This window comes from Streptomyces sp. 796.1 (assembly GCF_047525675.1).
Lineage (GTDB): Bacteria > Actinomycetota > Actinomycetes > Streptomycetales > Streptomycetaceae > Streptomyces.
Genome location: NZ_JBLIWA010000046.1, coordinates 1 through 98,507 on the forward strand (window position 1 = coordinate 1; position 98,507 = coordinate 98,507).

At 73.6% G+C, this 98,507-nt stretch carries 80 protein-coding genes, 4 pseudogenes and 1 riboswitch; of the genes and pseudogenes, 42 read left to right on the plus strand and 42 right to left on the minus strand.

The window, feature by feature from the left end:
• The 3 genes from ACMA1D_RS26790 to mshD all read right to left on the minus strand — a co-directional run.
• On the minus strand, positions 1-511 hold a 511-nt coding region (locus ACMA1D_RS26790), incomplete at its 3' end, for a CHAD domain-containing protein (protein WP_414726574.1).
• A gap of 73 nt (positions 512-584) precedes the next feature.
• Complete coding sequence (locus tag ACMA1D_RS26795) at positions 585-3,119, minus strand: RNA degradosome polyphosphate kinase (RefSeq protein WP_414726575.1); 2,535 nt, start codon at positions 3,117-3,119, stop codon at positions 585-587.
• A 1,008-nt stretch (positions 3,120-4,127) separates the two neighbouring features.
• Positions 4,128-5,063, minus strand: coding sequence for a mycothiol synthase (gene mshD / locus ACMA1D_RS26800; RefSeq protein WP_414726576.1), 936 nt, complete (start codon positions 5,061-5,063; stop codon positions 4,128-4,130).
• 556 nt (positions 5,064-5,619) lie between these two features.
• Here mshD and ACMA1D_RS26805 point away from each other — a divergent pair.
• Complete coding sequence (locus ACMA1D_RS26805; protein WP_414726577.1) at positions 5,620-7,443, plus strand: bifunctional metallophosphatase/5'-nucleotidase; 1,824 nt, start codon at positions 5,620-5,622, stop codon at positions 7,441-7,443.
• A gap of 325 nt (positions 7,444-7,768) precedes the next feature.
• On the opposite strand, the gene ACMA1D_RS26810 is transcribed toward ACMA1D_RS26805, so the two are convergent.
• Both ACMA1D_RS26810 and thrS read right to left on the minus strand, forming a co-directional pair.
• A complete protein-coding gene (locus tag ACMA1D_RS26810) occupies positions 7,769-8,500 on the minus strand; it encodes a hypothetical protein (protein ID WP_414726578.1) in 732 nt (243 codons plus the stop codon).
• Between the two features lie 363 nt (positions 8,501-8,863).
• Positions 8,864-10,087 (minus strand): threonine--tRNA ligase, encoded by a 1,224-nt coding sequence (gene thrS, locus ACMA1D_RS26815; RefSeq protein WP_414726579.1) that lies wholly within the window; start codon positions 10,085-10,087, stop codon positions 8,864-8,866.
• Between the two features lie 291 nt (positions 10,088-10,378).
• On the opposite strand from thrS, the gene ACMA1D_RS26820 reads away from it, so the two are divergent.
• A complete protein-coding gene (locus ACMA1D_RS26820) occupies positions 10,379-11,290 on the plus strand; it encodes a GNAT family N-acetyltransferase (RefSeq protein WP_414726580.1) in 912 nt (303 codons plus the stop codon).
• Between the two features lie 589 nt (positions 11,291-11,879).
• Here ACMA1D_RS26820 and ACMA1D_RS26825 read toward each other — a convergent pair.
• The 7 genes from ACMA1D_RS26825 to ACMA1D_RS26855 form a co-directional block, all read right to left on the minus strand.
• The gene (locus tag ACMA1D_RS26825; RefSeq protein WP_414726581.1) at positions 11,880-12,815 is read right to left on the minus strand and encodes a squalene/phytoene synthase family protein; all 936 of its coding nucleotides are present in this window, start codon (positions 12,813-12,815) and stop codon (positions 11,880-11,882) included.
• Positions 12,812-13,516, minus strand: a complete 705-nt coding sequence (locus ACMA1D_RS26830; protein ID WP_414726582.1) for a tRNA-dependent cyclodipeptide synthase — start codon at positions 13,514-13,516, stop codon at positions 12,812-12,814. The genes ACMA1D_RS26825 and ACMA1D_RS26830 overlap by 4 nt, the downstream gene beginning before the upstream one ends.
• The gene (locus ACMA1D_RS26835) at positions 13,513-14,235 is read right to left on the minus strand and encodes a hypothetical protein (RefSeq protein ID WP_414726583.1); all 723 of its coding nucleotides are present in this window, start codon (positions 14,233-14,235) and stop codon (positions 13,513-13,515) included. The genes ACMA1D_RS26830 and ACMA1D_RS26835 overlap by 4 nt, the downstream gene beginning before the upstream one ends.
• 719 nt (positions 14,236-14,954) lie before the next feature.
• Positions 14,955-16,355, minus strand: a complete 1,401-nt coding sequence (locus ACMA1D_RS26840; RefSeq protein ID WP_414726584.1) for a hypothetical protein — start codon at positions 16,353-16,355, stop codon at positions 14,955-14,957.
• A gap of 207 nt (positions 16,356-16,562) precedes the next feature.
• Positions 16,563-18,185, minus strand: a complete 1,623-nt coding sequence (locus tag ACMA1D_RS26845; protein ID WP_414726649.1) for a sensor histidine kinase — start codon at positions 18,183-18,185, stop codon at positions 16,563-16,565.
• A gap of 122 nt (positions 18,186-18,307) precedes the next feature.
• The gene (locus ACMA1D_RS26850; RefSeq protein WP_414726585.1) at positions 18,308-19,069 is read right to left on the minus strand and encodes a response regulator transcription factor; all 762 of its coding nucleotides are present in this window, start codon (positions 19,067-19,069) and stop codon (positions 18,308-18,310) included.
• 532 nt (positions 19,070-19,601) lie between these two features.
• A complete protein-coding gene (locus tag ACMA1D_RS26855; RefSeq protein ID WP_414726586.1) occupies positions 19,602-20,864 on the minus strand; it encodes a trypsin-like peptidase domain-containing protein in 1,263 nt (420 codons plus the stop codon).
• A gap of 173 nt (positions 20,865-21,037) precedes the next feature.
• Here ACMA1D_RS26855 and ACMA1D_RS26860 point away from each other — a divergent pair, with 173 nt between their 5' ends.
• Positions 21,038-22,240, plus strand: a complete 1,203-nt coding sequence (locus ACMA1D_RS26860; protein ID WP_414726587.1) for an AAA family ATPase — start codon at positions 21,038-21,040, stop codon at positions 22,238-22,240.
• A 250-nt stretch (positions 22,241-22,490) separates the two neighbouring features.
• Here ACMA1D_RS26860 and ACMA1D_RS26865 read toward each other — a convergent pair whose 3' ends face one another.
• The 4 genes from ACMA1D_RS26865 to ACMA1D_RS26880 all read right to left on the minus strand — a co-directional run bounded on the left by ACMA1D_RS26865 (position 22,491) and on the right by ACMA1D_RS26880 (position 29,086).
• Positions 22,491-23,531, minus strand: a complete 1,041-nt coding sequence (locus ACMA1D_RS26865; protein ID WP_414726588.1) for a LacI family DNA-binding transcriptional regulator — start codon at positions 23,529-23,531, stop codon at positions 22,491-22,493.
• A 24-nt stretch (positions 23,532-23,555) separates the two neighbouring features.
• Complete coding sequence (locus tag ACMA1D_RS26870) at positions 23,556-24,410, minus strand: response regulator transcription factor (protein ID WP_414726589.1); 855 nt, start codon at positions 24,408-24,410, stop codon at positions 23,556-23,558.
• Between the two features lie 789 nt (positions 24,411-25,199).
• Complete coding sequence (locus ACMA1D_RS26875) at positions 25,200-27,356, minus strand: ABC transporter ATP-binding protein (protein ID WP_414726590.1); 2,157 nt, start codon at positions 27,354-27,356, stop codon at positions 25,200-25,202.
• Complete coding sequence (locus ACMA1D_RS26880; RefSeq protein WP_414726591.1) at positions 27,353-29,086, minus strand: ABC transporter ATP-binding protein; 1,734 nt, start codon at positions 29,084-29,086, stop codon at positions 27,353-27,355. The genes ACMA1D_RS26875 and ACMA1D_RS26880 overlap by 4 nt, the downstream gene beginning before the upstream one ends.
• A gap of 281 nt (positions 29,087-29,367) precedes the next feature.
• On the opposite strand from ACMA1D_RS26880, the gene ACMA1D_RS26885 reads away from it, so the two are divergent.
• The 7 genes from ACMA1D_RS26885 to ACMA1D_RS26915 all read left to right on the plus strand — a co-directional run bounded on the left by ACMA1D_RS26885 (position 29,368) and on the right by ACMA1D_RS26915 (position 35,158).
• On the plus strand, positions 29,368-29,652 hold the full coding sequence (locus ACMA1D_RS26885; RefSeq protein ID WP_414726592.1) for a MoaD/ThiS family protein: 285 nt from the start codon (positions 29,368-29,370) through the stop codon (positions 29,650-29,652).
• Between the two features lie 10 nt (positions 29,653-29,662).
• Positions 29,663-31,516 carry a hypothetical protein gene (locus ACMA1D_RS26890; RefSeq protein ID WP_414726593.1) on the plus strand — a complete coding sequence of 618 codons (1,854 nt, stop codon included), beginning with the start codon at positions 29,663-29,665 and terminating at the stop codon, positions 31,514-31,516.
• A gap of 183 nt (positions 31,517-31,699) precedes the next feature.
• Positions 31,700-32,674: a DUF2993 domain-containing protein gene (locus ACMA1D_RS26895; protein ID WP_414726594.1), complete on the plus strand. Its 975-nt coding sequence runs from the start codon at positions 31,700-31,702 to the stop codon at positions 32,672-32,674.
• Between the two features lie 305 nt (positions 32,675-32,979).
• Positions 32,980-33,060, plus strand: coding sequence for an Ms5788A family Cys-rich leader peptide (locus ACMA1D_RS26900; RefSeq protein ID WP_351229977.1), 81 nt, complete (start codon positions 32,980-32,982; stop codon positions 33,058-33,060).
• Between the two features lie 182 nt (positions 33,061-33,242).
• Positions 33,243-34,082 carry a sulfurtransferase gene (locus ACMA1D_RS26905; RefSeq protein WP_414726595.1) on the plus strand — a complete coding sequence of 280 codons (840 nt, stop codon included), beginning with the start codon at positions 33,243-33,245 and terminating at the stop codon, positions 34,080-34,082.
• 59 nt (positions 34,083-34,141) lie between these two features.
• Entirely contained in the window at positions 34,142-34,429 is a 288-nt protein-coding gene (locus ACMA1D_RS26910; RefSeq protein WP_349994532.1) for a DUF1416 domain-containing protein, read from the plus strand.
• A gap of 261 nt (positions 34,430-34,690) precedes the next feature.
• A complete protein-coding gene (locus ACMA1D_RS26915) occupies positions 34,691-35,158 on the plus strand; it encodes a DUF3099 domain-containing protein (RefSeq protein WP_414726596.1) in 468 nt (155 codons plus the stop codon).
• 66 nt (positions 35,159-35,224) lie between these two features.
• Here the strand turns inward: ACMA1D_RS26915 and ACMA1D_RS26920 are convergent, their stop codons facing one another.
• Positions 35,225-35,590: a DsrE family protein gene (locus tag ACMA1D_RS26920; RefSeq protein ID WP_414726597.1), complete on the minus strand. Its 366-nt coding sequence runs from the start codon at positions 35,588-35,590 to the stop codon at positions 35,225-35,227.
• Between the two features lie 423 nt (positions 35,591-36,013).
• Between ACMA1D_RS26920 and ACMA1D_RS26925 the strand changes: the two genes are divergently transcribed.
• The 8 genes from ACMA1D_RS26925 (at position 36,014) to ACMA1D_RS26960 (ending at position 44,278) form a co-directional block, all read left to right on the plus strand.
• A complete protein-coding gene (locus ACMA1D_RS26925; RefSeq protein ID WP_414726598.1) occupies positions 36,014-36,577 on the plus strand; it encodes an FABP family protein in 564 nt (187 codons plus the stop codon).
• A gap of 242 nt (positions 36,578-36,819) precedes the next feature.
• A riboswitch (cobalamin riboswitch) is annotated at positions 36,820-36,909 on the plus strand.
• Positions 36,910-37,035: 126 nt separating this feature from the next.
• Complete coding sequence (locus ACMA1D_RS26930; protein WP_414726650.1) at positions 37,036-38,136, plus strand: FecCD family ABC transporter permease; 1,101 nt, start codon at positions 37,036-37,038, stop codon at positions 38,134-38,136.
• Complete coding sequence (locus tag ACMA1D_RS26935; protein ID WP_414726599.1) at positions 38,136-39,176, plus strand: ABC transporter ATP-binding protein; 1,041 nt, start codon at positions 38,136-38,138, stop codon at positions 39,174-39,176. Before ACMA1D_RS26930 ends, ACMA1D_RS26935 begins: the two co-directional genes overlap by 1 nt.
• An 85-nt stretch (positions 39,177-39,261) precedes the next feature.
• Positions 39,262-40,326, plus strand: coding sequence for an ABC transporter substrate-binding protein (locus ACMA1D_RS26940; RefSeq protein WP_414726600.1), 1,065 nt, complete (start codon positions 39,262-39,264; stop codon positions 40,324-40,326).
• Positions 40,327-40,511: 185 nt separating this feature from the next.
• Positions 40,512-40,964, plus strand: a complete 453-nt coding sequence (locus tag ACMA1D_RS26945) for a Fur family transcriptional regulator (protein WP_414726601.1) — start codon at positions 40,512-40,514, stop codon at positions 40,962-40,964.
• Positions 40,965-40,973: 9 nt separating this feature from the next.
• Positions 40,974-41,954 carry a YgfZ/GcvT domain-containing protein gene (locus ACMA1D_RS26950; protein ID WP_414726602.1) on the plus strand — a complete coding sequence of 327 codons (981 nt, stop codon included), beginning with the start codon at positions 40,974-40,976 and terminating at the stop codon, positions 41,952-41,954.
• Between the two features lie 87 nt (positions 41,955-42,041).
• On the plus strand, positions 42,042-43,241 hold the full coding sequence (locus ACMA1D_RS26955) for an ATP-binding protein (RefSeq protein WP_414726603.1): 1,200 nt from the start codon (positions 42,042-42,044) through the stop codon (positions 43,239-43,241).
• Positions 43,238-44,278: a ParA family protein gene (locus tag ACMA1D_RS26960; protein ID WP_414726604.1), complete on the plus strand. Its 1,041-nt coding sequence runs from the start codon at positions 43,238-43,240 to the stop codon at positions 44,276-44,278. The genes ACMA1D_RS26955 and ACMA1D_RS26960 overlap by 4 nt, the downstream gene beginning before the upstream one ends.
• 71 nt (positions 44,279-44,349) lie before the next feature.
• Here the strand turns inward: ACMA1D_RS26960 and dtd are convergent, their stop codons facing one another.
• Complete coding sequence (gene dtd, locus ACMA1D_RS26965; RefSeq protein WP_414726605.1) at positions 44,350-44,775, minus strand: D-aminoacyl-tRNA deacylase; 426 nt, start codon at positions 44,773-44,775, stop codon at positions 44,350-44,352.
• A 147-nt stretch (positions 44,776-44,922) separates the two neighbouring features.
• On the opposite strand from dtd, the gene ACMA1D_RS26970 reads away from it, so the two are divergent.
• The 3 genes from ACMA1D_RS26970 to ACMA1D_RS26980 all read left to right on the plus strand — a co-directional run bounded on the left by ACMA1D_RS26970 (position 44,923) and on the right by ACMA1D_RS26980 (position 48,127).
• Positions 44,923-45,549: an ABC transporter substrate-binding protein gene (locus ACMA1D_RS26970; RefSeq protein WP_414726606.1), complete on the plus strand. Its 627-nt coding sequence runs from the start codon at positions 44,923-44,925 to the stop codon at positions 45,547-45,549.
• 52 nt (positions 45,550-45,601) lie between these two features.
• Positions 45,602-46,612 (plus strand): asparaginase, encoded by a 1,011-nt coding sequence (locus tag ACMA1D_RS26975; RefSeq protein WP_414726607.1) that lies wholly within the window; start codon positions 45,602-45,604, stop codon positions 46,610-46,612.
• 225 nt (positions 46,613-46,837) lie between these two features.
• Positions 46,838-48,127: a GNAT family N-acetyltransferase gene (locus ACMA1D_RS26980; protein ID WP_414726608.1), complete on the plus strand. Its 1,290-nt coding sequence runs from the start codon at positions 46,838-46,840 to the stop codon at positions 48,125-48,127.
• 117 nt (positions 48,128-48,244) lie between these two features.
• Here ACMA1D_RS26980 and soxR read toward each other — a convergent pair whose 3' ends face one another.
• A complete protein-coding gene (gene soxR / locus ACMA1D_RS26985) occupies positions 48,245-49,021 on the minus strand; it encodes a redox-sensitive transcriptional activator SoxR (RefSeq protein WP_414726609.1) in 777 nt (258 codons plus the stop codon).
• 193 nt (positions 49,022-49,214) lie between these two features.
• Between soxR and ACMA1D_RS26990 the strand changes: the two genes are divergently transcribed.
• Positions 49,215-49,805, plus strand: a complete 591-nt coding sequence (locus ACMA1D_RS26990) for an NADPH-dependent FMN reductase (RefSeq protein ID WP_414726610.1) — start codon at positions 49,215-49,217, stop codon at positions 49,803-49,805.
• Between the two features lie 192 nt (positions 49,806-49,997).
• Here ACMA1D_RS26990 and ACMA1D_RS26995 read toward each other — a convergent pair whose 3' ends face one another.
• The gene (locus ACMA1D_RS26995; protein ID WP_414726611.1) at positions 49,998-50,912 is read right to left on the minus strand and encodes an NAD(P)-dependent oxidoreductase; all 915 of its coding nucleotides are present in this window, start codon (positions 50,910-50,912) and stop codon (positions 49,998-50,000) included.
• A gap of 206 nt (positions 50,913-51,118) precedes the next feature.
• Between ACMA1D_RS26995 and ACMA1D_RS27000 the strand changes: the two genes are divergently transcribed.
• Positions 51,119-51,481, plus strand: coding sequence for a helix-turn-helix domain-containing protein (locus tag ACMA1D_RS27000; RefSeq protein WP_349993915.1), 363 nt, complete (start codon positions 51,119-51,121; stop codon positions 51,479-51,481).
• Positions 51,482-51,908: 427 nt separating this feature from the next.
• Here ACMA1D_RS27000 and ACMA1D_RS27005 read toward each other — a convergent pair whose 3' ends face one another.
• On the minus strand, positions 51,909-53,027 hold the full coding sequence (locus ACMA1D_RS27005) for a helix-turn-helix transcriptional regulator (protein ID WP_414726612.1): 1,119 nt from the start codon (positions 53,025-53,027) through the stop codon (positions 51,909-51,911).
• A 210-nt stretch (positions 53,028-53,237) separates the two neighbouring features.
• Here ACMA1D_RS27005 and ACMA1D_RS27010 point away from each other — a divergent pair, with 210 nt between their 5' ends.
• Both ACMA1D_RS27010 and ACMA1D_RS27015 read left to right on the plus strand, forming a co-directional pair.
• Positions 53,238-54,833 (plus strand): FAD-binding oxidoreductase, encoded by a 1,596-nt coding sequence (locus tag ACMA1D_RS27010; RefSeq protein WP_414726613.1) that lies wholly within the window; start codon positions 53,238-53,240, stop codon positions 54,831-54,833.
• Positions 54,834-55,237: 404 nt separating this feature from the next.
• Positions 55,238-55,756, plus strand: coding sequence for a GNAT family N-acetyltransferase (locus ACMA1D_RS27015; protein ID WP_414726614.1), 519 nt, complete (start codon positions 55,238-55,240; stop codon positions 55,754-55,756).
• Between the two features lie 61 nt (positions 55,757-55,817).
• Here ACMA1D_RS27015 and ACMA1D_RS27020 read toward each other — a convergent pair whose 3' ends face one another.
• The gene (locus tag ACMA1D_RS27020; RefSeq protein ID WP_414726651.1) at positions 55,818-56,363 is read right to left on the minus strand and encodes a pyridoxal-phosphate dependent enzyme; all 546 of its coding nucleotides are present in this window, start codon (positions 56,361-56,363) and stop codon (positions 55,818-55,820) included.
• A 135-nt stretch (positions 56,364-56,498) separates the two neighbouring features.
• Positions 56,499-57,584, minus strand: a pseudogene (locus tag ACMA1D_RS27025) (pyridoxal-phosphate dependent enzyme); the annotation flags it as partial.
• 216 nt (positions 57,585-57,800) lie between these two features.
• Here ACMA1D_RS27025 and ACMA1D_RS27030 point away from each other — a divergent pair.
• Positions 57,801-58,802, plus strand: coding sequence for a LysR family transcriptional regulator (locus tag ACMA1D_RS27030; protein ID WP_414726615.1), 1,002 nt, complete (start codon positions 57,801-57,803; stop codon positions 58,800-58,802).
• A 176-nt stretch (positions 58,803-58,978) separates the two neighbouring features.
• On the opposite strand, the gene ACMA1D_RS27035 is transcribed toward ACMA1D_RS27030, so the two are convergent.
• Both ACMA1D_RS27035 and ACMA1D_RS27040 read right to left on the minus strand, forming a co-directional pair.
• Positions 58,979-59,566 carry a GNAT family N-acetyltransferase gene (locus ACMA1D_RS27035; RefSeq protein WP_414726652.1) on the minus strand — a complete coding sequence of 196 codons (588 nt, stop codon included), beginning with the start codon at positions 59,564-59,566 and terminating at the stop codon, positions 58,979-58,981.
• A 408-nt stretch (positions 59,567-59,974) separates the two neighbouring features.
• Positions 59,975-61,222, minus strand: coding sequence for an alkene reductase (locus tag ACMA1D_RS27040; RefSeq protein ID WP_414726616.1), 1,248 nt, complete (start codon positions 61,220-61,222; stop codon positions 59,975-59,977).
• 115 nt (positions 61,223-61,337) lie between these two features.
• Here ACMA1D_RS27040 and ACMA1D_RS27045 point away from each other — a divergent pair, with 115 nt between their 5' ends.
• Entirely contained in the window at positions 61,338-62,342 is a 1,005-nt protein-coding gene (locus ACMA1D_RS27045) for a sigma factor (RefSeq protein WP_414726617.1), read from the plus strand.
• A 339-nt stretch (positions 62,343-62,681) separates the two neighbouring features.
• On the opposite strand, the gene ACMA1D_RS27050 is transcribed toward ACMA1D_RS27045, so the two are convergent.
• Positions 62,682-63,872: a methyltransferase domain-containing protein gene (locus ACMA1D_RS27050; RefSeq protein ID WP_414726618.1), complete on the minus strand. Its 1,191-nt coding sequence runs from the start codon at positions 63,870-63,872 to the stop codon at positions 62,682-62,684.
• Between the two features lie 334 nt (positions 63,873-64,206).
• Between ACMA1D_RS27050 and ACMA1D_RS27055 the strand changes: the two genes are divergently transcribed.
• Both ACMA1D_RS27055 and ACMA1D_RS27060 read left to right on the plus strand, forming a co-directional pair.
• Positions 64,207-65,046 carry a helix-turn-helix transcriptional regulator gene (locus tag ACMA1D_RS27055; protein WP_414726619.1) on the plus strand — a complete coding sequence of 280 codons (840 nt, stop codon included), beginning with the start codon at positions 64,207-64,209 and terminating at the stop codon, positions 65,044-65,046.
• Positions 65,047-65,137: 91 nt separating this feature from the next.
• Positions 65,138-66,031: an SDR family NAD(P)-dependent oxidoreductase gene (locus ACMA1D_RS27060; RefSeq protein WP_414726620.1), complete on the plus strand. Its 894-nt coding sequence runs from the start codon at positions 65,138-65,140 to the stop codon at positions 66,029-66,031.
• A gap of 76 nt (positions 66,032-66,107) precedes the next feature.
• Here ACMA1D_RS27060 and ACMA1D_RS27065 read toward each other — a convergent pair.
• The 6 genes and pseudogenes from ACMA1D_RS27065 to ACMA1D_RS27090 form a co-directional block, all read right to left on the minus strand.
• Positions 66,108-66,221: pseudogene (locus tag ACMA1D_RS27065) on the minus strand (AraC family transcriptional regulator); the annotation flags it as partial.
• A 189-nt stretch (positions 66,222-66,410) separates the two neighbouring features.
• Entirely contained in the window at positions 66,411-67,331 is a 921-nt protein-coding gene (locus ACMA1D_RS27070) for an RNA polymerase sigma-70 factor (RefSeq protein WP_414726621.1), read from the minus strand.
• A gap of 546 nt (positions 67,332-67,877) precedes the next feature.
• Positions 67,878-68,180, minus strand: coding sequence for a hypothetical protein (locus ACMA1D_RS27075; protein ID WP_414726622.1), 303 nt, complete (start codon positions 68,178-68,180; stop codon positions 67,878-67,880).
• Positions 68,181-68,361: 181 nt separating this feature from the next.
• The gene (locus tag ACMA1D_RS27080; RefSeq protein ID WP_414726623.1) at positions 68,362-69,243 is read right to left on the minus strand and encodes a class I SAM-dependent methyltransferase; all 882 of its coding nucleotides are present in this window, start codon (positions 69,241-69,243) and stop codon (positions 68,362-68,364) included.
• 80 nt (positions 69,244-69,323) lie between these two features.
• Entirely contained in the window at positions 69,324-70,877 is a 1,554-nt protein-coding gene (locus ACMA1D_RS27085) for an MFS transporter (protein ID WP_414726624.1), read from the minus strand.
• 140 nt (positions 70,878-71,017) lie between these two features.
• Positions 71,018-71,434 (minus strand): annotated as a pseudogene (locus ACMA1D_RS27090) (winged helix-turn-helix transcriptional regulator); the annotation flags it as partial.
• A gap of 254 nt (positions 71,435-71,688) precedes the next feature.
• Here ACMA1D_RS27090 and ACMA1D_RS27095 point away from each other — a divergent pair.
• Together ACMA1D_RS27095 and ACMA1D_RS27100 are read left to right on the plus strand one after the other, a co-directional pair.
• Positions 71,689-73,086 carry an MFS transporter gene (locus ACMA1D_RS27095; protein ID WP_414726653.1) on the plus strand — a complete coding sequence of 466 codons (1,398 nt, stop codon included), beginning with the start codon at positions 71,689-71,691 and terminating at the stop codon, positions 73,084-73,086.
• Between the two features lie 240 nt (positions 73,087-73,326).
• On the plus strand, positions 73,327-73,698 hold the full coding sequence (locus ACMA1D_RS27100; protein WP_414726625.1) for a VOC family protein: 372 nt from the start codon (positions 73,327-73,329) through the stop codon (positions 73,696-73,698).
• 151 nt (positions 73,699-73,849) lie between these two features.
• Here the strand turns inward: ACMA1D_RS27100 and ACMA1D_RS27105 are convergent, their stop codons facing one another.
• From ACMA1D_RS27105 to ACMA1D_RS27115, 3 genes and pseudogenes are all read right to left on the minus strand, one after another.
• Entirely contained in the window at positions 73,850-74,989 is a 1,140-nt protein-coding gene (locus tag ACMA1D_RS27105; RefSeq protein ID WP_414726626.1) for an ABC transporter substrate-binding protein, read from the minus strand.
• 128 nt (positions 74,990-75,117) lie between these two features.
• The gene (locus ACMA1D_RS27110; RefSeq protein ID WP_414726627.1) at positions 75,118-75,810 is read right to left on the minus strand and encodes an N-acyl homoserine lactonase family protein; all 693 of its coding nucleotides are present in this window, start codon (positions 75,808-75,810) and stop codon (positions 75,118-75,120) included.
• A gap of 167 nt (positions 75,811-75,977) precedes the next feature.
• Positions 75,978-77,056 (minus strand): annotated as a pseudogene (locus ACMA1D_RS27115) (MerR family transcriptional regulator).
• Between the two features lie 518 nt (positions 77,057-77,574).
• On the opposite strand from ACMA1D_RS27115, the gene ACMA1D_RS27120 reads away from it, so the two are divergent.
• From ACMA1D_RS27120 to ACMA1D_RS27130, 3 genes are all read left to right on the plus strand, one after another.
• The gene (locus tag ACMA1D_RS27120; protein ID WP_414726628.1) at positions 77,575-79,023 is read left to right on the plus strand and encodes a sensor histidine kinase; all 1,449 of its coding nucleotides are present in this window, start codon (positions 77,575-77,577) and stop codon (positions 79,021-79,023) included.
• The gene (locus ACMA1D_RS27125) at positions 79,020-79,691 is read left to right on the plus strand and encodes a response regulator (RefSeq protein ID WP_414726629.1); all 672 of its coding nucleotides are present in this window, start codon (positions 79,020-79,022) and stop codon (positions 79,689-79,691) included. The genes ACMA1D_RS27120 and ACMA1D_RS27125 overlap by 4 nt, the downstream gene beginning before the upstream one ends.
• A 353-nt stretch (positions 79,692-80,044) precedes the next feature.
• Positions 80,045-81,289: an alpha/beta hydrolase gene (locus ACMA1D_RS27130; protein WP_414726630.1), complete on the plus strand. Its 1,245-nt coding sequence runs from the start codon at positions 80,045-80,047 to the stop codon at positions 81,287-81,289.
• A gap of 209 nt (positions 81,290-81,498) precedes the next feature.
• Here the strand turns inward: ACMA1D_RS27130 and ACMA1D_RS27135 are convergent, their stop codons facing one another.
• Positions 81,499-82,746: a serine hydrolase domain-containing protein gene (locus ACMA1D_RS27135; protein ID WP_414726631.1), complete on the minus strand. Its 1,248-nt coding sequence runs from the start codon at positions 82,744-82,746 to the stop codon at positions 81,499-81,501.
• A gap of 260 nt (positions 82,747-83,006) precedes the next feature.
• Between ACMA1D_RS27135 and ACMA1D_RS27140 the strand changes: the two genes are divergently transcribed.
• From ACMA1D_RS27140 to ACMA1D_RS27150, 3 genes are all read left to right on the plus strand, one after another.
• Positions 83,007-83,759: a helix-turn-helix domain-containing protein gene (locus ACMA1D_RS27140; protein WP_414726632.1), complete on the plus strand. Its 753-nt coding sequence runs from the start codon at positions 83,007-83,009 to the stop codon at positions 83,757-83,759.
• Positions 83,760-84,055: 296 nt separating this feature from the next.
• Positions 84,056-84,895: a hypothetical protein gene (locus ACMA1D_RS27145; RefSeq protein ID WP_414726633.1), complete on the plus strand. Its 840-nt coding sequence runs from the start codon at positions 84,056-84,058 to the stop codon at positions 84,893-84,895.
• Between the two features lie 228 nt (positions 84,896-85,123).
• A complete protein-coding gene (locus ACMA1D_RS27150; RefSeq protein WP_414726654.1) occupies positions 85,124-85,465 on the plus strand; it encodes a DUF2516 family protein in 342 nt (113 codons plus the stop codon).
• Between the two features lie 549 nt (positions 85,466-86,014).
• Here the strand turns inward: ACMA1D_RS27150 and ACMA1D_RS27155 are convergent.
• A complete protein-coding gene (locus ACMA1D_RS27155) occupies positions 86,015-87,331 on the minus strand; it encodes a PP2C family protein-serine/threonine phosphatase (RefSeq protein ID WP_414726634.1) in 1,317 nt (438 codons plus the stop codon).
• A gap of 556 nt (positions 87,332-87,887) precedes the next feature.
• Complete coding sequence (locus tag ACMA1D_RS27160; RefSeq protein ID WP_414726635.1) at positions 87,888-89,030, minus strand: NlpC/P60 family protein; 1,143 nt, start codon at positions 89,028-89,030, stop codon at positions 87,888-87,890.
• A gap of 1,096 nt (positions 89,031-90,126) precedes the next feature.
• On the opposite strand from ACMA1D_RS27160, the gene pstS reads away from it, so the two are divergent.
• From pstS to pstB, 4 genes are all read left to right on the plus strand, one after another.
• The gene (pstS, locus tag ACMA1D_RS27165; RefSeq protein ID WP_414726636.1) at positions 90,127-91,254 is read left to right on the plus strand and encodes a phosphate ABC transporter substrate-binding protein PstS; all 1,128 of its coding nucleotides are present in this window, start codon (positions 90,127-90,129) and stop codon (positions 91,252-91,254) included.
• Between the two features lie 132 nt (positions 91,255-91,386).
• Complete coding sequence (gene pstC / locus ACMA1D_RS27170) at positions 91,387-92,409, plus strand: phosphate ABC transporter permease subunit PstC (protein ID WP_414726637.1); 1,023 nt, start codon at positions 91,387-91,389, stop codon at positions 92,407-92,409.
• A 91-nt stretch (positions 92,410-92,500) separates the two neighbouring features.
• On the plus strand, positions 92,501-93,577 hold the full coding sequence (pstA, locus tag ACMA1D_RS27175) for a phosphate ABC transporter permease PstA (protein WP_414726638.1): 1,077 nt from the start codon (positions 92,501-92,503) through the stop codon (positions 93,575-93,577).
• A 54-nt stretch (positions 93,578-93,631) separates the two neighbouring features.
• The gene (gene pstB / locus ACMA1D_RS27180) at positions 93,632-94,408 is read left to right on the plus strand and encodes a phosphate ABC transporter ATP-binding protein PstB (RefSeq protein WP_349993758.1); all 777 of its coding nucleotides are present in this window, start codon (positions 93,632-93,634) and stop codon (positions 94,406-94,408) included.
• 404 nt (positions 94,409-94,812) lie between these two features.
• On the opposite strand, the gene ACMA1D_RS27185 is transcribed toward pstB, so the two are convergent.
• Both ACMA1D_RS27185 and ACMA1D_RS27190 read right to left on the minus strand, forming a co-directional pair.
• Positions 94,813-95,811: an anion permease gene (locus ACMA1D_RS27185; RefSeq protein ID WP_414726639.1), complete on the minus strand. Its 999-nt coding sequence runs from the start codon at positions 95,809-95,811 to the stop codon at positions 94,813-94,815.
• Positions 95,812-95,817: 6 nt separating this feature from the next.
• Positions 95,818-96,438: a DUF47 domain-containing protein gene (locus ACMA1D_RS27190; RefSeq protein ID WP_349993760.1), complete on the minus strand. Its 621-nt coding sequence runs from the start codon at positions 96,436-96,438 to the stop codon at positions 95,818-95,820.
• A 320-nt stretch (positions 96,439-96,758) separates the two neighbouring features.
• On the opposite strand from ACMA1D_RS27190, the gene ACMA1D_RS27195 reads away from it, so the two are divergent.
• The gene (locus ACMA1D_RS27195) at positions 96,759-97,145 is read left to right on the plus strand and encodes a metal-sensitive transcriptional regulator (RefSeq protein WP_414726655.1); all 387 of its coding nucleotides are present in this window, start codon (positions 96,759-96,761) and stop codon (positions 97,143-97,145) included.
• Positions 97,146-97,322: 177 nt separating this feature from the next.
• Here the strand turns inward: ACMA1D_RS27195 and ACMA1D_RS27200 are convergent, their stop codons facing one another.
• Both ACMA1D_RS27200 and ACMA1D_RS27205 read right to left on the minus strand, forming a co-directional pair.
• Positions 97,323-97,577, minus strand: a complete 255-nt coding sequence (locus tag ACMA1D_RS27200) for a hypothetical protein (protein WP_414726640.1) — start codon at positions 97,575-97,577, stop codon at positions 97,323-97,325.
• A 161-nt stretch (positions 97,578-97,738) separates the two neighbouring features.
• A partial coding sequence (locus ACMA1D_RS27205) for a hypothetical protein (RefSeq protein ID WP_414726641.1) occupies positions 97,739-98,507 on the minus strand: 769 nt, incomplete at its 5' end.

Genomic DNA, 98,507 nt, shown 5'->3' on the forward strand with positions numbered 1-98,507 from the left:
GCCTGGCCGAGACGGCGGGCCCGCCGGTGGCCGCGGCGTGGTTGCGGGCGCCGCGCACCGGGCGGGGGCCGGCGCCGTTCTCCGTGCCGGAGGCCGTACCGGAGGGCTGCGCCTCGGCCGCCCGCTCGGCCAGCGGCTCGGGCACCGGCGCGCCGGAGAGCCGGTGCAGCGCGCCGCGCAGCCGGGCCAGCCGCGCCGCGTACGCGTGCTCGCGCGCCAACACGCCCGACAGCCACGCGAGTTCGGCCCTGAGCTGGTCGGCCCAGACCGGGTCGGTCAGCGGCCGGTAGGTGTACAGCACGCCGCTGATCCGCCGCGCCGACTGGCGCAGCAGCCGGGCCGCCTCCACCGCCTCCTCCGCGTCGGAGCCGCTCTCGCGGTGCAGGCGCAGGCTTCTCAGGAAGTCCCCCGCCTGCGCGTGCAGATAGCGGGAGAGCACCTCGCCCGCGGTGGTCGTCGCCCGGCCCTGGCCGCTGCTCGTGACCGCTGAACCCATGGCGTAGTCCGTCATTTCGTGTCCCCTGGTACCGGAGGCGGCACCGGTGACGGGACCCTGCCTGGCCCCCGTAACCTCGACCGCCAGGTCATGTCGCTGTTGAACCACGCCGGCGCCTCCGGGCGTCGATGAGCATCTCCTGTACGTGCCGCAGCGGCCGGTCGTCCGCGTCGACGGCGTGCCGGGTCCAGTCGCCGCTGGGGCCCAGGTGCCAGGACGCGGTGGAGTCCGATGTTCCGGTCTCCAGGAGCCGGTTGAGCGCGGCCCGGTGGGCGGGGTCGACGACGCTCACCAGCGCCTCGATCCGCCGGTCCAGATTGCGGTGCATCATGTCGGCGCTGCCGAGCCACACTTCGGGCTCGCCGGCGTTCCCGAACACGAACACCCGGGAGTGCTCCAGGAAGCGGCCGAGCACGCTGCGCACGCGTATGTTCTCGGAGAGCCCGGCGACGCCGGGGCGCAGTGCGCAGATGCCGCGCACCCACACGTCCACCTGCACGCCCGCCCGTGACGCCTGGTACAAGGCGTCGATGATGGCCTCGTCCACCATCGAGTTGACCTTGATGCGCACGTAGGCGGGCTTGCCGGCGCGGTGGTTGGCGACTTCCTTGTTGATCCGCTTGATCAGGCCGTCCCGCAGCGACTTGGGGGCGACCAGCAGCCGCCGGTAGTTCTCGCGCAGCGAGTAGCCGGAGAGCCGGTTGAACAGGTCGGAGAGGTCAGCGCCCACCTCGGCGTTGGCGGTCAGCAACCCCAGGTCCTCGTAGACCCGCGCGGTCTTGGGGTGGTAGTTGCCGGTGCCGACGTGCGAGTAGCGGACGAGCGTGTCGCCCTCCTGGCGTACGACGAGCGAGAGCTTGCAGTGCGTCTTCAGGCCCACCAGGCCGTAGACGACGTGGCAGCCGGCCGCCTCCAGCTTGCGGGCCCACTTGATGTTCGCCTGCTCGTCGAACCGCGCCTTGATCTCCACCAGGACGAGCACCTGCTTGCCGGACTCGGCCGCGTCGATCAGCGCGTCGACGATCGGCGAGTCGCCCGAGGTGCGGTACAGCGTCTGCTTGATGGCCAGCACGTCCGGGTCGGCCGCGGCCTGTTCCAGGAAGAGCTGTACGGAGGTGGAGAACGAGTCGTAGGGGTGGTGCAGCAGCACGTCGCGCTCGCGCATGGCGGCGAAGATGTCGGGCGGCGACGCGGACTCGACCTCGGCGAGGTCGCTGTGCGTGCCGGCGACGAACTTCGGGTACTTGAGCTCGGGCCGGTCCAGGCCGCCGATCCGGAACAGCCCGGTCAGGTCGAGCGGCCCGGGCAGCGGGTAGACCTCGGCCTCGGACACGTCGAGCTCGCGCACCAGCAGGTCGCGCACGTACGGGGCGATGGTCTCCTCGACTTCGAGGCGCACCGGCGGGCCGAAGCGACGCCGCATGAGCTCCTTCTCCAGCGCCTGGAGCAGGTTCTCCGCGTCGTCCTCCTCGACCTCCAGGTCCTCGTTGCGGGTGACCCGGAACATGTGGTGCGCCAGCACGTCCATGCCGGGGAACAGGTCGCCGAGGTGGGCGGCGATGACGTCCTCCAGCGGCACGTACCGCTGCGGCGACGCCTCCAGGAAGCGGCTGAGCAGCGGCGGCACCTTCACCCGGGCGAAGTGGTCGTGCCCGCTGACCGGGTTGCGGACCACGACGGCCAGGTTGAGCGAGAGGCCCGAGATGTACGGGAACGGGTGCGCCGGGTCCACCGCGAGCGGGGTCAGCACGGGGAAGATCTGCTTCTTGAAGAGCGCGGTCAGGCGCTCCTGTTCCTTCTCGGTCAGCTCGCCCCAGCGCACCAGGTGGATGCCCTCGTCGGCGAGGGTGGGGCCGACCTCGGTCTGGTAGCAGGCGGCGTGCCTGGCCATGAGCTCGCGGGTGCGGTTCCAGATCAGGTCGAGCACTTCGCGCGGCTGGAGGCCGGAGGCGGAGCGGGTGGCGACGCCGGTGGCGATGCGGCGCTTGAGGCCGGCGACCCGGACCATGAAGAACTCGTCGAGGTTGTTGGCGAAGATCGCCAGGAAGTTGGCCCGTTCGAGCAGCGGCGTCGCCGGGTCCTCGGCGAGTTCGAGCACCCGCTCGTTGAACGCCAGCCAACTGCGCTCGCGGTCCAGGAACCGGCCCTGGGGCAGTTCGTCGGCCTCGTCGGCGCTCTGGCCGGGGTAGGCGTCCAGGTCGGCGTCGATGTCAGGCTCCAGGTCCCGGGTGGTGGGGGCGCCGACCGCGTGCGGGCGGTGGGCGGCGATGGAACCGATGGATGGCTGGGGTGCGGGACGTCCGGACGGGTCGGTTTCGGGCGTGCCGTGTGCGCCGTGAATGGCTGGTGCTCCGTTGTTCGAGGCCGCACGTGCGGTGACCGCGTGCGAGCCGGTGCTGCCTTGGGGTACCGCGTCGCCGGTGCCGGTCGCAGCCGCCGCTCGGCCGGCGGGGCCGGCTGTGTCACGGGCGGTGCGGCGGGCGCCGCGCGGGCTCCGGGCGGCCGAACGGCCGGCCTCGGATGCGGGGGTCTCCTGGGCCGTCCCCTGACCCTGCGGCCGGGACGAGTCGTGGGCACTGGTTTCGTGGGGGTAAGGGGCACGTTCCCCGGAAGACTGCTGCATGTCCTTATTCTCCCGCGCGCCGGGCCGTGCGGGCTCGGCGGACGGAGCGGGAGGCGGTACGGCCTGGAGCCTCCGGTTCGGGGCATTCGGCACAGCGGGCTGCATTCAGCGATGCTCGCAAGCGACGTTGAATCGCCGGTAACGGGCACATGGCTGTCAGGCAAGCGGGTCCCCTCGCCCCGGTGGCCACGGCATCTCCCGGCGGGGCCGGTACGAGGGCCCACGAGCGCCCGGCGCACCTCGGCTCACGGCCCCCGCGGACCCGCGCCGCACGGGCGCCCCGGATACGTGCCCCATCCAGCCGGTTTCACGCGTCCGGTGCGTCCGTGCGACCGGGCGGGCCGGGGTGGTTTCCCGGGCCGGGGCGGGGCGCGGGACGGGTGACCGGGGTTGCGCCGCGGGTGGGACGGCGGGCCCGGGCGGCGCCCCCGACCGGCCGCCGCGGCCAGCTACCAGGGCGCCACTGGCCGGTATCGGCCGGCGGCGCGCTGGGGCGGTTGGGACCGGTGCTGCGGTGAGGGTGGGAGTGGGGGTTGGCGTGGGGGCCGCGACGAGCTCGGGGTGGGCTCCGGGTGGGCCCGGTGGGGGGCCGGGGCGGGGGCCGGCGTGGGGTGGAGCGGGTCGCGGTGCGGGCCGGTGGTGGGCAGGGGTCTGGTCGTGGTGGGTTGGAGCGGGTCGCGGTGGGTTCGTCATCGGCGGCCCGGCCGCCGGTCGGCCGCGTCCCGTTCCGGCGTCCCGGCCCGGCGTTCGGCACGGTCTTCCGTTGCGGTCGGGTGCGTGCGCCGTGCGGGTGACTTCGACGGGGTACGCGGGGCTGCGGAGGGCCGGACGGGCGCTCCGGTTCCGTGGGGCCCACAGGGCGGGGCGCCGGGGGCGGGATTCGCCCGCCGGACCCCGGCCCGCCGGACCCCGGCCCGCCGCCCCAGCCGGCCGACCCGGCCCCAACCAACCCGCCCCGCGCGCCCCGTCGGGACCAGCCCGCCCCGGACCCCGCCCCCCCTGGCCGGCTCAGCTCTCCGTGCGGTACATCAGGTCCGTCTCGTACGTGGTGAAGCCGAGGCGCTCGTACACGGTGACCGCCGGCACGTTGTCCGCGTCGACGTACAGCATCCCGGTCGGCAGGCCGCGGCCGGCCAGGTGGCGCAGGCCGGTGGCGGTGAGGGCCTTGCCGAGGCCGCTGCCCTGTTCGTCGGGGTGGACGCCGACCACGTACACCTCGCCCAGGCCCTCCGCCCGGTGCACCTTCGTCCAGTGGAAGCCGACCAGGCGGCCGGCGCGTTCGGCGAGGAAGAAGCCGGCCGGGTCGAACCACTCCTCGGCCTTGCGGTCGTCCAGGTCGCGCTGGGTGAGCGAGCCCTGTTCGGGGTGGTGGGCGAAGGCGGCGGCGTTCACCGCGAGCCAGGCCGCGTCGTCGGCGCCCGGCTCGAAGGTGCGGACGGTGACGCCCGCAGGCCACGTCGGTTCGGCGATCTCGGTGAGCGCCTGCTCGCCGAGCGGGCGGCGGAGTTGGCGCAGTTCGCGGAAGAGGGCGAGGCCGAGCACCTGGGCCAGGTGGCGGGCGGCCGGGTGGCCGCCGTGCGCCCAGACCCGCAGCCGCTTGCCCGACTCGCCGAGCAGGGTGCTGCCCAGCGCCCGGCCGTGCCCCTTGCCGCGCCAGCCGGGGCGCACCAGGAACTCGGCCGCCGGCGCCTCCACCGGGTCGGTGTCCTCCAGTTGGGCGTAGCCGCCGAGCGCGTCGGCCTCGCCGCGCAACAGCACGTGGCGTACGCCGGGGCGGCTGCCGCCGCGCAGCCGTAGCCGGCCCTGTTCCGACACGGCGGGCTGGCCGTCGGTACCGGCCGCTTCCGTGATGAGCTCCAACACCTCGGCCGCCTGCTCCGGCGTCAGCTCGTCCACGACGTCGATCCGCCGCTGCCGGCCCGGCCCCTGCACCTCGTCAGTCATGCGACGAGCCTACGACCCCGCCTTCCGGGCCAGGCTCCGGCGGAGCGGGTGGGGCGGTTGCGCCCCGGCGGGGGCGCACCCCCCGCGCAACCCTGTGGGGTGGCTGCTCCCTGTGGGTGGCTGCTCCCGGTGGAGGGGCTCCCGCGGGGTGGCTGCGCCCTGTGCGGTGGGGACGTACGACGGATCGTGCCCGTGCGGGACCGGTGGCTCCGCCATCCGCAGTGGTCGCCCCGCGAGCCGGTCGACGTCCGGCCGGCGGCCCGTCGGTGTCCGGCCCGCACCCGGTCCCCATCCGGTCCACATCCGGCCCGCGGCCGGCCCCGCCGGGCACGGTCCGGTACGCCCCACAGGTCACGCCGGCCGCTCCGGCCCCCACAGCCCCCGCCATCGGCCCGTACGAAGGCGCACGGCAAGGCGCCACCCGTTCGTAACCTCCGCGCTCCTGCCCCGCTACGCGCGTAAACCTTATGCTGCGGGCCTGCACCGCGCGGTGGTCAGTCGGCGTCCGGGACCCGGGCCGTACCCGCGCGGCATCCGCAGTCGTGAAGGGGAAACCATGCCAGCCACTCCTGGGCGCCGTCGCGCGGCGCGCCACCTCACCGCAGCCGCGGCGGTCCTGGCCGCGGCTGCGGGCGTGCTCACCACCGCCCTGCCCGCGGGCGCCGAGACCGAGGCACCCGCACGCGGCGGGGACCGCGGCCACCACCACGGCCGGACCGTGGACGTCCAGTTGCTCTCCTTCAACGACCTGCACGGCACCCTCGAACCCCCGCAGGGCTCGGCCGGCAACGTCACCCAGACCCTGCCGGACGGCACCACCAAGGCGACCCCGGCCGGTGGCGTCGAGTACCTGGCCACCTCGCTCCGCAAGGCCAGGCAGGGCCAGCGCTACTCGGTGACGGCCGCCGCAGGCGACATGATCGGCGCCAGCCCGCTGCTGTCCGGCCTCTTCCACGACGAGCCGTCCGTCGAGGCCATGAACAAGCTGGGCCTCGACGTCTCCTCGGTCGGCAACCACGAGTTCGACGAGGGCATCAAGGAACTGACCCGCATCCAGAACGGCGGCTGCCACCCCAAGGACGGCTGCTACGAGAAGGGCAAGCGGTTCCGCGGCGCCGACTTCCCCTACCTCGCGGCCAACGTGACCAGCGAGAAGACCGGGAAGCCGGTGCTCAAGCCGTACACCGTGTGGAAGCACAAGGGCGTCCGGATCGGCTTCATCGGCGTCACCCTGGAGGGCACGCCCGACGTGGTCACGGCCGAGGGCGTCAAGGGGCTGAAGTTCCACGACGAGGTCGAGACGATCAACAAGTACACCAAGGAGCTCAACCGCCAGGGCGTCAAGGCGATCGTCGCGCTGGTGCACGAGGGCGGGCTGCCGGCGTCCAACTCGTACAACTACGACTGTGACAGCCCGGGCCCGGGCGACGGCATCTCCGGCTCCATCGTGGACATCGCCAAGAACGTGAGCCCGCAGGTGGACGCGCTGGTCACCGGCCACACCCACCAGGCGTACGCGTGCACCATCCCGGACCCGAACGGCGTGCCGCGCACCGTCACATCGGCCGCCTCCTTCGGCCGGCTGTACACGGACACCACGCTCACCTACGACCGCCGCACCCGCGACATCGTGCGCACCAGCGTGGAGTCCGCCAACCACGTGGTGGACCGGGAGCAGGCCAAGGCCAAGGACATGACGGCGCTCATCAAGCGCTGGAACGAGCTGGCGGCCCCGGTCGCCAACCGGCCGGTCGGCTACATCTCGGCCGACATCCAGGGCCGCGGCCTGAACGCGTACGAGACGCCGCTCGGCGACCTGATCAGCGACGCGCAACTGGCCGGGCTCGCACCGGCCGACAAGGGCGGCGCGCAGGTGGCGTTCATGAACCCGGGCGGCATCCGCGCCGACCTGGCGTACAAGGCGGCCGGCGCCGAGGGCGACGGCGTGGTGACCTACGGCGAGGCGTTCACCGTCCAGCCGTTCACCAACATGACCAACGTGCTCGACCTGACCGGCGAGCAGTTGCTGACCGTGCTGCGCCAGCAGGTCAGCGGCGTCAACGAGAAGCAGCCGCGCATCCTCCAGGTGTCCAAGGGCCTCACGTACACGCTCGACCTGACCAAGGCCGGCGCGGACCGGATCGTCACCGACTCGGTGCGGCTGAACGGCCAGCCGATCGACGGGACGAAGACCTACCGGGTCGCGGTCAACGAGTTCCTGGCCGGCGGCGGCGACGGCTTCCCGGTCCTGAAGGAGGGCAAGAACAAGCTGGTCGGCCCCTCCGACCTGGACGTCTTCACGGCCTACCTGGAGGCCAACTCCAAGCCGGGCGCGCCGCTCGTGCCGTCCGAGGCGGACCGGATCACGGTCGTCAAGTAGTGCGGTAGCACTGGTGGGGCGAGGGCGGTTGGCGGCCTTGCCGCCGCCCCTCCCCGCCCGCACCACGGGCCGAGGGCCCGCACCCCGTCTTCGGGGGTGCGGGCCCTCGGCCTTGCGGCGCCGGCCCGCCGCGTACGGGGTGGGGCGCTGCGGGATTCCGTACGGGGTGGGGGTTGGCTTTCCGTACGGGTGGGGGCCGGTCTTCCGCACGAGGTGGGCCGCCTTCCGTGCGGGGTGGAAGGCGCGGGATTCCGTACGGGTGGGGGCCGGTTTTCCGTAGGGGCGCGGGTTCGGCCTCGTGGCGGGGCCTTCGCCGCCCGGGGCGCTACACCGCCGGCTTCGTGCGCTGGAAGCCGTCCGTGCTGCCGTCGGTCCACTTGAAGGCCAGGTTCTCGCCGCCGTTGCTCAGCTTGGCCGTGCCCGTCATCGAGTCGCCGCCGCAGGTCATGGTGAGGGAGCCCGCGGCGGTCACGGTGCCGGAGCAGGACTTGCCGTTGGCCGACATGGTGACGGCGCTGCCGTTGACGTGCATCGCGATCAGCTTGCCGGCGGCCTTGCTCGCCACGTGGTACCAGGTGCCCTGGAGCGAGGTGGCCTGGCCGCCGCCCGCCTTGTCCTTCGGCTCCGCCTGGTCGCCGGCCTGGTTGCCGGCCTTGTCGTTGTCCTTCGTCTTTGCGCCGCTGCCGCTGTCCTTGCTGCCGCCGTCGGCGCTGCCGCCCGTGCCGCTGGTCTGATCGCCCTTCTCGTTCGTGTCGCTCTTCGCGCCGCCGTCGGAATCTGCCGCCAGTGGCCGGGCCTCCTCTGACCGCCGGCTGTCCCGAGCGTCGTCCGGAGCGGCCGGCCGCGACGCCCCGGGCTTCTTCGCCGCCCCGTCCCCGGCCCGCTCGTCCGCCGCGGACGCGCTCGCCTCCGGGGTGCCGGAACCGTCCGCTCCGGCGGGCTGACTGGCCGGCGCATCGGATTTCCCCGCCGCCGTTGACGCATCATCGTCGTCGCCACCGCAGCCGGTCAGCGTGAGGGCGAGTACCGCAACCGCCGACGCGGCGATCGACGTCATTTTTCGCACGGAATTACCGTTCCTGTCCTACCGAGAAAGAGGGTGTGCGGGGCGCCCTTCGCCGAGGGCGCGAAAAGCCGCCCACGACGGGACTGACCTGCGCCAACTGCCGTACCCGGCAAGGCGTTTCCCCGACCGCCTTCGACCTTTCCACAGGCCGGTCGGGGAATTCCAGGGGCATTGCGGTGTTCCGTGGATCAGTTGAAATACACCATGGATCAGTCCATTCGACCCGCCGTTCCAGGCAAGCCGCTCAACGCTTTTGACGCCGTCACGCCCCTTCGCGCGGGCCGGGCCCGCGGCGCGCCCGGCCGCCCCGCCTGGAGGGGGCCCGCCTCCCCGCAAGGCCGGCCCCCCAAGCCACTACTCCCCCGCGTCCCACAGCGCCCCGTCGCGCGCGGCGATCCGCGCGGCCAGCCGGTCGATCACCTCGTCCACCGGCCGCGCCTCGATCCTGCGCCCGTCGCGCAGCCGCAGCGCGAGGTCGCCGGCGGCGGCTTCCCGGGCGCCGATCACCGCCTGGTACGGGACCCGCCGCGCCAGCCGGACCCGGGCCCCGAGGGTGCCGCGCTCCGGGCCCAGCACCTCGGCCCGCAGGCCGCGTTCGAGGCAACGCTCGACGACGGCTTCGGCGGGCCCCGACTCCGCGTCGGTCAGCGGCAGCACGGCCAGTTGGACGGGGGCGAGCCAGCCGGGGAAGGCACCGCCGTGCACCTCGATGAGGTGGGCCACCGCGCGCTCGACGCTGCCGATGATGCTGCGGTGCACCATGACGGGCCGGTGTCGGGCCCCGTCCGCACCGACGTAGGTCAGGTCGAACCGCTCCGGCTGGTGGTAGTCGATCTGCACGGTGGACAGGGTCGACTCGCGGCCCGCCGCGTCCGCGATCTGCACATCGATCTTCGGCCCGTAGAACGCGGCCTCGCCGCGCGCCGCCTCGTACCGGATACCGGCCCGGTCCAACGCGCTGACCAGCAGTTCGGTGGAGCGCCGCCAGGAGTCGGGGGTGGCGGCCGACGGCTGCTCCGGGCCCGGCAGCGAGAGCCGGTGGCGGGCGGCGGAGATGCCGAGCGCCGCGTACGCCCGGTCGATCATCCCGAGCGCGCCCAGCACCTCGTCGACCACCTGCTCCGGGGTGCAGAACAGGTGCGCGTCATTGAGGTTGATCGCCCGCACCCGGGTCAACCCGCCGAGCACCCCGGACAGCTCCGAGCGGTACATGCCTCCCAACTCGGCCATGCGTAGCGGTAGTTCACGGTAGCTGCGGGAGCGGGAGCGGTAGATCACCGCATGGTGCGGGCACAGGCTGGGGCGGAGCACGACCTGTTCGCCGCCGAGTTCCATCGGCGGGAACATGTCGGCGCTGTAGTGCTCCCAGTGCCCCGAGATCTCGTACAGCTCCCGTTTGCCGAGCACCGGCGACGCCACGTGCCGGTAGCCGGCGCGCCGTTCCGCCTCGCGGACGTACTCCTCCAGGGCGTGCCGCACGGTCGCGCCGTCCGGCAGCCAGTACGGCAGTCCGGCGCCGATCAGCGGGTCGGTGTCGAAGAGTTCGAGCTCGCGGCCGAGCTTGCGGTGGTCGTGCACGGGGGCCTCCTCCGGGTGCGGGGCGGGCGGCCACGGCTGCGTGCACGACACAGCCCCGGGGCACTCGCCCCGGGGCTGTTGATCAAGACAGGGATCAGCGCGCCGGGACTCGTTCCGGCGTCGTCGTACGTGCGGCGCGCTGCATCATGCCGGCGACCGTAGCAGCCGGGCCCCGGTGGTCGGCCACTGGTTTTTTCGTGGCAGGCAGAAGCGGGAGAAAGCGTTGCCGGTCCGGTTCTCGCGCGGGAAAACGCGTTGCCGGGCCGGGCGCCCCGTGCTGGGGTGTGCCGCATGGAGCACAGTGATCCGCGCCCAGCGCCGGCCGAACCACCCCACGACGCGACCGCACCGCACGCCGCGGACGCCCCGGAGACCGCACCCACCCCTGCCGCCCCGGGCGACGCGGGCGACTCGGGCGTCGACCCCGCGTACCGGGCCCGGCTGCGGGCGCAGTTCGACCGGCAGTTGCGGGAGAAGGCACCGGCCGACGGCCCCACCTCGCGCGTCGAGCGGATCTCCGGCGTGGTCCGGCAGACCAGCACGGCAAGCGGCTGGAACGGGGTGCTCTGGTCGCAGCTCGACGCGGACACGGCCGATGCGGCCATCGCCGAGCAGATCCGCCACTTCGGCGCGCTCGGCCATTCCTTCGAGTGGAAGCTGTACGACTACGACGAGCCGGCCGACCTCGCGGACCGGCTGCGGGCGGCGGGCTTCGTGCCCGAGCCCGCGGAGGCGCTGCTGGTGGCCGACGTGCAGCAGCAGCCGACCGAGGTGCGGCTGCCGGACGGCGTGACGCTGCGCCCGGTGCGCGACGCGGATGACGTACGGCTGATGGCCGAGGTGCATCAGAAGGCGTTCGGCACCGACGCCAGCGCGTTCCACGCGCGCCTGGCCGAGCAGGTCACCGCCGGCACCGACACGCTGGTCGCAACGGTCGTCATGGCCGGTGACGAGCCGGTCTGCGCGGCGCGCATGGAGTTCTACCCGGGCACGGAGTTCGTCGGCCTGTGGGGCGGCGGCACCGCCCCGGCCTGGCGCGGGCGCGGCATCTACCGCGCCCTGGTCGCCCACCGCGCCCGCATCGCCGCCGAACGCGGCTACCGCTACCTCCAGGTGGACGCGTCCGACGACAGCCGCCCCATCCTGCAACGGCTGGGCTTCGTCCACCTGGCCACGACGACGCCGTACGTCTACGGCGGCTGAGCGGCTGGCGCGCGGCTGCCGCTGGCGCGGGCTGCCGCGCTGGCGGTGTGGTGCCTGCTGGCAGGCAGGGGCCGCTGGCGCGGCTTGCGGTGCGCATCGCCGGTTAGCGCACGGTCCGCTGGCGCGCGCATCGCCGGCTAGCGCGTCCGGGCGTCGGCGCCCCGCCCCGTGCGTACGCCGCCCGGGCGGGTCGGCGTCCACACCGCCCGGGCGGGCCCGGCCGGCGGGAGGCGGCCCAGTGGCGGATGGGTCGCCGCCCGACCGGCGGGCAGGGGTGCCGCGTCCCCGGCGGGAGGCGGTGCCGGGACACGGCGTCGAGCGACCAGCGGACGGGGCACGCCGCCCGCTGGTCGCTCACGGGCAGCACGGCGCGCGTGGGTTGGTGTGGATGGGTGTGGGGGGTGTGGGGCGGGGTGGGTGCGGCGGATTGCTGTGGGGTGGGTGCTGCGGGTGGGTTGTTGCACCGGGTTGCCGTGGGTGGGTTGTTGCGCCCGGTTCCCGCGGGTGGGTTGCTCTGGCCGGTGGCTGTGGTGGGTCGTTACCGCGGACGGTCGGGGCCGCGGGTGGGGGGCCGCGGTCCCGCTCCCCGTTAGGTGGATTCCGCCGTCAGGGCGAAGACGTCGTGGTCGCAGCAGGCGAGGCGGTCGACGGTCGCCCACCCCTCGGCCAGGGACTGGCGGATGGCGTCCCAGCCGGCCGGGCGGGAGCGGTCGAGCCAGCGCTCGGCGGCGGTGAAGTACCCGCGGACCCGCTCCAGTTGGCTGGCGATCAGGTCGCGCAGCGGCTGCGACGCCTCCCCGGCGGCCACCGCCCGCTCCAACTCGGTACGGGTCAGCCCGCAGCGGTGCAGGTCCTCCAGCGGGACGTACAGCTTGCCCATCCTGAGGTCGTCCGCGATGTCGAGCAGGAAATCGAGCGTCTGGATGCCGAAGCCCCAGGCTATCGCCGCGTTCTGACACCCTTCGTCGAGCGCCTGCCCGCGCTGTCCGAGCAGGACGGCCAGCCAGCGCGCGGGTTCACCGCTGACACCGTGCATGTAACGCTCCAGCGCGTACACCGTGTCGTACGTTTCGGTCGTCAGGTCCGCCCGCAGCGCGTCGCCGGCCTGGCGCACGCCCACCTCGCAGAGCTGCCAGGTGTGCACGAAGTCGCAGAACGCCAGCTTCACCAGCTTCGCCTGGTCGGCCGCCGGTCGCCGGCCGGGTTCGCCGGCGAGCGGGCCGAGCGCGGTGGCCGGCGGCGCGTGCCGGGTGGCGTGCAGCAGCCGGAAGAAGCCGTCGGTGAAGGCGTCGTAGCGGCGCAACCGCTCCGCCAGCGGCACGCCGTGCGCATCGGCGATGTCGTCCGCCTGCCCGCAGAAGGCGATCATGGCGTCCCAGTACGGCCGCCGGTCGGGCCTGAGCTGGTCCCGCATCCAGGTGTGCGCGGCGTGGTTCTCCTCCTGGAGGATCGTCTCGCACAGCGCGTACGCCTCGCGCAGCAGCGGGTCGTGGAGTTCGGCCGCGTCCCACTCCTGCCGGGTCACGAGACGGGCCGAACGACGACGAACGCCTGCTGTTCCTGCCGGCGCAGCGGGGTCTGCTCCGCGTAGATCCGGTCGATGAACTCCACCCGGTGCTGGTAGATGGCGGTGGATGCGGCCACCTCCATGACCTGCGGCGTGTCGATCAGGAACGGCGTCTCGGCAATCAGGTAGCGGGCGGCCTCGGCGGTCTGGGCCTCGGTCGGGTCCGCCCCGTTCAGATGGTTGCGGAGCACCTGGCGCACCACCCGGTGGTAGCTCTCTCGGGTCTCGGCATCCGCGTCGAGCGCGTCCTCGGTCCGCCGCAGCAGGCTCCGGTAGGCGGGCCTGACCTCGATCTCGGAGAGCCGGTGCAGGCCGAACACCACGTCCTCGGGGGCGCCGACCGCCTGCCAGGCGCGGGTGACCCGGTTGTAGATGCGCGACGCCTCCCCGTACGCCTTGCGGCGCGCCCGGCCGGGGGCGTATCCGAGGGCGAGCCAGGTGTGGAGCTGCGCCGAGTCCGGAATCATCACGTCCACGTGCCGGAACTGGCTCGCGGCCCAGCCCAGGAGTTCGGTCAGGCGCTCCTCGCTGAAGTAGCTGTTGCCCGGGGAGACCCCCACCAGGGCGTGCTCGCCCCGAGCGCAGACGGTCTGGCACTGCTCCGTCAGGGGCTCGGTGGTGAACTTGGGCGCGAGCGTCGAAGGGTTGGAGTTCGTCACAGCGAAGCGTTCCTTTCGATGTCCCTGGGCATGGGTCGTTCGCCGACCTCCCGGCCGCCTTCCGCTTCCTTCTCGGCGCGCAGCACCGTGGCGAGCGCCCCGATGTACGCGACGTCCAGGACGAAACAGGCGGTCATGCAGTACGGCAGCCAGGGGCCCGGGTATTCCGAGGTGTCGAGGAACCAGGCGGCGCAGGTGGCCGCGGTGCCCACGCACTTGAAGACGGCGATGCCCATCGACTGGCCCCGGCTCGACCCCCGTGCCGCCAACATCGCGAGGAAGAGGCCGGACATGGCCACGTTCATCCCGAAACTGGTCAGCACCACGTCCCCGTCGTCGAACTCGCGCGAGAGCACTTCGATCCCGGCATAGGCGAGGCCGAGCACGACGACGAATCCGGCGTAGAAGAGGCGCGGCGGCAGGAAGGGGAATTCTCCCGGGCCGAACCGGAATACGGTGTAGAGCAGCCCGCAGTCGACGATGAGCCAGATGACGCCGATGACGACTTCGGCGCCACCGACGTCGGAATTGCTGCCCGACATGTGGTCGGCTGATCTGAAGAAGACGAATTGGAATTCCCAGCAGATGTTCATCGCCAGGGCCACCAACGGAATGCAGTACGTTTTGTCGCGAAGCCCGCTCCGGACCGCCAACACGTAGGTGATGGTCCAACACAGGCCGCATACGGCGGCGAGCAACATACGGATGCCGTCTACCATGTCCCCTCTCAGCACCACATCGACCAATCGCCACGGAGCGCGGCGGGCCTTTCGATTGCACAGCGGAATGCGGCGAGGTCACAACGGCGTGCGGGAGCACGATGGGCGGGCCGCCAGTTGGGGCTGGCGCCCGCGAGAGCCCCCTATTCATGTGTTTTTTAGGAGCGTTGGCGAATCCTTTTGTCGGCGCGTTCCGCTACGCGGGGCGCTGCTGCGCGCCGTCGCCCGCGGGCGCGGTGGACCGCGGCCCCTAGCGTCGGGCGAGATCCCCGGCCGCGCCCGTGACCTGCGTGAACACTGTCGCTCCCGGCACGCGTGCGCCCCGCCGCGCGGCGTCGGCCCGCGCGGCGTAGGGGCCGCAGCACTGCCGTGGGGTTCCGGTACCCGGCCCGGCCCGACCCACTTCGGTACGCCGGCGGCGCCGGCCCCGAAACCGGCCCCGAAACCGACTCCGGAACCGGTGCTGAAATGCGTGCGGAAATCGGCGGCGGAATCGGCGCGCTTCGGCCCGGCTTCGCCCAGCCGTGGTACCGGCCGTCTTGCCGTGCCGGCGGGAGGCTGCCGAAGAGGGCCGCAGACACGCCCAGGGGCCCGACGCCGCACGGGCGGTCGGGCCCCTGGTTTTTGCTGGCTCTTCCGGTCTTTGCCGGTTTACCGATTCTGCTGGTCCCGCTGATTCCCGTGGTTCCGCCGGTGGCGGGGCCCGGCGCCCGGGGCGGTCAGGAGGAGGTGGCCTGGGTCAGGACGACCGGGAAGCCGATCCGTCCGGTGCCGCCGTTCGGCGGGCGGTGGCCCAGTACGTCGATGGTGTCGCCGGAGGCCAGTACGTCCACGGCGTTCAGCGGGGGCGCGGCGGCGTCGCCCAGGCCGAGCGAGGCCCAGCGGGTGCCGGCGGCGTTGCCCCGTACCGCCTCGATCCGGCCCGCGTCCGCGTCGACCAGGAACACCGGCTCGTCCCGTTGCACGGTGACCGCGGTGACCGGCGCGGTGCCGGCCGGCAGCGGGGTCCGCTTCCAGGTGCCGCCCGCGTACCGCAGGGCGAAGGCGCCCAGCGTGCCGTCCGCGCTCTTGGTCGTGCCGCCGGCCCACACCACGCCGCCCCGGCCCACCGCCAGGTCATCGAACTGGGCCTGTACGTCGCCGAGTTCGGGGACCCGCACCTCGCTCCAGCGCTTGCCGTCGAAGTGCACCAGGAGCGGCCTGGTGCCGTCCTCGCCGTACACCGAGCCCGCCGCCCACACGTCGTCGGCGGCCAGCGCGGTCACCGTGACCAGGTGCCAGCCGTCCCGGTCGCCGCCGATGGCGGGGAGCTTGGCCGCGGTCCAGCGGGTGCCGTTCCAGTGGCTGAGCAGGCCCACGTTCTTGCTGTCGTCCGGGTCGCCGGTGGGGACCTGGGCCCAGCCCGTCGCCCAGGCGTCGGTCGCCGTGCGCGCGTCGACGGCCAGGAAGCCCGCGCCGATCGTGTCCTTCGGCACCTGGGCCACCGAGTTCTTCCACGCCCGGCCGTTCCAGCTCTGGTTGACCACGCCGCCGGACGGCTCGTGGTAGTCGCCGACCAGCACCGCGCTGCGGCTTGAGGAGGCGTCCACGTCGTTCCACCGCTGGTTGTACCCGTCGGGCCCGGGTATGGTCGCCCGCTCCTTCCAGCCGTCGCCCTTGCGGTCGTCGCGCTCCCAGAGCGTGGGCACGAAGTCGAAGCTCTCCCCGTACCAGTCGAAGCGCATCCCCGACGCCCACGTGACGTGCTCGTCCACGCGCGTCAGGCGGATGCCCGAGGCGTCCGCATCGGCCATCGTCCGCTCCCGCCAGCCGGCGGCGCGGGACGCCGGGCCACCGGACGGGGCGCCGGACGAGTCAGTGAGGGTGGGCGGCGTCGCGGCGGGGCGGCCCGAGCGCCCGGCGTCGAACGCGAGAGCGCCGTCCGCGGCCCGGTGGAGCGGGCCGGAGCCGAACGCGGTCGGCCCGTGGCCGGGCCCCTCCTGCGCCGCGGCCGGGCCCGGGCCGTCCCCGGGGGCCACCGCGAGGGCGGGTGTCGCGGCCGTGACCACCAGCGCCGCGCCGACGACCAGGCCGGTCCGCAGTCGGCGGGCGGCACCGGATTCCGTGCTGAGCAAACTCACCGTACGTCCTCTCGACGAGCACCAACGCCCGGGCCCCCGCCGCATCACACCCGGCGCGGCCCCGGACCGAGGGGCCACTCGGCGCCCTCACTCCTTTCCTGTCCGCGGACCGCCTGCGCGTTCCCACGAGTTCCCACAATTCTCGTGAGGTCGCGGACGTGACGCCGTGGCGGCGGCGCTGCGAACGGGACGCCGTGGCGGGGAGGGTTACGAGCGCGGGGCGCCGGGTGGGGCCGGTGGGTTCGGTGAATGGGGTGAGTTCGGTGAGTTCGGTGAGTTGGGTGAGTTCGGTGGGGCGGATGCGCCCGAGCGGCCCGGCTCGCCCGGTGAACCCGACGCGTCCGGTGAACCCGGAGCGCCCGGCGGGCCCGCCGTGGCTGACGCCGTAGCTGGCACCGTCGCTGGCGCCTCGGTCGGCGGCGCCGGAGGCGGGTGCGGCACGCCCGGCAGGTGGAGCACCGCGACCGTGCCGCCGCCGTCCGCCTGGCGCAGCGCGACCTGGCCGCCGGCCCGCTGCACCGTACGGGCCACGATGGACAGGCCGAGCCCCGAGCCCGGCAGGCTGCGGGCCGAAGGGGAGCGCCAGAAGCGGTCGAAGACGTGCGGGAGTTCCTCGGTCGGGATGCCGGGGCCGTGGTCGCGGACGGTGAGCACGCCGCCGTGCAGCACCACGTCCACGGTGCCGCCCGGCGGGCTGAACTTGATCGCGTTGTCCAGCAGGTTGATCACGGCCCGCTCCAGCGCGGCGGGCTCGGCCGACACGTACCACGGGCTGAGCCGCGCCGTGATCTCCAGGTCCTTGCCGCGCAGCCTGGCCCGCCGCACCGCGGCGTCCGCCGCCTCGTGCAGGGCCGCGACCGACGGCGGGCCGCTGCCGGGCGGGGCGTCCGGGCGGGAGAGTTCCTGGAGGTCGCCGATGAGCGAGGCCAACTCCGTCATCTGCGCCTTCACGCTGGCCAGCAGGTCCTTGCGGTCGTCGGGCGGCAGCGGGCGGCCGGTCTCCTCGCTGCGGGCGAGCAGTTCGACGTTCATCCGCAGCGAGGTGAGCGGGGTGCGCAGTTCGTGCCCGGCGTCCGCGATGAGCTGCTGCTGCCGGTCGCGCGAGGAGGCGAGCGCGGCGGTCATCGAGTTGAACGAGCGCGAAAGCCTGGCGATCTCGTCCCGGCCCTCCGCCGGGATGGTGGTGGCCAGGTCCTCCGTCCGCGCGATGTGCTCGACCGCCCCCGTCAGCCGGTCCACCGGGCGCAGCCCGGCCCTGGCCACGGCGAGGCCCGCGGTCGCCGCGCCCAGCACGCCGACCCCGGCGACCACCGCGAGCACCAGCGCCAGCGTGTCGAGGGCGCTGTTGGTCTCGGTGAGCGGGCGGGACAGGGACACGGCGAAGCCGGTGCCGCCGGCCACGTAGTGCTTGGTGAGCACCCGCACCGGCGTGCCGCCGTCGGTCCGGCCGTCCCGCAGTTCGTCGTCCACGAGGCCGCGGGCCACGTGCACGTCCGACTTGGCGAGCTTCACCGGCTTGCTGCCGAACCCCACGCACCGGGCCCCGTCGGGGCCGACGATCTGCACGTACAGCACGCTCGGCGCGGCGGCGCCCCGGCCCGGCTCCGTCTCGCCGCGCGCGCACCGCTCCAGCGTGTCCTGGACGTAGGAGACGCTGACCTGGACGCTGCGCAGCGACTTGTCGAGTTCGTCGCGCAGTTGCTCGCGGGTGATCGCCCAGCAGGCGACGGCGGACAGGGCCACGGCGAAGGCCACCGCCAGCGCGGTGAGCAGCGCGAGCCGGCCGCGCAGCGGCAGCCGGGAGCGCAGCAGCGGACGCGGGCGGCGCAGCGGCAGGGTGGCGGTGCTGCCGGCGCCGGTGACGCCCGGCGGGTAGGCGGGCGGCGGGTAAGCGGGCGGCGGCGGGCCTGCGTCGGCGGGCCCGGGCGTGGGGGACCCGGGCGTGGGGGCGCTCACTCGGCGGCCCCCCGCCCGGCCGGCTGCTCGTCGGCGCGCAGCACGTAGCCCACGCCGCGCACGGTGTGCACAAGGCGCGGCTCGCCGCCGGCCTCGGTCTTCCGGCGCAGGTACATCACGTACACGTCCAGCGAGTTGGACGACGGCTCGAAGTCGAATCCCCACACGGCCTTCAGGATCTGCTCCCGGGTGAGCACCTGCCGCGGGTGGGCCAGGAACAGTTCGAGCAGCGTGAACTCGGTACGGGTCAGCTCCACCCGCCGCCCGCCCCGGGTGACCTCCCGCGTCGCCAGGTCCATCCGCAGGTCCGCGAAGTCCAGCACCTGCCCGGGGCCGGGCTCGGGCTCCCCCGCCGCGGCACTCGCGTAGGAGCTGCGGCGCAACAACGCGCGGATGCGGGCCAGCAGTTCGTCCAGCTCGAACGGCTTGACCAGGTAGTCGTCGGCGCCCGCGTCGAGCCCGGTGACCCGGTCGCCGACCGTGTCGCGGGCCGTCAGCATCAGGATCGGCACGGTCACCCGCGCGGCGCGCAGCCGCCTGGCGGCCGTCAGCCCGTCCATCCGCGGCATCAGCACGTCCAGCACGATCAGCTCCGGCGCGCAGCCCTCCGCCTTCTCCAGCGCGTCGAGCCCGTCCACGGCCTCGACGACCTCGTACCCCTCGAAGACCAGACTGCGCCGCAGCGCCTCCCGGACGGCCGGCTCGTCGTCGACGACGAGGATGCGGGCGGGGCGCTCACCGTGCTCGGCGGGGTTCATCGCGGCTTTCCTTCACGGGTACGGGCGCGGCTGCGCAAAGACCTGGGGCGGGCGGCTGCGGCGCCACCGCCCGGCCGTGACCTGGCGTGACCACCGCACCCGCCCTTCAGCCTCGCACGGAAGGGGGCACGAGCCGTCGTGTGGACGACAGCGGCCGGGCCCGTGGCGCGGCGGGGCGGGAGCCCGGGGGGGCGGGGCGGTACGGGTACGGGTGGCGGGTGCTGGGTCGCGGGTGCGGTACGAGCACGGAGCGTGGGGCCAGGCGGGTGCGCCGTACGAAGCACGCCGTACGAAGCACGTGGTGTGCGGTACGAGGCCGTACGCGGGTCACGCCGTACCTGCGCAGGTGCTGCCCAGCCGGCGCTGCTCAGCCGGTGCGCAGGTACGACACGGGTGCTGCCCCGACGGATGCTGCCCAGCCGGTGATGCGCCGGCGGCGGCGCTGAGGACGGGGCCCGCGCCTCCCGGGCCGACTGCGGATCGGCTTCGGGAGGCACGGGCCCAGCGCCGCCGCCGGACGTGCGGGCGCCCGTCAGACGTTGGTGCCGCCGCCGCGGAGTGCGGCGAGGTCGTCCTTGACCGTGTTGCTGGGGATGGCGAAGCCGAGGCCGACGCTGCCGCCCGAGCCGCCCATCGACGAGGGCGTGGAGATGGCCGAGTTGATGCCGATGACCTCGCCCTTCATGTTGATGAGGGCGCCGCCGGAGTTGCCGTGGTTGAGCGAGGCGTCGGTCTGGATGGCCCGGTAGCTGGTCTTGGACTGGCCCACGTCACCGTTGTACTGCCGGCCCTCGAACTCGAACGGCCAGCCGCCGTTGCCCCGCTGCCCCTGGTCGTCGTTGCCGCCGTCCACCGTCACCTCACGGTCGAGCGCCGAGACGATGCCGCTGGTGACGGTGCCGGTCAGCCCCTCGGGCGAACCGATCGCCACCACCTCGTCACCGACCCTGACCTGCTGGGAGTCGCCGAGCGCGGCGGCGCGCAGCCCGCTGGCGTTCTCCAGCTTGATCAGCGCGAGGTCCTTCCCGGCGTCGGCCCCGACCAGTTCGGCCCGCTTGCGCGTGCCGTCGCTGAGCGTCACGGTGAGCTCGTCGGCGCCGGCCACGACGTGGTTGTTGGTGACGATCTCGCCGTTCGAGCTGATGATGACGCCGGACCCGAGCGACCTGCCCTCGCTGGTGGTGCCCGCGATCTCCACGATGCTCGGGGCGAGCGCCTTGGCGACGGCGGACACGTCGCCGGTGCCGCCCTTGACGCCGGCGCTCACCACCGGGGCCGCCGAACCGTTGCCCGGCCCCCCGTCGTGCCGACTGCCGACGACCGCCCCGGCGGCCCCCGCCACCACGGCCGAAACCAGCGCCACGGCCGCGAGCAGCACCCCGGTACGCCGCCCCCGCGGGCGCCCGGCCCCCACCACCCCACCGGGCGGCGGCCCGGCGGACGCGCCCGCGCCGAACCCCGCGTACCCACCGGGCACCGCCCCGGGCGGCGCGGGCGGCGAATCCGGCCGCGCCCCGTACCCCGCGAACCCCCCGTGCGCCGACCCCGCCACCGGGTGCGGCGCCTGGCCCTGCGGCCCGCCCGAGTGCAGGACCTGCGTCTGGTCCTGCGACCCCACCGGACGCAAAACCTCCGTCGGCGGCTCGGCCGCGTACGGCCCCTGGCCCTGGGGCTGCGGCGCACAGGTCGGCGCGTGCGGCACCCGGGCCCCCTCCGCCGGCGCGGCGGAGGGAACGGAGCCTGCTGGGTGGGCGGGGGCTGCGAAGTCGCCGTCGCGGCGGAGGTTCTCGGTCATGGCTATGACTGTGCTGCCCGATTATGAGAACTCCCTGAGGACGACCTGAGAAGGCCGACAGAACCCCGTAGGGGCGGCGTAAAAGCGGGGCCGTGGGGGTGGGTGGAACGCCGCAGTGATGCGCCCCGTACGACGCCCGCGCCGCCCGGGCCGCCTCCTGCCAGACTGGCCGCATGCAGGACAACTACTTCTCGCTCACCCGGGTCCGGCTGGGGCATTTCCGGAGCATCGCGTCGGCCGACGTCGAGCTGGGTCCGCTGCTCCTGCTCGTGGGGCCGAACGGGGCGGGCAAGAGCAACTTCCTCGATGCGCTGCGACTGCTCTCGGAGTCCTTGCAGGGCTCGCTCGCCCAGGCGCTGCGCAACCGCGGTGGCGTGACCGACGTGGTCCACAGATCCGCCGGGAACCCCGCGGCCTTCTCCGTCGAGTTGGAGTTCCGTGCCCCGGGTCTACACGGCGCGTACGGCTTCGAGGTGACCGCGCTGCTGGGCGGCGGATACCGGGTCTCCCGCGAGTTCTGCGTCGTCTGGTACGCGGACCGGCCCGCTGCCGAGGGCGGGCGGCCGAGTGCCAGCTTCCGCGTGGCGCACGGCGAGATGACGCACACGACCGAGGCCGTCATGCCCCCGGTCGACGACCGGCGGCTGACCCTGGTGACCGCCGCCGGGCTCGACGCGTTCCGGCCCGTGTACGAAGGGCTCGCCGGCATCAGCGTCTTCCACCTCAACCCGGACGTGATGCGCCGGCCGCAGACCCCCGACTCTGGCGATCTCCTACTCCGCGACGGCGCCAACGTCGCCAGCGTGCTGCACCGCTTGCAGGCCAGTGCCCGGGGCCGGCGCGACCAGACCCGCATCGAGGGCTACCTGCGGCACATCGTCCCCGGCATGCGCGGTGTCTCCCGTACCGACGTGGGCGGATGGGAGACGCTGGAGTTCCGGCAGGACGCGCCGGACGGCGAGCAGCCGTGGAAGTTCCCAGCACAGTCGGTCTCCGACGGCACGCTCCGCGCGCTGGGCGTGCTGGTCGCCCTGTTCGCCGGCACCGGCGACACGCGCAGCACCATCGGCATCGAGGAACCGGAGAACGCCCTCCACCCGGCCGCCGCCGGCGTACTCCTGGACGCGCTGCGCGACGCCAGCGAGCGCCGGCAGACCATCGTCACCAGCCACAGCCCCGACCTGCTCGACCGGCACGACTTCGAGCTGTCCGAGCTACGGGCCGTACGCTCGGTCGACGGCGAGACCCGGATCGGGCCGTTGGACGAGGCAGGGGCCCTGGCCCTGCGCGAGCACCTCTACACCCCCGGCGAGCTGCTGCGGAACGACCAACTCCTCCCCGCCGAACCGGACTCGTCGGTGGAGGCGCAGCAGTGACGCACACGCCCGTGGTGGCGCTCGTCGTGGAGGGGCACGGAGAGGTCCTCTGATCGACCTACACGCCGCGAGCGAGCGCAGCAGGTCCTTCCGGCGGATGGTGCACGCGGTGCAGGGGCTGGTGGGACGGCCCGCCGGGTGACGGGCCCCTGCCCACGCCCCGGCGCACGCGGTACAGGCAGGGGCAGCGCGCCCGGGGCCCGGCCTGGCGTACGCGGGGGCCGGGGCCCCGACGCCACCCCCGAAACAACTACCCCCCGCTGGGCCCGTGCCCGCAGCCGCAGGAGCGGCGGACCACCAGGGCGGAGGGGAACTGCTTGAGGCGTTCGCGGCGGGAGCCTGCCACGCGGAGGCCGTCGTCCAGGACCAGGTCCACGGCCGCGCGGGCCATGGCGGGGCGGTCGGAGCCGACCGTGGTGAGCGGGGGGTCGGTGAGGGCGGCTTCCTTGACGTTGTCGAAGCCGGCCACGGCCAGTTCGCCGGGGACGTCGATGCGCAGTTCGCGGGCGGCCCGCAGGACGCCGATGGCCTGGTCGTCGGTGGCGCAGAAGACCGCGGGCGGGCGGTCGGGGCCGGCCAGCAGGCCGAGCGCGACCTGATAGGCGTCGTACCGGTTGTAGGGGGCCTGGAAGAGGCGGCCCTCGGTGGAGCGGCCCGCTTCGAGCATGGCCCGGCGCCAGCCTTCGACGTGGTCGGTGACCGGGTCGCCGACCGGCGGGGTCTCCTCCGTACCGCCGATGCACGCCACGTACGGGTGACCGTGCTCCAGGAGGTGACGGACGGCGAGTTGGGCGCCGCCGACGTCGTCGAGCACCACGGCCACGTCGTCGATCGCCTCGGGGCGCTCGTGCATCAGCACCACGCGGGCGTCCCACGCCTCGATCTCGGCCGCCGCGTTCTCGCTCAGGCCCTGGCTGATGAGGATCAGCCCGGAGACCCGCATGCCGAGGAAGGCCCGCAGGTAGTGCACCTCGCGCTCGTCGAGGTAGTCGGAGTTGCCGACCAGGACCATCTTGCCGCGCTCGGCCGCCGCCTGCTCGACCGCGTGCGCCATCTCGCCGAAGAACGGCTGCCGGGCGTCCGGCACGATGAGCCCTATGAGGTCCGTCCGGCGCGAGGCCATCGCCTGCGCGACCCGGTCCGGCCGGTAGCCGAGCTCCTTGATCGCGGCGAGTACCCGCTCGCGCGTGGCCGGGGCGACCGGCCTTGGTCCGTTGTTGATGACGTAGCTCACGACAGCGGTCGACGTTCCCGCAAGTCGTGCCACATCGTCCCGCGTCACCTTGGCCACGCGCGGCAGTCTACGCGGGTCCCCCTAACCGTTTACCGGCCGTGCGACCCCTGCTTTCGCTCCGTCTTCCGCGCCGGGGCGCCGGCCGGCCGGGTCGCGGTGGTTTGTCCCCTTCGCCGCACGGGCCCCACGGGTCCCGGTGGTACGCGCGCCGTCCGCGGCCTGTTCCGCCGCGCGCTCCACGGCCCGCTCGGCGGCCCGCTCGACCTTCTCCGGCACCACGAAGCGGTACCCCACGTTGCGCACCGTGCCGATCAGCGACTCGTGCTCGGGCCCGAGCTTGGCGCGCAGCCGCCGTACGTGGACGTCCACGGTGCGGGTGCCGCCGAAGTAGTCGTAGCCCCACACCTCCTGGAGGAGCTGGGCCCGGGTGAAGACCCGGCCCGGGTGCTGGGCCAGGTACTTCAGCAGCTCGAACTCCTTGAACGTGAGGTCCAGGACCCGGCCCTTGAGCTTGGCGCTGTAGGTCGCCTCGTCCACCGACAGGTCGCCGTTGCGGATCTCGGTCGGTACGTCGTCGGAGACGATCTGCTGCCGGCCCATCGCCAGCCGCAGCCGCGCCTCCACCTCCGCCGGGCCCGCCGTGTCGAGCAGGACGTCGTCCACGCCCCAGTCGGCGCTGACGGCCGCGAGCCCGCCCTCGGTGACCACCAGGATCAGCGGACAGCCGGGGCCCGTGGAGCGCAGCAACTGGCACAGGCTGCGGACGTGCGGCAGGTCACGACGGCCGTCGATGAGGATCACGTCCGCGCCCGGGGTGTCCACCAGCGCCGGGCCCTCGGCGGGCGCCACCCGCACGCCGTGCAGCAGCAGGCCGAGCGCGGGCAGTACCTCGGTGGAGGGTTGGAGCGCGTTGGTCAGCAGCAGCAGCGAACTCATCGGCGACCACCCGCCCCGCCGCCGGTCGCCGGCTCGCCGGGGGACGCCCCGTGGGGGGCGCCGCCGGCCGTCGCCCTGTTCGTCCTGTGCGTCTCGCTTGGCTTGCCCATGACGTCGGTTCCTCCTCGGTCCCTGCGTGGGGCACTTCCCGGGAGCGGCCCGGGGGAGTTTGCGGACCTGCTTCCTCCGGTGGCCTTCAGTCGGCAGTCGAGGGTCGGGCAGTCGAGCTGCATGGCTGAAAGCACAAAAGGACCTGGGGGCTGCATTGCCCAGGTCCTCCGCTTAGCAGGATAGCCGAAGGGCCGCTGGAGGCCACGGCTGAATGTGCACCTGCTGTTGTTCCCTCGGTCACGTAACGCGGCTTCCGCTCGCCCCGCCCTGCCGTCCCCACCGGCCAAAACCTCGATTTCCGCCGGAAATGACGGCCTTGCCCGGCGCTCTCTGCGGCGCGTGCGGCCTGATGGGCGCCGCTTTCACCCGGGGCACGCCCGTTCGCCCCCGGAACCGCGCACGGGACTCGAACGGCCGAGCACCCGCGCCGCACACACCCCCAACGTCTCGCAAAGCCGTCACACCACGCGCCGTGAAGCACACCCTCCGTATGCGTGTCCGATGCATTTCAGCCGCGTTACGGGTAGGGGCGTAGGGGGCGCACGGGAGCGCACGCCGCGCTCTTCTTGCCGGTGGGGCTTGCCGGGGGCCAGGGCCGGGAACCCGCCCGGCCCACACCCCAGGACCGCCCCGACCGGCCCACACCCCCAGACCACCCCGCCCCGCAGCCCCCGCCCCTCACCCCTCCAGCACCGGTTCCGCCCCCTCACTCGGAGCGCCCGCGAACTGGGCCGCGTACAGCCGCGCGTACGCGCCTCCCGCCGCGAGCAGCGAGGCGTGCGTGCCCTGCTCGACGATCGTGCCCGCCTCCATCACCAGGATCAGATCGGCGTCGCGGATGGTGGAGAGGCGGTGCGCGATGACGAAGCTGGTGCGGCCGGTGCGCAGGGAGGCCATCGCCTGCTGGATGAGGACCTCGGTGCGGGTGTCCACCGAGCTGGTCGCCTCGTCCAGGACCAGGATCGCCGGCTCGGCGAGGAAGGCCCGGGCGATGGTGATGAGCTGCTTCTCACCGACGCTGACGCCGGCGCCCTCCTCGTCGATCACCGTGTCGTAGCCACCCGGCAGGGTCCGTACGAAACGGTCCACGTGGGTGGCGCGCGCCGCGGCCACGACGGCGTCGTGGGAGGTGCCGGCGGGCGCCCCGTACGCGATGTTCTCGGCGATGGTGCCGCCGAAGAGCCAGGTGTCCTGGAGCACCATGCCGATGTGCGAGCGCAGCTCCTCGCGGGGCAGGGCGGCGATGTCGACGCCGTCCAGGGTGATCCGGCCGCCGCGCACCTCGTAGAACCGCATCAGCAGGTTGACCAGGGTGGTCTTGCCGGCGCCGGTCGGGCCGACGATGGCGACGGTCTGTCCTGGCCGCACCGTCAGCGACAGGTCATCGATCAGCGGCTTGTCGTCCTCGTACCGGAAGCTGACCCGCTCGAAGGCGACCTCGCCGCGCACCGCGCCAGGCGCCGGGGCGTCGGACCCGCCGGGCGCGGGGCGGGGCGTGGGGAGCGCCTTGGTGGCGGGCGGGTCCGGGGTCTGTTCGTCGGCGTCGAGGAGTTCGAAGACCCGCTCGGCCGACGCGATGCCCGACTGCACCAGGTTGGCCATGCTCGCGACCTGCGTCAGCGGCTGGCTGAACTGCCGCGAGTACTGCACGAACGCCTGCACGTCACCGATCGACAGGGAGCCGCTGGCCACCCGCAGCCCGCCGACGACGGCGACCAGTACGTAGTTGAGGTTGCCGATGAACATCATCGCGGGCTGGATGATCCCGGAGATGAACTGGGCCCGGAAGCTGGAGGCGTACAGCTTCTCGTTGTGCTCGCGGAAGGTTTCCGCCGACTCCTGCTGCCGGCCGAAGACCTTCACCAGGGCGTGCCCGGTGTACATCTCCTCCACGTGCGCGTTGAGGGCCCCGGTGGTCGTCCACTGCTGGACGAACTCCGGCTGCGCCCGCTTGCCGATCCGGGTCGCGATCACCACCGAGACCGGCACCGTGACCAGGGCGACCAGCGCCAGCAGCGGCGAGATCCAGAACATCATCGCCAGCACGCCGACGATGGTCAGCAGCGACAGGGTGATCTGGCCGAAGGTCTGCTGGAGGGTCTGGCCGACGTTGTCGATGTCGTTGGTGGCGCGGCTGAGCACCTCGCCGCGCGCCTGCCGGTCGAAGTAGCTGAGCGGCAGCCGCGCCAACTTCTCCTCCACCTCGGCGCGCAGCCGGAAGACGGTGCGCTGCACGATGTACGTGGCCAGCCTGGCCTGGAGGAAGGTGCCGGCGCCGGCCACCAGGTAGATCACCAGGACCCACAGCAGGGTGTGTCCGACCGCATCGAAGTCAATGCCCTGACCTGGTACGACGTCCATCGCGGCGACCACGTCCGCGGCCGTGCCCTCGCCGCTGTCGCGCATCCGCTGGACCGCCTCGGCCTTGGTTTGCCCGGGCGCGAGCCGGTCGCCTATGACGCCGGTGAAGATCAGGTCGGTGGCGTGGCCGAGCAGCTTGGGGCCGATCACGCTCAGCGCGATGCAGACCACGGCGAGCCCGACCATCACGGTCACGCCGAGCCGCTCGGGCCGCAACATGCCAAGGAGTCGACGGCTCGACCCGCGGAAGTCCATGGTCCGCTCGGTGGGCTGGCCGCCCAGGAACCGCGCGGCCCCGATCCCGGGCCCGGGCCCGCGCGGGGCGGCCTTGGCCTTGGGTCGGGGCTGGGGCTGGGCTTTGGCTTGGGGCTGGGCTTTGGGCTGGGGCTGGGGTTCGCCCTCGGGTCGGCCCTCGGCTGCGGGCTCGGACCCCGGCCGCGGTCCCGGCCCCGGCCTCCCCTCCGGCCCGCTCATGCCGCCTCCTCCGCCGTGAGCTGGGACAGCACGATCTCCCGGTACGTCTCGTTGGTCTCCATCAGCTCCTGATGGGTGCCGGTGCCGACCACCCGGCCCTCGTCCAGGACCACGATCTGGTCCGCGTCGCGGATGGTGCTGACCCGCTGCGCCACGATGATCACCGTCGCGTCCGCGGTCCGGCGGGCGAGCGCGGCCCGCAGCCGGGCGTCGGTGGCGTAGTCGAGCGCCGAGAACGAGTCGTCGAAGAGGTAGATCCGCGGCTCGCGCACCAGCGCGCGGGCGATGGCGAGCCGCTGCCGCTGGCCGCCGGATACGTTGCCGCCGCCCTGTGCGATGGGCGCCGCGAGCCCGCCTTCCATCGCCGCCACGAACTCGCTGGCCTGCGCCACCTCAAGCGCCTGCCACAACTGTTCGTCGGTGGCGTCCGGGTTCCCGTACCGCAGGTTGGAGGCGACGGTCCCGCTGAACAGGTACGGCTTCTGCGGCACGAGCCCCACCCGGCCGCCGGCCTGCTCCGGGTCGAGGTCGCGCACGTCCTGCCCGTCGATCAGCACCTGTCCCGCCGTCGCGTCGAACAGCCGCGGGACCAGGCCGATCAGCGTCGACTTGCCGCTGCCCGTACTGCCGATGACGGCGGTGGTGCGGCCGGGCCCCGCGGTCAGCGAGACGTCGCGCAGCACCGGCTCCTCGGCGCCCGGGTAGCGGAACTCCACGCCGCGCAACTCCAGTTCGCCGCGCTGCCGGGCCGGTGTGACGGGGCGGGCCGGGGGCGCCACGCTGCTCTCGGTGGTGAGCACTTCCTGTACGCGCTCCGCGCAGACCTCGGCCCGCGGCACCATCATCAGCATGAAGGTGCCCATCATCACGGCCATCATGATCTGCATCAGATAGGAGAGGAAAGCGGTCAGCGCGCCGATCTCCATGTCGCCGCCGGCGATGCGGTGCCCGCCGAACCAGACCACGGCGACGCTGGAGACGTTGATGACCAGCCCCACGACCGGGAACAGCAGCGACATCAGCCGCCCGGCCCGCAGCGAGACGTCCCGCAGGGCGCCGTTGGCCCCGGCGAACCGTTCCCGCTCGTAACCGTCGCGGACGAAAGCCCGGATGACCCGGATGCCGGTGATCTGCTCGCGCAGCACCCGGTTGACCCGGTCCACGTTCTCCTGCACGCCGCGGAACGCCGCCCGCAGCCGGCGGACGATCAGCGAGATCAGCACGCCGAGTACGGGGACGAGGGCCAGCAGCAGCCCGGAGAGCGGCACGTCCTGGTTGAGCGCCATCACCACGCCGCCGACGCACATGATCGGCACGGTCACCATCAGCGTGAACGTCATCAGGCACAGCGTCTGCACCTGCTGCACGTCATTGGTGGTGCGGGTGATCAGCGAGGGCGCGCCGAACCGGCCGAGCTCACGGGCCGAGAAGGACTGCACCCGGTCGAAGACGGCGGCGCGCAGGTCGCGGCCGAGCGCCATGGCGGTGCGGGCGCTGAGGTAGACGGCGGCGATGGCGCACACCATCTGGAGCAGGGTCACGGCGAGCATGACGCCGCCGGTGCGCAGGATGTGGCCCGCGTCCCCCTTCACGACACCGTTGTCGATGATGTCCGCGTTGAGGGTCGGGAGGTAGAGGGTGGCCAGGGTCTGGGTGAACTGGAGCGCCACGATCGCGGCGATGGGGCGTGCCGCTGGTCGCAGGTACGCCCGCAGTAGTCGGACCAACACATCGCGCACCCTATGTGAGCCCTGCCGCACCGGCTTCTGGTTTACCGCGCCCGGAGCCGGTCTTTGCCCACCTCACCTGGGGCGCGGCCAGCAGGCAGGGCGACGGGGGCGCCCCGGAGGCGGGCCACCGGTCGGGCCGGCGCGGCGATCGGGGCGCCCGGCAGGCGTCATCATGGAGGGCGGCCCGCGCGGGCCCGGTCCCCGACGGGCCGGCGGCGCGCAGGCCGATCCGAGCCGGGCCGGTGGTCCGCAGGACGAGGCAGACGAGCAGAAGGAGCCCCATGGCGGCAACGGACACGGGGGCCCCGCCGGCCGGGACCATCCGGTACTGGGCGGCGGCCAAGGCGGCGGCCGGCACCGCGGAGGAGTCGTACGCCGCGCACACCCTCGCCGACGCGCTCGCCGCGGCCCGCGACCGGCACGGGGCCCGGCCGGAGTTCGCCCGGGTGCTGCTGCGCTGCTCGTTCCTGGTCGACGGCGTCTCCGTCGGGACCCGCGCGCACGACACGGTCCAACTGGCGGACGGCGGCACGGTCGAGGTGCTCCCCCCGTTCGCGGGAGGGTGACCCACCGACCATGAACGACCGACAGCACGACCCCCACGGTGACCAGGGCCAACAGAGCCAGTACCGGCAGTACGGGCACCAGGGCCAGCCCGGCCCCTACCCGCCGCACGCCCACCAGCAGCCCGCGCCGCAGGACGCCGCACCCCAGCCCCCGTACGGCACGCCGTACGACGCGCCCGCCCCCTACCCAAACCCCTACGACAACGCCGCGTACAACCCCGCGCCCGGCTCCTACCAGGCCGCTCCGTACGGGGACGGCGGCTACCAGCCCGACCCGTACGCCGCACGGAACGACCACCCGAACCAGCCGAACCAGCCGGGGCACCCGGGGCAGGGCGGGTACGACGGCGGCGGGTACGCGGCCGGCGAGTACGGCGCTGCCGGATACGGGACCGGCGAGTACGGGACCGGCGGCCAGGGCGACGGCTCGTACGGCGGCGGCGCCCAGCAGGGCAGCGGGTACGCGGGGAACCAGTACCAGGGCAGCGGGTACGCCGGAGGCCCGTACCAGAGCGGTCCGGCGTACCAGGGCGATCCGCTCCAAGGCGGCCCGTACCAGAGTGATCCGCTCCAAGACGGTGCGTACGGAGCCGGCGGCCAGGGTGGCGGCTCGTACCCGCACGGCACGCCCGGCGGATACGCAGCCCCCGCCGCCCCCGGCCAGACCACGACGCCGTACGGCACCACGCCGCACCAGGCGGGACCGTACGAAGCGGGCGCGCCGCACCAGGCAGATCCCTACGGCGGGCCCCCGCAGCACGCGGGCCCGTACGGCAACGGCGCGCCGGCCGACGGCCCGCACCCGGCCGCGTGGGGTGCCGGCACCGGCCAGCAGCCCGGGCACGGCCGTCCCGACGAAACGCGCGTGCTCGGCACGGTGCGGGCGGACGAGACCCACGTGCTCGGCACCGTGCGCCCCGACGAGACGCACGTCCTCGGCACCGTGCCGTCCGACCAGACCCACGTACTCGGCACCGTACGGGCCGATGACACGCGCGTGCTGACGCCGGTGCAGGGTGCCGGGGCGGCGCCCCGCGGTGGTGCCGGTGGTGCCGATGGTGCCGGTGGTGGTGAGAGCGGGGCCGCCGGGGAGTCGGCCGGTGCGCCGCTGACCGCCGCCGAGAAGGCCAAGGCCGAGGGCCGGCCGCAGATCCTCGGGCCCGGGCTGCAACCCGCGGCGCTGACCGCGGTGCTCGCCGGGCTGCTAGCGGTGGCCGCGCCGATCGCCGAACCGGCGCTCGCGGTGGCCCTGGTACTGCTCCAGGCGGTGACCGCAGCGGGCTGGTTCCGGCTGAACGGCATGTGGCCCGCGCGGCAGGGCATCGCCCTGGCCTTCCTCGCCGGCGTCGTCGCCGACGTCGGGCTGCTCGCCACCGACCGGGACCAGGCGCCGACCGTGCTGATCGGCACCCTCGGCTGCTGGCTGCTGCTGGTGATCGTGCTCCAACTGCGCAACCTCAGCCCGCCGGACGAGCGGCTGTACGGGCTGACCGCCACCGCCACGTCGGCCGCGCTCGCCGTGGTCGCGGCCGGTTACCTGGCGACCGACGCGGACCCGGTGGTGATCGGCGCGGCCGGCGTCGCGGTCGCGGCGCTGCTGCGCGCGCTGCCGCTGCCAGGACCGGTCTCCGTGCTGCTCGCGCTCGCCGCGGCGACCGGCGCCGGCTTCGCCGCCGGACGCCTCACCGACTTCGGCACCGAAGGCACGCTCATCGGGCTGGCGGCCGGGGTGTGCGCACTGGTCGGGCTGCGGGTGGCCAGCTACGACTACCCGTCGCGCTTCGTGCACCTGACGGCCGGGGTCGCACTGCCGCTCACCGCGGCGGCGCCGGCCGTCTACGTCCTCGGCCGAGTGCTCGGCTGAGTCCCTACGGCTCCGCGGGGCGCCCAGCACCCGGCGCGCCCCGCGGAACCGGCCCGTACGCGGAACCGCGGGCACCGGCCGGGCGTCACCGGATACGAGCGAACGTTCGGCCGATTTCGGGCACCTACGGTTAGGCTCGCTGCCAGGCACGGACCTGACGGACTCCTTGGGGGGCACACCAGCATGTCGGACGCGGCGCACAGGGGCGCAGCACACGGGGGTGGCCAGGGCGGTGCGCCGTACCAGCCCGCACCCGGCGGGTACGAGGGCGGCTACGACGACGGTCGCGACGGCTACGCGGACGGCCAGGGCGACTACGCGCACGGTTACGCGCAGGGTCAGGGCGGCTACGGCTATGCGGACGGTCAGGGCGGCGGTCAAGGCGGTGGCTACGACCCGTACGCGGCCGGTCCCGCCGCCGGTTACGACGACCGGCAGCCGCCGCCGGCGCCCAGGCGGCGCCGAGGGCGCGGCCTGAAGATCCTGCTCGTCCTCGTGATCATCCTGGGCGGCCTGTTCGTCGCCGCCGACCGGATCGCCGTCAACGTGGCCGAGTCCGAGGTGGCCAAGAAGATCAAGAGCAAGGAGAACCTGACCGACACGCCCGAGGTGTCGATCAAGGGCTTCCCGTTCCTGACCCAGGTGCTGGACAAGAAGTTCGACGAGGTCGAAGTCACCTTCAACGGCCTGACCAGCTCGGAGAACGGCCGCGCCATCCGGATCACCGAGATGAAGGCGACCATGCGGGACGTCAAGGTCTCCAGCAACTTCTCCTCCGCCACCGCCGCCCACGCCACCGGCCGCGCCCACGTCAGCTACGCGGATCTCTCCAACGCCGCCGGCCCCGGCATCACCGTCAGCTACGCCGGCCAGGACAACGCGGGCCAGGGCCGGGTGAAGCTCAGCGCCGGACTGCCCGGCTACAAGCTGAGTGCGTACGGCACCGTCAGCGTGGTCAACGGGGACACCATCCGGCTGCGCGCCGACAAAATCCCGGCCGGCGCGGTGCCGGGTCTGGAGGACAAGGTGCGCGAGCGCACCGACATCGACCGCAAGGTCGACGGCCTGCCCGCCGGGCTCGACCTGAAGTCGATCGCCACGTCGGAGGACGGCGTCGACATCGAGGCCGAGGGCAACGCCGTCGAACTGGCCGGCTGACCCTGCACCTGCCCTGACGGGCGGTCCCGCTGGCGGGCCCTGGCACCGCTGAACGCGCTTGCACCGCCGCACGGCCGGCTACCCTCGGGTGGCCGGCCGTTCCGACGCCCGCCGCCACCCCGTCCACCCGCCGTCCACCTGCTGAGACGCGGGCGTCCGCAGTGCAGATGCCGATCGACACGGGCCCGTGCCGCCGGGGGTCGCGGGCGCAGCTCACCCGGTCGGCGTCTCATATATCAACCATTCTCGTCTCACAATATGACACGCCGGTGACACGCTAGCCCGCCGTCCTTACGATCGAACGCATGAAGCGACAGGCGGATCTCACGAAGCGGCGGGCAGTAGACCTGTGCCGCGTCGCCGCCATGCTCTGTCGCCCCGTCTGACACGAGGCCCCGTCGTTGGGGACGCACCGCGCACGTTCTTGCAGGTCCGCCCCGCCCGCCCGACACCGGGCCCGGCTTCGTACCAACCCCCGCGCAGCGCCGCGCGCATCCCCTAGCGCCGCCTGCCGGTGCGCCATCCGCGTAACCGTGCACCATCCGTATCTGCCCCGGAGGAGAACAGCATGAGCCGCAGCGACGTCCTGGTGGACGCCGAGTGGGTCCAGGCCCGGATCGACGACCCGAAGGTGGTCATCGTCGAGGTCGACGAGGACACGTCTGCCTACGACACGAACCACATCAAGAACGCCGTCCGGATCGACTGGAAGCAGGACCTCCAGGACCCGGTGCGCCGTGACTTCGTGGACCAGGCGGGCTTCGAGAAGCTGCTGTCCGAGAAGGGCATCGCCAACGACGACACCGTCGTCCTCTACGGCGGCAACAACAACTGGTTCGCCTCCTACGCCTACTGGTACTTCAAGCTCTACGGGCACCAGGACGTCAAGCTGCTCGACGGTGGCCGCAAGAAGTGGGAGCTGGACGCCCGCGAGCTGGTCTCCGAGGTCCCGACCCGCCCGGCCACCACGTACACGGCCAAGGCGCAGGACTCCTCGATCCGCGCGTTCCGCGACGACGTGGTGGCGGCCATCGGCTCGCTGAACCTGGTCGACGTGCGCTCCCCCGACGAGTTCTCCGGCAAGCTGCTCGCCCCGGCGCACCTCCCGCAGGAGCAGTCGCAGCGCCCGGGCCACGTGCCCAGCGCCCGCAACATCCCGTGGTCGAAGTCGGCCAACGACGACGGCACCTTCAAGTCGGACGACGAACTGAAGGAGCTGTACGAGGGCGCGGGCGTGGACCTGGCCAAGGACACCATCGCGTACTGCCGCATCGGCGAGCGCTCGGCCCACACCTGGTTCGTGCTGCACGAGCTGCTCGGCCAGAGCAACGTCAAGAACTACGACGGCTCCTGGACCGAGTACGGCTCGCTGGTCGGCGTGCCGATCGAGGTCGGCTCGGGTTCCTGACCCGCCTCTCCCCGCGATCCTTCGCGATCTCTTCCTCCCAGACGTAAGGACAGACACCCATGTGTGGAGCACAGGCCGGCGGCCCCGACGCGTCGACCATCAAGCCCGGTGAGACCACCATCCAGGGCAGCGTGACCCGCGACGGCCAGCCCGTCACCGGTTACGTGCGGCTGCTGGACAGCACCGGCGAGTTCACCGCCGAGGTCCCGACCTCGGCGACCGGACAGTTCCGCTTCTACGCGGCCGAGGGCACCTGGACGCTGCGCGCACTAGTGCCCGGCGCCACCGCCGACCGCACGGTCGTGGCGCAGAAGGGCGGGCTGGCCGAGGTGGCCATCACCGTCTGACGTCGCTCACCGAACGGCCGGAGGGCCGCACCCCAGGGGTTGGACGCCTGTGGCTGGGGTGCGGCCCTCCGCGCATCCACCCCCGCACCGGAACGTGCCGCCGTGCGCACCGGCCGGTGCCGGGTGGGTTCGTCGCGCTTGCCCGCGGGAGGGGGCGGGCAAGCGCGACGGGCAGGGCGGTGCGGGGCGGGGAAGTGACCCCGCACCGTCAAGGGCCCGCACCCGGGGTGCGCGCCCGAGGTCCAGTCGTACGCTGGAGGCATGTACGCCCGGCGGCGACGTGGCTACTTCCTCATGATGGGTGCGTGCCTGACGCTCTTCGTCCTGGCATGGGCCGTGGTCAGGCTGTGGTCGATCCCGGTGGCCGTGGGCATGTGCGTGGTGGCGATGGTGATCCCGCCCCTCGCGGCGATCGTCGCCAACCGGCGCGGGCCCGACGACCACTGGTTCGACGAACCGGGCGGCACGCCGCCGCCGGAGCAGCGCGGCGGCCCCGACTCACGTCCGGGTTCCCGTCCTGGCCCCCGCCCGGAGGCACGCCCGCCCTCCGCACCGACCTCAGGTCCGGCCGCCGATGCCGCGTCCGACCTGGGCCGCCGCTCCCCCGACCGACGCCCGGCGCCCGGCCGGAAGCACGCCGGCGCCCGGGGACCCGGCTCCGGCTCCCGTACCGGCGACGCCCAGTCCGACGCCTGGTGGGACGAGCTCGACGGCAAGCACCACCGGTGAGGCGCGGCGGCCAGAGCGGCCGGTGGAAACGGCGGGCGGCGCGGCCGGGGAGTCGGTTCGGTACGGCTAGTAGACCAGCGCCTGGACGCCGTCCGGCATGATCTCGCTCACGAACATCTGGGCGCCGGCGATGCGGGCGCCCTCGATCAGGTCGGACTCCTCGATCTCGCGGCGGGCCGCGCACTGCGTGCAGACGGTGAGGGCGCCGCCGCCGCTCTGGATGGAGTCGATCAGGTCGGGCAGCGGCGCCGCGTGCGGCAGCGTGAACTCGGCCGCCCGGCCCGGCAGCGCGAACCAGGTCGCCTCGCCCGTCAGCCAGAGCGAGACCTCGACGCCGCTGGCCACGGCGACGGCCGCCACCGTGAACGCCTGCGAGCACCGCTCGGGCGCATCCGCACCCGCCGTCACCTTGATCACGAGCTTCTTCGCCATGCGCTCACTGTAAGCGCGCCGCGGGCTCCGGCCGCGCGGCCGGGGCCCGTACCCGTGGGGACGGCGGGCGGCAGCCGGGCAGCCCGGCGGCGCCCCGCGGGTGGGCGCCGACCTGTGGCGGGGCCGGGCGGTGGACCTCACAGCGCCGGCCGGTCGGGCGCGGACTAGACTCGGGCCCGGTCCGTTACACCACACTGTGTCCGAGGAGCGCGCTCGTGCTTGAGACAGTCTTCACCCTGCTGCTGGTCCTGATGGCCGTGCTCATCGCCGCCTTCGCGGGGCTCACCCTGTTCAAGCTGTACCAGGGCCAGCGCTGACGGACCCGTCGGCCCCGCTCGCGCCCCGGCGCGGGCCCCGCGGCAGCCGTCGGTCCCACGGCACGGCGCCGTCTCCCGTCCGCACTACAGATCGCCTGAGCAGCTCATGATCGAGATCCCGTCCGACCTCCACCCGGACCTCGTCCCCCTCGTCTTCCTCCTCGGCAGGTGGGAGGGCGCGGGCGTCTTCGACTTCCCCGGCGCCGAGAAGTGCAACTTCGGGCAGGAGGCGTCCTTCACGCACGACGGCCGCGACTTCATCGAGTACGTCTCGCACACCTGGGAGCTGGACGACGAGGGCAAGAAGGTCCGCCCGCTGGAGTCCGAGACCGGGTACTGGCGGATCGACAAGGACCGCAAGGTCGAGGTCGTCATGATCCGCGACCAGGGCGTCGTGGAGATCTGGTACGGCGAGCTGGCCGACCAGAAGCCGCAGATCGACCTGGTCACCGACGCGGTGGCGCGCACCGCGTCCGCCGGCCCGTACACCGGCGGCAAGCGGCTGTACGGGTACGTCAAGAGCGACCTGATGTGGGTGGGCGAGAAGGCCACTCCCGAGGTGCCGCTGCGGCCGTACATGTCGGCGCACCTGAAGAAGGTCGTCGACCCGCGGGAGTGGGCCAAGGACCTGAAGGACCTGCCCGACGACGGCATCGCGTTCTTCAAGTGACCGGCCGGGCCCGCAGGGCCCGCTCGGCCCGCCGGGCCCGTTGTTCCGGCCCCGTGTCCCGTCCGTTCAGCCGTGCCTGGTGACGCGGACCGCCCACTCGTGGTTCCGTAGCGGTCACGGCCCGGCGCCCGACGGTGCGCCACCGGGCCCGGCTGGTTCCGGCGGAGCACGGCTGGCTCGACTGGTCCCATCTGCACACGGCTGAGCCCGATCTCGTTCCACAACTGCATACGCGCCCCGCGGGGGAAGTCCGGTGAGAGTCCGGCGCTGACCCGCAACGGTTGACGGAGCCGCGCATCCCAGCGATGCCGGCGCCGCGAGCCCGATCACCCGCGGTGGCGCTCGTTCCTGAACAACTCGCCGCGGACTGCGAGGGGAAACACCCGGCGCTGCCGGGCCACTCCTTCACCGTACGGTCGCGGCCCGAGGCGAAGGGGGAGCCGCCCGTGGCTGCCACCATCGAGGACGCCGCCCCTCCCCGCGCGGCCGGCGGACCCGGCGCGCCCGACGGCCGGCGCCCGGTGCGCCGCGTGCCCCTGCCACCGCTCCTCGCCGCCCTGCTGATCGCACTGCCGCTGTCGCTGGTGTGCGGGGTGCGGTTCGGGGCGGCCGGGCTCTCCTGGGGCGAGGTGCTGCGGTTCCTCGGTGCCGGGCTGACCGGCGGCACCATCGCGTCCGACGAGGTCTCCGCGTACACGATCGTCTGGGAGCTGCGGTTCCCGCGGGCGCTGCTCGCGGCCGTGGTCGGGGCCGGGCTCGCCGGGATCGGCGTGGCCGTGCAGGCGATGGTGCGCAACGCGCTGGCCGACCCGTTCGTGCTCGGCATCTCCTCCGGCGCCGCGGTCGGCGCCAACGCCGTGCTCCTCTTCGGCGCCCTCAGCGGCCTCGGCATCTGGGCGCTGTCCAGCGCCGCGTTCGGCTCGGCGCTGATCTCGATGGTCCTGGTGTACGCGGCGGCCCGCACCCCGCAGGGGCTGACCCCGCTGCGCCTGGTGCTCACCGGCACCGCCATGTACTACGGCTTCTCCGCCATCACCACGCTGATGGTCTTCAGCGCCGAGCGCGGCGAGGCGGGCAGGGCCGCGATGATGTGGCTGCTCGGCAGCCTGGGCGGGGCCAATTGGCAGTCGCTGCCGATCGCGGCCTGTGCGGTGGCCGGCGGCCTGGCGCACCTCCTGTGGTCCGCGCGCCGGCTGAACGCGCTGGCCATGGGCGACGAGACGGCCGCCGCGCTCGGCGTGGACGCCAGGCGGCTGCGCGGTGAACTCTTCCTGATCACCGCCGCCGTCACCGGCGCCGTGGTCGCGGTCAGCGGGGCCATCGGCTTCGTCGGCCTGATGGTGCCGCACGTGGCCCGGATGCTGGTCGGCGCCGACCACCGGCGGGTGCTGGTGGTCGCGCCGCTGCTCGGCGCGATCCTGCTGGTCTGGGTGGACATCATCTCCCGGGTGCTGCTCGCGCCCGTCGAACTGCCGGTCGGCGTGATCACCGCCGTCGTCGGCGTGCCCTGCTTCGTGCTGCTGATGCGGCGCCGCGGCTACACCTTCGGAGGCGCCTGATGCGCATCGACGTCGAAGACCTCAGCGTGGACATCGGCGGCGCACGCCTGGTCGCCGACGCCACCGTACGGGCCGCCAGCGGCCAGGTGGTCGGGCTGATCGGGCCCAACGGCAGCGGCAAGTCCACGCTGCTGCGGTGCGCGTACCGGGCGCTGCGGCCGAGCGCCGGCGTGGTCCGGGTGGACGGGGACGACCTGCACGCGCTGAAGCCCCGCGAGGGCGCGCGGCGGCTGGCGGCGCTGCCGCAGGAGTCGTCGAGCGAGTTCGACTTCACCGTCGGCGAGGTGGTGGCGATGGGCCGCACCGCCCACCAGAGCGCGACCGGCCGGGCCTCGGCCGAGGACGCCCGGGTGTGCGCCGACGCGCTGTCCCGGGTCGGCGCCGGCCATCTGGTCGACCGCGGCTTCCTGACCCTGTCCGGCGGCGAGAAGCAGCGCGTCCTGATCGCCCGCGCCCTGGCCCAACAGCCCCGCATCCTGGTCCTGGACGAACCGACCAACCACCTCGACATCGCGCAACAGCTTGAGGTGCTGGCCCTGCTGCGGTCCGATGCGGAGCCCGGCGCGGCAATGGAGGCCGGCGCGGATGCGGGGGTGCAGGCCGGCGCGGCGGGCACGGATCGTACGGATGCGCGTACGACGGGTACGGGTGCGGGTGCGGCGAGTACGGCGGGTGCGGAACCCGCAGGTACGGGCCGGGACGGGGCCGCCGTCGGGCGGGCGATCGGCGCACCGGCCGGGCTGACCGTGCTCACCGCGCTGCACGACCTCAACCTGGCGGCCCGGCACTGCGACGTCCTGTACGTCATCGCCAAGGGCCGCATCGTGACCTCGGGCACCCCGCAGCAGGTGCTCACGCCCGAGCTGCTGGCCGACGTCTTCCAGGTGCTCGCCCACCCCGTACGACACCCGGTGAGCGGCGCCCTGCAACTGCTCTTCGACCGCCTGCCCGCGGCGGGCCCCGCCCGGCGGGCCGCGGCCGGGCCCGCCCTGCCGGCGCAGGCCACGGCGCCGCCCGACACCCCGGTGCCGACGCCGTAGGCCCCGCGGCCCGCCCCGAACCCGGGCCCGGCCGCCGACCAGCGCGACCCACCACCCTCCCCTCCCACCACCCCGAGGAAATCCCATGCGCATCAGCCGCCTCCGTGGCCCGCTCCGTACCCCCGCCGCCGTCGCCGCGGCGCTCGCCCTCGCGCTGACCGTCGCCGGCTGCGGCGCGGACGTCTCCGACGGCGACCAGGGCAAAGACAACAAGGGGGGCAAGGAGGGCAAGCAGGCCAGCGCCGGCGACGGCTACCCGGTCACCCTCACCAACTGCGGCGCGCAGGTGACGTACGACAAGGCGCCCGAGCGGGTGGTGACCAACGACGTCGGGATCACCGAGATCATGTTCGCGCTCGGGCTCGAAGACCGGATGGCCGGCTACGTCATGCCCGACGACAAGGGCGACCTGGACGCGGTGCCGTACAAGGCCGCGTACGAGAAGGTGCGCTGGCTGTCCAAGTCGGACATCAACCGGGAGTTGGTCCTGGACGCCAAGGCGGACCTGGTGTTCGCCGGCTGGAACTACGGCTTCCGGGAGTCGGAGGGGTTCACGCCGGCCGCGCTGGACAAGCTCGGCGTGGACACGTACCTGCTCACCGAGTCCTGCCGGAACGGCCGCGGCAAGGCGCGCGGCGTGATGTCCCCGCTCGACGCGCTCTACACCGACCTGCGCAACCTCGGGAAGCTCTTCCACGTCGAGGACCGGGCGGAGAAGCTGGTCGCCGACTACCAGCGGCGGATCGCCGCGGTGCAGGCGAGGGCGCCGAAGGAGCAGCCGCGGGTCTTCCTGTACGACGACGGCCGGGACAAGCCGCTGACCTCGGGCGAGTTCGCCGGCCCGCACGACATCATCACCAAGGCCGGCGGCGACCACGTGATGAAGGACCTCAAGGACAGTTGGGTGACGGTCGGCTGGGAGACGGTCGTGGACCGGGACCCGGAGGTGATCGTCATCAACGACTACGGCGACACCAGCGCCGCACAGAAGAAGAAGTTCCTGCTGGACTACCCGCCGCTGGCCGGCGTCTCGGCGATCAAGAACAAGCGGATCTTCACGCTGGACTACGTGGACCTGGTGGAGAGCCCGCGCAACGCGGCGGCGATCGAGGCGCTCGGCGCGTACCTGCGCGGCGTGCAGCGGGACTGACCGCGGGGGTGCGGTACGGAATTGGGGTGCGGGGCCAGCCGTGGGGCCTGTGGGGCGGGAGTGATACGAGGGGAGAGCAGCCCGGGGCGCGGGCGGAAGGCGGCCCGGGCCGCGGTGGGACGACGCCCGCCCCGCGGCCGGAACGGCCCCCGGTAAGGGAGACCTAAGTCACTTACACTGGCGGCGTGGCGACCACCGACTGGAAGAGCAACCTACGGGCGCGCGGTTACCGGCTGACCCCGCAGCGCCAGCTCGTGCTGGAGGCCGTGGACACCCTGGAGCACGCCACCCCGGACGCCATCCTCACCGAGGTGCGCCGGACGGCGAGCGGGGTGAACATCTCCACCGTCTACCGCACGCTCGAACTCCTGGAGGAGCTCGGCCTGGTCAGCCACGCCCACCTGGGGCACGGCGCCCCCACCTACCACGTCGCGGCCCGGCACCACCACCTCCACCTGGTGTGCCGGGACTGCACGGAGGTGCTGGAGGCGGACCAGACCGTTGCCGAGCCGTTCACCCACCAGTTGCGGGAGAGCTTCGGCTTCGAGACCGATTTGAAGCACTTCGCGATCTTCGGGCGGTGTGCGAAGTGCGCCGGCGGTGGGGAAGGCGACGGGGAGCCGGCAGCGGCGCCGTAGGCTGGAGACATGCTGCGACCCACTCTCGTCAGTCCGCTGCTGTCCCTGCCCGGTGCCGTACCGGCGGAAGGCCCCGACGAAGGGGTCGCCGGGCACTACGGCGAGCTGTTCCGCGAGCAGCGCGCGCTGGCCGACGGCACCGGCTTCGTCGACCTCTCGCACCGCGGCGTGGTCACGGTCACCGGCGACGACCGGCTGAGCTGGCTGCACCTGCTGCTCACCCAGCACGTCAGCGAACTGCCCACCGGCCAGGCCACCGAGGCGCTGGTGCTCTCCGCCAACGGCCACATCGAGCACGCGCTGTACCTGGTGGACGACGGCACGACGGTCTGGGCCCACGTCGAGCCCGGCACCCAGACCGCGCTGATCGACTACCTGGAGAGCATGAAGTTCTTCTACCGGGTGGAGGTGGCCGACCGCACCGCGGAGTACGCGGTGCTCCACCTGCCCGCCGGTTCGATCACCGAGGCCCCGGCGGACGCGGTGGTACGGGAGACGGCGCACGGCCGCGACCTGTTCCTGCCCCGCGCCGAACTGACCGCCTTCGCCGCCGCGCACGGCCCCGCCATCGGCGTGCTCGCCCACGAGGCGCTGCGGGTGGAGGCGCACCGCCCGCGGCTCGGCCTGGAGACCGACCACCGTACGATCCCGCACGAACTGGGCTGGATCGGCACCGCGGTCCACCTCCAGAAGGGCTGCTACCGCGGCCAGGAAACGGTCGCCCGCGTCCACAACCTGGGCAAGCCCCCCCGCCGCCTGGTCTTCCTCCACCTGGACGGCAGCGAAGTCCACCTCCCCCCGCACGGCACCCCCGTCCGCCTCGCGGCAGACGGCCCCGAAAGCCGCCAACTGGGCTTCCTCACCACCTCGGCCCGCCACCACGAACTGGGCCCCATCGCCCTCGCCCTCATCAAGCGCAACGTCCCGGTGGACGCACCACTCCTGGCGGGGACGACGGCCGCGGCGCAGGAAGTGGTGGTGGAGCCTTAGGGGGCTCGGTCGGGGGGTGCGCCGGCCGGTGGGTGGGGTGTCGAACGCCACCACCGGCCCCACCGCGGACCGTGGCGAACTGCCACAATGCGCAGCGTGAGCGACGACGATCTGGCAACCGTCCTGGGCACCCGGGAGACCGCGGCGCTTGAGTTCAAGCGGACCGCGAAGCGCGAGGGCAAGCGCGGTGACGCCATCGGCAACGCGGTGTGTCCCATGGCCAACGACCTCTGCGGCAAGGGGGGCGGGGACATCCTCATCGGGGTGGACGACGCCGGGCGCCCCGTACCCGACGTGGACACCAGCGACCGCGCCCTCCTCGCCCTGACCGACCTGCGGGACGACGGGCGCATCCTGGACCGGCCCTCGTTCACCGTCCAGGCTGGCCGCTTCAGAGGCGAGCCGGTCGTCCGCATCCGGGTCGAGGCGTCGGTCGCCACGCCCGTGCGGTTCGAGGGCGTGGTCTGGGTGCGCCCCGGACCCACCACGCGACGGGCCAGCCGGGAGGACGAGCGCGTGCTCTCCGAGCGGCGCCGCGCCAAGGACGGCCCCTTCGACTCCCGCGCGGTCCCGCACGCCGAGTTCACCGACCTGGACGTGGACCTGTTCCAGCGCTCGTACCTACCGTCCCTGGTCGACCCCGAGGTGATCGAGGAGAACGGGCGCCCGGTGCTTCAGCAACTGGCCTCGCTGCACCTGACCACGCCCGACGGCACGCCCACCGCACTCGGCCTGCTGGCCATCGGGCTTGACCCGGCCAGCCGGATTCCCGGGGCGTACGTCCAGTTCGTACGTTACGACGGCACGGACCTGGACGCGCCGATCGCGGACGAGCAGGCGCTGAACGGGAACCTGATCGGCACGGCGGCACGGCTCGAACCACTGCTGCGCAGCAACCTGCGGACCCGTGTCGTCGGCGACGGCTTCCGGGAGACCTCACGGCCCGACTATCCACTGGAGGCGCTGCGCGAGCTCTGCATGAACGCCCTCATGCACCGCAACTACGAGACGTCGTACGCGCCCACCCGCATCGTCTGGTTCGAGGACCGTATCGAGGTGACCAACCCGGGCGGGCCGTTCGGGCAGGTGCGGGACGACAACTTCGACCGCGTCACCGACTACCGCAACCCCTCGCTGGCTGCGGCGCTCAAGGGTCTCGGCTACGTCAACCGCTTCGGCCGGGGCATCGGGCGGGTGCGGGCCGCGTTGGAGCGCGGCGGGAACCCGCCGGCCGAATACCAGGTCGACGACGCGTCCTGGGCCGTGACCATCCGGAGGGCCGCATGACCTCGATCGCGCTGTTCAACAACAAGGGCGGCGTCGGCAAGACGACCCTGGCCTACCACCTCGCGCACATGCTCAGCCGGCTCGGCCACAGCGTGCTCGCCGTCGATCTGGACCCGCAGGCCAACCTGACGTCCATGTGCCTGGACGAGGGCGAGATCGAGGAGCTGTGGAGCGCGCCGTCGGAGCTGATCGACCAGGGCATGGCCGCGGCCACCCTGCCCGGCACCGGTCGGGTGCACGAGGGGCAGACCATCGCCGATGCGGTGGAGCCGATCCTGCACGGCACTGGCGATGTGGCCCCCGTACAGCCGGTGGCGCTGAAGTCCGGGCTGTGGCTGCTGCCCGGGAGCCTCGATCTCAGCCGGTTCGAGGACAAGCTGTCCAACGAGTGGTTCAAGTCGTTCGCCGGCGATGTCGCGGCGATCCGCACGACGACCGCCTTCCACCGGATCGTCGAGCACGCCGCCCGGTCCGTGGCGGCCGATGTCGTCCTCATCGACGTCGGGCCGAACCTGGGGGCCATCAACCGGTCCGCGCTCATCGCCGCCGACTGCGTGCTCATGCCGCTGGCGGCGGACCTCTTCTCACTGAAGGGGCTCAGCAACCTGGGGCCCACGCTGCGGGAGTGGCGGCAGGGGTGGCGGTCGCTGGTCCTGCCCCGGGTGCCCGCCGGCATCTCCGCACCGGCCGCGACGATGGCCCCCCTCGGGTACGTCATCATGCAGCCCGAGATGCGTCTCGACCGGCCCGTCAAGGCGTACGAGCGGTGGCTGGAGCGCATCCCGATGGTCTACTCGGCCGCCGTCCTCGACGGCGCCCCGTCACCGGCGCCGGGCGGTGGCGATCCGTACCGCATCGCCACCCTGCGCAACTACCGGAGCCTGATGCCCCTCGCCCACGACGCCCGGAAGCCGATGTTCGACCTGAAGGCGGCGGACGGGGCACTCGGCAGTACGCAGACGTACGTGCAGACCTGCTACCGCGAGTTCCGCGACCTCGCCGAGAGCGTGCTCCGGCGGGTGGACGAGGTGTGTTGAGGCGGGCAGAACTGCTGCGCAGGTGGCTGTGGGGCCCCACCAGCGGGCAGCGCCCCACAGTCCCCAGCCCCTCAGACCTCCACCACCACCGTGAACGGCCCGTCGTTCGTCAGGGAGACCTTCATGTCGGCGCCGAAGCGGCCCGTTTCGACCTGGGCGCCCAGCGAGCGGAGGGTGGTGACGACCTCGGCCACCAGGGGTTCGGCCAGTTCGCCGGGGGCGGCTGCGTTCCAGGTGGGGCGGCGGCCCTTGCGGGCGTCGCCGTAGAGGGTGAACTGGCTGATGACCAGGAGCGGGGCGTTCGTGTCCGAGCAGGACTTCTCGCCGTCCAGGATGCGCACCGACCACAGCTTGCGGGCCAGTTGCGCGGCCTTGGCCGGGGTGTCCTCGTGGGTGACGCCGACCAGGACGCACAGCCCTTCGCCGACGATCTCGCCGACCGTCTCGCCGTCCACGGTGACCTTCGCCCCGTCGACCCTCTGTATCACAGCACGCATGCGCACCATGATGCCCTGCGGCCATCTGGGCTGTTCGGGTGTTCCCGCGCTGCGGACGGACCGCACAGAGTGGCACGATGCGTGCACGCGGTGCGTTATGTGGACAACGCGACCAGCTCGCGCACCGTTTGAGGGGACGGAAATCGCATGATGACACCCGGCGCCGGAGACTCTCCCGGCCCCGTACCCACCGCTCGGCCCGCCGGGTCGGCCACGGCCACCCGGCCGGCGGGCGGGCGCCTCGGACCGCTGGTGGAGGCGACCGTGACCGTGTTGGCCCTGGACGGACTGCGGCTGGCCGAGTTGCGTGCGCTGCGGCGCAGCGCGCAGGCGGAGGAGGCCGACCTCAGTTACGTACGCCGACTGCTCCAGGGGCGGATCGACATCATCAGGGCCGAGCTGGCGCGGCGGGCCGCGCCGCGCGTGCCGGTGCCGGTCGCCGAGGCGCCGCGGACGGTCGTGGACCGACTCTCGGAGATCCTGACCGACGGGCCGACCCGGCACCGCTCGTCGGCCCGGCACGTGACGCTGGGGGCGCCGCGCAGCGGCCCGTACCGGCAGCTCGCCGAGGAGATGTTGGCCGAAGTGGAACTGTCCGACCTGCGGGCCCGTACGAGCGAGGAGCTGGAGCTCGCGATCGGCCGGCTGACCGCGTACGAACAGCAGGTTTCCGGGCGGCGGCAGCAGTTGCAGCGGACGTCGGACGACTGCGGGGCGGAAATCACCCGCAGGTACCGTGAGGGAGAAGCGCAAGTCGACGACCTGCTCCCGTGATCGGCGGGGAGGTCGCTCCCCCACCGCCCGCACAGGAACAGGAAGGCCGACGATGACCTCCTCCCCCGCCGCTGACCGCGCAGCCGGCCCGGCCGACCGTGCCGCCACCGCCCCGCCCGACGGCATAGCACCGGTCCTCGCCGAGGTCGTGCGCTCCGGGTTCGTCGAGGGCCGGCACCGTGGGTCGCTCGTGGTGCTGGACGCCGACGGCGGCGTCGAGTGGGCGCTCGGCACGGTGGACGCCCCGGTCTTCCCCCGTTCGTCCAACAAGCCGATGCAGGCGGCGGCCGTGCTGCGCGCCGGCCTCGAACTGGCCGGCGAGCGGCTGGCCCTGGCCGCCGCCAGCCACTCGGGCGAGCCCTTCCACCTGGACCTGGTGCGCACCATGATCGCCGAGGCCGGGTTGCCGGACGGTGCCCTCCGGACGCCGCCCGACCTGCCGCTCGACCCGGTCGAGGCCGAGGCGTACCTGGCCGCGGGGCAGGTGCGGGAGCGGATCACCATGAACTGCTCGGGCAAGCACACCGCGATGCTCGCCGCCTGTGCGGTCAACGGCTGGCCGCTGGAGAGCTATCTGGCGCCCGACCACCCGCTCCAGCAGCTCGTGCACGAGGGCGTGGAGGCGGCCAGCGGCGAGCGGGTGACCGAGGTGGGCGTCGACGGCTGCGGCGCGCCGCTGCTTGCGATCTCGCTGACCGGCCTGGCCCGGGCCTTCAGGTCGTTCGTGCTGGCCGCGCCCGGCACCCCCGAGCGGCGCGTCGCGGACGCGATGCGGGCCCACCCGGAGTACGTGGCGGGCACCCGGCGGGCGGACACCTGGCTGATGCGCGAGGTGCCGGGGACGCTGGCCAAGATGGGCGCCGAGGCGGTGCAGGCGCTGGCACTGCCGGACGGCCGGGCGCTCGCCTTCAAGCTGGACGACGGCGGCACGCGGGCCCTCGGCCCGGTGCTGGCCCGGGCCCTGGAGCGGCTGGGCGTGACCTCCCCGGTGGTGGCCCGCATCGCGGACGCGCCCCTGCTGGGCGGCGGCGAACGGGTCGGGGAGGTCCGGGCGGCGTTCTGAGCCGGTCCGGGCGGCGTTCTGAGCCGGTCCGGGCGGCGTTCTGAGCCGGTCCGCTCGTGGGACCACGCGCCGCGCTCCCGGTGCCGCGCCGACTGCTCCGCGGGGCCGCAGCGACGTGTGGTGCACCGGCTACTCAGGGCCACAGTGACGGGTGTTACTGATGAGTCTGAGGAGGCCAGGGGAAATCCTGATGCGATGGCCGGTTCTTCTCCCTAGCGTGCGGACATGGCCCTAGACATCCGTACGCTCACCGCTGCCGACCTCCCCGACTGGCTCCGTACCTCCAGGATCGGCTTCCTCGGCTCCCCCGAGATCAGCGCGGAGGAGGTGGAGCTGCGGCGGCCCGGTATCGATCTCGACCGGACGCTGGGGGCCTTCGACGGCGACCGGTGCGTGGGGTGTTTCCGCAGCTTCGCGCAGGAGTTGACCGCGGTGGGCGGGGCACCCGTGCCGGCCACCGCGATCACCAACGTGGGCATCCTGCCCACGCACCGCAGGCGGGGGCTGCTGACCGCGATGATGGACCGCGAGCTGCGGGCGGCCAAGGAGCGCGGCGACGCGTTGGCCACGCTGATCTCCGCCGAGTACCCGATCTACGGGCGGTACGGGTTCGGGCCCGCCACCTGGGTCAGCGAGTGGGAGGTGGAGATCGGCCGGGCGGGGCTCGACCCGGGCTACGTACGGCCCGGGGACCGGGCGCTGCGCTCGGCCAAGGGGCGGTTCGCGCGGATCGCCGACCCGGGCGGGCGGGTGGAGCTGGTGGACGGGGCCGCGGTCCGGGAGCTCGGGCCCGTCCTGCACGAGCGGCTGCGGGCCGAGCGGCCCGGGATGGTCTCGCGGAGCGAGCGGGTGTGGCGGCTGGAGACCGGCGAGGTGCGCTATCCGTCGGCCCACTGGAAGGAGCCGTTCCACGCGGTCTACCGGGCGCCCGACGGCACCGTCGACGGGCTGCTCACGTACTCGGTGGACGAGCGCTGGGAGGCGAAGCTGCCCGAGAACACGGCGCGGGTCCGCTCGCTGCTCGCCGCCTCGCCGGCGGCCGAGCACGCGCTGTGGCACTACCTGTTCTCGGTCGACTGGGTGGTCCGCGTGGCCAGCGGCTTCCGCGCCCCGGACGACGTGCTGCCGCTGCTGCTCGGCGACCCGCGGGCGGCCGTGGTGAAGTCCTACGCGGACTGGTTGTGGATCCGCCCGCTGGACGTGCCACGGCTGCTGTCGACGCGTACGTACCCCACCGATGGCTCGCTCGTCATCGAACTGCACGACGCCGCCGGGCTCGCCGGCGGCCGGTTCGCGCTGGAGGCGGGGCCCGACGGGGCGAGTTGCACGCCGACCGGCCGGGCCGCCGAACTGGCCATGGACATCGGCGAGTTGGGCACGCTGTGGCTGGGTGACGAGTCGGCCAGCCGGCTGGTCGGCCTCGGCCGCGTGGACGAGCTCCGCACCGGGGCCGCCGCCGTGGCGGACGTCCTGCTGCGGACGGCCCGCCGGCCGTGGTGCCCGGACGTGTTCTGAGGGGATGGGGCGGGGGAAGGGCCGCCCGGCCCGCCCCTGGCCCCCAGCACGCCCGTGCGCCGCAGCCCGCGGCCCGGCTCCTCGATCCGCCCGCGCCCCTCAGCCCGCCCGCTGCACTCAGCCCGCGCAGGCCGAGCCGGTGCCGTTCTCTCCCGTGCAGCAGGCGGCCTCGCAGCTCGTGGCCTCGCCGTCCGCACCGCGGCAGACCGTGCCCTCGCAGCCCGTGCCCTCGCAGTCGGACCCTTCGCAGCCGGTGCCGGCGTACGTGAGGGGCTCGGCGCCGCGCGCGACGCTGGTCGCGGTGCCGGCCGCCGCGCAGGCGCCGGCGGAGCCCGTCGGACGGGTGCGGGTGGTGGCTGCCCGCGCGCGGGTGCCCGGCCCGGCGGCCCGACCAGCGGCAGGGCCGCCGGCCCGCTCTTCGGCCCGCTCGTCGGCCTGCTCGTCGGTGAGCAGCCGGCGGGGGCCGTTGCCCTCCGCGCCGAGTTGGTCGTACGGGTTGGCCAGCGCGCAGCGGTCGATGGACAGGCAGCCGCAGCCGATGCAGTCGGTGAGGTGGTCGCGGAGCTTCTCCAACTGGCGGATGCGCGTGTTCAGGTCCGCCTGCCAGCACTGGGAGACCCGCGCCCAGTCCTCGCGGTCGGGCGTGCGCTCCTCGGGGAGCAGGCCGAGCACGTCGCGGATGGTCGCCAGCGGGATGCCGACCCGCTGCGAGACCCGTACGAAGGCGACCCTGCGCAGCGTGTCCCGGCTGAACCGGCGCTGGTTCCCGCTGGTGCGACGGCTGCGGATGAGCCCCTGGCGCTCGTAGAAGCGCAGCGCGGACGCGGGCACGCCGCTGCGCTCGGAGAGCTCGCCGACCGTCAGCTCGTAGCGGTTCTTGGAAAGTTGGGTCATGCAACCCAGCGTAACTTGACCTCAACCATTGTTTAAGTCGGAGGCTTTTCACCACGGCACCGGAAAGCGGCGGCTCGCCCCTCGCCCCGGACCGTGCACGGCCGCGCGGCATCGCGGCCGTGCCGCAGGGGCGGACGGCCGGCGCACCGGCCGGCCGCTCGCCATCCGTTCGCCCAGCTTCCGAGGAGTACCCATGTCCCGCACCCCGCTCCGGCTCGCCGTCATCGTCGGCAGCACCCGCGGTGGCCGCTTCGGCCCGCAGGTCGCCGACTGGATCACCGAGCGCGCCCGCGTGCACGGCGGTCTGGACGTCGACGTGATCGACCTCGCCGACGCCGAACTGCCCAACGAGATGCCCGCGTACGGCGCGCAGCCGAACCCCGCGGCCACCGCCGCGCTGGCGAAGATCAGCCCGGGCCTTACGGCGGCCGACGCGTTCGTCGTGGTGACCCCGGAGTACAACCACAGCTACCCGGCCAGCCTGAAGAACGCGATCGACTGGCACAACGAGGAGTGGCACGCCAAGCCGGTCGGCTTCGTCTCGTACGGCGGGATCTCCGGCGGTCTGCGCGCCGTGGAGCACCTGCGCGGCGTCTTCGCCGAGCTGCACGCGGTCACCGTCCGGGAGACCGTCAGCTTCGCGCTGGCCGGCAACCTGTTCCGGGACGGCGAACTCATCGACCCGACCCAGCCGAACATCGCCGCCAAGCGGCTGCTCGACCAGCTCCTGTGGTGGGGGAACGCGCTGCGCGCGGCGAAGGAGGAGCAGCCTTACGCGGCGTGAGGTGGGGCGTGGCTGCTTGGTCGGGCCGGTCGGCAGGGGTGGCTGCGCGTTGGGACTGGTCGGCGGGGTGGGTGGCGCTTGTCGGGGCTGGCGCCGGCTGCCCCGCCGATCGCCCACCCCGCCGGCCACCCACCGACCGCCCTCGCGCGCCGACCACCCACCGACCGACAGGCCGGTAGGCCACCCCGCCACCTACCCCACCGGCCGCCCCAGCACCTCCGCGATGCGCTCGATGCCGTCGGTGCCGTGGCCTTCGTCGATGGCGCGCTGGTGCACCGCACGGGCCGCGCGCAGCACGCCGGCATCGATGCCGCGGTCGTCGGACGCCTGGATGACGTGGTCGATGCCGGCCGATACGGACAGGATGTGCGAGTTGTCGCCCGGGTAGCGGTCGTCGTCCACGTTGCCCGCGAACTCGTCCAGGATTCCCGGCAGGATGTCGAAGATCCCGCGGGCGAACGGCGCCAGCTCGCGCGCCGGGATGTTCTCCTTCTTGGCCAGCGCGAACCCGTGCAGCAGCCCGCTGACCGAGGTCCAGAAGAAGTCCAGCAGGGCCACGTCGTACGCCGCCGCCCGACCGTGGTCCGCACCCAGGTAGGTGGCCGTGCCGGCGAGGCTGGCCAGGGTCGCGCGGTGCCGCTCGTACAGCGCCTCGGGACCGCTGAACAGGAACACCGCGGTCGGCGTGCCGATGGAGACGGCCGGCGTGAGGATGGTGCCGTCCAGGTAGTCGACACCGCGCTCGGCGGCCCACTCGGCGGTGGCGCGGGCCCGGTCGGGGGAGTCCGCCGTGACGTTGACCAGGGTGCGGCCCTTGAGCGCGGCGCCGGCGCCGTCCAGGATCGCGTGGACGGCGTCGTAGTCGATCACGCAGATGACGACGAGTTCGCTGGCCGCGACGGCCTCGGCCGCGCTGGCGGCGGCGACCGCGCCCTGGGCGACCAGTTCGTCGGCCTTGCCCGGGGTGCGGTTCCACACCGTCGTCGGGTGCCCGGCCGCCAGGAACGAGCCGGCCAGGGCCCGCCCCATGGGGCCGAGCCCGAGTACGGTCACGGGCGCGGCGGCGGGGTTCTCGGGGGTGGCGGGGCTTTCGGGGGTGGCGGTCATGGTGGGCTCCTTGCGGGTCACGGGGTGGATGGGGTGGGTGGGTGAACAGGGGGGTTGGGGCAAGTCGCGGGCGGGCTGGGGTGGGTCGTGGGGATGGATGGGGTCGAGGCGGTACGTACCGGGCGGGCCCGGGCCGCGGTCGTGCGGCCGTGGAACAGCCCGGGTGGGCGGCGCGTTGCCGTAGTGACTCTCACGGGGAGGTGCGGATGAGCGAGCAACTGCTGACCAAGAAGAACCGGCCGTACGTGTGCGGTCTCGACGCCGCCGTCGACGTCATCGACGGCAAGTGGAAGGTCCTGATCCTGTGGGCGCTGCACGACGCGCCGCGCAGGTTCGGCGAGACGAAGCGGCTGCTGCCCGGCATCAGCGAGAAGGTGCTCGCCCAGCAGCTCCGCGAGCTGGAGGCGGACGGCGTCGTGCACCGCGAGGTCTACGACGAGGTGCCGCCCAAGGTCGAGTACTCGCTGACCGAGTCGGGCATAGCGCTCAACGTCGCCCTCGGCCCGCTCGGCGCCTGGGGCAGCCGCCGCATGGCCGATCTGGGTCTGGTGCGCCAGGTGGCGTCGTGACCGACGTCAACTAGCCCTATGCATATGGTTTTTGACGACATGTGAAGGGATTGTTCTGCGCAGGTGGCTCACCGTGGTTCGGGTGGGTCGCGGCGTCGGTTCGCCGCCGTGACGGCTGACGGTCGGGGCGGGGCCGGCGGTCCGTTGCGTACGGGCGGAGGGCCGCCGGGCCGGACGGGTCGCGGCCTCCGCACGGCCGCGCACCCACGGCCGCACGCGGGTGACCGCTGCACCCGACGGGCCGGTGGTGCGGCCCGTCGAGTGCGCCCCATCAGACTCCCCCGACCGCCCACCCCGAACAAGTACGTACAAAAAAGTGGGTGCTTACCTGGGGGTTACTGAGGGGGCGGCCCGTTCGAGGCGGGCGGCCGGGGCCGGGGCAGGACGCGTTCAGGGGCGCGGGGTGCGGCGCGGCGGGCCCGTCCCGTCAGCGAGGCCCGGCCGAACCGTACCCGGCCGCGATCTCCGCGGCGGTCGCGGCCAACTCGGCCCGGACCTCGGATGGTTCGAGCACTTCCACGTCGGTCCCGAACTGGAGGAGTTGCCGCGTCGCGCCCACCTCTGCGTACCCGACCTCGACCGTGACCCACTCTTCGGCCGGTGCTGATTCCCCTTCTGCTTCTGCTTCTGCGGTGGTTGCGGCTGCGGGTGTGTCGGTCGTGGGTGTGTCGGTCGCGGGTGTTTCGGTCGTGGGTGTGGCGTTGGCGTCTACCGCGCCGGGGGCTGCGGCCCGGTCCGCGTACGGGTCCAGCACCTCGATCCGCGTGGCGAGCAGGGAGCCGACGATCCGTACGAACATGTCGAGCCGCGGGCGGCGCACCCGGGCCCGTACCCGGACGGCGACCGGACGCTCCTCCACGCCGCGGCGCAACGCCTGCCAGGCGTCGGCGAGTTCGACGCCCGGGCGGCGGCGCACCGGGTCGTCGGTGACGGTGGCCCGGGCGATGCGGTCCGCGCGGAACAGCCGCGGGGTGCCGCTCCGGTCGGCCACCAGGTACCAGGTGCCGGCCTTGGCGACCAGCCCGTACGGATCGACGGTGTACGCGCGGGCGCGCGCGGCGCCGCTGTGCCGGTAGCTGAGCCGCAGCCGGCGGTCGGTGAACACGGCCGTCTCCAGGGCCGACAGGTCGACCGTCGGGCGCGGCCCGGCCAGCCAGCGGTCGGGGTCGATGAGGATGCGCCGGCTGGCCAGTTCGGCGGTGGGACGGTGCGGTGCGGGCAGCGCGGCCATCACCTTGCGCAGTGCGGAGCCCAGCGCCTCGTCGAGGCCGAGCGCGCTGTGCGCCCCGGGCTCGGTCAGCACGAACAGGGCCCGCGCCTCGGGGGCGGTCAGCCCGGTGACGTCGGTGCGGTAGCCGGGCAGCAGGCTGATGCCGCCGTGCCGGCCGCGCTCGGCGTAGACCGGGACGCCGGCGGCCGACAGCGAATCGACGTCGCGGTAGATGGTGCGCACCGACACCTCAAGCCGCTCGGCCAACTCGGCGGCCGGCACCCGGGCCCGGGTCTGGAGCAGCAGCAGGATCGACAGCAGGCGGTCCGACTTCATGCCCCGATCTTCCCCGGGGGCCGTGGCGGGCCTTCTCCGGGGCCGTCGGAAAACTTGACGGCGGGTGTCATGTTATTGCGGCAGCGTCCGCCCTGCGGCCGGCGGCGCGCGGCGGCTCCCCGGGAGTGCGCCGCGCCCTGCCGCGCCGTCCGCCGACCGGCCCCGCCGGCCGGCGGATCGACCGACCACCGACCGGACGGAGCGCCCCAAGTGACCACGACCGCACCTCCCGCGCAGCCCGACCCCCAACTCCCCCACGAGCGCGCCGCCGACCAGTTGGCCGCCCAGCTCACCGGCCCGCTCTTCCGCCCCGGCGACGCGGGGTACGACGCGGAGCGTGCCACGTACAACAGCGCGGTGCAGCACCGGCCGGCGCTGATCGCGGGGGTCGCGGACGCGGCGGACGTGTGTGCCGTGGTGGCGTTCGCCGCGGCCCGCGGGCTGCCGCTTGCCGTGCAGGCGACGGGGCACGGGCAGGCGGTCGCCGCTTCCGGCGGCGTCCTCGTCTCCACCCGCAGGCTGCGCGGCGTCCGGGTGGACCCGGCCGCGGCGACCGCCTGGATCGGGGCCGGCGAACGCTGGGGCGCGGTCGTGGCCGCCACGGCCCCGCACGGCCTCGCCCCGCTCAACGGGTCGGCGCCGCACGTCGGCGTGGTCGGCTACCTGCTCGGCGGCGGCATCGGCCTGCTCGCCCGCCGCTACGGCTACGCCGCCGACCGGGTGCGCACCATCGAGGTGGTCACGCCCGACGCGGTGCTGCGCCAGGTGACCGCCGCGGGCGAACCCGACCTGTTCTGGGCACTGCTCGGCGGCCGGGACAACTTCGGCGTCGTCACCCGGGTGGAGGTCGAACTGGTCCCGGTGGACCGGCTGTACGGCGGCGGGCTGTACTTCGACGCGGGCGCGGTCGGCGCCGAGGTGCTGCGCGCCTACCGGGACTGGACGGCCGACCTGCCCGACGCACTGACCTCCTCCCTCGCGCTCTTCCCGGTCCCGGACGTGCCGGGGGCGCCCGCGCCGCTGCGCGGCCGGCTCGTGGCGCACGTGCGGATCGCCCACACCGGCTCCGTCGAGGAGGGCGAACGCCTGGTGCAGCCGCTGCGCGCGGTCGCCCCGCGGCTGCTGGACACCCTCGCCGAACTGCCGTACGCGGACTCCGCCAGCATCTTCCAGGAGCCGACCGACCCGATGCCGTACGACGGGGACAGCGTGCTGCTCGACGCGCTGACGCCGGAGCTGCTGACCGCGATCGGCGAGGCGACCCGCCCCGGCGGAGTGCCGTGCATCGTGGAGTTGCGCCACCTCGGCGGGGCGCTGACCAGGCGCGGCGCCGCCGCGAACGCGATCGGCCTGCGCGACGCCGGTTACCTGCTCGGCGTCATCTCGCCGCTGCGGCCCCCGCTGACGCGCGAGGCGATCCGTCCCGTACACGAACGACTCCTCTCGGCCGCCGCCCCGGCCACCGTCGGCCGGTCACTGACCTTCATGGGGCCGAGCGGGGTACGGGCCGCGGGGGCGGGTGCGGTGGGTGGGGTGGATACGGCGGGTGCGGAGAGTACGGCGGACGGGGCAGGCGCGGCGGGTGCGGCTGACGCAGGGCGCCCGGCTGACGCCGCGGACCTGTTGGTGCGCAGCGCGTACGAACCGGCGGACCACGCGCGCCTGCGCGCGTTGAAGGCGCTCTACGACCCGCAGAACCTGTTCCGGCACAACCACAACATCCGGCCGGCGGACGACGACCGACCGCGGGCGGTGGCCGATGCTGGGGCTGACGCGGGGGTGGGGCGGGCGGACGCGGGCGCGTAACCGGGTACGCGTACGGGGGGGCGGGGCGGCGGGACGCCGGGTCCGGGAGGGGGGGACGCCAGGGCCCGGAGGTCGCCGGGTCGCCGGGTCGCCGGGTCGCCGGGTCGCCGGGTCGCCGGGTCGCCGACGGAGTATCGGGCCGGGTTTCGGGGCCGGCGGGCGGTGCGGTGGCGGGTGCGGCTCCCGGGGCCAGGCGGGGTGGGGCGGCGGGGTGCGTGCGGCGCGCGGGCACCGTAAAAGTGCTGGTCAGAGACGTGCCGGGCGCGATTGTCAGTGGTGGGTGCGAGACTCCGAACAGGAGTCAGCGGTGGGCGGTCGTGCGTCCACCTCCGAGCCGTCCGGTGTGCGTGGGTTCCACCGGCCCACTGCCCGGCGGCGCGGTGCGAGGAGAACGGGGACCCACGATGAGCAGCGCCCACACAGCAGCGGACGGGACGGCGGGCGGCGGGGCCGTGCCCCGGGCCCGGGAGGTCAGCCTGCGGCCGGTCGAGCCCGCCGACCTGGAGATCTTCTTCACCTTCGAGCAGGACCCGGAGGCATCCCGACGGGCCGTGTTCCCCTCCAGGGAGCGCGAGCGCTTCATGACGCACTGGCAGAACCGCGTCCTGGCCGACCCCACGGCCCTGGTCCGTACGGTCATCGCGGACGGCGAGGTCGCGGGCAACTTCCTCAACTGGGAGGCGGACGGCCGCTGGCAGGTGGGCTACTGGCTCGGCCGCGCGTACTGGGGCCGCGGCATCGGCACCCGGGCCCTCACCCAGTTCACGGCCCTGATCCCGCACCGCCCGCTGTACGCCGACCCCTTCGCCAGCAACACGGCATCGGTCCGACTCCTTGAGCGCTGCGGCTTCCACCGCATACCGGACCCGGGGCCCGAGCACGGCTTGGAGCCCGGGCAGGTGGTGCTGGTGCTGGAGCAGTAGGGGCGGGTCGTGCGGGACGGGGGCCGGCCGCATCGTGGGCCGGCCCCGGCCCTGTGGTCGCTCAGCTCTGCGGGAGGCCCGGCGCCGCCGAGACCTCCGTGCCCGCTGCACCCTCCGTGTCGGCTGTATCGGTTGCGTCGGTCGGGTCGGTCGCGTCGAGCTGCCGCTCGCCATGCGGGTTGGCCGCCGTGCCCTCGGTGCTGAGGAGGACGAGGGTGGAGGTGGGGCCGATGGCCAGGGTGGCGCGCCGGTCGGTGGCGCCCTCGCCGGTGAGTGCCGCCCGCACGCCGGCCAACGAGGCGGCGCCACAGGGGCCGGCGGAGACCCCGAGCGCACCGAGGTCGCGCACCGCACGGGCGCCCTGCGCCTCGCTGATGGCGACGGCCGCGTCGAGCCCGGCCCGCAGCACGGGCCAGGCCAGGCTGGACGGCGTCCCGCAGTTCAGGCCGGCCATGGCGGTGTCCCCGGTCTCGATGCCGGCCGGCTCCTGCCGCACCAGGCTCTCCCACACACAGGCCGCGGCCTGCGGCTCGACGGACAACACCACCGGTCCGCCGGGCCAGGCACCCGCCCCGCCGTCCGATCCGCCATCCGGGCCGGCGTCCATGCCGACGTTCGGGTCGACGTCCGGGCCGATGCCGCTCCTGTCCAGCGGACCGTAGGCGCCCGCCCCGGCCGGGGCGGCGGGCCTGGTCGGGGCGGGGTGCGCGACGGGAGCGTCGTCCGCGGCCTGGGCGTCATGTGCCGCGGGGCCCGACCGGTAGTGGGTGACGGCCGCCTGGGCGAGGGAGCCGACGCCGACCGGGACGGCCACCAGGTCGGGGGTGCCGGCGCCGGCTGCGGCGAGTTGGGCGTCGACTTCGGCGAACAGGGTGGAGTAGCCCTCCACGATCCAGCCCGGAATCCGCTCGTAGCCGGGCCGGCCGCTGTCCTGGACGAGGATGCAGGTCGGCGCCCCACCGCCGACAGTGCCCGGCCCACCTGCCGCGCCCGGCCCGCCCGCCGCCGCGCCCCCGGCACCCGCCGTGCCCGCAGCACCGTCCGCCGCCTCGCCGTCCCAGTCCGCCGCCGTGCCCTCCCTGCCCGCCGCGCCGCCCGCCGTCGCACCCGCGGCCACCGCCGCGGCTTCGACCGCCGCTGCCGCCTCGCGCACCGCGCGGTCGTACGTCCCGGCCACGCGGGTCACCCGGGCGCCCTCGGCCGCGATCGCGTCCACCGCCCGCGGATGTACCCCGCGGGAGACGAAGACGTGGGCGCGCTGGCCGAGCAGGCGGGCGATGCGGGCGACGGCCCGGCCGTGGTTGCCGTCGGTCGCGGTGACGAACGTGATCGGCTCACCCGCCCCGGTTCCAGCCCCGGTCCAGGCCCCGACGGCCCCGGCCCCACCGTCGGCCGGACCACCGGCAGCCCCACCCGTACCGCCCGAACTACCCGCACCGTCCAAACTGCCCGCACCACCGGAACTGCCCGCACCACCCGTGCCGCCCATACCCCCCGTGCTGCCGCCCGTACCGCGTTCGGCCAGGATGCGGTGCAGGGCCCACGAGGCGCCGAGCGCCTTGAAGGCCGGTAGCCCGAGCCGGTCCGACTCGTCCTTGACGAAGACCCGGCCGACACCCAACTCGGCTGCCAGGTCCGGCAGTTCCACCAGCGGCGTGGGCGCGTACCCGGGCAGTCCGGCGTGGAAGGCGCGGGCGTCGCCGGGTACGGGGCGGCACTGCCAGCGCCGGGCGGCGGGCCTCGCGTACCACGGCACCGCGCCTGACGGGCCGGCCTGTGGGGCGTCCCTGCTGGTCAGCGTCGTGCCGGCGGAAGGGGTCTCAGTCATGCCACCAGCCTGCGGCGCGGCCCTCTCTCCGGTCCAGCGAATGTTTCCGACGAGTATTCATGAGGGGAACTGATGTATGACCCCTAACCCCCCGCCCCCTCCGCCCCGACCCCTTCGCCCCTGGACCTGCCCCCGGCCCGGGCTCCGGCCCCCGACCACGCCCCCCGACCCCTGCCACCCACGCAGGGACGACACGGAGAGGAACGCGCGCCCGCCATGTTCGACCTCCACCGCCTCCGGCTGCTGCGCGAGCTCAAGCACCGGGGCACCCTGGCCGCCGTCGCCGCGGCCCTCTCGTACAGCCCGTCCGCCATCTCCCAGCAGCTCGCGCAGTTGGAGACGGAGGTCGGGGTGCCGCTGCTTGAGCCGGTCGGGCGGCGGGTGCGGCTCACCGAGCAGGCCGAGATCCTCGTCGCCCACACCGAGGCCGTGCTGGAGCGCCTGGAGCGCGCCGAGGCGGACATCGCGACCTCGCTGACCGACCTCACCGGCACGCTCCGGGTGGCGGCGTTCCAGACCGCGGCGCTCGCCCTCGTACCGCCCGCCCTGACGCTGCTGCGCGCCGCCCACCCGCGGCTGCGCCTGCACATCACCCAGCGCGAACCGGAACGGGCCCTACCGGCGCTCCTGGCCCGCGACTTCGACGTGGTCGTCGCCGAGGAGTACCCGGGCAACCCGAACCCGCGCCCCGACGGCGTCGAACAGGAAGACCTGTGCGCCGACCCGCTCCGCCTGGCCCTGCCGCGCCACGCCGCGCACCTCGCGGCGCTCGGCACCGACCGCACCACCCGGGCCGGGCTGCGCGCGCTCGCCGACCACCCGTGGGTGATGGAACCGGCCGGCACCGCCGCCCGGCACTGGGCGATGACCCTGTGCCGCACCGCGGGCTTCGAACCCGACGTCCGGTACGAGTCGACCGACCTGCTGCTGCATCTGCGCCTGGTGGAACAGGGCCATGCCGTGGCCCTGCTGCCCGACTTGGTGTGGAGTGGGCGCGAACCGACCGTCACGGTGCGGGAGTTGCCGCGCGGGCAGCAGGCCCGCCGGCTGTTCACTGCCGTGCGGCGCGGCAGCAGCCACCACCCTGCGGTACGCGCCTGGCGGCGGGCGCTGGGCGAGGCGATGGCGGCGGGGCTGGCCACGGAGCCGGCCACGGGACCAGCCGCGGGGCCGAACACGGGACCGACCGCGGGACCAGCCGCGGGGCCGGGCGACTGACTCCGCCGCGACGCGGCCCCCGCCACTCCGGCACCCCGGCACTCCGCCGCTCCGGCACCCCGGCACTCCGCCGCTCCGGCACTCCGGCATCGGCCCCGGGCCCGAAACCAGGCCCGGAGCCGGGCCGCCGGCCACCCGCCAATCGCCCGCGTGAACGACCCAGCGGGTCAATACAGCTAGCCGTTGCGCGCCGGCGCTTGGCCGGGCCCAGCGGGGGCCGGGCCGCCCGGGGCGGTTTCACCGATGCCCCGGCCCAGTTCCCGCACGTAGCTCAGCCCCGGCTTCCCGCTCAGCGAGATCTCGCCGACGACCTCGAACCCGGTGCGCTCCAGCACCCTGCGCGAACCCGCGTTGTCCAGCGTGGTCCTGGCGTTCAGCCTGGTCAGCCCGTACCTGGTGGCCGCGAGGGCGCAGGTGCGGCGGACGGCGGCGGTGGCCAGGCCGCGGCCGGCGGCGCTGGCGGCGATGCGGTAGCCGAGTTCGGCCTCGCCGTCGGCGAGGTCCACCAGGTTCATCCGCCCGGCCACCGCGCCGCTGGCCGTCAGCAGCAGGTGGAAGTAGCAGATGCCGGCCTCCTGTTCGGCGAGGAGCAGCCGGTGGCGGCCTTCGAAGTCGGTGAAGTAGTCGTCGCCGCGGTCGGGTATCGAGGCGGCGAAGTACGCCCGGTTGGACCGCTCGAAGTCGAACAGGGCCGCCGCGTGGTCCGGCCACCGCAGCAGGTGCAACGCGATCCCGTCCACCACGTCCACGGGCCCGGCCCCCATGCCGACGCCCCCGCCGGCACCGGCGCCCGGCCCGCCTTCCGCCTCGTCCTCCGTCGCGGTCCCGGTCGTGGTCTCGGTCGCGGTCTCGGAGACGCGCTGGGGGGCGGGCGAAGACAGTGGTTCAGCCATGAACGAAGCATACGGAGGAGGCGCAAGCGACGGGGGTGACGCGGAGGCGGTTCCGGGAGGTGCCGCGGACGCGTGGCCGGGAGGCGGCGCGGAGCCGGTTCCGAGAGGCGACCCGGGAGAGGTGCCGGGAAGGGCACCGGGGAAGCGGAGGCGGTGCCAGGGAAGCCGCGACGGGCCCCCTCTCCCCACTCGCCACTCGCCACTCGCCACCCACCCCACTCACCCCACCCGCCTCCTCGCCCCACCCCCCGCTCACCCCGCTCACCCCGCTCACCCCACTCACTCCTCCCGCCCCTCCTCCCACCCGCTGGGGGCGTAGTCCACGTACCCCTCCGCGCCCCCGCCGTAGAAGGTCCGTACGTCGCCCGGCGACAGCGCGCGGCCCAGGGCGAAGCGGGTGACCAGATCGGGGTTGGCGACGAAGTGGCGGGCGTAGGAGACCGCGTCGGCCGTTCCCTCGGCGATGGCGGCGTTGCCCGACGCCTGGTCGAAGCCGTTGTTGACGATGAGCGGGCCGTCGAAGCGGCGGCGGTAGCGGGCGAACGCGGCCGGGTCGGGCGTCGGCGCGCCCGGCGTCTGGTCCACGGGCGCACCCGGGGGCGCGAGGTCGGGGCCGCGCAGGTGGAGGTAGGCCAGGCCGCGAACGCTGAGCTCCGCCACGAGCGCGTCGTAGTCGGACAACAGCGGTTCGTCCGCGATGAACCTGTCCCCGTCGTGCCAGTACGGCGAGAGCCGCACGCCGACGCGCTGGGTGCCCCACGAGGCGGCGACCGCGTCGACGACGTCGAGCAACAGCCGCCGCCGACCGGCCGCGTCACCCCCGTACGCGTCACTTCGGTGGTTCAAGCGCGGGTTGAGGAACTGCGCGAACAGCATGGTGCCCACGCCCCCGATCTCCACCCCGTCGAAGCCGGCGCGCCGGGCCCGCTCCGCGGCGGCGCCGAAGTCGGCGACCGTCCTCGCGAGGTCCGCGGCCGTCATCGCCCGCGGCGTGACGGTCTCCTTGAACCCCTCGGCCGTGAAGGACCGCAGCCGCGGATCGACCGCCGACGGGCCCAGGGGCCGCGCACCCCCGTGGTGGTCGGGGTGCGAACAGGCGCCCGTGTGCCAGAGCTGGAGGACGATGCACCCACCGAGCGCGTGCACCGCGTCGGTCACCTGCCGCCAGGCAGCCACCTGCTGCTCCCGGTGGATGCCGGGTACGTGGACGAAGCCGATCGCCTCCTCGCTGACCCAGGTGCCCTCGGTGATGATCAGGCCGGCGCTGGCGCGCTGGGCGTAGTACGCGACGTGCATCGCGGTCGGTTCGAGGCCCGGATTGGCCGCCCTGGCCCGGGTCATCGGCGCCATCACCACCCGGTTGTGCAGTGCGAGGTCCCCGAAGACCGCGGGCCGCAACAGCGGCTGGTTGAGCACGGGCGGGGCTGCCGGGGCGGATGCGGCAGGCTGGACGGCCCGGACGGGCGGTCGCGGCCCGGCGCTGTCGGTCACCGGCCGGTCATCGGTGGTCGAAGGAACGGTACGCACGGTGTGTCTCCCCTCGTCAGCGGGCCGGGCGGGCGAACCTGCGGCAGGCTCGGGTCACATCGGCCCCGATTCGTACGTCATCCAGACGACGGGGCCCGACGACGAAAGGTGACCGATGCGCGAGCAGGAGCGGCTGGCGGAGCGGTTCGAGCCACACCGCGGCCGGCTGCGGGCGATCGCCTACCGCATCCTCGGCTCGGCCAGCGACGCGGAGGACGCCGTCCAGGAGACGTGGCTACGGCTGAGCCGCAGCGCGGACGGGGGCGACGAGACACGGGGCGCGGACGGGGGCGGGGGCGACGAGGCACGGGGCGCGGCCGAGGCGGCCCGTACGGCCGAGACGGGCGGGGCGATCGACAACCTGGCCGGCTGGCTGACCACGGTCGTCTCGCGGATCTGCCTCGACATGTTGCGCGCCAGGACCGCACGGCGCGAGGACCTGATCGGTGAGCGGCTGCCGGACCGGCTGGAGCCCGCCACCGCAGCGGCCGGCCCCGGCCGCGCCTCCCGGCCGACCGCCGCCGACCCCGAGCAGGAGGCGTTGCTCGTCGACTCGGTGGGCCGGGCGCTCCTCGTGGTGCTGGACACGCTCGGCCCGGCCGAGCGGGTCGCCTTCGTGCTGCACGACCTGTTCGGCGTGCCGTTCCAGCAGCTCGCGCCGCTGCTTGACCGTACGCCGGGGGCCGCGAAGAAGCTCGCCAGCCGGGCCCGCCACAAGGTGCGCGGCACGCCCGCGGCCCCCGCGGCCGAACTCGCCAGGCACCGCGCCGTCGTGGCCGCCTTCCTCGCCGCGGCCCGCAGCGGCGACCTGGCCGGGCTGCTCGCCGTGCTCGCCCCCGACGTCGTCCGCCACGCCGACCCCGCCGCCCTGCCGCCCGGCTCCCGCACCGAACTGCGCGGCGCCCAGGCCGTGGCCGAAAACACCCTGGTCTTCGGCCGCCGCGCGCACCTGGCCGAACTGGCCCTGATCAACGGCACCGTGGGCGTCGTGGTGGCCCCGCGCGGCCGGCTGTGGCTGGCCATCACCTTCACCGTCCACGGCGACGAGATCACGGCGTACGACGTGGTCGCCGACCCGGCCCGGCTCCACGCGCTCGACCTGGCGGTGCTGGAGTACTGACGGCACGGGCCCGGCCGCAGCCCCCAACCCGCCTTGCTGCAACGGGTGTTGACTGCCGGACGGGACCCGTCCCCATCGGTTGCCCGTACCGTCCTGGCAGCGGGCCGGGCCACAGACAGTCCGCCGCACCGGCAGGACACGGGCCGGGGAGGCCGTAGGGGGCTGTCGGGCGGCGGGCTGCTGCCGGGGGAACGGGGCGGGGGTGCGGGGTCGGGTACCGGAAGCAGGCGTGGACGGGGCGTGGGGAGCGCCCCGCCCGCGCCGGTACCCACCCCGCCCCCTGCCCCAACACGCCATCCGCGCGACGCGGCCCGGCACGGCACGGCGCGTACCCGCCGATCAGGTCCGTGCCCGCTGATCCGGAACGGGCCGATCTGGCGTCCCCCACCACACCCGCTCGCCCTCCGCGTCCACGGTCAGGCCGAAGCGTTCGAACCCGGGGCGCCCCTGCCCCTCCCACCAGCCCAGGGCGGCTTCCGTCTCGTCCCACAGCCGCCGGGGGCCCTGCTGCCACACGCGCGTCCGCGCCCCGTCGCGGAACTGCGCACACGCCCACGAGCGGTCACCGAGGCCGTAGAACCAGACCGGCCGCGCCCCGCCCTCCTTCGCGGCGACGACGTGGCAGCAGTCGCGCACCTGGAGCCCCAGCGCGAACTGCTGGGGACTGAACCGGCCCGACACGAACTGCTCCTCGGTGACGGCGCTGGACGACTCGTCGCCGTCGGCCACGCCGTGCGGCACGTACGCGCGGTGCAGTACGGGCGGCAGGCGCTGCGCCCGCAGCTTCATGAACTCCACCGGGCCGGTGAACGCCCCGGACGCGCTCCGCCCGTCAGCGGCGACGACCAGCCTGGCCACCGCGTCCCCGTTGCCGAAGTGGGTCCCCCAGGGCGCGACGATCACCCCGCCGGGCCGGCTCTGCCGCACCCAGGCGAAGGGCACGGACCGCAGGCCACAGGTGGCGATGGTCCGGTCGTACGGAGCCCCCTCCGCGCATCCTTCGACGCCGTCCCGGCGCACGACGCGGACGGGCGCGCCGAAGCGCTCCAGGGCCGCGCGCGCCGTCGCCGCCACGGCCTCGTCCACCTCCACCGTGACGACGTTCTGCGGCCCCACCCGGTGGGCCAGCAGCGCCGCGTTCCAGCCGGTGCCCGTGCCGATCTCCAACACCCGGTGTCCCGGCCGTACGTCCAGGTCACGCAACATGCCGAAGACCACGCTCGGCATGGAAGCGGAGCTGCTGGAGACCGCCCCCGGCGCGGCCCCCGAGTGTTGGCCGTCGTCCCACTGCGTGACGATCGGCACGTCGGCAGCCGCGTACCGCGCCCACTCCGCCGGCTCCGCCACCGCGCTGACCGCGACGCTCCGGCCGGCGTCCATGTCGAACGGCCACATCAGCTCGGGCAGGAAGGCCGCACGCGGCACGTCCCGGAACGCCGCCGCCCATTCGTCCGGCAGCAGCCCCGCCGCCCCCAGCGCGCGAGCTAACTCCACGCGGCCAGGGCTACTTCGCTGCGGGTCGACCGTCATGCGTCAGCCGGCCTTGGGCGGGTTGGGAACGCCCGGACCGCCGTCCGGGGACGGCGGCTGATGCGGCCCCGGGTACGGCTGCCCTGGGAGCTTGTCGCCCTTGCCGCCGTCCTGGTGCGCGGTACGCGTCACGAGGGTCCCTCTCGCTAGGTATCCACGGAGTCACCGACCGTTATACACGCATGTCCGCGTGCGCGGTCCCCACCTTCTGCTCATCCAACTAAGGCTGCACCGTTGGTAGTTGAGGGTTTCTCAATCTCGCTAGGCGTTAAGGGTTTCTCGACCCTGCCCGGCGGCCAGCCGCCCCCACCCACCCCCGTGCCTACCATGGCGTATGGCCAGCCACCCCCGGACGGACGCGCGGATGCGGCGTGAGCAGTTGAGTGCCTTTCTGCGGACGCGGCGGGCGCGGCTCACGCCCGGTGAGGTGGGGATGGCCGCGGTGGGGAAGCGGCGGACCCCGGGGTTGCGGCGGGAGGAGGTGGCCGTGCTCGCCGGGGTGGGGGTCTCCTGGTACACCTGGCTCGAACAGGGGCGCAGCATCAACGTGTCGGCGGAGGTGCTGGACGCGATCGGCGGTGCGCTGCGGCTGACCGAGCCGGAGCGGGCCCACCTGTACCTGCTGGCCGGGCTCAACCCGCCGCCCGCGCGCGGGCCGCGCGCGGCGGACGTGCCGGCGCAGTTGCGGGACGTGCTGGACGCCTGGTCGCCACGGCCGGCGATGTTGCAGGACCGGCACTGGCACATCATCGCCCGCAACGCCGCCGCCGATGCGCTGCTCGGCTTCACCGAGGGCGACCACAACTGTCTGGTCACCTTCTTCACCAGCGCCCGTTACCGCGCCCACGAGGCCGAGTGGGCGCAGATCGCGCCGGCCGTGGTGGCCGACTTCCGGGCCGACGCGGCGCACTTCCCGGACGACCCGGAGTTCGCCCGGATCGTGGCCGACCTCAGTGCGGTGAGCCCGGAGTTCGTCGCGCTGTGGGAGCGCCACGAGGTGGGCACCCACCGGCCCGCCAGGAAGGCCGTGCACCATCCGGACGCCGGTGAGCTGCTGTTCGACACCACGACGCTCACCGTGACCGACAGGCCGCAGTGGCACCTGGTCCTCTACAACCCGCGCCCGGGCACCGACACGTACGCCCGCCTCACCCGTGACCTGGGCATTTCCTGAAGGCAGTGCCCGAAGGCGCTGAAGGTGGTGGTGGCAGACCCTGGATAGCTGCGCACTGTTTCCCCGTACGCGGCCTTGGCACGCTCGCCGCATGGCAGAGCACGCACAGAACACGCAGACCGCACAGACCATGCAGACCACGCACAGCACCCAGAACACGCAGCACACGCAGCGCGTACGGAGCGCGCCCGGCGGCCAGCGCACGCGGGAGGCCGGGCCCGTTTCGGGGGCGCGGTTCACCGGGAAGGTCGCGCTGGTCACCGGGGGGAGCAGCGGGATGGGGCTGGCTGCGGCGCGGCGGCTGGTGGCCGAGGGGGCCTCGGTGGTGATCACCGGGCGGGACGCGGGGCGGCTGGAGGCCGCGGTGGCGGAGCTCGGCGGTGCCGAGCGGGCGTTCGCGGTCCGGGGCGATGTCGCCCACCTGCCGGACCTCGACGCGCTGACGGAGGCGGTCCGTACCCGGTTCGGCCGGCTCGACGTCGTCTTCGCCAACGCCGGCGTCGCCTCCTTCCAGCCGACCGACGAGGTCACCGAGGCCGAGTACGACCGGGTCATGGACATCAACGTGAAGGGCGTCTTCTTCACCCTCGGCAAGGTGCGCCCGCTGCTCGCGGACGGGGCCGCGATCGTGATCAACGCCTCGTGGACGGTGCAGCGCGGGCTGCCCGCCGGCGCGCTGTACTCGGCCAGCAAGGCCGCCGTGCACAACCTGGCGCACACCCTCGCAGCGGAGCTCGGGCCGCGCGGCATCCGGGTCAACTCGGTCAGCCCGGGCTACATCGAGACCGCGATGTTCCACGCCGCCGTCACCCCCGAGGCGCACGCCGACGTGGTCGCCGACATCGTCGTCGGACGGATCGGCACCGCCGACGACGTCGCCGGCGCCGTGGCCTTCCTCGCCTCCGACGAGGCGTCGTACATCACCGGCCAGGACCTGATCATCGACGGCGGGCTGGTGGCGGCGGTGCCGGGAACGACCTGGTAGGCGCGGTGGGGCCGGGGCCGGGGCCGGGGCCGGGGCCGGCTGGCGCGAGCGGCGGGCGGGGTGTCGGCGGCGCCGCTCACCCCGCCGCCGACCGGAACGCCCTGCGGTACGCGCCCGGCGTCGTGTCGAGCGCCGTGCGGAAGCGGCGGCGGAGGTTGGTGGCCGACGAGAGGCCCGCGCGGTGGGCGACGGCCCCACGTCCCGCAGACCACCGATGGCTGCCGGCTCTTCCTCTTCTACCCGGAGGGCTGACGACCCCGACGCCCCCGTACGCGGCGGCGGCCCGGCCCGCGGCCCGCGCCGCTACGGCCGGGCGTGCGGCGTACGAGACGGGCAGCACGGCCGGGGTACGGGCGCGGCGCCGGGGCGAGGGCCTGGCTCAACCCGTCGAGCGGCGGATGCGGTTGGCCTCCCGGGCGATGGCCCACGCATCGGCCACCGGACCCACGTGGTGCAGCTTGTCCGGGTTGATCACCGAGCGGATGGCCTGGACGCGGCCGTCGCCGATGTCGATCGCCAGGATGTTGATGACCAGGCCGGTGCGGTCCCGGAAGATCGCGCCCGGCTCGCCGTTCACCTGGTGCGGCTCGACCACGCACCCCATCTGCGTGAACAGCTTCATGAGCGCCGTGAGCGTACGGGCCACCCGCTCGGCGCCGTGGATCGGCCGCCACTGCGGTGCCTTGCCGCCGCCGTCGCCGAACATCTGCACGTCGGCGGCGAGGAGTTCGCGCAGTCCGTCGAGATCGCCCTCCCGGAACGCGTCGAAGAAGCGATCCGCCAGCTCCTCCCACTCCCGGCGGTCCGCCGCGAACCGGGGCCGGCCCTCCTCCATGTGGCGCCGGGCCCGCACCGCGAGCTGTCGGCACGCCGCGGGCGACTTGCCAACGGCCGTCGCCACGTCGGCGAACCCGAACCCGAAGACCTCCCGCAACACGAACACCGCCCGCTCCGGCGGGCTCAGCCGCTCCAGCAGCAACAGCGCCGCCATCGACACCGAGTCGGCCAGTTCGGCCGAGCGCTCCGGGTCCTCGTACGGGTCGGTCAGCAGCGGCTCCGGCAGCCACTGGCCCACGTACGACTCGCGCCGCACCCGGGCCGAGCGCAGCACGTCGATCGAGATCCGGGTGACCACGGTGGCCAGGTAGGAACGGGTCGACGTCGGCTCGGTCGCGGAGTCCGCGAAGCGCAACCAGGTCTCCTGGACCGCGTCCTCCGCCTCGCTGACGCTGCCCAGGATGCGGTAGGCGATGGCGAACAGCATCGGCCGCAGTTCCTCGAACTCCTCCACCCGCGTCATACGGCCGCCTCCCGGCGAGGGGGTTCGGTGTGTCGGGGCTCGGCCTGCGGCCGAGGATCGGGGTCGGCCTGCGGCCGGGGCCAGGGCTGGATTCCGGTCCGGGTTCCCGCCCGCATTCCGGGCTCGGGGCGGGCCCGGTGCTGGTTCCGGGCCGGGCCGTGGTGCTGCCGTTGGTTCCCGTGGTCGTGCCGGTCCCGCTGGTGGCCCGGCCGGCCCGGCTCCGGTGGTGGGGCCGCCCGCCCCGTACCCCCGACCGTCACGCACACCCGCATGCCCCTCGTCCTCCCGCCTCCGCGCCGCACGCTCCACCCTGCATGGTTCGGCTCTCCATCTTCAGACGAACCAGCCGGCCGGGCTGTGACATCAGGCCAGCCGGGGCCGTGCCGGGGCCCGCCTCCCGCTCGCCCCGGCCCCGCCCCACGCGCGCCACCGGCCCGCGGTCTCCAGGACCACGGGCCGGTGCGGTGCGACGCAATGCATTGTTGAATTGCATTGCATTGCCTTACGTGGCAAGGGAATGCAATGCAATGAAATGCAAGGGGCTGACTACTTCTTCCACTCCACGGAGTGCGCCCGCAGCGCGTACTTGCCGCACTTGCCCTCGAACTTCCAGTAGCCCTTGCCGACCCAGTCGCCGTAGTGCGTCTTGTTGGAACAGTCGGTCGTCGTACGGGCCTTGCCGCGCGTCACATGGCAGTCGGCGGACCAGCTAGAGCTGCCGACCTTCCAGTTCTTGCAGGTGTAGCCGTAGTCGTTGGCGCTGGCCGAGTTCGGCGCGGCGACCAGCAGTCCACCGGCGAGGACCGCGGTGGCGGACGCGGCGCCCAGGGCGCGTATGACGCGCTTCATGTGTTCTCTCCCGTTTCCGTTGGTGCAGGTACGCCCGGCGCGGGCGGCGCGAACGGATCGCCCGGCACCGGACCGGAAGATCTTACGGAATGGCTTATTCCGTCACCGTCCGCGGGTCGGCGACGAGGGACGCGGATCGTGTGGCGCGCGGCCGGCCGGTGCGGTACGCGGCGCGCGCGGCTCAGCCGCCCTCCGGCCCGGCCGCGCCGTTCTCCCAGATGAACACCTCGGTGCTCGGCTGCCGTTCGGAGAAGAGTCCAGCCGGCGCGGCCCCGCCAAGGAGGCGCCGCAACTCCGCCTCGAACTCGGCGCACCGCGCGCCGAACAGGTGCGGGGCGGAGGACGACAGCGCGAACACGCCCGCCACGACGTCGTCGTACGAACGCTCCAACCCCTGCCCGCCGGGCACGATCAGGCGGCGCGGCCCGGTGAAGCCCGCCCGCCGGAAGACGGCCGCCTCACCGCTCGGCGTGCCCCGCGGCAGCGACCCGCGGCCGGCCCGGCGCACCGCACCCAGATAGCGTCTGATCAGCGCGTCGATCGCACCTCGCGGCACCGCGGGGTGCGGCAGTCCGGTCACCGGACGGTGCTCGCCCTTCAGGTCCGACACGTGCACCAGCACTCCGTCGGGCCGCAGCCTGGCCCGGACGTCCGCCGCGACCGCATCACGCTCCATCCAGTGGAAGGACTGGCCGAACACCGCCACGTCGAACGGGCCCAGACCGGCCGGCAGTTCCTCGGCCCTGGCGCGCACCCAGCGCACCCGGGACGCCGGTGGGTCCTCGGCCGCCGCGCGTTCCGCCTCGGCGAGCATCCCGGCGTCCGGATCGACCCCGACGGTCTCGGCGAAGTGCCCCGCCAGTGCCAGGGCCAGGGTGCCGGGCCCGCACCCCACGTCGAGCAGCCGCCCCCGCCCGTCGAGCCCCAACGCGGTACGCAGCGCAGCGGCCAACCCCGGCGCGTACGGCAGCCGCCCGCGCCGGTAGTAGGGCGCGGCCCCCAGGAACAACGTCTCGTCCCACACCCACTGCGACGCGTGGTCCGGCTCCCGGCCCAGGTCCATCTCGTCCTCCCGCTGGTTCCCGTTCCCGCTCTGATGTGCCGTTGCCGGCTGCCCCCGGACGCGGCCCGGGGCTTGGCCCCTCACGTGGCCTCGGTCGGGCACGGATCGGGGGCGGGCGGCGCCCCATCGGCCGATCCCGCACCAGCCGCCCCGGCCGCGCCAGCCACCTGCTGCGTCCCGACCGTCTCGGCCGTCCCCGTCGCCCCGACCGCCCCAACCGCCCCGGTCGCCGCCTCGTCCGGCGCCGCCGCCGGTGTCCGGTAGCCGCGCAGGGGCGCATTGGCCGCGGCCACCGCCGCTATCGCGAAGGTCGCGAGCAGACCGCCGGTGACCAGCGAGAACGGCGCGGAGGTCGCCGAAGCGACCACGCCGCCGCGGAAGTTGCCGAGATGGGGGCCGGCGACGCCGATCACGTGCTCGGCCGATGAGACCCGACCGCGGTAGGCGTCCGGCGTCTCCAACTGGACCACCGTGCTGCGCGTGACCACCGAGACGGTGTCCGCCGCGCCGGCCACGGCCAGCAGGCCGAGCGCCAGCCACAGCGGCCCGGCGAGCCCGAAGCCGGCCAGGGCCAGGCCCCAGACGCCGGCCGCGGTCAGTTGCACCAGGCCGCTGCGGCGCCAGCGGGTCACCGTGCCGGAGAGCAGCCCGGCCACGATGCCACCCACCGCGACGGCCGACAGAAAGAGCCCGAGGGTCCGCGGATTGCCACCGAACCGCTCCTCGTTGACCAGCGGGAACAGCGCGATCGGCATGGCCAGCAAGGTGGCCGCCAGATCCGTGGCCAGGCACCCCCACAGCACCGGACGGCGCCACAGCACCCGCCACCCACCGCGCTCCGGACGCCACCGCCGCGCCGCGCCTGTGGCTGTGGCTTCGCTCGTGGTTGTGGCTGCGGCTGTGGCTGCGCTTACGTCTACGCCCGCGGCGGCCTCGGGGCCCGTACCCTCTCCCCCGCCCGCACCAGCACGCGCCTCCGCACCAGCCGCACCACCCACAGCCGCGCCCGCGCCCCCACCCGCGGGCCGCACCGGCGGCATCGACGGCAGTCGGAAGACCGCGAGCAGCGCGACCACGACCGCCCCGGCCTGGACGGCGTACGCGGCGGACAGGCCCCACTGCGCGATGACCACCCCGGCGAGCGCGGGACCCGCCAACATGGCGGCCTGGAAGGACACGTTGGCGAGGGCGAGGCCGGCGGCCACCTGGTCCGCCGGCAGCAGCCGGACCGGGAAGGTGCGCCGGGCGGGCGCCCCGAGCGCGGCGCAGGCCGACTCCGCGGCGACCAGGACGAGGAGCAGCAGCACGCTGCGGTTGCCGGCCAACGCCTGCGCGGCGAGCGCGAAGGCGGCCAGGAGTTGGCCGAAGGTGGTGGCCCGTACCACCGTACGGCGGTCGACGGCATCCGCCAGCACGCCGCCGACCAGGCCGAACACGATCATCGGCAGCCCGGTGGCGAGCCCGATCGCTCCGGTGCCCACCGGGCTCCCGGTCAGCTCCCAGACCTGGGCGAGGACGGCCACCGTGGCGAGTTGGGCGCCGATCTGGGAGGCCGAGGTGCCGATCCACAGCTCGCGGAAGGCCCGGCTACCGCGGAGCGGACGGGTGTCGAGGAAACGGACGCGCGCCTTCACCGCGGAGGTGTGCCGCGGCCGACCGACGAACCTGCCGGGGCGGACGGGGTGCCTGCCGGAGCGTACGCGCCGCCTACCGCGGCCTCCCCCGGCGCGGCCTCCCGCACCTCAACCTCCCCCGCCGGGCCCGCCCCTGCCACGGCTGCCCCCGGCGCGCCCTCCCCCGCCGTCGCCCGCTCCGCGTCGTACGCCGCGTGGGCACGGGCGATGTCCTCGCTGTGCCGTTTGGCCCAGCCGACCAGCGAGAGCAGCGTCTCGTTCAGTTCGAGCGCCATCTCGGTGCAGGCGTACTCGACCCGGGGCGGCACCGTCGGGTACACCGTGCGCACCAACAGCCCCTCCCGCTCCAGCTTGCGCAGGTTCAGGGTGAGCATGCGGCGGCTGATGCCCGTGATGCCGCGCTCCAACTCGCTGAAGCGGACCGGGCCGTGCGCGGCGGCGATCAGGATGCCGATGGCCCACTTGCCGGCGACCCGGTCGAGCACCTCGACCACCGAACACGCCGGGCTGCCCTTCTCCGTCTCCCCCGTCGTGACACCGGTGTGACTACGGGACATAAAAGTGCCTCCTTCCGCGGATTGCGATGGTTACACAGGATGGGCCTAGTAACAAAGACGCACCTTAGAGAGGCTGCTGCTCCATGCCCCCGCAGATCTTCTCGCGGACCTCCCCGAAGCCCCGCGACTCACGCCCCGCCAGCCCCACCGCCCCTTCCACTCCCACCGCTCCCTCCGGACCCACCTCTCCGACCAATCCCACCAGCCCCACCTCCCGTTGGCTCGCCCTGGCCATCCTCTGCACCGGCCAGTTGATGGTGATCCTGGACGGCACGATCGTGAACGTGGCCCTGCCGTCCATCCGACGCAGCCTGGACCTCTCGCCGGCGGGCCTGGGCTGGGTGATCAACGCCTATCTGCTGCCGTTCGGCGGCCTGTTGCTGCTCTCCGGACGCCTCGGCGACCTCTTCGGCCGCAAGCGCGTCTTCGTCACCGGCCTCGCCGTCTTCACGGCGGCGTCGCTGCTGTGCGGCCTGGCGCAGAACGCGCCGATGCTGCTCGTCGCCCGCTTCCTCCAGGGCGCGGGCGGCGCCGTGACCTCGTCGGTCACGCTGGCCATGGTGGTCACGATGTTCACCGAACCGCGCGAGCGCGCCAGGGCCATCGGCGTCTACAGCTTCGTCCAGTCCGCCGGCGGCGCGCTCGGCCTGCTGCTGGGCGGCGTCCTGGCGCAGACCGTCGGCTGGCACTGGATCTTCATCGTCAACGTGCCGATCGGCGCAGCCGCCATCGCCCTGGCCGTCCGCCGCATCGCCCCCGAGTCAGGTACGGGCCGCGGCCGGAGCACCGACGCCTGGGGCGCCGCCCTGATCACGCTGGCGCTGATGCTGGCCGTGTACGCGATCGTCGAGGTGCCCCAACGGGGCGCCACCTCGGCCCGCACGCTCGGCCTCGGCGCGGGTGCCCTCGCCCTGCTGGTGGCGTTCGCCCTGCGCCAGGCCAGGGCGGCGGACCCGCTGCTCCCGCCGCGGATGTTCCGCTCCCGCACCGTCACCGGCGCACTCGGCACGCACGTCCTGCTCATCTCCGGCCTGTTCGGCTTCCAGTTCTTCGCCGTCCTCTACATGCAGCAGGTGCTCGGCTTCGACGAGGTCCGTACGGGCCTGGGCATCGTGCCCGTGGCCGTACTGATCGGCGGCATGTCGCTGTTCCTGGCCCCGCGCCTGATCGGCGGGTACGGGCCCCGGGCCGCGCTGCTCGTCGGCCTCGCCCTGATCGCCGTCGGCCTCGGCCTGCTCGGCCAGGTCTCGCCGGGCGGGGCGTACGCCAGCCACGTACTCCCCGCGACGCTGCCGCTCGGTGCCGGCTTCGGCCTGGCGATGCCCGCGCTCGCCGGGCTCGCCATGGCGGGCGCCACGCCTGCCGATTCGGGCCTGGCGTCGGGCATGTTCAACACCGTGCAGCAGGTCGGCAGCGCCCTCGGCCTCGCCGTCCTCAGCACGCTGGCCATCTCCCGCACGGACGACCTGCTGGCCGCCGGCACGCCCGAACCCGCCGCCCTCACCGCCGGCTACCAACTCGCCTTCCGCGTCGGCGCCTGCCTGGTCATCGCCGCGTTCGCGGTCGCGGCGGTGGCGCTGCGTACGGTCAACTCACCGGGTAAGCAAGGGGATTCGGCGCCCGGGGAAGGGCAGACCACGCCGGCGGCGTAGGGCGTACGGAGGCCGCCGCCCGGTGGTGGGCCGCGCTCCGCGGTGGGGGCGGGGTGGCTCAGGCCCGGTGACGGAAGTGGCGGGGCGACCGTGTCGAAGGGTGACCGTGGGGGTACGGGCAGCCGGTGCCTAGGCTGGGCCCCCCACCGGCACCGCGGCCCCTCCCCACCCCACTGGCTGGGCCCACCCCACCCCACCCCACCCATCCCCTCCCCGCACCCGACCGCCCCGGAGGCGCGCATGTCCCTACGGATGAAGCTGGCTGCTATCACGCTGGACTGCCCCGACCCGCTGGCGCTGGCCGCGTTCTACCAGGAGGCCACCGGGTTCGCGCCGCACCCGAAGTCCGACGCCGAGTTCGCCGGGCTGACCCGCACCGACGGGCTCCTCATGGGCTTCCAGCGCGTCACCGACTACCGTGCCCCGCGCTGGCCCGACCAGACCGTGCCGCAACAGCTCCACATCTGTTTCGACGTCCCCGACCTGGACGAGGCGGAAGCCGCGCTCCGCCGACTTGGCGCGGGCAAGCCCGCCCACCAGCCGCACGACCCGGCCCGCGCCCGCGTCCTGACCGACCCGGCCGGCCACCCGTTCTGCATCTGCCTGGAGTGAGGGCGCCCCGCACCGACCGGCCGCGCGGGCGGCCCGCCGTACCAGCGGCTCCCCGCAGTCGCCCGGGACCACGGGCCCGGCCGCGCCGGGACCGCGTCCACCGCAGGGCCGGCACCCCACCGGGCCCCGTACCGCTCAACCCCCGTACCACTCAACCCACATACCGCACCCGAAACCCCTCGGGCCCCGCCGGATCGCGGTCGGCGAGTTGGATCGGCGCGTCGGGCCACTGCCAGACGCTGCCGCCCGGGGTGCGGGCGAAGCGGACCGTTCCCCGGGTGCCGGCGACGGCGACCCGCGGCCAGGCCCCGGCGACCTGGGCCCGCTCCGTACCGTGCGTGCGGAGCGCCTCCGCGAGCACGTGGATCGCGTCGTACCCCTCGTACGCGACGAACGAGGGCGCGGCGGCCAGCCGTTCGCGCAGAGCCGCCGCGACCCGCAGGCCGAGCGGGCCGAGCTGCTCGGGCAGATAGCGCAGGAACGGTACGGCGGCGCCGTCAGCGCCGAGCGCCGCCGCCCACTCGGCGAACTCCGGCTGCCCGGCCGGCGCGCCGAGCACCACCTCGGCGAGGCGCGGGTCGCGGCGGACGGCCCGTACGATCGGCACGGCCGGCGCGGGCAGCCCGACCAGCAGCAACGCGGCCGTCACCCGCTGCTCAGCGAGGCGGTCGCAGACCGCGGCGGGGTCGAGCGCATCCGCGTCGAGTTCGACCAGGGTGCCGCCGCGCGTGGCAAGGTGCTCGCGGAGGATGCGGGTGCCGGCCGCCCAGTAGACGCTGGGCTGGGCGACCACGGCGATGCGCCGGTGGCCGGCGTCGACGAGGAAGTCAGCGAAGACGCGCCAGCCGCGGGACTGCGGCGGCGCGAGCCGCGCGACCCACTCCGTCGGCTGCTCGGTGAGCGCGTCGAGCACCGCTGACGTGCACAGGAACGGCAGCCGCAGCGCATCGGCGCGGGCGGCGACCGAGCGCGCGACGACGCTGTGGTACTCGCCCACCAGCGCGGCCACCCCGAGCCCGGCCAACTCGTCCACGGCCGCAACGGCCCGCTGCGGGTCGGCCGCGGTGTCCCGCACCACCAGCTCCAGCGGCCTCCCACCGATCCCGCCCGCACGGTTGACCTCGGCGACGGCGAGTTCGAGCCCGGCGACGAGGTGCCGCCCCGCCTCGATCCAACCGGGCGGACTCAACGGGGCGAGCCCGCCGATCCGTACGGGCCCCTCCCCGACCGGCCCCGACTCCGGCTCCGCCCCCTGCTGAGCCCCCGCCGCATCCCGGTCGTACGCGTCCATCGCATCCCGCCCTCATCCCGCCCGCCCCACCGTGGCGGACGCACCTGGGTCACCCTTGCCGGTCATTGCAGCCAGCCCCACGCCGCCGGGCAACTGGTTTTCGCCACCCGCCGGCCCCCGGCCCGCCCCTACCGCGCCGGCTCCCACACAGAAGCGTCATGGGCGAAGAGCACCCGCCGCGGATCGAAGTCGGCGACCCGATCCAGCCACGACCGATACGCCGGAAGCGGCTGCTCCACACCGTCCAGCGCCGCCCGTCGCGCCAACTCCCCGGCCGCGAACTGCGAAGCGCTGTCATACGCCTGCCCGGCGAGCACCACCACCGCCCCGTCCCCCTGCCGCACCACCAACGACTGGTGCCCCGGGGTGTGCCCGGGCGTGGGGATCACCCACATCCCCGGCCACACCTCCACCTCCCCGGTGATTTCCTCGTACGCGGCACCGGGAAAGTCCACGAGTTCCGGAAAGGTGTACCCGTCCTGCCGGGCCGCGGCCAATTCCACGTCCTGCACCAGAACGGGCTTTCCGGCCAGCAGTGGATTCCCCCCACAGTGATCGAAATGCAGATGGCAATTGACCACCAGGGCCACGTCATCGAGCCCGATGCCCGCCCCGGAAAGCGCCTCCACCAGCCCCCGCCGCCGCGGCCGGTAATGCGCCTCGGTATCCGGCGTGGCCGCCCCCATCCCCGTATCGAAGAGCACCACGCCCCGCGGATGCCGCACTAGATAACCCAGCACGGCCTCCACTCGCGGCTCCTCGCCCCCGACTTCCACGGCCGGCCGAACGAAATACCCGAGATCAAGCCGCCGCACGTCCATACCGTTCCTCACCCCTCGTCCCTCGTCCCGTAGAAGGACCTTGGCACCCCTGCGCCCGCGGCCCACAGATGTTCGCCACGGGCCAACCACTGACCGGCGACCACCAGCTCCCGGGGCACCGCGCGGCTGCCGGGGGTGGGGCATCCCGCTCGTGCGGGGCTGTGGGATCAGGACTCGGGGGCGCAGACGTCGGCGACCACACAACTGACGTTGTCGGGGCCGCCGCAGCCGTTGGCCAGCGCGACGAGTTCGCGGACCGCCCGCTCGGGCTCGCAGGGGCCGCAGAGCACACGGCGGATCTCCTCGGGCGGCACGACGGCGGACAGGCCGTCGGAGCAGAGCAGGTACCGGTCGCCCCGCCGGGCGTCGTGCAGACGCATGTCGGGGGTGGCATCGGCTCCTCGCCCCAGGGCCCGTACCAGCAGGGAGCGCTGCGGGTGGGAGGCGGCCTCGGCCAGACTGAGACGTCCTTCGTCGACCATCGACTGCACCATGGTGTGGTCGTGCGTGATCTGGAACAACTCGCCGTCCCGCAGGAGATAGACGCGGGAGTCACCGATGTGGACGAGGGCGAGCTGCGAACCGGTCCACAGCATCGCGGTGAGCGTGGTCCCCGCCTCGGCGGCGGCAGGGCCTGCGCCGCAGACCCCGTGCACAGCCCGTCTGGCCTGGTCGACCGCGTCATCGAGGACATTGAGGAGTTGGCCCGCCGGGACGCCGTCGGACTCCAGGCCCTTGAGCGCGTCGACGGCGGCGGCGCTCGCGGGGGCGCCCCCGCTGCCGTAGCCGTCGGCGACGGCCAGCAGGCGGGACCCCGCGTAGACGGTGTCCTGGTTGCTCTCGCGGACGAGACCGGTGTCGGACAGGGCGGCGTACCGGAGGTCGAGCGGCTCGGTGGTCGAGGACATGGTGGGTCCTTCCTGGAGAGGTGGTCGACGAGGAATGCGGCCACGTCCCGCCGTGCGGCGGTGTCGGCTTCGACCCGGGCCCAGAACGCCCGGACCTCCTCAGCCGCCCGCCCCGCCTCCAACGTGCAGACCTGCTGGATGCGGGCGAGGGGCATGCCGAGCCGCCGGAGCCAGGCGACCAGCCGCGCCTGCTCCAGTTGGTCCGGGGCGTAATGGCGGTAGCCCGTCACCGGGTCGACGTGGGCGGGGGTCAGCAGCCCGAGTTCGTCGTACAGCCGCAGCGCCTTCGGCGACAGTCGGGACGCCTTCGCGAACGTCCCGATGGTCAGCAACTCCATGCCCATCCCTCCTCGTGCCGGGCGCGCCGCCCGGCCTCACCGATGCTGTGGGCTGCCCCAGGGTGAAGGTCAACCGCCGCCGATGGTGAGGCCGGCGGCAGGGTCGCACCCGTCCGCGCCCCTCGCGTCGCCGGCCGGCGCCCCCAGCCACCCCGCGGTGACGTCGAACCGGCGACCCCCTACCTGAGAGCCAGATCGAAGACGGCTCCCCAGCATGAGGCGACCAGCGCTTCCGGTCGGTAGCTTCGGCTGCGGAGAAGAGCCCGAGGGGCGGCTCGCGGGCCGGTACGGGCTGACGCGGCGATGCGGGCTGCCCCGGACCGCCCCGGTTGGCCGGCGGGCCGCGTCCCCGACGCGCCCCAGCGGGAGGCTTAGCGGGAAGCCCGACGCGGACCCACCGGGAAACCCGGCGGAAGGCCCGCCGAGAAACCCACCCGCAAGCCGCGAAACCCACCCGCAAGGCCAGCGTCAGTGACCACCACACGACCGGGCTCCCACGACCGTCGGGGAGCCACCCCATGAACAATCTGGACAATACTGACCACATGGACAGCGCCGAGAAGGAGACGGCGCACGCGGCGCCCAGCGGCAGGGTGCCCAGCGGCGGAACACCCCGCACCGGCGCGCCCAGCGGCCGAGCGCTCCGCACCGTACGGGAGGACCTGTTCGCCCTGGACCCGCAGCCCATGCCGCCCATGACGGGGCCGAAGCCGCTGCGGTGGCTGCCGCACCTCGCCGTCGCCGCGGTGGCGGCGTTCGCGGCGGGCCCCGGCACCGAGGACATCGCGGCGCGGGGCGTCGGGATGGCCCACGCGGCGCTGCTCGTGGTGGCGCTGCGCTGGCCGGTGCCGGCCTGGTGGCTGTCGCTCGTGATGCTGCCGGTGTTCTCGCTCCGCGCGTCCTTCGGCCCGTACGAGGGGTGGGCGTGGTCCGTGCACGCCGGGCTGCTGTTCCTGCTCGCGCTGCGCAACCGGCCACGGGTGGCGTACGAGACCGTGCTGCTGAGCACCGCCCTGCTGCTCGGGCTGCAACTGGCGGGCGGCGGCGCGTGGCCCTGGCGCTTCGTGGTGATCGTGCTGGCGGAGTTCGCCCTGGTCGTGGCCGCCGCGGCCGGGGTGCGCCAGGTCCGGGAGGTCCGCAGCCGGCTCGCGGAGCAGGAGGCCACCCTCGCGCAGGAGCGGGCCCACCGCACCGTCCTCCAGGAACGCGCCCGCATCGCCCGCGAGTTGCACGACGTGGTCGCCCACCACATGTCCGTCATCTCCATCCAGGCCGACGCCGCCCCTTACCGGGTCGCGGACCCGCCGCCCGAGCTGGTCGCGGCGCTGGCCGACATCCGCGCGGGCGCCCTGGAGGGGCTGACCGAACTGCGCCGCCTGCTCGGCGTGCTGCGCTCCGAGGACCGCCCCGCCGGTGCCGGCCCCGAGGCCCCGCAGCCCACCCTGGAACGGCTCGACGACCTGCTCACCGGCGTGCGCAGGGCCGGGCTCGACGTGACGGCGACGACCTCGGGGACCCGCCGCCCGCTGCCCGAGGGCGTGGAGCTCTCCGCGTACCGGATCGTCCAGGAGGCGCTCAGCAACACCCTGCGGCACGCCCCCGGCGCCCGCACCCGCGTCGAGCTCAACTACACCTGTACCGCGCTTCACCTGCGGGTACGCAACGGCCCCGGGCAGCAGCCCGACCAGCCGTCGCCGGGCGCCGGGCACGGCCTCCTGGGCATGCGCGAACGCGCCGCGATGCTCGGCGGCGAACTCTCCGCCGCGCCCACGCCGGACGGCGGCTTCGAGGTCACGGCCCTCCTGCCGGCGCCCGCCGCCCCGAGCGATCCGAAGGCCCCGAAAGCGCCGAAGCCCCCAGCAGGTCCAACGGCCCCGGCGGTACCGTCAGCCCCGACCACGCCAGCCCCCGTCACCCCCACTGCCACCCCCGCCACCCGCCAGCCAGACGAGGAAGAGCCCGCATGACGATCCGAGTGGTGATCGCCGACGACCAGGCGATGGTCCGCGAAGCGTTCTCGGTACTGCTGGGCGCCCAGCCCGACATCGACGTGGTCACGACCGCCGTGGACGGCCGGGAGGCCGTGGCAGCGGCCGGCGAACTGCGCCCCGACGTGATCGTCATGGACATCCGGATGCCGGGCCTCGACGGCATCGAGGCCACCCGCCAGATCACCCGACAGCCCGACCTGCCCACCAAGATCCTGGTCCTGACCACCTTCGACCTCGACGAGTACGTGTACGAGGCACTGCGCGCCGGCGCCAGCGGCTTCCTCCTCAAGGACGCCTCCGGGGTCCAACTCGCCGAGGCCGTAAGCACCGTGGCCGCCGGCGACGCCCTGCTGTCCCCGGAGATCACCAAGCGGCTCATCACGGAGTTCTCCCGGCTGAGCAGCTCACCGAAGGCCCCCACCCAGGTGCGGATCGACGAACTCACCAACCGCGAGACCGAGGTGCTGACCCTCGTCGCCCGGGGCCTGTCCAACGCGGAGATCGCCCGCGAACTCGTCGCCGAGCAGACCGTCAAGACCCATATGGGCAGCATTCTCCACAAGCTCCAGTTGCGGGACCGTACGCAGGCAGCGGTCTTCGCGTACGAAACGGGACTGGTGGCCCCCGGCCGCACCCATCTGTGACCGAACGCGTTGGGGCCGTCCGGGTCTGGGGCCGTACGGGTCCGTGACTTCACTGGTCATGCGGGACGCGCGGCGCTCCCGGGCATTGCTGACGCTTCCCGGGTCTGCCCGGGCCCGGGCCCTCTCCCCTCTCCCCCCTACCTGAGAGCCACGCCGCGGGTTGGCTCCGCAGCGGGAGGCCGGCACGGGTGTCCGATTCCTACCTTTCTTGTGTGAGTCGGGCTCGTCTCGTGTGCGTCGGAATCGCCGGTCAGCACGCCGATCGCGCGGCCCTGGCGGCCGGCGGTCACGGCTCACGACACGCCTCGTAGGCGGCGAAACCCCGCCCCCCGCACCACCGCAGGAGCACAGCCATGACCACCCACACCGGCCCCACCACACCGCCCGCAGTGCCGGTACGCGGCGGACCGGTACGCGGCACACCGGTACGCGGCAGACTGGTCCGCGTTCTGCGGGTCGCATCCGCCGTTCTGGCCTCCCTCCTCGCGTTCCTGGTCCTCGCGATCGTCCTGGGCGCGTACGTCCCGGCCGTTCCCAAGGCGGGGGTGATCGGGCCGGTGCTCGGCGGGCAGTACCCGTTCCACATCGCCGCGGTCGCGCTGGTGGGGACCGTGCTCGCCGTGCTGGCCTGGCGGGCCGGGCTGGTGCACTGGGGCCGTACGGTCACCATCATCACGTCGCTGGGCGCGCTGGGGGCGCTGACCATCGGCGGCATCCAGTTCCGGGCCGCGTACGAGGCCGGCGTGGACGTCTCCCTCGGCCAGGTGTTCACCGAACTCGGCTACCCGGCGGCGAAGCCGGACGCGACGAAGACGTACGCCCGCCCCGGGGGCGAGCCGCTGCGCGTGGACGCGTACCTGCCGGAGAGGGCCCCGGACGAGAAGACCCCGGCGGTCGTGCTCGCCCACTCCGGCGGCTTCCACACCTTCGACAAGAGCGACCTGCGCGGCACCGGCCGCTGGCTCGCCGACCACGGCGTCGCGGTCTTCGCCGTCGACTACCGGCTGGCCACCCCCGACCGCCCCACCTGGGACAAGGCCCCGCAGGACCTGGTCTCCGCACTGGGCTGGGTGCAACAGAACGCCGACGCGTACGGGGTCGACGACGCGCGGATCGCGCTCGGCGGCATGTCGGCAGGCGGCACGCTGGCGATGAACGCCGCGTACCGCCTGCACAACGGCGCCATCAAGGCCCCCGACGGCAGCGCCCCGAAGCCCCCGTCCGCCGTGGTCGGTTTCTACCCGGGCACCGACGTCACGCGGATGTGGAAGGAGGACGTGGCCGGCACCCGCAACGCGGCGGAACTGTTCACCGGCGGCACGCCCGAGCAGTACCCGGACCGCTACCGCGAGGTGTCCCCGACCGCCGACATCCGCCCCGGCCTGCCCCGCACCCTGCTCGTGGTCGGCGACCGCGACCGCAGCGCCCGCCCCGAGTCCATCCACGACTTCGGCGACGCGCTCAAGGAGCAGGGCGTCAGGGCCAAGGTCGAGGAACTCCCCTTCGCCGAGCACGCCTTCGACGACGCGTACGGCAGTCTCACCGCCCAGACCAGCCGTCAGATCCTGCTGGACTTCCTGACGGAGGGAGCGCGCTGATCCTGGGGTGGGGTGGGGCGGGGCGGCGTGGGGCGCCTCGTTGTCGGAGGCCGCCGGGAGGCGCCGGGTCCGGGGGCACCGGGTCCGGGGCGGGCGCCAGGTCCGGGGGGCGCCGAGATGCGGATGATCCGGAACCACGAAGCACGGCGGCAGTCACCGAATCGGCGCTGCGCTCGCCCCCACCCGCGCCTGCGTATCGGCATCAGCATTCAGCGGGCGTCATCGGCACAGAACTCAGCCTCGACGGCCGCGTCCTCCAGTTTCTGCTCGCCCCAGTCGCCGTTGCGGTTGATGGTCATGACGTGCCGGCCGTCGGCCGAGGCGAGTGTCCGGGTCGCGGAGCCGGGGATCATGCCGCCGTGGCCCCACGCCCAACAGCCCTCCTTGAGCTGGAAGTGCCGGATGCCGAGGCCGTAGACGTCGTCCGGACCGCCGTGCCCCTTGTCCCCGTCGACGGGGACCGCGTCCAGCAGTTGCCGTTGCTGGGCGGGCGGCAGCAGCTCCCCGGCCAACAGCTTGGACAGGAAGGTGTTCACGTCTCCGGTGGTCGAGATCAGTTGCCCGGCGGAGAAGGCCACCGTGGGGCTGAACTCGGTGACGTCGCGCTCCTTGGCCTGGGGCCCGTCCTCGAACAGGGTGGAGTAGTGCGTCGCGTGCGGTGCGGGCAGCTTGGGCGAGTGGCCGGGGACGTTCGTGCCACGCAGGCCGAGCGGCTTGATGATGCGGCGCTCGACGGCCCGTGCGTAGGTGGAGCCGGTGGCCCGTTCGATGACCATGCCGGCGAGGATGTAGTTGGTGTCGGAGTAGTCCCACCTGCCGGGCTTGCCGGGCCTACTGCCCTGTTCCGGCTGGAAGTTGGGCGGGTGGGCGAGCGCGATGTCCACCAGCTCCCGCGGGGACCACCTGACGTGGCGATTGCGGTCGAACTCGTCCCCCGCGTAACGGGCGCGGAAGCCCTCGTCCATGTTGTAGTCGAAGATGCCGCTCGTGTGGTTGAGCAAATGCCGCAGGGTGATCTTCCCCGGCCGGTACCCCTTGCCGCGCACCACCCCGGGCAGCCACCGAGCCACGCTGTCGTCCAACGACAGCTTCCCCTCCGCTTCCAGCTTGAGCAGCACCGTGGCGGTGAAGGTCTTGGTCACACTGGCGATCCGGAACCTGTCGTGAGGGCTCCGCGCCCGCCCGGAGCCCCGGTCCCCGACCCCGGCCCGACCGTTCCACACCCCGTGCGCGTCCCGCACCTGGGCGATGACGCCGGGGGTGCCCTGCGCGACGATCTCGTCCAGCACGGCCTGCGTCGGCGCGTGGGCCTGGTCCGTCGGGCGTAATCGGGACGCGGACCGGTCCGGCGAGTCGGTCGAAGCGGCGGTGACGGCAAGCGCCCCCAGACCAACGGCGACGACGACCGCAACGGCAACAGCGACGAGTAGACGACGAGACGTTTTCTGATCTCTCATGGGAACAGCTCACCAAGCGGTCGCCCCCCATACCATCGGGAAACGCCCGGAAACAGGTCGGGGAAACGACCTAGGGGCGTGCGCTTCGCAGCGCCAGCAGGCCGGACGGAACAACGCTCCGGAAGACCGCTCGCGCTTCCGGTGACAGGGGGCGCGCCGGGGGGGCACCTGTCCTGCTTCGGCTCACGAAGCCCCGCCCCGCCCCACTCCTGCAAGCACCTCGCTTGCAAAAGTTAGCAAGGCGAGGCAGCATCGCAGGCATGGCAGCACTGAACGTCGGCAACCTCGGCGAGTTCCTGCGGGAGCAGCGGCGTACCGCGCAGCTCTCCCTGCGGCAGCTCGCGGACGCCGCCGGGGTGTCCAATCCGTACCTGAGTCAGATCGAGCGCGGGCTGCGCAAGCCGAGCGCCGAGATCTTGCAGCAGTTGGCCAAGGCGCTGCGGATCTCGGCCGAGACGCTGTACGTGCAGGCCGGCATCCTCGATGCGCGGGATCGGGCCGAGGCCGAGGTCACCAGCGCGATCCTGACCGACCCGACGCTGACCGAGCGGCAGAAGCAGGTACTGCTCCAGATCTACGAGTCCTTCCGCAAGGAGAACGGCATCGGCCCCGAGCAGCCGACCGCCGCCTCGGGCCCCGGCCGGCCCGCGGGGTACGAGGGCTCCGCCGCCGCGGCTGGCGGTGGAGCGCCGGCCGGTGGAGCAGCGCCGCCCGCCGCCCCGTACGCCGCACCCGCCCCCGGCCGCACGCCGGACGTCGCGCCCGGTGGGGGCATAGCCGGCGCCACCGACCGTGGCCCCCAGCCCCGTGTGGATCCGCCTTCCGACCCGGGCGCAGGCCCCGGCCCGACCGCGGCCGGTGACGGCAACCGGGCGCCCGACCCGGCCCCGTACGACGCCTCCGCGGATGCCGCGGCGGGGCCGCCGAGACCAGCCCCACCGGCGCATGGCGACGCCGGCGCGAGCCGCGACGCCGACGCGTCGGGGGCCCGCGGCTCCCACGACGCGCAGTAGCGGCGGGCGCAGCAGACGGCGGGCCCGCGTCGACGCCGGACGACGACGCCCACGGCTGAGCGGCGCACCCCCGGCCCCGGCCCCCACGGCCGGGACGCGCCGACGCGCCGGGCCCAGCCAGCGACCACCCACACCTTCCGCACCACCCCGAGCCAACCGCCGCACCCCGAAAACCACCCCACGACACACCCCACCCCACGACAAACCCCACCAGAGCCAGCAGCACCAGGGCAGAGACCAGTGGCGGAGCGCGTGACAGCGCCGTACGCACTGGCCGATCAGGGAGGACACTCGTCATGGCCATCACCGAAGATCTCCGCAAGCGCATCACCGACCCGACCCCCTTCTACGTGGTGGCCGGCGCCGCCGACCTCGCGGCGGAGAAGTTGAAGGAGGCGCCGGCGCTCATCGACCGGCTCGTCGCCGAGACCCCCGAGCGCATCGCAGCCGTACGAGAGACCGATCCGAAGGCCGTCCAGCAGCGGGTCACCCAGCAGGCGCAGCAGACCCAGGCCAAGCTGACCGAGTTGTTCGGCAGCCTCGACACGGACATCAAGAAGCTCCGCGAGACGGCGCAGGACCTCACGTTGCAGGGGGTGGGGCGGGTCGCCGAGTACGCGGTACGGGCCCGTGACACCTACGACGAGCTGGCCGAACGCGGTCGGGGCGCAGTCCAGAACTGGCGCGGCGACAACGCCGACGACGCGACCGACACCGACGGTCCCGCCGACGCCACGGCCGAGGCCATCGAGGCGCCCGGCGTGGCCACGGCCCGCGACACCAGCCCGCGCCGCACCCGCCCCACGCACCGCATCGCCACCCCGCCCGTCTCCGCTTCCTCTGCTTCCTCTGCTTCGACCAATGGCGTCCGGCCCGTCCGCAAGGCCGGCACCACGCCGCGCCCCGTGGCCCGCCCGGCCGGCGCAGCCGCCCCCACCGGCGGGTCCGCCACGCCGGCCACCCCCGCGCCCGCCACGCCCGGCGCGGCCGAGGCCGCCGCGGACAAGCCCGTGACCAGCAAGGCCACCACGGAGCAGGCCGCCTCCGGCTCGGCCACGGCCGGCGAGACCGTGACCGGCGAGACCACGGCAGGGCAGCCGGCGCCGGAGCAGGACGCGCCCAAGTCCGCGGAGTAGGCGGGCCGTGGAGTAGGCGAATCGGCGGAGCAGCCGGTCCGGGCGCGGGCCCCGGCCCGGGACCGGCGCCCGCCGGGCCGCGCGGCGGATCGGTTCGGCAGGTCGTGACAACGGTCTGGCAGCAGGCCGGGCGTGCACCACGTGCCCGTTCCGCCGTACGGGTACCGTTGCCGCTGACACGCCCGACGGACGCGACGGTCGATCACTACATCTCAGGCGGTGGATGACGTGCTAGTGCAGGGATTCAACGAGCTGATGTTCTGGGTCTCCTGGGGCCTGCTGCTCTTCAGCCTGTTCGCCTTCATCGACGCGGCGATCCGCCGCGAGGACGCGTACCGGGCCGCGGACAAGCAGACCAAGCCCTTCTGGCTGATCCTGCTGGGCATCGCGACGGCGGCCAACCTGTTCCTGTCGGTGATGTCCTTCATCCCGATCATCGGGCTCATCGCGACGATCGTGTACATGGTGGACGCCCGGCCGGCGATCCGGCAGGTCTCCGGCGGCCGTGGGGGTGGCCGCCGCGGCGGCTCAAGCTCCGACGGGCCGTACGGTCCGTTCAACGGCCGCTGACCCCCGCGCCCCCCTTCCGACCGGTCTCCCCGCACCCGCGTGCGCGGACCGGTCAACCGGCCGACCGGCTGCTGGACTGACCAGCGGGCCGACCAGGCCGACCGAGGGCTGCCGGGACCCCGCCCCGCGCCGCCCCACCGGCCACCCACCGGCCCCCCCCTGCCGCTCCCGCCCCGCCTTCCCGCCGGCCACCGCCAACCCGTCCCACCTGCCGCACCTGCCGCACCTGCCGCACAGGGCGTCCGGCCGCCACCGCCCCGCCCACACCGGGCCCGTCGCCCCGACCCCCGTCCGGGCCTGCGCCCCGCGCGCCCACGGCCGGACCCGCCTCCGCCCCACGCGCCCGCGCTCGCCCTCGTACGCGTACGACCCGGCCCCTACCCCCGCCGCCTCGCGCGCGTACCCGCACCGCCCGCCCGCACGCGCGCGCCGCGTCCCGTACCGCCCGCCACGCCCGTACGCCCCTGCCGCGCCCGCCGAAAGGGCGACCCGCCCCGGCCAGCGGCACCCAGCACCGCACCCCCGTACGGCCCGGGCCGCTAGGTCAGGTCAACCGGACGGATCAACCGGACGGGTCGGGTCCGCGCTGCCCAGGAGGAGGACGGCCACGTCGTCCGTCAGCTCGCCGCCGTTGAGTTCGCGCACCCGCATGACGGCCGTGTCCAGCAGCTTCTCGCCGCAGAGGCCGGCCGCGAGGAGGGAGCCGATGAGTTCGACCATGCCCTCCTCGCCCAGCCGGTCCGAGCCCGTGCCGACGTGGCCCTCGATCAAGCCGTCGGTGTACATCAGCAGGCTCCACTCCGCGCCGAGCTCCACCGTCCGGCAGGGCCAGCGGGCTCCGGGGAGCAGGCCGAGGGCGGGGCCGCCGTCCTCGTACGGCAGCAGGGTCGGCGGCTGGCCGGGGCGGGCGAGCAGCGGAGCGGGGTGGCCGGCCAGGAACAGGCCGGCGCTGCGGCCGTCGGGGGCGATGTCCGCCGTGCACAGCGTCGCGAAGATCTCGTCGTCGTCGCGCTCGTGCTCCAGCACCTCCTGGAGGGTGCTCAACAGCGCCTCGCCGCTCAGCCCGGCCAACGTCAGCGCCCGCCAGGCGATGCGCAGCTCGACGCCGAGCGCGGCCTCGTCCGGGCCGTGGCCGCAGACGTCGCCGATCATGGCGTGCACCACGCCGTCGGGGGTGCGCACCGTGTCGTAGAAGTCGCCGCCGAGCAGTGCCCGGCTGCGGCCGGGCCGGTAGCAGGCGGCGAAGCGCAGGTCGGAGCCGTCGAGCAGCGGGGTGGGCAGCAGCCCGCGCTCCAGACGGGCGTTCTCCCGGGCGCGCAGCCGCGACTCGGTGAGCAGCCGGCGGGCGCGGTCGGCGCGCTTGCGCTCCACCGCGTACCGCACGGCGCGGCTGAGCACCCGGTCGTCGAGCTCGTCGCGGAAGAGGTAGTCCTGGGCGCCGACCCGGACCGCCTCGGCCGCGCGCTCCGCGTCCCCCTCGGCGGTCAGCGCGAGCACCGCGTGCCCGGGGGCCATGCGCAGCACCTCGCGCAGCGTCGCCAGCGCGTCATCGCCGTCGGCGTCCGGGCGGCCGGCGCCCGCGCCCTCGTCGTCGTCGGTGGGCCGCGGCAGCGCCAGGTCCAGGACGATGCACTGGGCCTCGTCGGTGAGCAGCCGCTGCGCCTCGGTCAGGTTGCGGGCGGACCTGACCCGCACCGGCTTGCCGTCGGCGTCCGTCAGCTCGGGCATCGTGAGCGCCCCCGAAGGGTCGTTCTCGATCACCAACAGGCTGATCCCGGCCTCCGGAAGCGGGCCTGACGGTACGGATAACGCGGCAGCCGATGCCTCTCGCTGGCGCGGCACGGGTGCGGGTGCCGGTACGGGCATCGCTCCATTTCCTTGTCTCCCCCGAGGCGCAGAACGGCCCGCCCATGGCCGCGGCGTCGCGCCGCCCGCCACGACCGCTGGCCGTGACGCACGGCACGTGCTGCGACCAGCCCATGGTGCGGAGGGGCCGGTGGCCCGCTCGCCAGGCCCCGCCGGCCGCGCGGAGCGGCCTGCGGCAGACAGGCGGTCGGGCCACGGACGACGTGGTGCCGTCCGCACCGGCGAGCGGCCCCGTGTCGCTGGGCGATGGGCCCGGTGTCCCGCCGGTTACTGCCAGCCGACCCTAGCGAACCCGGGCCGTGGAGTGGAATGCCACCCGACCCGCTGGCCAGGGGCATATGCCATGGCCGTACGGGTATGGGCGGGCCGGCCGCGCAGCGGGTACGCGCCAAGCCGGAGCCCGGGCCCGCCCGGCACGCGGGCCGCGCACCGGGCACGGCCGTGACCCCGCCGGGCCCGCGCCGCACCGCCCCGGCCCGCGACCGGCCGGGCGCGCGCCGCGTACCACCCGAGGCTCCGCCCGTACCAGCACGGTCGGCCGCGGCCGGGCGGCGCGCTACTCCTTCGGGGCGTCGGGGCGGACCACGCCGAGGATCTCCATGGAGCCGGCGCCCGCGAGCGTCACATTCCGGCCAGGGCGCGGGGCGTGGACGATGGTGCCGTTGCCCACATACATCCCGACGTGGCTGGCGTCCTTGTGGTAGATGATCAGGTCGCCCGGGCGCAGGTCCTTCAGGTCCACCCGGGTCAGTTGCCGCCACTGCTCCTGCGAGGTGCGCGGGATCGACCGTCCGGCCGCCTCCCAGGCGCGCAGCGTCAGACCCGAGCAGTCGAAGGTGTCGGGGCCCTCGGCGCCCCACTCGTACGCCTTGCCGATCTGGCCGGTGGCGAAGGCGATCGCCCGCTTCGCAGCCGGGGACGTCTCGCTCTCGACGCCGTCGGCGCCCTGCCAGTTCGCCCCGCCGTCCCGACCGGCGCCCACGCCGTCCTGCGCGCCCGCGGCGCCCTTCCCGTCCCCTATGTCCTTGACGTCCTGCGCGGCGCGCGAGCGCAACCACGCCTGCTGCGCCTTGGCCGCCTTCTCCGCCTCCAGCTTGCGCAGCCGCTCCCGCTCCTCGGCGGCGAGCTGCGACTCCAGCTTCTTGGCCGCCTTCAGCTTGGCCTGCACGTCCTTGCGCGCGGCGTCCTTCTGGGTGCGGGTCTGCTCCAGGCGCGTCCACTTGGCCGTCGCGTCCTTGGCGTACCGGTCCAGGTCCGCCTGGGTGCGGGCCAGACTGCCGAGGACGCCCTTGGTGGCGTGCTGCCCCTTGCGGGCCAGCGCCACCCCGTCCAAGAACGCCTCCGGGTCCGCGTTGAGGAGCACGTGCGCCTCGGGCGGCAGCCCGCCGTTGCGGTACTGCGCCCGGGCCATCGCCCCGGCCTGCCGGCGCAGCGCGGCCATCTCCCGCTTCGCCGCGGAGACCGAGGTGGCGATGCGGTCGAGCTGCTTCTGCTGGGTGCGCTGCCGCTCCGCCGCCAGGTTGTACGCCTCGGTGGCGCGCTCCGCCTCCTGATACAGCGCCTCCACCCGGCGGTGGACCTCCGCGAGCTCCGCCGCGCTCCGCGGCTTCGCCGGCTTCGGCCGGTCGGGGGCGGCCAGCGCCACCCCGGGGGTGACCGCCACGCCGGCCAGCGCACAGACCAGGGCCGTGGCCGCCACGACGCCGCGCCCGCGGCCCCCGCCGTCGCCCCGCCCGCCCCTCTCTCGTCCCCGTCGCACCGACCGACCTCCCTCTCCTGCGTTCTCCGGGTCCATCTGGGTGTTCTCCGCACGCCCTGCCCTGCGCCCTGCCCGCTCTACCTGCCGCGCCCGTCCTGCCCTGTCCGTCCCACCTGCTCCGCCCGCGCTGTGCGCCTCGCCTGCCGCCCTACGCGCTCCGCCTGCCGCCGTGCGTGTCGTACGTACGCGTCTGTACGTGCCTACCGCGCCCCGCCCGCCCCACGCCTCCCACCTGCTCTGACGCGCCCTGCGTGCTCGGCGTTCCTTGCAGTCGGCCCTCTCTGCGCCCGACCCGCGCCCCGCGACTACCGCGGTGGTACGGCCCGAAAGCACCAGGGCCAAGCCCCGGCCCCGCCCCGAGCACGGCGCTCGCCCCCCCGACCTGCCGCAGCGAAGCCCCCGTCGCAGCCGCGCCACAGCCCCGCGCCAAGGCCCCACCACAGCCCCGTGCCGAAGCCACCCGCAGCCCCGCACCGGCCGGCCCCGCGCCGCAGCACTTTGCGGACCTACTGCCACGTAACGCCGGATCGTGCCACGCCACGGCCGCGAGCGACAGGGCTGTGGACGAGCACGCTCCGTCCTGCGCCCGCCGTCCCCCACACGACCCCCACCCAACCGACGGCCCTCAGTTTTCACACGGACCACACACATCACTTAGGCCATTTAGAGCCCAACCAACCCGCGCATCCCTGAAACCCCACGCCGTACGCGTAGTCACTCAAGCCCCAGCGCACCACTAGCGCCGCACCGCCCCACGGCCACCCCCACACCAGCAAAGGGCCAGCTCAGCACCGCTGAACCACCGCCGACATCAGCACCCCGGGGTAGGCCACCACACTGACGGGTGAGGTTCACCCTCCGTTCACTCACGCCCTTCAGCGGCTTCACCTGATCTGCCTAATTTCGGCCTTACACGGTGCGCGACGCACCCACCAATGCGCGCCGCACGCAGCAGTTACTCACACAGTCCTGCTACGAACCTCGAACCTCTTCGCACGCCGTCCCCACCGGCGGCTCCTGGAAGGAACTCCCGAAAGTGAAGCTTCAGCGCAAGAACCGGCTTCGCGCCATTGCCGCCGGTGCTCTCGCCGTGTCCGGTGCTCTGGTCCTCACAGCGTGCGGCTCGGACGACAACAGCGACTCGAACGGCGGCGACACCAAGAAGCCGGTTGCCGGTTCGATCAAGTGCGAGGGCGACGGCAAGCTGCTCGCCTCCGGCTCGTCCGCGCAGCGCGACGCCATGGACCTGTGGGTCAAGAACTTCGGCAGCGAGTGCAAGGACATCAGCGTCAACTACAAGGGCACCGGCTCGGGCGCTGGCATCCAGGAGTTCCTCCAGGGCAAGACCCAGTTCGCCGGTTCCGACTCGGCGCTGAAGCCCGAAGAGGTCGAGACGTCGAAGAAGGTCTGCAAGTCCGGCCAGGGCATCAACCTGCCGATGGTCGGCGGCCCGATCGCGATCGGCTTCAACGTCGACGGCGTGGACAAGCTGACGCTGAACGCCGAGACGATCGCGAAGATCTTCGACTCGAAGATCAAGAAGTGGAACGACGAAGCGATCGCCAAGCTCAACCCCGACGTCAAGCTCCCCGACCTGAAGATCCAGGCGTTCCACCGCTCGGACGACTCGGGCAGCACCGACAACTTCACCAAGTACCTCAAGGCCGCCGCGCCGCAGGCGTGGCCCTACGAGCCGGCCAAGGCGTGGGCGGGCGAAGGCGGCGGCTCCGCTGACGGCTCCTCCGGTGTCGCCTCGCAGGTCAAGCAGGTCAACGGTGCGATCTCGTACTACGAGCTCTCGTACGCCGCCTCCAACGGCACCAAGACCGTCGACCTGGACACCGGTTCGGGCACCCCGGTCCAGGCCACCGTCGAGAACGCCTCCAAGGCCATCGCCGAGGCGAAGATCGTCGGCACCGGCAAGGACCTGGCCCTGAAGCTCGCCTACGACACCAAGGCCGCGGGCGCGTACCCGATCACCCTGGTCACGTACGAGATCGCCTGTGACAAGGGCAACGACCCCAAGAGCCTGACCGCTCTGAAGTCCTTCCTCGGCTACACCTCCAGCGAGGCCGGCCAGAGCTCGCTGAAGGAGCTGGGCTTCGCCCCGCTGCCGGCGGAGGTCGCCACCAAGGTCCGCGACACCGTCGCCTCCCTCTCCTAACCCCGAGCGCGGCTGGTCCCACCGGACGGCCCGCACCCCACCCGGGGTGCGGCGCCGGCCGGGGCCAGCCGCGCCTTCCGGTGCACCGCCGCGCCAGGAGTCGTACCCGGACTCCGCAGACCGGAGAAACACATGGACATAACACCCACCTCCCCCACCAGCCCACCACCTGAGAAGCAGCCGCCGCTCGCGGCGGACAAGACCAGCCTGACCAAGGGCGGCAAGGGCAAGGCCACCCGCCCCGGCGACCGGATCTTCCTCGGCCTCTCCCGCGGTTCCGGCATCACGCTGCTGGTCGTCATGGCCGCCATCGCCGTCTTCCTGACCGTCCGGGCCGCCTCGGCGCTCAACAAGAACACGGGCAACTTCCTCACCACCTTCGAGTGGAACGCGGAGCTGCCCGACCCGAACTTCGGCATCGCGGTCCTGCTCTACGGCACGGTCATCAGCGCGATCATCGCGATGGTCATCGCGGTCCCGGTGGCCGTCGGCATCGCGCTGTTCATCTCGCACTACGCCCCGCGCGCCATCGCCTCGCCGCTGGGCTACGTGATCGACCTGCTCGCCGCCGTCCCCAGCATCATCTACGGCCTGTGGGGCGCGCTCTTCCTGGTTCCGCACCTGGAGGGGCTGTACAAGTGGTTCGACGACTACTTCGGCTGGACCGGCATCCTGGAGTACAACGACGGCACGCCGCGGTCGCTGTTCACCATCGGCATCCTGCTCGCGATCATGATCCTGCCGATCATCACGAGCGTCAGCCGTGAGGTCTTCCTCCAGGCCCCGAAGATGCACGAGGAGGCGGCGCTCGCGCTCGGCGCGACCCGCTGGGAGGTCATCCGGATGTCGGTGCTGCCGTTCGGCCGCTCCGGCATCATCAGCGCCTCCATGCTCGGCCTCGGCCGCGCGCTCGGCGAGACGATGGCCGTCGCCACCGTGCTCTCCACCAGCTTCGACATCCAGACCAGCCTGCTCGACGGCGGCGGCGGCACCATCGCCCAGAACATCGCGAGCGGCTTCAAGGAGGCCGACGACACCGGCCGTGACGCGCTCATCGCCTCCGGCCTGGTGCTCTTCGTGCTCACCCTCCTGGTCAACGGCGCCGCCCGGCTCATCGTCGCGCGCCGCAAGGAGTACTCGGGGGCCAACGCATGAGCCACCTGATCCCGGCCCACCGGCCGCAGACGGACCAGCCCACCGCACCTTCGCGCCGTGCGGGCGCAGTGATCATCGAAAGGTGCGGGGCATGAGCAACACCACCGTGCAGAAGGTGACCGACGCGAGCACGCCACGCTCCTCCAGGCTGTACCAGCCGCGGCTGCCGTTCTGGTCCCCGATCGCGCTGATCGTCCTCTCCGTCGGGCTCGGCTGCGGCATCGGCCTCGCCGCCGACCTGGACAGCAAGATCCAGTGGGGCCTGATATCGGCCCTCCTCTTCGTCCTCATCACCTTCGGCCTCACGGCCCGGGTCGAGGGCAAGCGGCAGGCGAAGGACCGGCTGGCCACCAGCCTGGTCTGGGTCTGCTTCATCCTCGCGGTCATCCCGCTGGCCTCGCTGATGTACGAGACCATCAAGCGCGGCACCAAGGTGCTGGACGGCGCCTTCCTCAGCCACTCGATGAAGGGCACCCAGAACGTCCTGCCGGGCGGCGGCATCTACCACGCCATCATCGGCACCCTGGAGCAGGTCGGCATCGCCACCCTGATCGCCGCCCCCATCGGTCTGCTGACCGCCGTCTACCTGGTCGAGTACGGCCGCGGCAAGCTCGCGAAGGCCGTCACCTTCTTCGTCGACGTCATGACCGGCATCCCCTCGATCGTCGCCGGTCTGTTCATCCTCAGCCTGTGGATCATCATCCTGGACTTCGGTTACTCGGGCTTCGCCGGCTCGATGGCGCTCGCCATCCTGATGATGCCGGTGGTCGTCCGCTCGACCGAGGAGATGCTCAAGCTCGTACCGAACGAGCTGCGCGAGGCATCGCTGGCGCTCGGTGTGCCCAAGTGGCGCACCATCCTTAAGGTGGTCCTGCCGACCTCGATCGGCGGCATCACCACCGGCGTCATGCTCGCCGTCGCGCGCATCGCGGGTGAGACCGCCCCGATCGTCCTGCTGGTCTTCGGCAACCCGGCGATCAACAACAGCCCGTTCGAAGGCGAGCAGTCCTCACTGCCCTTCTACATCTACGAGCAGTGGGCGAACGGCAACGAAGCGTCGTACGACCGCGCCTGGGCCGCGGCCCTGGTGCTCATCGCCTTCGTCATGATCCTGAACCTGGTCGCTCGCGGCATCGCCCGTTGGAAGGCCCCGAAGACCGGCCGCTGAGGCCCCGTATTCCGGCTCCGCCCGCGGGGTCGACGTAGAAAAGAAGTGATTCACATGGCCAAGCGCATCGACGTCAGCGGCCTCACCGCGTACTACGGCTCGCACAAGGCCATCGAGGACATCTCGATGACCGTGGAGCCCCGCTCCGTGACCGCCTTCATCGGCCCCTCCGGCTGCGGCAAGTCCACCTTCCTGCGCACCCTCAACCGCATGCACGAGGTCACCCCCGGCGGTCGGGTCGAGGGCAAGGTGATGCTGGACGACGAGAACCTCTACGGTGCCGGCGTCGACCCGGTCTCCGTGCGCCGCACAGTCGGCATGGTCTTCCAGCGCCCCAACCCGTTCCCCACCATGTCGATCTTCGAGAACGTGGCGGCGGGCCTGCGCCTGAACGGCTCGTACCGCAAGAGCGAGCTCAACGACATCGTGGAGCGCTCCCTCAAGGGCGCCAACCTGTGGAACGAGGTCAAGGACCGGCTCAACAAGCCCGGCTCCGGCCTCTCCGGCGGTCAGCAGCAGCGACTGTGCATCGCCCGCGCCATCGCGGTCGAGCCCGAGGTGCTGCTGATGGACGAGCCGTGCTCGGCGCTCGACCCGATCTCCACCCTCGCCATCGAGGACCTGATCGGCGAGCTCAAGGAGCGCTTCACGATCGTCATCGTGACGCACAACATGCAGCAGGCCGCCCGCGTCTCCGACCGCACGGCCTTCTTCAACCTGGCGGCGATAGGCCAGCCCGGCAAGCTCATCGAGATCGACGAGACGGAGCGCATCTTCGCCAACCCGTCCGTCCAGGCGACCGAGGACTACATCTCCGGCCGCTTCGGCTAAAGAGCCCGACGCCCGCCCCGGGGCAGCGACCCCGGGGCGGACCGAGATAGAGCAGCTTTGCGGTGCTGCATGGCGGTGCCACCGCAAGGCGATGGGCCCGCCCCCTGGCTCCCGGGGGGCGGGCCGCCCCATCCCCACACCTTCCGCCCCACACCGGGGCACCCGCCCGACGCCGCACGGCAGGGGCCCGGCCCACGACGGGCCGGTTGTCGGACCTGATGGACCTGATGTGATGCGGCAGCCGTACGACACGGATCAGGCCGTACGGGTACGTGGCAGCGCACGGCGACGCGCGGCGGGCGCGGCAGACACGGCGACGCACGGCGGACGCCGGTCACCAGCGCAGCAGACGTGGCGGGCGGATCGCCGTTGGTCGGGGGCGCGGCGTCCGTCAGGGCGCGGCGTCAGCCGAAGGCGAGCTGGACGATCCAGTAGCTCACGGCGGCCACCGCCGCCGCGGCGGGCATGGTGATGAACCAGCCCACGATGATGTTCTTGGCCACGCCCCAGCGGACCGCGTTGACCCGCTTGGTGGCGCCCACGCCCATGATTCCCGAGGTGATCACGTGCGTGGTGGAGATGGGCGCGTGGAACATGAACGACGCGGTGTACATCACGGAGGCCGCGGTCGTCTCGGCCGCGAAGCCCTGCGGCGGGTCGAGCTCGATGATCCGGCGGCCGAGCGTACGCATGATGCGCCAGCCGCCCGCGTACGTGCCCAGCGAGAGCATCAGCGCACAGACGATCTTCACCCAGGTCGGGATCGGGTCGCCGGCGTCCTCCACATCGGCGATGACCAGCGCCATCACCACGATGCCCATGGTCTTCTGGGCGTCTTGCAGACCGTGGCCGAGGGCCATGCCGGCCGCCGAGACGGTCTGCGCGATGCGGAAGCCGCGCTTGGCCTTGTGCGGGTTGGCCTTCCGGAACATCCACATGATCGCGACCATCACCAGATAGCCGAGGACCAGGCCGACGACCGGCGAGACGAACATCGGGATGACGATCTTCTCGATCACCCCGGACCAGATGACATCGATGCCGCCGGCCAACGCGGCACCCACCATGCCGCCGAACAGGGCATGCGAGGAGGAGGACGGCAGGCCGAAGTACCAGGTGATGAGGTTCCACGCGATCGCCCCGACCAGCGCGGCGAAGAGGATGCCCATCCCCTTGTCGCCCTCGGGCGTGTCGATGAGCCCTTCACTGACGGTCTTGGCGACCCCACTGCCGAGGAAGGCACCGGCCAGGTTCATCACCGCGGCCATCGCCAGCGCGGCGCGCGGCGTCAGGGCCCGGGTGGACACCGAGGTGGCGATGGCGTTGGCGGAGTCGTGGAAGCCGTTCGTATACGTGAAAAAGAGCGCGACCCCGATGGTCACGACGAGCGCGAAGGTGTCCACCGGGGGTCAGGACTCCTTGACCGCGATGGTCTCGACGGTATTGGCGACGTGCTCGAAGGCGTCGGCCGCCTCCTCAAGCACGTCGACGATCTGCTTGAGCTTGAGCACGTCCATCGCGTCGTACTTGCCGTTGAACAGATGGGCCAGGAGCTTGCGGTGGATCTGGTCGGCCTGGTTCTCCAGCCGGTTGACCTCGATCCAGTACTCCGTGAGGTTGGTCATGGTGCGCAGGTTCGGCATGGCCTCGGCGGTCAGCTCGGCGGCCCGGGCAAGCACCTCGATCTGCTGCTCGACGCCCTTCGGCAGCTCTTCCACCTGGTAGAGGACGACCAGGTCGACCGCCTCCTCCATGAAGTCCATGATGTCGTCGAGCGAGGAGGCGAGGCTGTAGATGTCCTCGCGGTCGAACGGCGTGATGAAGGACGAGTTGAGCTGGTGGAAGATCGCGTGGGTCGCATCGTCACCCGCGTGCTCCGCCGCCCGCATGCGCTCGGCGATCTCGGCCCGCGCGGAGGAGTCCGCCCCGAGCAGTTCCATGAGGAGCTTGGAGCCGGTCACGATGTTGTCCGCAGATGCGGCGAACATGTCGTAGAAGCTCGTCTCCCTGGGGGTCAGACGAAAGCGCACTGGGGCATCCTCTGGGTGCAGCGGATTCGGTCTCGTTGATGCTAGGCACAACATCCGGCCATGGCTAACCGGCATTCCACCAGTGTCGCCTATCGGGCAGAGTGCCTATAACGGGGCCCGGCCGCCATCAGCGCCATTCGATACCATGTACCCCGTAGGGGTATATGCGACTCTCACCCGTTCGGAAGGACGCCATGACGACGACGGCAGCCGACAGCGGGGCCGCCCGCGATGGCGACCAGCCCCAAGCTCCCAGCGACGCCCTGCCCGCCGCCACCTCAGCCGAAACCGACGAGGTCACGGCGGCGACGCAGGTCACAGTGTCCCGCGCGGACGACGCCGGGGACCAGACCCGCGACACCACCTCGTCCTGCGCGGCCCACGGAGCGGGGGCGGCGCACGGCGCGGCCGGCAGCCCGCCCGGCCCGCACGGCTACGCCAAGCAGCGGGACCAGCACCTGAAGCGGCTGCGCCGGATCGAGGGCCAGATCCGTGGCCTGCAACGGATGGTCGACGAGGACGTGTACTGCATCGACATCCTCACCCAGGTGTCGGCCAGCACGAAGGCGCTCCAGTCCTTCGCACTGCAACTGCTCGAAGAGCACCTGCGGCACTGCGTCGCGGACGCGGCGGTACGGGGCGGCGACGAGGTGGACACCAAGGTCGCCGAGGCGTCCGCCGCCATCGCCCGACTGCTGCGCACCTAGGGCGGCGTGCCGCGCGGCGCCCGGCCCGGGCGCCGCGCGCCCCGGACGGTCCGGGCGCCGCACCGCCGGCGCCCATCGGTCCCGCACCCCGCATCGGCCCGTCCGTCGCCGCGCGCCGTGACGTCGTACGCGCCGCCGGGAGGGGGCCGTGTCGCGCCAGCCGCGCCGCCGGACGGCTCACGGCGGCCGGTGACCGACCCCCTGGCCACGCTCGGGAAGGGGCTCGGGCCCGGGGTCGCGGGCGGCCTCGGGCGCGGGTTCGGAAGTGGCGGGATTTGATCGGTCCACATGGACGCGCAAGACGGCGTCGATGTGGGCCGCGCTCATGCGCTCGGCGTCCACGCTCGACGCCGCGATCATCAACTCGCCGTAGAGGTCGATCTCGACGAGGGCCACATGGTCCGAGACCGACGAGCCCTGACGCGCCACCATGTGTGTCACCTCCTTCGAGCGCCGACCGGGCGGTCGGCGACGCCACCGACGTCGCGGCCGGCTTCACCGACGTCGTAGCCGGCGATCCAGCGTAGGGACAGGCACACACCGCGCACATGGCACGGATGGGTCATTTCCATGGGGCAAGCCCCCTCACGGAACTAATTCTTCGGCGAGTCGACCGCACCCGCATAGATATCCGCGGGTTTGGGAGTGTGCAGGGCGATCGGCGCGCCAAAGCCGTACAACTCGGTCGTCGAGACCACGTCGGTCTCCCGGTGCTGGCCGCCGGCGGTGTTGGTCATGGTGAACCGGTGGCGGATCTTGCGCAGCCGGCCCCGGGCGTCGAGGAAGGCGTCGAAGCGCACCGCGTCGGTGGCGAACCCCCTGGCCGCGGCCCGCAGCACGCCGCGCGCGTACGGTTCGGCGGCCCGGGCGGCGGCGCGCAGATCGGCGACGCCCCGGTAGTGCCAGAGCCCGCCGCGGCCCTGGGCCGGTCGCCCCACGACGCTCACCTGCCGCGCGCCGCGCAGGAGTTGGGCGGCCACCAGTGGATCGGTTGCGCCCCCGCTGACCAGGTTGCCGTCCGCCACCCGGGTGCTGTCGACGCGCAACCAGCGGTCGCTCGGCACCCCGGCGCCGCGGTTGAACATCAACAGTTCGGCGGGGGCGAGGAGCTCGATGATCGGCCGCTGCTCCGCCGCACCCACCGCGTCCCTCGGCGGCACGACCCGCAGCCGGCCCCTGCGGGCAGCGAAGTCGTAGCCGCCGCTGCCCTCGATGGCGACCCGGGTCGCGCCGGCATCGGTCTGCACCGAGGTGCGCATCCGTGCGCTGCCCGCCTGCGCGAGCGCCCCCGCGGCGTCCCGCAGCGCCGTCGGCGCGGCGCCGACCTCGCGCTCGGCGGGCTCGTCCGATGCCTGTTCGGGC

Bases quoted from the DNA above. Each gene is read 5' to 3' on its own strand.
- ACMA1D_RS26955 (WP_414726603.1), top strand. From the start codon at position 42,042: ATGCGCAGCGTGAGCGACGACGATCTGGCAACCGTCCTGGGCACCCGG.
- ACMA1D_RS27080 (WP_414726623.1), bottom strand. From the start codon at position 69,243: ATGGACCTGGGCCGGGAGCCGGACCACGCGTCGCAGTGGGTGTGGGAC.
- ACMA1D_RS26835 (WP_414726583.1), bottom strand. From the start codon at position 14,235: ATGGTAGACGGCATCCGTATGTTGCTCGCCGCCGTATGCGGCCTGTGT.
- ACMA1D_RS26940 (WP_414726600.1), top strand. From the start codon at position 39,262: ATGCGCATCAGCCGCCTCCGTGGCCCGCTCCGTACCCCCGCCGCCGTC.
- ACMA1D_RS27120 (WP_414726628.1), top strand. From the start codon at position 77,575: ATGAACAATCTGGACAATACTGACCACATGGACAGCGCCGAGAAGGAG.
- ACMA1D_RS27105 (WP_414726626.1), bottom strand. From the start codon at position 74,989: ATGGACGCGTACGACCGGGATGCGGCGGGGGCTCAGCAGGGGGCGGAG.
- ACMA1D_RS26915 (WP_414726596.1), top strand. From the start codon at position 34,691: ATGTACGCCCGGCGGCGACGTGGCTACTTCCTCATGATGGGTGCGTGC.
- ACMA1D_RS26960 (WP_414726604.1), top strand. From the start codon at position 43,238: ATGACCTCGATCGCGCTGTTCAACAACAAGGGCGGCGTCGGCAAGACG.
- ACMA1D_RS26895 (WP_414726594.1), top strand. From the start codon at position 31,700: ATGTCGGACGCGGCGCACAGGGGCGCAGCACACGGGGGTGGCCAGGGC.
- ACMA1D_RS27000 (WP_349993915.1), top strand. From the start codon at position 51,119: ATGAGCGAGCAACTGCTGACCAAGAAGAACCGGCCGTACGTGTGCGGT.
- dtd (WP_414726605.1), bottom strand. From the start codon at position 44,775: ATGCGTGCTGTGATACAGAGGGTCGACGGGGCGAAGGTCACCGTGGAC.
- ACMA1D_RS26885 (WP_414726592.1), top strand. From the start codon at position 29,368: ATGGCGGCAACGGACACGGGGGCCCCGCCGGCCGGGACCATCCGGTAC.
- ACMA1D_RS27100 (WP_414726625.1), top strand. From the start codon at position 73,327: ATGTCCCTACGGATGAAGCTGGCTGCTATCACGCTGGACTGCCCCGAC.
- mshD (WP_414726576.1), bottom strand. From the start codon at position 5,063: ATGACTGACGAGGTGCAGGGGCCGGGCCGGCAGCGGCGGATCGACGTC.
- ACMA1D_RS26910 (WP_349994532.1), top strand. From the start codon at position 34,142: ATGTGTGGAGCACAGGCCGGCGGCCCCGACGCGTCGACCATCAAGCCC.
- ACMA1D_RS27075 (WP_414726622.1), bottom strand. From the start codon at position 68,180: ATGAAGCGCGTCATACGCGCCCTGGGCGCCGCGTCCGCCACCGCGGTC.
- ACMA1D_RS27125 (WP_414726629.1), top strand. From the start codon at position 79,020: ATGACGATCCGAGTGGTGATCGCCGACGACCAGGCGATGGTCCGCGAA.
- ACMA1D_RS26995 (WP_414726611.1), bottom strand. From the start codon at position 50,912: ATGACCGCCACCCCCGAAAGCCCCGCCACCCCCGAGAACCCCGCCGCC.
- ACMA1D_RS26890 (WP_414726593.1), top strand. From the start codon at position 29,663: ATGAACGACCGACAGCACGACCCCCACGGTGACCAGGGCCAACAGAGC.
- ACMA1D_RS26850 (WP_414726585.1), bottom strand. From the start codon at position 19,069: ATGAACCCCGCCGAGCACGGTGAGCGCCCCGCCCGCATCCTCGTCGTC.
- ACMA1D_RS27035 (WP_414726652.1), bottom strand. From the start codon at position 59,566: ATGGGGGCCGGGCCCGTGGACGTGGTGGACGGGATCGCGTTGCACCTG.
- ACMA1D_RS27045 (WP_414726617.1), top strand. From the start codon at position 61,338: ATGCGCGAGCAGGAGCGGCTGGCGGAGCGGTTCGAGCCACACCGCGGC.
- pstC (WP_414726637.1), top strand. From the start codon at position 91,387: ATGGACATAACACCCACCTCCCCCACCAGCCCACCACCTGAGAAGCAG.
- ACMA1D_RS26810 (WP_414726578.1), bottom strand. From the start codon at position 8,500: ATGACGTCGATCGCCGCGTCGGCGGTTGCGGTACTCGCCCTCACGCTG.
- ACMA1D_RS26920 (WP_414726597.1), bottom strand. From the start codon at position 35,590: ATGGCGAAGAAGCTCGTGATCAAGGTGACGGCGGGTGCGGATGCGCCC.
- ACMA1D_RS26860 (WP_414726587.1), top strand. From the start codon at position 21,038: ATGCAGGACAACTACTTCTCGCTCACCCGGGTCCGGCTGGGGCATTTC.
- ACMA1D_RS26855 (WP_414726586.1), bottom strand. From the start codon at position 20,864: ATGACCGAGAACCTCCGCCGCGACGGCGACTTCGCAGCCCCCGCCCAC.
- ACMA1D_RS27155 (WP_414726634.1), bottom strand. From the start codon at position 87,331: ATGCCCGTACCGGCACCCGCACCCGTGCCGCGCCAGCGAGAGGCATCG.
- pstB (WP_349993758.1), top strand. From the start codon at position 93,632: ATGGCCAAGCGCATCGACGTCAGCGGCCTCACCGCGTACTACGGCTCG.
- ACMA1D_RS26975 (WP_414726607.1), top strand. From the start codon at position 45,602: ATGACCTCCTCCCCCGCCGCTGACCGCGCAGCCGGCCCGGCCGACCGT.
- ACMA1D_RS26935 (WP_414726599.1), top strand. From the start codon at position 38,136: ATGCGCATCGACGTCGAAGACCTCAGCGTGGACATCGGCGGCGCACGC.
- ACMA1D_RS26820 (WP_414726580.1), top strand. From the start codon at position 10,379: ATGGAGCACAGTGATCCGCGCCCAGCGCCGGCCGAACCACCCCACGAC.
- ACMA1D_RS27055 (WP_414726619.1), top strand. From the start codon at position 64,207: ATGGCCAGCCACCCCCGGACGGACGCGCGGATGCGGCGTGAGCAGTTG.
- ACMA1D_RS27060 (WP_414726620.1), top strand. From the start codon at position 65,138: ATGGCAGAGCACGCACAGAACACGCAGACCGCACAGACCATGCAGACC.
- ACMA1D_RS27145 (WP_414726633.1), top strand. From the start codon at position 84,056: ATGGCCATCACCGAAGATCTCCGCAAGCGCATCACCGACCCGACCCCC.
- ACMA1D_RS27050 (WP_414726618.1), bottom strand. From the start codon at position 63,872: ATGACGGTCGACCCGCAGCGAAGTAGCCCTGGCCGCGTGGAGTTAGCT.
- ACMA1D_RS27095 (WP_414726653.1), top strand. From the start codon at position 71,689: ATGGTGATCCTGGACGGCACGATCGTGAACGTGGCCCTGCCGTCCATC.
- ACMA1D_RS27110 (WP_414726627.1), bottom strand. From the start codon at position 75,810: ATGGACGTGCGGCGGCTTGATCTCGGGTATTTCGTTCGGCCGGCCGTG.
- ACMA1D_RS26875 (WP_414726590.1), bottom strand. From the start codon at position 27,356: ATGAGCGGGCCGGAGGGGAGGCCGGGGCCGGGACCGCGGCCGGGGTCC.
- ACMA1D_RS26805 (WP_414726577.1), top strand. From the start codon at position 5,620: ATGCCAGCCACTCCTGGGCGCCGTCGCGCGGCGCGCCACCTCACCGCA.
- ACMA1D_RS27070 (WP_414726621.1), bottom strand. From the start codon at position 67,331: ATGACGCGGGTGGAGGAGTTCGAGGAACTGCGGCCGATGCTGTTCGCC.
- ACMA1D_RS26870 (WP_414726589.1), bottom strand. From the start codon at position 24,410: ATGAGTTCGCTGCTGCTGCTGACCAACGCGCTCCAACCCTCCACCGAG.
- ACMA1D_RS26795 (WP_414726575.1), bottom strand. From the start codon at position 3,119: ATGCAGCAGTCTTCCGGGGAACGTGCCCCTTACCCCCACGAAACCAGT.
- ACMA1D_RS26970 (WP_414726606.1), top strand. From the start codon at position 44,923: ATGATGACACCCGGCGCCGGAGACTCTCCCGGCCCCGTACCCACCGCT.
- ACMA1D_RS26990 (WP_414726610.1), top strand. From the start codon at position 49,215: ATGTCCCGCACCCCGCTCCGGCTCGCCGTCATCGTCGGCAGCACCCGC.
- ACMA1D_RS26980 (WP_414726608.1), top strand. From the start codon at position 46,838: ATGGCCCTAGACATCCGTACGCTCACCGCTGCCGACCTCCCCGACTGG.
- ACMA1D_RS27130 (WP_414726630.1), top strand. From the start codon at position 80,045: ATGACCACCCACACCGGCCCCACCACACCGCCCGCAGTGCCGGTACGC.
- ACMA1D_RS26900 (WP_351229977.1), top strand. From the start codon at position 32,980: ATGAAGCGACAGGCGGATCTCACGAAGCGGCGGGCAGTAGACCTGTGC.
- pstA (WP_414726638.1), top strand. From the start codon at position 92,501: ATGAGCAACACCACCGTGCAGAAGGTGACCGACGCGAGCACGCCACGC.
- ACMA1D_RS27140 (WP_414726632.1), top strand. From the start codon at position 83,007: ATGGCAGCACTGAACGTCGGCAACCTCGGCGAGTTCCTGCGGGAGCAG.
- soxR (WP_414726609.1), bottom strand. From the start codon at position 49,021: ATGACCCAACTTTCCAAGAACCGCTACGAGCTGACGGTCGGCGAGCTC.
- ACMA1D_RS26950 (WP_414726602.1), top strand. From the start codon at position 40,974: ATGCTGCGACCCACTCTCGTCAGTCCGCTGCTGTCCCTGCCCGGTGCC.
- ACMA1D_RS26925 (WP_414726598.1), top strand. From the start codon at position 36,014: ATGATCGAGATCCCGTCCGACCTCCACCCGGACCTCGTCCCCCTCGTC.
- ACMA1D_RS27005 (WP_414726612.1), bottom strand. From the start codon at position 53,027: ATGAAGTCGGACCGCCTGCTGTCGATCCTGCTGCTGCTCCAGACCCGG.
- ACMA1D_RS27030 (WP_414726615.1), top strand. From the start codon at position 57,801: ATGTTCGACCTCCACCGCCTCCGGCTGCTGCGCGAGCTCAAGCACCGG.
- ACMA1D_RS27020 (WP_414726651.1), bottom strand. From the start codon at position 56,363: ATGGACGCCGGCCCGGATGGCGGATCGGACGGCGGGGCGGGTGCCTGG.
- ACMA1D_RS26905 (WP_414726595.1), top strand. From the start codon at position 33,243: ATGAGCCGCAGCGACGTCCTGGTGGACGCCGAGTGGGTCCAGGCCCGG.
- ACMA1D_RS27015 (WP_414726614.1), top strand. From the start codon at position 55,238: ATGAGCAGCGCCCACACAGCAGCGGACGGGACGGCGGGCGGCGGGGCC.
- ACMA1D_RS27135 (WP_414726631.1), bottom strand. From the start codon at position 82,746: ATGAGAGATCAGAAAACGTCTCGTCGTCTACTCGTCGCTGTTGCCGTT.
- ACMA1D_RS27200 (WP_414726640.1), bottom strand. From the start codon at position 97,577: ATGGTGGCGCGTCAGGGCTCGTCGGTCTCGGACCATGTGGCCCTCGTC.